The sequence below is a fragment of the Frigoribacterium sp. PhB24 genome (genome assembly GCF_003755185.1).
Classification (GTDB): domain Bacteria; phylum Actinomycetota; class Actinomycetes; order Actinomycetales; family Microbacteriaceae; genus Frigoribacterium.
This window is the reverse complement of record NZ_RKIC01000009.1, coordinates 1-115343: the sequence shown is the minus strand read 5'-3', so window position 1 is coordinate 115343 and position 115343 is coordinate 1. Positions and strand designations below refer to the sequence as shown.

At 70.9% G+C, this 115343-nt stretch carries 99 protein-coding genes, 1 tRNA gene, 1 rRNA gene and 1 pseudogene (1 of these 102 running past the window's edge); 38 read left to right on the top strand and 64 right to left on the bottom strand.

All coding sequences use genetic code 11. From position 1 onward, the window contains the following. Together EDF50_RS01115 and EDF50_RS01110 are read right to left on the bottom strand one after the other, a co-directional pair. Nucleotides 1-555, bottom strand: the 5' portion of a protein-coding gene (locus EDF50_RS01115) for a zinc-binding dehydrogenase (protein WP_123518360.1). It extends 447 nt beyond the left edge of the window; the window shows 555 of its 1002 coding nt (coding positions 1-555); the start codon lies at nt 553-555; its stop codon lies beyond the left edge, outside the window. A 191-nt stretch (nt 556-746) separates the two neighbouring features. Continuing rightward, a complete protein-coding gene (locus EDF50_RS01110) occupies nt 747-2324 on the bottom strand; it encodes a cation:dicarboxylate symporter family transporter (protein WP_123518359.1) in 1578 nt (525 codons plus the stop codon). A gap of 224 nt (nt 2325-2548) precedes the next feature. Here EDF50_RS01110 and EDF50_RS01105 point away from each other — a divergent pair, with 224 nt between their 5' ends. Both EDF50_RS01105 and EDF50_RS01100 read left to right on the top strand, forming a co-directional pair. Then, nucleotides 2549-4312, top strand: coding sequence for an ATP-binding protein (locus tag EDF50_RS01105; protein ID WP_123518358.1), 1764 nt, complete (start codon nt 2549-2551; stop codon nt 4310-4312). Continuing rightward, nucleotides 4309-5022, top strand: coding sequence for a response regulator (locus EDF50_RS01100; protein ID WP_123517503.1), 714 nt, complete (start codon nt 4309-4311; stop codon nt 5020-5022). Before EDF50_RS01105 ends, EDF50_RS01100 begins: the two co-directional genes overlap by 4 nt. Before the next feature lie 15 nt (nt 5023-5037). Here EDF50_RS01100 and EDF50_RS01095 read toward each other — a convergent pair whose 3' ends face one another. Both EDF50_RS01095 and EDF50_RS01090 read right to left on the bottom strand, forming a co-directional pair. Then, on the bottom strand, nt 5038-5805 hold the full coding sequence (locus EDF50_RS01095; RefSeq protein WP_123517501.1) for a hypothetical protein: 768 nt from the start codon (nt 5803-5805) through the stop codon (nt 5038-5040). Nucleotides 5806-5894: 89 nt separating this feature from the next. Next, nucleotides 5895-7097 carry a hypothetical protein gene (locus EDF50_RS01090; protein ID WP_148076734.1) on the bottom strand — a complete coding sequence of 401 codons (1203 nt, stop codon included), beginning with the start codon at nt 7095-7097 and terminating at the stop codon, nt 5895-5897. A gap of 98 nt (nt 7098-7195) precedes the next feature. On the opposite strand from EDF50_RS01090, the gene EDF50_RS01085 reads away from it, so the two are divergent. Next, entirely contained in the window at nt 7196-7552 is a 357-nt protein-coding gene (locus tag EDF50_RS01085; RefSeq protein ID WP_123517498.1) for a hypothetical protein, read from the top strand. A gap of 60 nt (nt 7553-7612) precedes the next feature. Here EDF50_RS01085 and EDF50_RS01080 read toward each other — a convergent pair whose 3' ends face one another. Together EDF50_RS01080 and EDF50_RS01075 are read right to left on the bottom strand one after the other, a co-directional pair. Then, nucleotides 7613-10234, bottom strand: coding sequence for a carboxylate--amine ligase/circularly permuted type 2 ATP-grasp protein (locus EDF50_RS01080; RefSeq protein ID WP_123517496.1), 2622 nt, complete (start codon nt 10232-10234; stop codon nt 7613-7615). Between the two features lie 98 nt (nt 10235-10332). Then, the gene (locus EDF50_RS01075) at nt 10333-10989 is read right to left on the bottom strand and encodes a TetR/AcrR family transcriptional regulator (protein WP_123517494.1); all 657 of its coding nucleotides are present in this window, start codon (nt 10987-10989) and stop codon (nt 10333-10335) included. Between the two features lie 74 nt (nt 10990-11063). On the opposite strand from EDF50_RS01075, the gene EDF50_RS01070 reads away from it, so the two are divergent. Further along, complete coding sequence (locus tag EDF50_RS01070) at nt 11064-12596, top strand: MFS transporter (RefSeq protein ID WP_233570248.1); 1533 nt, start codon at nt 11064-11066, stop codon at nt 12594-12596. An 89-nt stretch (nt 12597-12685) separates the two neighbouring features. On the opposite strand, the gene EDF50_RS01065 is transcribed toward EDF50_RS01070, so the two are convergent. Together EDF50_RS01065 and EDF50_RS01060 are read right to left on the bottom strand one after the other, a co-directional pair. Continuing rightward, the gene (locus tag EDF50_RS01065; protein ID WP_123517491.1) at nt 12686-15193 is read right to left on the bottom strand and encodes a glycoside hydrolase family 65 protein; all 2508 of its coding nucleotides are present in this window, start codon (nt 15191-15193) and stop codon (nt 12686-12688) included. Continuing rightward, nucleotides 15190-16032: an HAD family phosphatase gene (locus EDF50_RS01060; protein WP_233570247.1), complete on the bottom strand. Its 843-nt coding sequence runs from the start codon at nt 16030-16032 to the stop codon at nt 15190-15192. Before EDF50_RS01060 ends, EDF50_RS01065 begins: the two co-directional genes overlap by 4 nt. Nucleotides 16033-16354: 322 nt before the next feature. Between EDF50_RS01060 and EDF50_RS01055 the strand changes: the two genes are divergently transcribed. After that, entirely contained in the window at nt 16355-19816 is a 3462-nt protein-coding gene (locus EDF50_RS01055; protein WP_148076733.1) for a DEAD/DEAH box helicase, read from the top strand. A gap of 18 nt (nt 19817-19834) precedes the next feature. Here EDF50_RS01055 and EDF50_RS01050 read toward each other — a convergent pair whose 3' ends face one another. Together EDF50_RS01050 and EDF50_RS01045 are read right to left on the bottom strand one after the other, a co-directional pair. Then, the gene (locus tag EDF50_RS01050) at nt 19835-20134 is read right to left on the bottom strand and encodes a putative quinol monooxygenase (protein WP_123517486.1); all 300 of its coding nucleotides are present in this window, start codon (nt 20132-20134) and stop codon (nt 19835-19837) included. Nucleotides 20135-20232: 98 nt separating this feature from the next. Then, entirely contained in the window at nt 20233-21888 is a 1656-nt protein-coding gene (locus EDF50_RS01045) for a molybdopterin-dependent oxidoreductase (protein WP_370453950.1), read from the bottom strand. A gap of 194 nt (nt 21889-22082) precedes the next feature. On the opposite strand from EDF50_RS01045, the gene EDF50_RS01040 reads away from it, so the two are divergent. After that, entirely contained in the window at nt 22083-23555 is a 1473-nt protein-coding gene (locus EDF50_RS01040; protein WP_123518356.1) for an APC family permease, read from the top strand. Here EDF50_RS01040 and EDF50_RS01035 read toward each other — a convergent pair. Both EDF50_RS01035 and EDF50_RS01030 read right to left on the bottom strand, forming a co-directional pair. Beyond that, on the bottom strand, nt 23552-25213 hold the full coding sequence (locus EDF50_RS01035) for an alpha-amylase family protein (protein ID WP_123517485.1): 1662 nt from the start codon (nt 25211-25213) through the stop codon (nt 23552-23554). The two genes, EDF50_RS01040 and EDF50_RS01035, sit on opposite strands and share 4 nt — an antisense overlap. Nucleotides 25214-25427: 214 nt before the next feature. After that, entirely contained in the window at nt 25428-26552 is a 1125-nt protein-coding gene (locus tag EDF50_RS01030) for an SDR family oxidoreductase (protein ID WP_123517484.1), read from the bottom strand. A 112-nt stretch (nt 26553-26664) separates the two neighbouring features. On the opposite strand from EDF50_RS01030, the gene EDF50_RS01025 reads away from it, so the two are divergent. Together EDF50_RS01025 and EDF50_RS01020 are read left to right on the top strand one after the other, a co-directional pair. Then, on the top strand, nt 26665-27114 hold the full coding sequence (locus EDF50_RS01025) for a hypothetical protein (RefSeq protein WP_123517483.1): 450 nt from the start codon (nt 26665-26667) through the stop codon (nt 27112-27114). Between the two features lie 132 nt (nt 27115-27246). Further along, the gene (locus EDF50_RS01020; protein WP_233570246.1) at nt 27247-28992 is read left to right on the top strand and encodes a threonine/serine exporter ThrE family protein; all 1746 of its coding nucleotides are present in this window, start codon (nt 27247-27249) and stop codon (nt 28990-28992) included. On the opposite strand, the gene EDF50_RS01015 is transcribed toward EDF50_RS01020, so the two are convergent. Continuing rightward, nucleotides 28989-29813, bottom strand: coding sequence for a site-specific DNA-methyltransferase (locus EDF50_RS01015; protein ID WP_123517482.1), 825 nt, complete (start codon nt 29811-29813; stop codon nt 28989-28991). The two genes, EDF50_RS01020 and EDF50_RS01015, sit on opposite strands and share 4 nt — an antisense overlap. A 164-nt stretch (nt 29814-29977) precedes the next feature. Here EDF50_RS01015 and EDF50_RS01010 point away from each other — a divergent pair, with 164 nt between their 5' ends. After that, nucleotides 29978-31771: a DEAD/DEAH box helicase gene (locus EDF50_RS01010; RefSeq protein WP_123517481.1), complete on the top strand. Its 1794-nt coding sequence runs from the start codon at nt 29978-29980 to the stop codon at nt 31769-31771. Between the two features lie 182 nt (nt 31772-31953). After that, on the top strand, nt 31954-32370 hold the full coding sequence (locus tag EDF50_RS01005; protein ID WP_123517480.1) for a hypothetical protein: 417 nt from the start codon (nt 31954-31956) through the stop codon (nt 32368-32370). A gap of 9 nt (nt 32371-32379) precedes the next feature. Here the strand turns inward: EDF50_RS01005 and EDF50_RS01000 are convergent, their stop codons facing one another. Then, nucleotides 32380-33132 carry an ABC transporter ATP-binding protein gene (locus tag EDF50_RS01000; RefSeq protein ID WP_123517479.1) on the bottom strand — a complete coding sequence of 251 codons (753 nt, stop codon included), beginning with the start codon at nt 33130-33132 and terminating at the stop codon, nt 32380-32382. Further along, entirely contained in the window at nt 33129-34208 is a 1080-nt protein-coding gene (locus EDF50_RS00995) for an ABC transporter permease (RefSeq protein WP_123517478.1), read from the bottom strand. Before EDF50_RS00995 ends, EDF50_RS01000 begins: the two co-directional genes overlap by 4 nt. Before the next feature lie 168 nt (nt 34209-34376). On the opposite strand from EDF50_RS00995, the gene EDF50_RS00990 reads away from it, so the two are divergent. The 3 genes from EDF50_RS00990 (at nt 34377) to EDF50_RS00980 (ending at nt 36652) form a co-directional block, all read left to right on the top strand. Continuing rightward, the gene (locus EDF50_RS00990) at nt 34377-35645 is read left to right on the top strand and encodes a sensor histidine kinase (protein ID WP_123517477.1); all 1269 of its coding nucleotides are present in this window, start codon (nt 34377-34379) and stop codon (nt 35643-35645) included. Then, complete coding sequence (locus EDF50_RS00985) at nt 35642-36268, top strand: LuxR C-terminal-related transcriptional regulator (protein ID WP_123517476.1); 627 nt, start codon at nt 35642-35644, stop codon at nt 36266-36268. The genes EDF50_RS00990 and EDF50_RS00985 overlap by 4 nt, the downstream gene beginning before the upstream one ends. Before the next feature lie 69 nt (nt 36269-36337). After that, complete coding sequence (locus EDF50_RS00980) at nt 36338-36652, top strand: hypothetical protein (protein ID WP_148076732.1); 315 nt, start codon at nt 36338-36340, stop codon at nt 36650-36652. 26 nt (nt 36653-36678) lie between these two features. Here the strand turns inward: EDF50_RS00980 and EDF50_RS00975 are convergent, their stop codons facing one another. The 3 genes from EDF50_RS00975 to EDF50_RS16530 form a co-directional block, all read right to left on the bottom strand. After that, on the bottom strand, nt 36679-37635 hold the full coding sequence (locus EDF50_RS00975) for a RimK family alpha-L-glutamate ligase (RefSeq protein ID WP_123518354.1): 957 nt from the start codon (nt 37633-37635) through the stop codon (nt 36679-36681). A 35-nt stretch (nt 37636-37670) separates the two neighbouring features. Beyond that, nucleotides 37671-38084, bottom strand: coding sequence for a hypothetical protein (locus EDF50_RS00970; RefSeq protein ID WP_123517474.1), 414 nt, complete (start codon nt 38082-38084; stop codon nt 37671-37673). A gap of 92 nt (nt 38085-38176) precedes the next feature. Beyond that, nucleotides 38177-39622: a hypothetical protein gene (locus EDF50_RS16530; RefSeq protein WP_158612604.1), complete on the bottom strand. Its 1446-nt coding sequence runs from the start codon at nt 39620-39622 to the stop codon at nt 38177-38179. Nucleotides 39623-39760: 138 nt separating this feature from the next. Here EDF50_RS16530 and EDF50_RS00960 point away from each other — a divergent pair, with 138 nt between their 5' ends. Genes EDF50_RS00960 through EDF50_RS00950 form a run of 3 tightly spaced genes read left to right on the top strand, consistent with a single transcriptional unit; the run spans nt 39761 to nt 45731 of the window. Beyond that, nucleotides 39761-41434, top strand: a complete 1674-nt coding sequence (locus EDF50_RS00960; protein ID WP_158612603.1) for a DUF3375 family protein — start codon at nt 39761-39763, stop codon at nt 41432-41434. After that, nucleotides 41431-42300: a DUF4194 domain-containing protein gene (locus EDF50_RS00955; RefSeq protein WP_123517471.1), complete on the top strand. Its 870-nt coding sequence runs from the start codon at nt 41431-41433 to the stop codon at nt 42298-42300. The genes EDF50_RS00960 and EDF50_RS00955 overlap by 4 nt, the downstream gene beginning before the upstream one ends. Continuing rightward, the gene (locus tag EDF50_RS00950) at nt 42297-45731 is read left to right on the top strand and encodes an ATP-binding protein (RefSeq protein ID WP_123517470.1); all 3435 of its coding nucleotides are present in this window, start codon (nt 42297-42299) and stop codon (nt 45729-45731) included. Before EDF50_RS00955 ends, EDF50_RS00950 begins: the two co-directional genes overlap by 4 nt. Nucleotides 45732-45850: 119 nt before the next feature. On the opposite strand, the gene EDF50_RS00945 is transcribed toward EDF50_RS00950, so the two are convergent. Genes EDF50_RS00945 through EDF50_RS00925 form a run of 5 tightly spaced genes read right to left on the bottom strand, consistent with a single transcriptional unit; the run spans nt 45851 to nt 51102 of the window. Then, nucleotides 45851-46720, bottom strand: coding sequence for a citryl-CoA lyase (locus tag EDF50_RS00945; protein ID WP_123517469.1), 870 nt, complete (start codon nt 46718-46720; stop codon nt 45851-45853). Then, the gene (locus tag EDF50_RS00940; RefSeq protein ID WP_233570245.1) at nt 46717-47979 is read right to left on the bottom strand and encodes a CaiB/BaiF CoA-transferase family protein; all 1263 of its coding nucleotides are present in this window, start codon (nt 47977-47979) and stop codon (nt 46717-46719) included. The genes EDF50_RS00945 and EDF50_RS00940 overlap by 4 nt, the downstream gene beginning before the upstream one ends. Further along, on the bottom strand, nt 47976-49511 hold the full coding sequence (locus EDF50_RS00935) for a tripartite tricarboxylate transporter permease (protein ID WP_123517468.1): 1536 nt from the start codon (nt 49509-49511) through the stop codon (nt 47976-47978). The genes EDF50_RS00940 and EDF50_RS00935 overlap by 4 nt, the downstream gene beginning before the upstream one ends. Next, complete coding sequence (locus EDF50_RS00930; protein ID WP_199738527.1) at nt 49511-50101, bottom strand: tripartite tricarboxylate transporter TctB family protein; 591 nt, start codon at nt 50099-50101, stop codon at nt 49511-49513. Before EDF50_RS00930 ends, EDF50_RS00935 begins: the two co-directional genes overlap by 1 nt. Continuing rightward, nucleotides 50098-51102, bottom strand: coding sequence for a tripartite tricarboxylate transporter substrate binding protein (locus EDF50_RS00925; protein WP_233570244.1), 1005 nt, complete (start codon nt 51100-51102; stop codon nt 50098-50100). Before EDF50_RS00925 ends, EDF50_RS00930 begins: the two co-directional genes overlap by 4 nt. Before the next feature lie 168 nt (nt 51103-51270). Between EDF50_RS00925 and EDF50_RS00920 the strand changes: the two genes are divergently transcribed. From EDF50_RS00920 to EDF50_RS00910, 3 genes are read left to right on the top strand one after another with little or no spacing between them, the layout of a single operon-like run. Next, on the top strand, nt 51271-52140 hold the full coding sequence (locus tag EDF50_RS00920) for an IclR family transcriptional regulator (protein ID WP_123517467.1): 870 nt from the start codon (nt 51271-51273) through the stop codon (nt 52138-52140). Nucleotides 52141-52198: 58 nt separating this feature from the next. Continuing rightward, complete coding sequence (locus EDF50_RS00915) at nt 52199-52807, top strand: RraA family protein (RefSeq protein WP_123517466.1); 609 nt, start codon at nt 52199-52201, stop codon at nt 52805-52807. Beyond that, on the top strand, nt 52800-53804 hold the full coding sequence (locus tag EDF50_RS00910; RefSeq protein WP_199738525.1) for an NAD(P)-dependent oxidoreductase: 1005 nt from the start codon (nt 52800-52802) through the stop codon (nt 53802-53804). Before EDF50_RS00915 ends, EDF50_RS00910 begins: the two co-directional genes overlap by 8 nt. On the opposite strand, the gene EDF50_RS00905 is transcribed toward EDF50_RS00910, so the two are convergent. Both EDF50_RS00905 and EDF50_RS00900 read right to left on the bottom strand, forming a co-directional pair. Beyond that, nucleotides 53805-54530 carry a response regulator transcription factor gene (locus EDF50_RS00905; RefSeq protein ID WP_123517464.1) on the bottom strand — a complete coding sequence of 242 codons (726 nt, stop codon included), beginning with the start codon at nt 54528-54530 and terminating at the stop codon, nt 53805-53807. It lies immediately after the preceding gene. Next, nucleotides 54527-55744 carry a sensor histidine kinase gene (locus EDF50_RS00900; protein WP_123517463.1) on the bottom strand — a complete coding sequence of 406 codons (1218 nt, stop codon included), beginning with the start codon at nt 55742-55744 and terminating at the stop codon, nt 54527-54529. Before EDF50_RS00900 ends, EDF50_RS00905 begins: the two co-directional genes overlap by 4 nt. A 179-nt stretch (nt 55745-55923) precedes the next feature. On the opposite strand from EDF50_RS00900, the gene EDF50_RS00895 reads away from it, so the two are divergent. Both EDF50_RS00895 and EDF50_RS00890 read left to right on the top strand, forming a co-directional pair. Then, nucleotides 55924-56619 carry an ABC transporter ATP-binding protein gene (locus EDF50_RS00895; protein WP_123517462.1) on the top strand — a complete coding sequence of 232 codons (696 nt, stop codon included), beginning with the start codon at nt 55924-55926 and terminating at the stop codon, nt 56617-56619. Continuing rightward, on the top strand, nt 56616-57923 hold the full coding sequence (locus EDF50_RS00890; protein ID WP_123517461.1) for an ABC transporter permease: 1308 nt from the start codon (nt 56616-56618) through the stop codon (nt 57921-57923). The genes EDF50_RS00895 and EDF50_RS00890 overlap by 4 nt, the downstream gene beginning before the upstream one ends. Here the strand turns inward: EDF50_RS00890 and EDF50_RS00885 are convergent. From EDF50_RS00885 to EDF50_RS00860, 6 genes are all read right to left on the bottom strand, one after another. Beyond that, complete coding sequence (locus tag EDF50_RS00885) at nt 57914-58564, bottom strand: TetR/AcrR family transcriptional regulator (protein ID WP_233570243.1); 651 nt, start codon at nt 58562-58564, stop codon at nt 57914-57916. The two genes, EDF50_RS00890 and EDF50_RS00885, sit on opposite strands and share 10 nt — an antisense overlap. Next, nucleotides 58561-60615, bottom strand: a complete 2055-nt coding sequence (locus EDF50_RS00880) for a CocE/NonD family hydrolase (protein ID WP_123518349.1) — start codon at nt 60613-60615, stop codon at nt 58561-58563. Before EDF50_RS00880 ends, EDF50_RS00885 begins: the two co-directional genes overlap by 4 nt. 167 nt (nt 60616-60782) lie before the next feature. Further along, nucleotides 60783-62636 carry an ABC transporter ATP-binding protein gene (locus EDF50_RS00875; protein WP_123517460.1) on the bottom strand — a complete coding sequence of 618 codons (1854 nt, stop codon included), beginning with the start codon at nt 62634-62636 and terminating at the stop codon, nt 60783-60785. Continuing rightward, nucleotides 62633-63652: an ABC transporter permease gene (locus tag EDF50_RS00870; protein ID WP_233570241.1), complete on the bottom strand. Its 1020-nt coding sequence runs from the start codon at nt 63650-63652 to the stop codon at nt 62633-62635. Before EDF50_RS00870 ends, EDF50_RS00875 begins: the two co-directional genes overlap by 4 nt. After that, nucleotides 63649-64746, bottom strand: coding sequence for an ABC transporter permease (locus EDF50_RS00865; RefSeq protein WP_123517459.1), 1098 nt, complete (start codon nt 64744-64746; stop codon nt 63649-63651). Before EDF50_RS00865 ends, EDF50_RS00870 begins: the two co-directional genes overlap by 4 nt. Continuing rightward, entirely contained in the window at nt 64743-66347 is a 1605-nt protein-coding gene (locus EDF50_RS00860) for an ABC transporter substrate-binding protein (RefSeq protein ID WP_123517458.1), read from the bottom strand. Before EDF50_RS00860 ends, EDF50_RS00865 begins: the two co-directional genes overlap by 4 nt. A gap of 494 nt (nt 66348-66841) precedes the next feature. Here EDF50_RS00860 and EDF50_RS00855 point away from each other — a divergent pair, with 494 nt between their 5' ends. Continuing rightward, entirely contained in the window at nt 66842-67138 is a 297-nt protein-coding gene (locus EDF50_RS00855; RefSeq protein ID WP_123517457.1) for a hypothetical protein, read from the top strand. 9 nt (nt 67139-67147) lie between these two features. Continuing rightward, nucleotides 67148-67429: a hypothetical protein gene (locus tag EDF50_RS00850; RefSeq protein ID WP_123517456.1), complete on the top strand. Its 282-nt coding sequence runs from the start codon at nt 67148-67150 to the stop codon at nt 67427-67429. A gap of 75 nt (nt 67430-67504) precedes the next feature. Here the strand turns inward: EDF50_RS00850 and EDF50_RS00845 are convergent, their stop codons facing one another. Together EDF50_RS00845 and EDF50_RS00840 are read right to left on the bottom strand one after the other, a co-directional pair. After that, nucleotides 67505-68347, bottom strand: coding sequence for a nuclease-related domain-containing protein (locus EDF50_RS00845; protein WP_123517455.1), 843 nt, complete (start codon nt 68345-68347; stop codon nt 67505-67507). Between the two features lie 178 nt (nt 68348-68525). Continuing rightward, a complete protein-coding gene (locus tag EDF50_RS00840) occupies nt 68526-69152 on the bottom strand; it encodes a G5 domain-containing protein (RefSeq protein WP_123517454.1) in 627 nt (208 codons plus the stop codon). Between the two features lie 360 nt (nt 69153-69512). Between EDF50_RS00840 and EDF50_RS00835 the strand changes: the two genes are divergently transcribed. From EDF50_RS00835 to EDF50_RS00810, 7 genes are all read left to right on the top strand, one after another. Next, nucleotides 69513-70061 (top strand): hypothetical protein, encoded by a 549-nt coding sequence (locus EDF50_RS00835; protein WP_148076731.1) that lies wholly within the window; start codon nt 69513-69515, stop codon nt 70059-70061. Nucleotides 70062-70653: 592 nt separating this feature from the next. After that, nucleotides 70654-71142 (top strand): GNAT family N-acetyltransferase, encoded by a 489-nt coding sequence (locus EDF50_RS00830; RefSeq protein WP_199738523.1) that lies wholly within the window; start codon nt 70654-70656, stop codon nt 71140-71142. A gap of 134 nt (nt 71143-71276) precedes the next feature. Beyond that, nucleotides 71277-71801 carry a GrpB family protein gene (locus tag EDF50_RS00825; RefSeq protein ID WP_123517451.1) on the top strand — a complete coding sequence of 175 codons (525 nt, stop codon included), beginning with the start codon at nt 71277-71279 and terminating at the stop codon, nt 71799-71801. Nucleotides 71802-71852: 51 nt separating this feature from the next. Then, a complete protein-coding gene (locus tag EDF50_RS00820; RefSeq protein WP_123517450.1) occupies nt 71853-72785 on the top strand; it encodes a pentapeptide repeat-containing protein in 933 nt (310 codons plus the stop codon). A gap of 48 nt (nt 72786-72833) precedes the next feature. Then, nucleotides 72834-73379 carry a dihydrofolate reductase family protein gene (locus tag EDF50_RS00815; RefSeq protein ID WP_123517449.1) on the top strand — a complete coding sequence of 182 codons (546 nt, stop codon included), beginning with the start codon at nt 72834-72836 and terminating at the stop codon, nt 73377-73379. A gap of 39 nt (nt 73380-73418) precedes the next feature. Next, a complete protein-coding gene (locus EDF50_RS16380; RefSeq protein WP_148076730.1) occupies nt 73419-74270 on the top strand; it encodes a hypothetical protein in 852 nt (283 codons plus the stop codon). Between the two features lie 115 nt (nt 74271-74385). Continuing rightward, complete coding sequence (locus EDF50_RS00810) at nt 74386-75507, top strand: EcsC family protein (protein ID WP_233570240.1); 1122 nt, start codon at nt 74386-74388, stop codon at nt 75505-75507. Nucleotides 75508-75527: 20 nt separating this feature from the next. On the opposite strand, the gene EDF50_RS00805 is transcribed toward EDF50_RS00810, so the two are convergent. The 3 genes from EDF50_RS00805 to EDF50_RS00795 form a co-directional block, all read right to left on the bottom strand. Further along, the gene (locus EDF50_RS00805) at nt 75528-76295 is read right to left on the bottom strand and encodes a small multidrug efflux protein (RefSeq protein WP_233570239.1); all 768 of its coding nucleotides are present in this window, start codon (nt 76293-76295) and stop codon (nt 75528-75530) included. A gap of 107 nt (nt 76296-76402) precedes the next feature. Next, on the bottom strand, nt 76403-77113 hold the full coding sequence (locus tag EDF50_RS00800) for a GPP34 family phosphoprotein (protein WP_123517447.1): 711 nt from the start codon (nt 77111-77113) through the stop codon (nt 76403-76405). Further along, on the bottom strand, nt 77110-77976 hold the full coding sequence (locus EDF50_RS00795; RefSeq protein WP_123517446.1) for a MerR family transcriptional regulator: 867 nt from the start codon (nt 77974-77976) through the stop codon (nt 77110-77112). The genes EDF50_RS00800 and EDF50_RS00795 overlap by 4 nt, the downstream gene beginning before the upstream one ends. 163 nt (nt 77977-78139) lie before the next feature. Here EDF50_RS00795 and EDF50_RS00790 point away from each other — a divergent pair, with 163 nt between their 5' ends. The 3 genes from EDF50_RS00790 (at nt 78140) to EDF50_RS00780 (ending at nt 80929) form a co-directional block, all read left to right on the top strand. Then, nucleotides 78140-78508, top strand: a complete 369-nt coding sequence (locus EDF50_RS00790; RefSeq protein WP_123517445.1) for a dihydrofolate reductase family protein — start codon at nt 78140-78142, stop codon at nt 78506-78508. Nucleotides 78509-78695: 187 nt separating this feature from the next. Beyond that, a complete protein-coding gene (locus tag EDF50_RS00785) occupies nt 78696-80249 on the top strand; it encodes an AAA family ATPase (RefSeq protein ID WP_158612602.1) in 1554 nt (517 codons plus the stop codon). Then, nucleotides 80246-80929: an HNH endonuclease gene (locus EDF50_RS00780; protein WP_148076729.1), complete on the top strand. Its 684-nt coding sequence runs from the start codon at nt 80246-80248 to the stop codon at nt 80927-80929. Before EDF50_RS00785 ends, EDF50_RS00780 begins: the two co-directional genes overlap by 4 nt. 1060 nt (nt 80930-81989) lie before the next feature. Here EDF50_RS00780 and EDF50_RS16375 read toward each other — a convergent pair. Both EDF50_RS16375 and EDF50_RS00770 read right to left on the bottom strand, forming a co-directional pair. Beyond that, nucleotides 81990-83297 carry a PIN domain-containing protein gene (locus EDF50_RS16375; protein WP_148076728.1) on the bottom strand — a complete coding sequence of 436 codons (1308 nt, stop codon included), beginning with the start codon at nt 83295-83297 and terminating at the stop codon, nt 81990-81992. 361 nt (nt 83298-83658) lie between these two features. Then, nucleotides 83659-83735 (bottom strand) — tRNA-Pro (locus tag EDF50_RS00770). 152 nt (nt 83736-83887) lie between these two features. Here EDF50_RS00770 and EDF50_RS00765 point away from each other — a divergent pair. The 4 genes from EDF50_RS00765 (at nt 83888) to EDF50_RS00750 (ending at nt 87786) form a co-directional block, all read left to right on the top strand. Continuing rightward, nucleotides 83888-84817: an HNH endonuclease gene (locus tag EDF50_RS00765; RefSeq protein ID WP_123517441.1), complete on the top strand. Its 930-nt coding sequence runs from the start codon at nt 83888-83890 to the stop codon at nt 84815-84817. A gap of 70 nt (nt 84818-84887) precedes the next feature. Beyond that, on the top strand, nt 84888-85862 hold the full coding sequence (locus EDF50_RS00760) for an ABC transporter ATP-binding protein (RefSeq protein WP_123517439.1): 975 nt from the start codon (nt 84888-84890) through the stop codon (nt 85860-85862). Further along, the gene (locus EDF50_RS00755) at nt 85859-86920 is read left to right on the top strand and encodes an aliphatic sulfonate ABC transporter substrate-binding protein (protein ID WP_123517438.1); all 1062 of its coding nucleotides are present in this window, start codon (nt 85859-85861) and stop codon (nt 86918-86920) included. Before EDF50_RS00760 ends, EDF50_RS00755 begins: the two co-directional genes overlap by 4 nt. After that, entirely contained in the window at nt 86917-87786 is an 870-nt protein-coding gene (locus EDF50_RS00750) for an ABC transporter permease (protein ID WP_370453949.1), read from the top strand. The genes EDF50_RS00755 and EDF50_RS00750 overlap by 4 nt, the downstream gene beginning before the upstream one ends. Before the next feature lie 164 nt (nt 87787-87950). Here the strand turns inward: EDF50_RS00750 and EDF50_RS00745 are convergent, their stop codons facing one another. The 3 genes from EDF50_RS00745 to EDF50_RS00740 all read right to left on the bottom strand — a co-directional run bounded on the left by EDF50_RS00745 (nt 87951) and on the right by EDF50_RS00740 (nt 90798). After that, entirely contained in the window at nt 87951-88919 is a 969-nt protein-coding gene (locus EDF50_RS00745) for a glycine betaine ABC transporter substrate-binding protein (protein ID WP_233570238.1), read from the bottom strand. Nucleotides 88920-89167: 248 nt separating this feature from the next. After that, complete coding sequence (locus EDF50_RS16525; protein WP_158612601.1) at nt 89168-89308, bottom strand: hypothetical protein; 141 nt, start codon at nt 89306-89308, stop codon at nt 89168-89170. Nucleotides 89309-89571: 263 nt separating this feature from the next. Continuing rightward, entirely contained in the window at nt 89572-90798 is a 1227-nt protein-coding gene (locus tag EDF50_RS00740; RefSeq protein WP_123517436.1) for an MFS transporter, read from the bottom strand. Nucleotides 90799-90852: 54 nt separating this feature from the next. On the opposite strand from EDF50_RS00740, the gene EDF50_RS00735 reads away from it, so the two are divergent. Then, on the top strand, nt 90853-91305 hold the full coding sequence (locus tag EDF50_RS00735; RefSeq protein ID WP_123517435.1) for a helix-turn-helix domain-containing protein: 453 nt from the start codon (nt 90853-90855) through the stop codon (nt 91303-91305). A 156-nt stretch (nt 91306-91461) separates the two neighbouring features. On the opposite strand, the gene EDF50_RS00730 is transcribed toward EDF50_RS00735, so the two are convergent. The 23 genes and pseudogenes from EDF50_RS00730 to rrf all read right to left on the bottom strand — a co-directional run. Then, on the bottom strand, nt 91462-92940 hold the full coding sequence (locus EDF50_RS00730) for an MATE family efflux transporter (protein ID WP_123517433.1): 1479 nt from the start codon (nt 92938-92940) through the stop codon (nt 91462-91464). 380 nt (nt 92941-93320) lie between these two features. Beyond that, a complete protein-coding gene (locus EDF50_RS00725) occupies nt 93321-93764 on the bottom strand; it encodes a MarR family winged helix-turn-helix transcriptional regulator (protein WP_123517431.1) in 444 nt (147 codons plus the stop codon). Between the two features lie 127 nt (nt 93765-93891). Then, nucleotides 93892-94467: a hypothetical protein gene (locus EDF50_RS00720; protein ID WP_233570237.1), complete on the bottom strand. Its 576-nt coding sequence runs from the start codon at nt 94465-94467 to the stop codon at nt 93892-93894. A 52-nt stretch (nt 94468-94519) separates the two neighbouring features. Then, a complete protein-coding gene (locus tag EDF50_RS00715) occupies nt 94520-94948 on the bottom strand; it encodes a hypothetical protein (protein ID WP_148076727.1) in 429 nt (142 codons plus the stop codon). A 100-nt stretch (nt 94949-95048) separates the two neighbouring features. Next, complete coding sequence (locus EDF50_RS00710; protein WP_123517428.1) at nt 95049-96848, bottom strand: hypothetical protein; 1800 nt, start codon at nt 96846-96848, stop codon at nt 95049-95051. Beyond that, on the bottom strand, nt 96845-97153 hold the full coding sequence (locus EDF50_RS00705; RefSeq protein WP_148076726.1) for a hypothetical protein: 309 nt from the start codon (nt 97151-97153) through the stop codon (nt 96845-96847). Before EDF50_RS00705 ends, EDF50_RS00710 begins: the two co-directional genes overlap by 4 nt. A 165-nt stretch (nt 97154-97318) precedes the next feature. Next, on the bottom strand, nt 97319-98767 hold the full coding sequence (gene der / locus EDF50_RS00700; RefSeq protein WP_369813673.1) for a ribosome biogenesis GTPase Der: 1449 nt from the start codon (nt 98765-98767) through the stop codon (nt 97319-97321). Nucleotides 98768-98837: 70 nt separating this feature from the next. Next, on the bottom strand, nt 98838-99653 hold the full coding sequence (gene cmk, locus EDF50_RS00695) for a (d)CMP kinase (RefSeq protein ID WP_123517425.1): 816 nt from the start codon (nt 99651-99653) through the stop codon (nt 98838-98840). Further along, complete coding sequence (locus tag EDF50_RS00690) at nt 99650-100762, bottom strand: prephenate dehydrogenase (protein ID WP_123518343.1); 1113 nt, start codon at nt 100760-100762, stop codon at nt 99650-99652. The genes cmk and EDF50_RS00690 overlap by 4 nt, the downstream gene beginning before the upstream one ends. A gap of 1490 nt (nt 100763-102252) precedes the next feature. Continuing rightward, nucleotides 102253-103047 (bottom strand): annotated as a pseudogene (locus tag EDF50_RS16870) (pseudouridine synthase); the annotation flags it as partial. Further along, a complete protein-coding gene (gene scpB, locus EDF50_RS00680) occupies nt 103037-103606 on the bottom strand; it encodes an SMC-Scp complex subunit ScpB (RefSeq protein ID WP_123518342.1) in 570 nt (189 codons plus the stop codon). The gene scpB and the pseudogene EDF50_RS16870, both read right to left, overlap by 11 nt. 49 nt (nt 103607-103655) lie before the next feature. Then, nucleotides 103656-104495: a ScpA family protein gene (locus tag EDF50_RS00675; RefSeq protein WP_370453962.1), complete on the bottom strand. Its 840-nt coding sequence runs from the start codon at nt 104493-104495 to the stop codon at nt 103656-103658. A 40-nt stretch (nt 104496-104535) separates the two neighbouring features. Beyond that, a complete protein-coding gene (locus EDF50_RS00670; protein WP_123517423.1) occupies nt 104536-105435 on the bottom strand; it encodes a ParA family protein in 900 nt (299 codons plus the stop codon). A 117-nt stretch (nt 105436-105552) separates the two neighbouring features. Then, nucleotides 105553-106467: a site-specific tyrosine recombinase XerD gene (gene xerD, locus EDF50_RS00665; protein ID WP_123517421.1), complete on the bottom strand. Its 915-nt coding sequence runs from the start codon at nt 106465-106467 to the stop codon at nt 105553-105555. A gap of 48 nt (nt 106468-106515) precedes the next feature. Further along, nucleotides 106516-107130, bottom strand: a complete 615-nt coding sequence (locus EDF50_RS00660; RefSeq protein ID WP_123517420.1) for an NUDIX hydrolase — start codon at nt 107128-107130, stop codon at nt 106516-106518. Beyond that, entirely contained in the window at nt 107127-108845 is a 1719-nt protein-coding gene (locus tag EDF50_RS00655) for a CTP synthase (RefSeq protein WP_123518340.1), read from the bottom strand. Before EDF50_RS00655 ends, EDF50_RS00660 begins: the two co-directional genes overlap by 4 nt. A gap of 51 nt (nt 108846-108896) precedes the next feature. Continuing rightward, a complete protein-coding gene (gene recN / locus EDF50_RS00650) occupies nt 108897-110618 on the bottom strand; it encodes a DNA repair protein RecN (protein ID WP_123517418.1) in 1722 nt (573 codons plus the stop codon). Then, the gene (locus EDF50_RS00645) at nt 110615-111598 is read right to left on the bottom strand and encodes an NAD kinase (RefSeq protein ID WP_233570309.1); all 984 of its coding nucleotides are present in this window, start codon (nt 111596-111598) and stop codon (nt 110615-110617) included. The genes recN and EDF50_RS00645 overlap by 4 nt, the downstream gene beginning before the upstream one ends. 5 nt (nt 111599-111603) lie before the next feature. Next, nucleotides 111604-112419: a TlyA family RNA methyltransferase gene (locus tag EDF50_RS00640; RefSeq protein ID WP_123518339.1), complete on the bottom strand. Its 816-nt coding sequence runs from the start codon at nt 112417-112419 to the stop codon at nt 111604-111606. After that, on the bottom strand, nt 112416-112634 hold the full coding sequence (locus tag EDF50_RS16370) for a hypothetical protein (RefSeq protein WP_148076725.1): 219 nt from the start codon (nt 112632-112634) through the stop codon (nt 112416-112418). Before EDF50_RS16370 ends, EDF50_RS00640 begins: the two co-directional genes overlap by 4 nt. Before the next feature lie 47 nt (nt 112635-112681). Then, nucleotides 112682-113686, bottom strand: coding sequence for an HAD-IIA family hydrolase (locus EDF50_RS00635; RefSeq protein ID WP_233570236.1), 1005 nt, complete (start codon nt 113684-113686; stop codon nt 112682-112684). Then, nucleotides 113679-114572 carry a hypothetical protein gene (locus EDF50_RS00630; protein WP_199738519.1) on the bottom strand — a complete coding sequence of 298 codons (894 nt, stop codon included), beginning with the start codon at nt 114570-114572 and terminating at the stop codon, nt 113679-113681. Before EDF50_RS00630 ends, EDF50_RS00635 begins: the two co-directional genes overlap by 8 nt. Before the next feature lie 685 nt (nt 114573-115257). Continuing rightward, nucleotides 115258-115343 (bottom strand): 5S ribosomal RNA (rrf, locus tag EDF50_RS00620); the annotation flags it as partial.

The following is a 115343-nucleotide window of genomic DNA, read 5'->3' as shown; positions in this document are numbered from 1 at the left end:
GTCGACCGCGACGATCGGCGCGGCTCCGAGCAGCGCGAGCAGCTGCACGGCGTGCGCGCCCAGACCGCCGACCCCCCAGACGCCGACCGCCGTGCCGGGTCGGACGTCGGCCGTCGTGGTGAGCGCCGCCCACGGTGTCGACACCGCGTCGGGGATGAAGCAGGCCTGCTCGAACGGCAGCGAGTCGGGGATCGGCACGACCGTGTCGGCCCGGGCCACGGCGTGCTCGGCCCAACCGCCGTCGTAGTCGACGCCCCGGGTGAGGACCTGGCCGTCGCGCTCCTCGCCGGCCTGCAGCAGCACGCGGTCGCCGACGGCGAGGCGTGTGACGCCCTCGCCGACCTGATCGATCGTGCCCGCGACCTCGTGGCCGAGGGTGACGGAGTCTCCCGGCAGGTGCAGCGGCGTGAGCGAGCCCTGGATGAGGTGCACGTCGCTCAGGCACACCCCGGCCGCGGCGACGGCGATGCGGACCTCACCCGGGCCGGCGTCGGGGGTGGGCACCTCGGTGACCGAGAAGCGGCGGGTGCTGACGTCGAGGCGTCCGGCGAGCATGATGGCTCCGTCCTGCGGGGCCCGGTCGGTCGGCTCTGACCGCGGGGCGTGACCGCACATCTGATGCGACGGTACGCCGTCGACGCCGATGTTGCACGCTGCACCGCCCGGACACGGCAAGACCCCGGGAGTCTCCGGGACACCCCCGCGCGCAGGGGTGTCTCGGCGACTTCCCGGGGCCTGGGGAAGACCTACCTCACGCGGGGCTCGTCCTCGGGGCGTGCGTCGCCGGCGGACGCGTCGGCCAGGTGCTCGTCGGCGCGACGACCGTCGGTGCCGACCATGGCGTGCAGCGAGCCCGTCGAGATGCGGTCCGGCGAGGTGCCCTCGAGCGAACCCAACCCGCCCGTGCGGCCGTCGAGCAGGCGGGTGCCGCTGGGTCGGCCGGCGTCGTCGGTCGTCAGGGCGGCCTCGTCCTCGTGCGAGGCGGCGGCCAGCGGGCCGGCCGTGCCGGAGCCCGAGGAGGCGCCGTGACCGTCCGCGTTCATGGTCGCCTCGTCGAACGGCGCGCGACCCGAGAGCACGGTCTCGACGCGGTCCTTGTCGATCTGCTTGGTCCAGGTGCCGACGAGGATCGTGGCGACGGCGTTGCCGGTGAAGTTCGTCAGGGCGCGGGCCTCGGACATGAAGCGGTCGATGCCGACGATGACGCCGACGCCGTCCACGAGGTCGGGGCGATGGGCCTGCAGGCCACCGGCCAGGGTCGCGATGCCGGCACCGGTGACGCCTGCGGCGCCCTTGGACGCGATCATCATGAACAGCAGCAACGACACCTGCTCGCCGACGCTGAGCGGCGTGCCCATGGCGTTGGCGATGAAGAGCGACGCCATGGTCAGGTAGATGGCCGTGCCGTCGAGGTTGAACGAGTAGCCGGTGGGCACCGTGATGCCGACGACGGGCTTCGAGACGCCGAGGTGCTCCATCTTCGCGATCAGGCGGGGCAGCGCGACCTCGCTCGACGAGGTCGAGACGATCAGCAGGTACTCCCGACCGAGGTACCTCATCACCCGGAAGATGTTGACGCCCGTCACGAGCTTGAGGATGGTGCCGAGCACCACGGCGACGAACAGGATGCAGGTGATGTAGAAGGCGACCATCAGGGTGCCGAGCGCGACGATGGCGGCGACGCCGGTCTCGCCGACGACCGCGGCGATGGCGCCGAACGCGCCGATCGGGGCGACCCACATGATCATCGCGAGGATGCGGAACACGAGCAGCTGCAGGTTGCGGACCCCCTCGAGGATCGTCTTGCCGCGGTCGCCCATGCGCTGCAGGGCGAAGCCGACGAGCAGGGCGACGAACAGGGTCTGCAGGATCGAGCCGCTGGTCAGCGACGACACGAGCGTCTCGGGGATGATCCCGAGGAGGAACGCCGCCGTGCCACCGGCCTCCTCGGCGGCGGGTGCCTCGTAGCCGGTCGAGCCCACCATGAGGCCCTCGCCGGGGTGGATCAGGTTGCCGACGACCAGGCCGATCGCCAGGGCGAAGGTCGACATCGCGATGAAGTAGCCGAGCGCGAGCCCGCCGACCTTGCCGACGGTCGCGGCCTTCGCGATCGATCCGACACCGAGCACGATCGTGCAGAAGATGACCGGCGCGATCATCATCGAGATGAGCGACACGAAGGCGGTGCCGATCGGTTTCAGCTGCACCGCGACCTCGGGCGCCGTGAGGCCGACGACGATGCCGGCCGCGACGGCGACGATCACCGCGATGTAGAGCCAGTGGGAGCGGTCGATGCGACGCCGGGCGCGGACGCCGTTCGTCATCGTCGTTCCGCCGGGGGTGGGGGTCTGCCGGCCCTTGTGCGTCTTTGCCATGGGGGTCTTCCTCGAGCTCGTGACCGGCGGCGTCGTCGTCGACGGTCGTGCGGGGTTCGTTGCGGCGACTCTGGCCGGTCGCCCGCCGGGCGTCGACGTTGTGGTCATACTGGTCGCGCCGGTCGTGCGTCATGATGGACCCCGGCCGCAGCGCAGCGAGGAGCACGTCCGAGATGACCGTCGATCCCACCAGGTGGAGCATCGCCACCCGGCTGTTCGCGCTGCTCGTGGTCTTCGTCGTCGCCGTGACCGTGCTCGCGACGGCCTGGACCGTCCGCTCGGCGCGCGACGACGCCGACCGCTCGGCCGCACGGGCCTGCCTGGCCCTCGCCACCTCGATCGCCGACAACCCCTACGTCGTCGGAGCCCTCGGCTCGTCCGACCCGAGCGCCCTGCTGCAGCCCTACGCGGTCGCCCTGATGAGCGACACGTCGACCGACTTCGTCACCATCATGCGCCCCGATCGCACCCGCCTGACGCACCCCGACCCCGACGAGATCGGGCGCCCGTTCGTCGGCACGATCGCCCCGGCGCTCGGCGGGGAGTCGTTCACCGAGACCTACGCCGGCACGCTCGGTCCGTCCGTGCGGGCGGTCGTGCCGATCGAGAGCGACGGCGAGGTGGTCGCCCTCGTCTCGGCCGGGGTCACGGTCGACAACATCACGCAGTCGGTCGGCGAGCGCCTTCCGCTCGTGTTCGCCGCCGCGGGGGCGACCGTGCTGCTCGGCGGCGGCGTCTCGTGGCTGCTCAGCCGGTACCTGCGCCGGGTGACCTGGGGCCGTGGCCCCGAAGAGCTCGCTCGGATGTTCGCGTACTACGAGGGGGTCCTGCACTCGGTGCGCGAGGGGCTCGTGCTCGTCGACGAGCGGGGGCGCCTGACGCTCTACAACGACCAGGCGGCCGAGCTGCTCGACCTGCCGACGGGGGGCATCGCGGCGCCCGTCCCGTTGTCCGAGCTGCGGCTGCCCGCCTCCCTGCGCGAGCTGCTGGCCTCGGGGCGCCGCGCCTCCGACGAGGTGCACGTGACCGACGAGCGCGTGCTCGTCGTCAACCAGGAGGCCACCGAGCCCACCGGCGGCCCGTCGCGCACGGCGCCGGCGATCGGACGAGGAGGCGCGGCGCCGGTGGGAGGCGCGGCGCCGGTGGGAGGCGCGGCGGCGGCCACCGGCGCGGCCCGCCCTCGTGCCCGGCGCACGCTCGGGACGGTGACGACCCTGCGCGACCACACCGAGCTCACCCATCTCTCGGGCGAGGTCGAGACCATGCGCACGCTGTCGGACGCGCTGCGGTCGCAGACCCATGAGTTCTCGAACCGGTTGCACACCATCGTGTCGTTGATCGAGCTCGGTCGTGGCGACGAGGCGCTGCGGTTCGCGGCCGACGAGCTCGATCTCGGTCAGCGCTTCGCCGACCGGGTCGTCACCTCGATCGACGAACCGACGCTGGCCGCCCTGTTGCTCGGCAAGGCGGCCCAGGCCCGCGAACGGTCGATCGAGCTGCGTGTCGACGTCGAGCCCGGCATCGGCCCGATCGACCTCGAGCCCGGGGACCTCGTGACGATCGTGGGCAACCTGGTCGACAACGCCTTCGACGCGGTCGCGCCGACCCTCGACCCCGCCGCTCCCCCGGCGCGACCGCCCCGGGTCGAGGTGACCGTGGCCCGGGTCGAGGACGGAGTCCAGCTCGACGTCGAGGACGACGGTCCGGGGCTCGACGACGTCGAGCTGGCCTTCCGCCGGGGGTTCAGCACGAAGCCGGCGGGGGCGGGTGGGCGCGGCATCGGCCTCGCGCTCGTGCGTCAGGCCGTGGGTCGGGTCGGGGGCCGGCTCGACGTCGTCACGGGGCCGGACGGGACCACCTTCTCGGTGCTGCTGCCCGACCGGGGGCCGGACGACGCCGCCCCCCTCACGCGGCGTCGGGGCGAGGTGCGGTCGTGACCCGCGCCTCCTCGTCCGACGACCGGGTCCGCGTGCTCGTCGTCGAGGACGAGCCCCTGACCGCGGAGGCGCACGTCGCCTACCTCGAGCGGTTGAACGGCTTCGAGGTGGTCGGTCGGGCCCGCGACGGACGCGAGACGCTCGACGCGGTCCGGGCGGCGGGCGGTCCCGACGGAGCGGGCCTCGACCTCGTGCTGCTCGACATGAACCTGCCCGACACGCACGGCCTGCAACTCTGTCGGGCCCTGCGTGCGGCGGGTTCGACCGTGGACGTCATCGCGATCACGGCCGTGCGCGACGCCTCGGTCGTGCGGACGGCGGTGTCGCTCGGCATCGTCCAGTACCTGATCAAGCCGTTCACGTTCGCGACCTTCGCCGACCGCCTCGGGGCCTACCGGTCGTTCCGCGAGTCGCTCGCCGCCGGGCAGGGGCAGGTGACCCAGTCCGAGGTCGACTCGGGCTTCGCCACCCTGCGTCGGGCGCCGGCGCCGCGGCTGGCGAAGGGCCTGGCCCCGGCCACGCTCGAGCAGGTCGTCGCGGTGCTGCGCCGGGGCGGATCTCCGTCCGCGGGCGAGGTGTCCGACGCCGCCGGGGTGTCGCGGGTGACCGCTCGCCGGTACCTCGAGCACCTCGCCGACACGGGTGCGGCGACCCGCGAACCCCGCTACGGCAGCCCGGGGCGACCCGAGCACGGCTACCGCTGGAACTGACCCGAGCGGACGCCCTCAGCGGCGGACGAGCCGCGCGATCTCGGGCAGCGCCGCGAGGGCGCCCGAGGCCCCGTGCTGGTCGGGGTCGAGCGCCAGGCGCCTCAGCCCGGCGCGCGTGTAGGTGCCGACGTCGGCCACGAAGTCGGCGGGTGCGCGCCAGACCAGCCGGTCGGCGGAGGACGCGTCGAGGCCGCGGGCGAGGGCGGCGTCCCGGGCGCGTTCGGGTGACGTGAAGGCGAGCAGGGTCGGCGTGCCCTCGTCGACGACGGCGAAGGGCTTCGAGGCCCCTGCCGTGCCGCGGTCGACGAACCACCAGGCCTCGAGTCGGAAGGCCGAGCGCCACTGGGCGACCGGGTCGTCCACCACGACGGCCGTGGTCCGCACCGGCGTCGCGTCGACCGGAGGCGGCGTCACGACGATCGGCGCCGCGGGCCCGGGAGCGACCCGAGGAGGCGCGGGCGGGGTCGAGGGCGTCCCTCCCCCCGGCGAGGCGGCCCGGTCGACGACCTTCTCGAGCCGGGAGCGCCTCCGCCGGACCAGCCCGACGCGGACGAGCAGCACACCACCGGCGACGAGCACGGCGACCACCGCCAGGGAGACCACGACGTCCACGGACGACTGACGCCCGGGAGCCACGAGCCCCACGAGTAGCACCGACGCACCGATCGGCGACCCGACCACGGCGATCGCGAGCAACACGACGCCCCAGGTGAGCGCGGCGGTGCCGGACGGGCCGCGAGGGCTCGACGGGCGGCGGGGGTCGGAGGGGGCGGTGCTCGGCATCGCCCCAGCGTAGGGCGACCCACCCGGCCTCGTCCGGGTAGCGGGGGCGCCCGACCTCACCCCGCCCTGTCCACCTGGTGGTCTGCGGCCTACTCGGCGGCGCGGGACCAGCCGAGCCCGCGGGCCTCGACCAGGCGGTGCAGCACCACGGTCATGGCGGTGAAGTCCTTCGACCCGAGGGCGTCGGTGAGGACGACGTAGGCGTGCGCGGCATCCGCCGGCAGCGAGGGCGTCGCGAGGGTCGGGTCGACCAGACGGGTCGTCCCGGCGTCGCCGGCGTGCCGACGCACCTCGTCGTGGTCGCGCAGGTGGAAGTTGACGAGCCGCTTGCCGTCGCCGATCGCGAACAGGCGGGCGATGATCGAGAGTCGTCGCATCGGCCGCCCTGCGGCACCGGCGAGGTTGCCGGCCGGCCCGTCGACCCAGCTCACCCGTGTGATCGAGTCCCACGGCACGACGACGCTGTCGTCGACGACGATCGCCGACGCGTGGACCGACAGGGACGGCCGGCCACGGCGACGGGCGGCTCCGACGTACTCGGCGAACGTCGCGATCGGCAACAGCGTCGGCAGGACCCAGAGGGCGACCACGATCCAGAGCAGCGCCGTGCTGGTGATCGCCCAGGTCACGAGCGCGGCGAGCAGGGCGAGCGCGAGGAGGACGCCGATCCCCGAACCGACGAGCTGCCGTCGGAGCCGTCGCCCGTCGTGGGCGACGACGAGCACCGGTGCGTCGGTCGGCCGGGCGAAGCGGTCCGAGGGGGTGGGCGCGGGCGCGGGTGCGTCGGTTGCGGTCGACCGTCGCGCCTGCCGGTCGAGGCCGAAGCTGCGCATCGCGTCGAGCGCGCCGAGGGGGGCGTACGGCCCCCGGCCCTCGACGTCGAAGAGGACGCCGAAGACACCCGTCCGTTCGGTGTCCGCCGCCCCCTCGACGAACCCGCGCGAGGGAAGGGCCAGGAGGCGCCCGGCGTCCTCTTCGGACAGCCCTCTGGCGACGGCGTGCTCGTGTGCCCGCGCGGGCGACGTGAAGGCCAGGACCATCGGACGTCCGTCGACGTCGGCCACCAGTGGCTGGACGTCGGGCAGCTCGCCGCGCGCGATGAACCACCAGCGGTCGAGGGCGAAGAGCGCGTCCCAGAGGTCGGCCTGGGCGTCGGTGTCGTCGATGCCCCGGAGTTCGGACACCCGGGTCAGCTCGTCGATGCGCTCGCTCGTCGCCCGCATCTCGTCGGCGGAAGGAGGCGGAGGGAGGAGGGGCGCGCCCGAAGCAGGCAGAGGGGTCGGTTCACTCATGGTGCCAGCGTAGGGGAACGACGAGCTTCGGCGAGATATCCTCATGGCGGAGCCGCCTACGGATCGACGGCGCCTCCCGTCGGCACTACGCTCCGACCATGGCCGACACGCAGGGACCCCAGATCGTCCGAGGCGACCCCGAGGTGACCCGGGCGACGCTCGAGCTCAAGCTGCCGGTGGCCATGCTGCCCGGCCTCGTGCGCCGAGCGCTGCAGGCGAGCCCCACGTTCTCGCTGAGCGACGCCGACGAGACGGGTGCCACGCTGCTGCGTCGCTCGGCCTCGGCGAGCGACGCGGACGCCGTCCGGCTGGACTTCGCCGCGTCCGACAAGGGCAGCCGCGTCTCGGCCGAGATCCACTCCCCCGCTGGCACGATCGGCACGTCGGTCAAGCGCCGCGACGACGACACGACCGCTCTGTTCGAGGCCGTCGCGAAGGCGGCCGGGCCCTTCTGACCGACGCCGTCACCGCGCCTCCGGCCCCCGTCGCACCGCGTGTCGGGCGCCGCACCGGGACTAGTCGCGGTGTCGTGCACGAGACGCGGTGCCGTCCGCGGGTGCCGCGGCGGCGGATGGGTCGGGCGGCTCGGACGCCTCGCCGACGATCCAGGTGTCCTTCGCGCCCCCACCCTGCGACGAGTTGACGATCAGGCTGCCCTCGGGCGCCACGCGGGTCAGGCCGAGGTCGGCCAGCACGCTCTCGCCCTCGCCCGTGCCGGTCAGGTAGACGAAGCAGCGCAGGTCGACGTGCCGCGGCTGCAGCCCGCTCGAGGTCAGGGTCGGGTGCGACGACAACGTCACCACCTCCTGCGCGACCCAGCCGGCCGGGTCGCGGGCGATCTCGGCCCGCCGCTCGGCCACGACCGCGGCGCTCGCCGAGGGTCCGATCAGCACACCCCGACCGCCCTCGCCGCCCACCGGCTTCGTGACGAGCTCGCCCACCCGGTCGAGCACCGCGAGCCGTTCGGCCGGATCGCCCGGCCGATAGGTCGGCACCGACTCGAGCAACGGGCGCTCGCCCAGGTAGTACCAGATCAGGTCGGGCACCGCGCAGTACATCGCCTTGTCGTCGGCGAGCCCGTTCCCGGGGGCATTGACCAGCACGACACCGCCCGCCGCCGCCACGTCCATCAGGTGCTCGCCGAGCAACGGGTCGTGCGGCGCGTGCACGTCGACCACCTCGCGGTCGAGGCGCAGGTAGAGGGCGTCGACGACGGCGCCGGTCCTGCGGTCGACGACCCGCGCCTCCCGCACCTCGACGTCGTCGGCCTGCAGCAGCGAGAGCCCGGCACCCTCGGCCAGCGTGCGGTGCTCGTACCAGGCCGAGCTCGTCGGGCCCTCGCTGAGGACCGCGCCGACGGGCTCGCGCGCCGCGTCCTCGCCGACCCGAGGAGGCGCGGCGTGGGCCAACACGGTCGCCCGCAGCACCGCGAACACGCTCGTCGGGTCGAGCAGCCCCGCCGGCCGCGGAGCGTCCGGCACCACCTCGTCGAGCACCCGCCGTGCCGCGATCGAGAACGCGGCACCACTGGGTGACCTCACGTTGTCCTCGAGCACGCGCCAGCCACCCAGCTCGTCGCGCACCAGGTCGAAACCCTGCACCGCGGCCCGCACCGCGTCCGCCGGCAGTCGCGTGGCCTCGTCCCGCCAGCCCGCCGCGCCGACGACCTGCTCGTGACCGAGCACTCCGTCCGCGACGATGCGGCGCCCGCCGTACGCGTCGCGGAGGAACGACTCGACGGCCCGGGCCCGCTGCGTGAGCCCTGCCGCGAGCAGGCTCCACTCGTGGTGTGTCACGATGCGAGGCACGAGGTCGCACCGGAAGGCCCGGTGGTCACCGTCCACGCCGAACCCCGGTCCGTCCCGTTCGCACCAGGCGTCTCGGGCGTCGCCCCGGGCATGGGCCTCGGTCGCGTCGAGCTGTCGGAAGAACCCGGCGATCTCGCGGTAGGCCGACCGGGGGTTCAGGCCGGGGCCGATCGCTTCGTCGCCGGCGCGGAACCGGTACCCCACGAGGGTCGGCGACGACGCGTCCGGCCCGGCGGCGGGGCCGTGGGTCTCGCGGACGACGAGGTCGACCACGTCGTCGAGTCGACCCCGTTCGGCGAAGGCGGCGCGCTGCCGATCGGCCGAGTTGCCTCGGGCGAGCGTGGCCTCGGCGAGGTCGTTCACGGTCTGCCAGTCGCCGAACTCCTCGAGCTGAGGGCGTAGCCGGGCCACGAGCTGACGGACGGCCTCGGCCGCGGGCAGCCGCGAGGGGTGCTGCTCGAGGTCGAGCAGCTCGCCGCCGAGCCCGCCGCGCGCCGCCTGCCACATCGCGGCACGGTGCAGCGGAGCGGCCCGGTGCTCGGCGGGGCGGCCGGCCTCGATGTCCGTCTCGGCCCGACGCACGGCGGCGCGGTAGAGCCCGGCGATCAGCACGGCGTCGTCCACCAGCGGGCAGGCGTCGCAGGTACGCAGCTCGAGGGTGGGCGCGTGGCTGGACGGTCGGACGTCGAAGTAGGCCATCTTGCTGTCGGCGATCACCCCCGTGTCGATCAGATCGGCGAGCAGTCGGTCGTACTCGGCGGCGTCGGCCATCGGCCCGGTCGCCCCGGCGCTCGGCCATCGCTGCCAGATGATCGAACGGATGCTCGCGTAGCCGGTGTCCTGCCCGTTCCAGTACGGCGAGCTGGCACTCAGCGCGAGCAGGGCCGGCAGCACGGGGGCGATGCGGCCGGCGATCCGCACGGCGAGATCGCGGTCGGAGACACCCACGTGGATCTGCAGGCCGCAGATGAGCTGCTCGTCGACGAGCAGCCGGTACTGCTCGTGCATGCGGCCGTAGCGACCCGTCGTGGTCAGCTCGAAATCGGCGAACTCGCTGCGCGGGGCCGTGCCGACCGCGCCGATCGCGAGCCCCTCGGCCGTGGCCACCTCGACCAGGTCGCGTCGCAGCGTCAAGATCTCGCGGCGCAGGTCGTCGAGCGTGGTCACGACCGGGACGTTGGTCTCGACCGTCGTGCGCTGCAGTTCGGCACCGTAGCGGTCGGCGGGCAGCCGGGCCAGCAGGTGGGGCGCCCGGGCCGACAGGCGCTTCGTCCCGAGGTCGATCAGGTGGAGCTCTTCTTCCGCCCCCAGCGTCAGCTCTGCGCTCATGCCTGCACAGTACGGGCGAGCCCGGGTCACACCACCCGCTTCATGAGGAATTCACACGATCGGAACACGAGGAGGCGCGGCGCCGGTCCGCACCGGAGTCATGCCCGAGCGGTCTGGCGCACCCCCGCGGCGGGCAGCAGCACGCCGTCGATCAGCCCGACGAGGTAGTCGCGATCGACCGGCTTGCGCAGGACGAGCACGCGGTAGGACACCATCGACGGGGTGACCAGGGCGAGCGCCTCGATGTCGGTGTCGGCCGCGATCTCGCCTCGCTCGAGGGCCCGGCGCAGCAGCAACCGGTTGGCCTCGGCGCGGGGCTGGACGATCGCGGCGTCGACGGCCTCGGCCAGCTCGGGAGTCGTCGAGAGCATCGTGACGACACCCGCCATGACCCGCATCTTCTTCTCGGCGTCGTCGATGCTGTGCGGTTTGATCATCGCCACGAGGTCGCCGCGCAGCGTCCCGGTGTCGGGCAGACCGTCGAGGTCGACGGCGCCCTGCTTGAGGCAGGCCACCGCGTCGACCACGAGCTCGCCCTTCGAGGCCCAGCGGCGGTAGAGCGTGGCCTTGCCCGCCTTGGCACGGGCGGCGACCATCTCGATGGTCATGCCCTCGAAGCCGGTCTCGGCGAGCACGTCGATGGTGCAGCGGAGGATCTCGGGGTCGCGGCTGTGGTCGCGCTTGCGACCCGGTCGCCGGGGTGCCGCGAGGACGGTCTCGGCGGGCGTCGTCGCCACGCCTTCCCTGTCGGTCATGGGGTGACTCTACATCGGATGTTTACGAAACTGCCTGTATCCGAAACTGACGAGACTCGTATATGCTCGCGCCCATGTCTCAGGCCTCCACCTCCCCTGACGGCGCGACCCGCGCCTCCTCGTCCTCCCCCACCCCGGCGTCGTCACGGCGCTGGTGGACCCTCACCACCGTCGCCCTCGCCCAGCTGATGGTCGTCCTCGACTCGACCGTCGTGAACATCGCGCTGCCCGCCGCACAGACCGACCTCGGGTTCTCGGACGGCGACCGGCAGTGGATCATCACCGCGTACTCACTCGCCTTCGGCAGCCTGCTGCTCGTCGGCGGCCGAGTCAGCGAGCTGATCGGCCGCAAGCGCACGTTCATCATCGGCCTGGTCGGCTTCGCGTTGGCCTCGGCCCTGGGCGGCGCGGCCGGCACCTTCGGGCTGCTCGTCTTCGCCCGCGCCCTGCAGGGGGCGTTCGGCGCGCTGCTGGCCCCGACCGCCCTGGCCGTGCTGACGACGACCTTCACCGTCCCGAAGGAGCGCGCCCGCGCGTTCGGCGTCTTCGGTGCGATCGCCGGGGCGGGCGGGGCCATCGGCCTGCTGCTCGGCGGATTCCTGACCCAGTACGCCTCGTGGCGCTGGAACCTCTACATCAACGTCGTCATCGCCGCCGTCGCGATCGTCGGAGCCGCGATCTTCGTGTCGCACGTCACACGCACCGGCGCCCGCCCGAAGCTCGACGTGCCCGGGACGCTGCTCGTCTCCGGCGCCCTGTTCTCACTCGTCTACGGGTTCTCGAACGCCGAGACCCAGGGGTGGGACTCGCCCCTGACCTGGGGGTTCCTGGCAGCAGCCGTCGTGCTGCTCACCTCGTTCGTCGCGTGGCAGCGCCGTGCCGAACACCCGCTGCTGCCCCTGTCCATCGTGCTCGACCGCAACCGTGGGGCCGCCTACACGTCCGTGACGATCGCGGGCGCCGGCATGTTCGGCATCTTCCTGTTCGTGACCTACTACCTGCAGACCTCGCTCGGCTACACGCCGACGAAGACCGGCCTGGCCTTCCTGCCGATGATCGCGATGCTCGTGCTCGCGGCCCAGCTGTCGACGAACGTCTTCGTGCCGCGCTTCGGGCCCAAGATCATGGTGCCGTTCGGCATGACCCTGGGCGTGATCGGCATGCTGCTGCTCACCCGACTCGACCTCGAGAGCACGTACGCCGCCACCGTGCTGCCGGCCCTGATGGTGCTCGGCTTCGGCATGGGCTCGATCATGCCCGCGTCGATCCAGACCGCCACGCGCGGCGTCGACCGTGGTCATGCGGGCGTCGCCTCGGCCATGGTCAACACGAGCCAGCAGGTCGGCGGATCGATCGGCACGGCTCTGCTGAACACGCTGGCGGCGACGGCCGCCGCGAACTACGTCGCCGACCACCTGCCCGCGACCGGAGCCGTCGCGGCCGAGGCCGCCGTCACCGGCTACGCGACGGCCTACTGGTGGGGAGCCGGGTTCTTCGCCGTCGGCGCGGTCGTGGCGGCCCTGCTCTTCCGCCGCCGGGTGCCGCGGTCCGACGACGTGGACGCCGCGGCCTCGCCCGCCGTCGACGCGCCGGTTCCGGTGCACTGACGCGACCCCCTCGCACAGACGACCCGCGCCTCCTCAGCCCCTCGGGGCCGGGGAGGCGCGGGTCGTCCGGGTGACGGGCGTCGCGTCGGTCAGGACGCGGCTTCGTCCTCGTCGTAGCGGTCGACGCTGATCGTCGGGATCGACGCCGTGATGACCGAGCCGTCGGCGCGCATGAGGCCCCGCAGGTCGCTCGTCGTCGGGACGCGCGTCGTGATGCGCGGGCCCTGACCGTCGAGGGCGACCCGTACCGGCGCGTCGGGAGTCACCCGGACCTCGTCACCGCGGACGGACACCGTCACCGTGTCGCCCGTCTCGATCGTGAAGACGATCTCGTGCTGGGCGAGGTCGACCCGCAGGCGGCTGCCCTTGACGGAGACGCGGAACGAGAGCTCGTCCCAGTCGGCCGGCAGGCGCGGGTCGAAGGTGATCGAACCGAGCCAGTCCCGCATGCCGCCGTAGCCGTTGACGAGCGCGCTCCAGATGCCACCGGTCGACGCGACGTGCACGCCGTCGGACGTGTTCTTGTGCAGGTCGGCCAGGTCGACGTACAGAGACGACAGGAAGTACTGCTGCGACAGCTGGTGGTGGCCCACCTCGGCCGCGATGATCGACTGCACGACGCCGGACAGGGTGGAGTCGCCCGTGGTCAGCGCGTCGTAGTACTCGAAGTTGCGCAGCTTCTGCTCGGGCGTGAACTCGTCGCCCTGCAGGTACAGCGCGAGCACGACGTCGGCCTGCTTGAGCACCTGGAACCGGTAGATCACCAGCGGGTGGTAGTGCAACAGCAGCGGACGCTTGTTCGCCGGGGTGGCCTCGAGGTCCCAGAGCTCTTTGTCGAGGAACTGGGCGTCCTGCGGGTGGATGCCGCGGTGGTCGTCGTACGGGATGTGCATGGCCTCGGCGGCGAGCTGCCAGCCCGTGATCTCGTGCTCCTCGAGACCGAGGCGGGCCACCATGCGGTCGAACGCGACCGGTGAGTCGTCCTTCAGGCGGGTGACCGCCCGGACGGCCGCCCGCAGGTTCGCCCGTGCCATGACGTTCGTGTAGAGGTTGTCGTCGACGACGGTCGTGTACTCGTCGGGCCCGGTGACCCCGTCGATGTGGAACCGTTGGTCGCCGTTCGAGCGCCAGAAACCGAGGTCGGCCCAGAGACGGGCGGTCTCGACGAGGATGTCGACGCCACCGCGCTGCAGGAAGTCCTCGTCGCCCGTCGCCTGGACGTACTGGCTGAGCGCATGGCTGATGTCGGCGTCGATGTGGTACTGCGCCGTGCCTGCCGCGTAGTAGGCGCTCGACTCGAGCCCGTTGATGGTGCGCCATGGGAAGAGGGCGCCTCGCTGGTTCAGCTCGACGGCGCGGTCGCGGGCGGCGTCGAGCATGCCGAGCCGGAAGCGCAGGGCGTTGCGTGCGACGTTCGGCGACGTGTACGTGAGGAAAGGCAGGACGTAGATCTCGGTGTCCCAGAAGTAGTGCCCGCCGTAGCCCGACCCCGTCACGCCCTTGGCCGCCACACCCTGGCCGTCGGTGCGTGCGGTGGCCTGCGCGAGCTGGAAGAGGTTCCAGCGGACGGCCTGCTGGATCTCGGGCTGCCCGGCGACCTGCACGTCGCTGCGCTGCCAGAAGTCGTCGAGCCAGGCGCGCTGGTGGTCGAAGATCTCGGCCGTCGGCGTCTCGGCCGCCCGGTCGAGGGTGCGGTCGCAGCGGTCGGCCAGCTCGCGCGGGGGCACGCCGCGGCTCGTGTGGTAGCTGACGGTCTTGACCAGGCGGACCTTCTGGCCCGCCTGCGCCTTGACCCGGTAGACGTGCTTGGCGATGTCGTCGTCGATCTGCGAGGACTGGTCCCACTCGGCGTCGGTCTCGATGCGGTGCTCGGCGCCGACCGCGATGGTCATGCCCGAGTTCGTCGTGCGGTAGCCGAGCACGGCCCGCGTGCCACCGTTGCGCTTCAGCACGGGCTGCAGGACGCGGTCGTCGAACGACTCCGCCTTGCGGGGGTCGAACGCCTCGGCCGCGGCGCGCATGCCGGCGTGGTACTGGTCGCCCAGGTCTTGGCGGTTGAGGATCTGGCTCGAGATCAGCAACGACGCCGACGAGTCGAGCATCGTGACCTCGTACTCGATGACGACGAGGTGACGGTCCTCGAAGCTGACCAGGCGACGGCTCGTCACGAGGACCCGCTTGCCCGAGGGCGTGCGCCAGTCGATCTCGCGGATGAGGACGCCGTCGCGGAAGTCGAGGCGTCGGGTGTGGCGCAGGATGTCGGCCTCGAACAGCACGAAGGGCTCGTCGTCGACGTAGAGGCGGATCACCTTCGCGTCGGGCACGTTGACGATCGTCTGGCCGACCCGGGCGAAGCCGAAGGCTTCTTCGGCGTGGCGGATGGGCCAGGTCTCGTGGAACCCGTTGACGAAGGTGCCGAACGAGTGCCCGCCACGACCCTCGTCGGGGTTGCCGCGCAGCCCGAGGTAACCGTTGCCGACCGCGAACACGGTCTCGGTGAGGCCCTCGTCGCCCTGGATGTACTCGTCCTCGACGAACGCCCACTCGTCGACGGGGAACCGCGAGCGGTCGAGCGGGTCGGACGTGATGTGGTTCACGACTGTGCCTCCGTGGTGCCGGTGGTGCTGCTGCTGGTCGAGGGGGTGTCCGGTGTCGCCTGGCCGGGGTTCGGAGCCGAGGAGGCGCGGGTTCGGTCGAGCGCCTCGACCAACGTGCCGAGGTCGTCGACCACGAGGTCGGCGCCGAAGTCGAGCAGGGTCTGCGCGCCCGTGCCGCGGTCGACGCCCAGCACGAGACCGAAGGCACCCCGGCGACCGGCCTCGACGCCGGACTGGGCGTCTTCGACGACGACGCAGTCGTCCGCGGTGAGGCCGAGTCGGCGAGCGCCCTCGAGGTACGTGTCGGGCGCGGGCTTGCCGACGATGCCCTCGGCCGCCGCGACCACACCGTCGACGATGACGTCGAACCGGTCGCGGAGGCCGGCGGCTTCGAGCACCGGCACGGCGTTGCGCGAACTGGAGACCACGGCGACGCGGACGCCCTCGGCGATGGCCCGGTCGAGGAAGGCCACCGACCCCGGGTACGGCGTGACTCCGTTCTCGGCGAGCTCGGCGGCGAAGGCCGCGTTCTTGCGGTTGCCGAGGCCGCAGACGGTGTCGGCGTCGGGGCCGTCGTCCGGAGAGCCCTCGGGCAGCACAACGTCGCGGGCGGCGAGCATCGCGCGGACGCCGTCGTAGCGGGGGCGGCCGTCGACGTGCTCGAAGTAGTCGTCCTTGGTGTAGGGCGCGAGGTCGTGCGCGGCGAAGTACTCGCCGAAGAGGCGGGACCAGGCACGCATGTGGACCTCGGCGGTCGGCGTCAGGACGCCGTCGAGGTCGAACAGGAGGGCGTCGAGGTGGGCGAGTCGCGAGGCGTCGCGGGGCGTGGTGGAGGACACGGGGTGCCGATCCCTTCGAGCGTGGGGGCAGGGTGAGCGGCACCGGGGCGACGACGGCCCGATGCCGGTGAGGCGGGAACGTTGCGGGGCAAGGCGATGGGGCGGGGCGACGGGACGGGCGGGGGTGGTGCGAGCCAGCTGCTGCGCCGACGAGTGTGGTGCGGGGTGAACCGCACGGGTCAAGTGTGGCACCGCTCCGCCCGCACACCTAGCCACGCGATCGGGGTGTGGACGGCGGGTGGCCTGGGGACGAGGCCCCGGACGTGTCGTCCGCTCCTGGGGACGGTGGCACCGCCTGTGGACGGTGCTCGAGCTGTCGGTGGTGGCTGACATCATGGGCGACATGGACCTGGGCGACGAGTTCGACGTGCACGGTGGACTCGTCCCCGATGGCGGCACGGCGGCGCGCGACGCCGACGGCCCCGTCCACACCACCCTCGTACCCCTCGTCGACGCCGTCGACGTCATCCGGCTCGTCGGGCCCCGCGCCTTCAACCGGGCGAAAGAGTACGTCCGCGACGGCGCCGTGCTCGGCACCGTGTGGCACCCGGCGGACGAACGCCTCGAGGGCACCGTCCAGGGCGCCGAGGCGACGCCCTACCAGGTCGTCGTCGACCTGCGCGCGACCCGCGGCGAATACAGCAGGCCCGTCGCCAGCCGGTGCAGCTGCCCGATCGGCGCAGACTGCAAGCACGTCGCGGCGACGCTGCTGCAGAGCAATTCCCGGGCCGTGGCAGACCGCAGCGCGCCCTCTCCCTCCGCCGACGACCTGCGGACCGGGGGCGTGACCGCGCTGGGCGCTGCACGACCCGGCACGGGCGGGGGCGACTGGCGGTCGACGGTGGGGGCGATCGGGCGGCCGAGCCGCACCTCCTCGGCCCGGACGACACGCATGGGCCTGCTGTTCGACCTGCGCGACCGGGCGCACTCGACCCGGGGGCGAGCGGTCGCGCCCTCCGCCCGACGGCAGGGCGGACCGACCGTGCAGCGGCTGGGGGTACGGCCGGTCACCCTCAGCGGCACGGGCAACTGGGTGCGGGGCAACCTGACCTGGTCGTCGCTGCCGTACCAGCTCAACCGGCTCGCCATCGAGCCCGAACAGCACGCGTGGTTCGGCCAGTTCGCGGCCCTGCACCGGTCCGCGGTCTCGACCTACACGCCCGGCGACGCCGACTGGCTCATCGTCGACGACTTCGCCAGCCCGCTCCTCTGGCCGCTGCTGGCCGAGGCCGAGCGCCTCGGCATCTCGCTCGTGACGGGCAAGCGCTCGACCGACGTCGTCGTCGGCGACGAGGCCCGCGTCACGGTCGACGCCGTCCGCGGTGACGACGGCTCGGTGGTCTTGACCGCGGGGGTCACCGTCGACGGCGTGGCCCGTCGGGCCGAGTCGACCGGCGTGATCGCCGACCACGGCGTGTGGTGCATCGCCCGCGAACCTGTGCTGACGTTCACCCTCGCGCCGACCGTGGCCCCACTCGACGACGAACAGCGGCGGCTGGTGACCGTCACACCCGAGGTGGTCGTCCCGGCAGCCGACTCCGACGAGTTCTTGCGCGACTACTACCCGACGTTGCGCCGACGCGTCGACGTCGTCAGCTCGGACGCGTCGATCGAGTTCCCGACGACCGTGCCCCCCGTGCTGACGCTGACGGTCGGATTCGAGAAGGGGCAGACGATCCGTCTGTCCTGGGGGTGGACGATCGACGGGGCGAAGCGGCCGCTCACGGCGCATTCGCCCCTCCCCGACCTGGGCGACCTCGACGTCGTCCCCCGCGACCAGGTGCTGACGGGGGTGACGGCGGCCGAGTTCGCGACCGGGACGCTCCCGACCCTCGAGGCGCGACCCGATCTGCGGGTCGACCTCGTCGGCACGCGACCCGACTACCGCGAGCTGACCGACGAGCCCCGACTGACCATCACCACGATGCCGACCGACAAGCGCGACTGGTTCGACCTCGGCGTGTTCGTGACGGTCGAGGGGCGCACGGTCCCCTTCACGCCCCTCATCGCCGCCCTCGCGAAGGGGCGCAAGAAACTGCTGCTCGTCGACCACTCCTACCTGTCCCTCGACCACCCGGCCTTCGACGAGCTCAAGAGGCTCATCGACGAGGCGTCGGCTCTCGACGAATGGCAGGTCGCCCCCCGCATCAACCGCTACCAGGCGAGCCTGTGGTCCGAGCTCGACGACCTCGCCGACGAGACCATCCCCTCGGCCGCGTGGCAGCAGGCCGTCGGCGGGCTCCTGGCCCTCGCCGACTCGGGCGGACTCGAGGCCGCCACCGCGACCCCGGTGCCGGCCACGGTCGACGCGACCCTCCGCCCGTACCAGCACGAGGGGTTCGCCTGGCTGGCCTTCCTGCACGAGCACGGGCTCGGTGGCGTCCTCGCGGACGACATGGGGCTCGGCAAGACGCTGCAGACGCTGGCGCTGGTGGCGCACGTGCGCGAGGTCGAACGGTCCCGCGTGGGTGACGACCCCGCCCGGGCCGGTGCCCGCACGGCCGCGGCCCTTGCCGGGTCGGAGGGGCCGAGCACCCGTCCCGCGCCGTTCCTCGTCGTCGCCCCGACGTCGGTCGTCTCGAACTGGGTGGCCGAGGCCTCGCGGTTCACCCCGGGCCTGACCGTCCGCGCCGTGACCGCCACCCAGGCGAAGGGTGGGCGCGGCTCGGTGCACGACCTCGCCCAGGGAGCCGACGTCGTCGTCACCTCGTACGCGCTCTTCCGCCTCGACTTCGCCGCGTACCAGGCCGAACGCTGGGCCGGGCTGATCCTCGACGAGGCGCAGTTCGTCAAGAACCGCGCATCGCAGGCGCACCGTTGCGCGGTCGATCTCGACGTTCCGTTCAAGCTCGCGATCACCGGCACACCACTCGAGAACAGCCTCACCGACCTGTGGTCGCTGCTGCACGTGGTGGCGCCCGGGCTGCTCGGCAGCAGCGTCCGGTTCGCCGACGACTACGTCAAGCCGATCGCCACGGGAGAGGCGCCCGACCTGCTGCAGAAGCTGCGGAAGCGCATCCGACCGGTGATGATGCGCCGCACGAAAGAACAGGTCGCCTCCGACCTGCCGGCCAAGCAGGAGCAGCTGCTGCGCGTCGACCTCGACCCCGCGCACCGCGACCTCTACGACGCCTTCCTGCAGCGTGAACGACAGAAACTCCTGGGCCTCATGGACGATCTCGACCGCAACCGGTTCATCGTGTTCCGGTCGCTCACCCTGCTGCGACTGCTCTCGCTCGACGCCTCGCTCGTCGACGAGGCCTACGCCGACGTCCCGTCGGCCAAGCTCGACCAGCTGCTCGACGAACTCGACGACGTCGTCGCCGAGGGGCACCGAGCCCTCGTCTTCAGCCAGTTCACGACGTTCCTGCACAAGGTCGCCGCCCGGCTCGAACGGCGCGGCGTCGCCTACGAGTACCTCGACGGGTCGACCAGGCGACGAGGCGAGGTCATCGAACGGTTCAAGACGGGCGACGCGCCGGCGTTCCTCATCAGCCTGAAGGCCGGCGGATTCGGGCTCAACCTCACCGAAGCCGACTACGTGTTCATCCTCGATCCGTGGTGGAATCCGGCCACCGAGGCACAAGCCGTCGACCGAACGCACCGCATCGGCCAGACCGACAACGTCATGGTCTACCGGATGATCGCCAACGACACCATCGAGGAGAAGGTCCTGGCCCTGCAGGCACAGAAGTCACGACTCTTCGACGCCGTCATGGACGACGACGCCGTCTTCAGCGCCGCGCTCACGGCCGACGACATCCGGGGCCTGCTCGACGCCTGAGCCGGGCCGGGCCGGGCCTCAGCTCAGCGAGACCGTCTCGGCGAAGGTGCGGGTGGTCGGCGGGGCGAGCAGCACCTCGGGCAGGCGGTTGACCCCGTCGGGCGTGGCCCGCCAGGCGACGTAGGCGTCGTGGTCGGCCGACGAGGCCCAGGTCTCGACGACGATCATGACCGACGGGTCGGCGTCGTCGATCAGCACCTCGAGCCCCTCGCAGCCGGGCCAGGCGCGGGTGGCGACGAGGGTCTCGCGGGCGATCTCGTGAGCGAGGTCGAGCCGGGCGGGGTCGACGTGCAGTTCGAGGTGGACGGTGGTCGACATGGGGGTTCCTTCGATCGGGCGGCGGCCCCGGGAGCGGGCCGCGCGGCGGACGGGCCGCGACCTCCCACCCTGGCACCCGCGCCTCCTCGTCCGCCGGGTCAGGCGACGTCGACCGTCACGCGGTGCCACCCCTCGGCCCCGTTCGGAGCGGGCTGGACGTACTCCTCGCGTTGCCAGGTGCCGTCCGCGCCCTGGGCCCGGACGTCGATGGTGTGCGACCCCGACCCGGCCGCCGCTGCGTCCCAGCGGTAGACCCACTGCCGCCAGGTGTCGGCCGAGACCGAGTCGGCGAGCGTCGCGTCGAGCCACGAGCCCCCGTCGATCCGCACCTGGACCGCCTCGACCCCGGTGTGCGGCTGCCAGGCCACCCCGGCGATCGAGACCGTCCCGGCGTCCACCGATCCCCCGTCGCGGGGAACGTCGATACGAGACTCGAGCTTGACCGGTCCGAGAGCGTCCCAGCCGCGAGGCGTCCAGTAGCCCTCGGCGTCGGCGAAGCGCGTGACCTCCATCTCGACGACCCACTTCGTCGCCGAGACGTAGCCGAAGAGGCCCGGCACGACCATCCGCACCGGGAAGCCGTGCTCGATCGGCAGCGGCCGGCCGTTCATGCCGACCGCGAGCAGCGCGTCGGTGCCGTCGTCCTGCAACACGTCGAGTGGCGTGCCGGCCGAGAAGCCGTCGATGCTGCGCGACAACACCATGTCGGCGCCGCCGTTCGGGCCCGCGCGCTCGAGCAATGAGCGGATCGGGTAGCCGAGCCAGAGCGCGTTGCCGATCAGGTCGCCGCCGACGTCGTTCGAGACGCAGCTGAGGGTGGCCATGTGCTCTTCGAGGGGCAGGGCCAGCAGCTCGTCGAACGAGATCGACACCTCGCGGTCGACCAGGCCGTGGATGCGCAGGCTCCATTCGGCCGGATCGATCGACGGCACCTGCAGGGCGGTGTCGATGCGGTAGAAGTCGGCGTCGGGTGTGACGTAGGGAGTGAGGCCCTCGACGTCCAAGGAGGCGCCCGCCGGTACCGCGGCCTCGGTCACGCTCGCGCGCGGCAACGTCAGGGCACGCCGCAGGGCCGCCGCGTTCGCGCGGCCCGCGTTCACCACGCGCGCCCCCGTGCCGACCACGACCGCGGCCACGCCGGCGACCACCGTGTAGGTCAGGAAGGACCGACGCTCGAGGCCCGGCCCGCGCAGCGGCGGCACCGGTTGCGCCTGCTCGGCCCACCCCGGTGACGTCGAGCGGACCCAACGACGGAGGCGCGAGGCCAGTTTGTCCACCAGCAGCACGGCCACGAAGGTGCCGACGAGGCTCGGGATGGCGTCCACCTGGCCGGCGTCCGCACGGGTCAGGACCGCGACCACGGCGAGCGCCCCACCCGCGACGAAGGCGATCTTGCCGATCGGCTGGCGGCGGTACTCGCCGTATCCGGCCGCTCCGGTGATGACGACGAGCAGCACGCCCATCAGCACGAAGAGCGCGACCTTGTCGCCGGTGCCGAACAGCGAGACCATCGCGTCCTTGACGCCGGCAGGGGCGAGGTCGATGACGGCCGAGCCGACGGCGAAGAGGGGGCTGCCGGTCGGGCCGGTCGCGAGCGCGACGATCTCGGCGGCGGCGAGGAACGCGGCCATGGACACGACGCCGGCGAGCGTGGACCAGAGGCCGGCGGCGCGGGGGGTCATCGGGTCGGTGGGGGCGGGCGTCGGGGCGGGGCCGGGCGTCGACGACTCGGGCGGGGACAGGCGGACCGACATGGACTCAGGGTACGTCTCGTGGCCCGGGAACCGCCTGCGTCCTCGGGTGCCGGCCCGCGCCTCCTCGCCGTCGGGCGGACGCCCGTCCACGTTTCGGGGTCGTGACGATGTCCGGCCGCCTCTTCCGTCGCCGCGACGACCGGAGCAAGATGACCGGAACGCCCGAGACACACCGATGCGCCCCGGAGGTCAGCATGTCGACGACGAACCAGCAGCCCCCGAACCCGCGGTCCGCGAACCAGGCGCAACCGCCCACGACCGACACGGGCGAGAGTCCCACCGAGCTGAAGCGGGCAATCGGCCCGAAGCTGCTGCTGCTCTTCATCGTCGGCGACATCCTGGGCACAGGCGTCTACGCCCTCACCGGGCAGGTCGCGGCCGAGGTCGGCGGCGCGGCCTGGCTGCCGTTCCTCATCGCGTTCGCCGTGGCGCTGGTGACGGCGTTCTCGTACCTCGAGCTCGTGACGAAGTACCCGCAGACCGCGGGCGCGGCGCTCTACGTGCACAAGGCGTTCGGCATCCACTTCGTGACGTTCATCGTCTGTTTCGTGGTGATGTGCTCGGGCATCACGAGCGCGTCGACGGCGTCGCGGGCGTTCGCCGCCAACCTGGCGGCTGGCCTCGGCGTCGAGTTGTCGAACTCGGTCGTGATGCTGATCGCGATGGCCTTCATGCTGCTCGTGATGGCCGTCAACTTCCGCGGCGTGAGCGAGAGCGTCAAGGCGAACGTGGTCCTCACCCTGATCGAGCTCTCGGGCCTCGTCATGGTGATCCTGATCGGATTCTGGTTCATCGCCGGCGGGAACGCCGACTGGGGGCAGGTCGTGCTGTTCGAGACACCGGGCGACAAGTCGCTGCTGCTGAGCGTCAGCACGGCGACGTCACTCGCGTTCTTCGCGATGGTCGGCTTCGAGGACTCGGTCAACATGGCGGAGGAGACCAAGGACCCGAGCCGGATCTTCCCGAAGGTCATGCTGACCGGCCTCGGCATCACCGCGGTGATCTACGTGCTCGTCTCGATCTGCGCGGTGGCGATCGTCCCGATCGGCGAGCTGGCCGACAACGAGACGCCGCTGGTGACGGTGGTGAACACGGCCGCCCCGGACTTCCCGATCGGGCAGCTGCTGCCGTACATCTCGATGTTCGCCGTCGCCAACAGCGCCCTGATCAACATGATGATGGCCAGCCGGCTGCTCTACGGCATGAGCAAGCAGGGTGTGCTGCCGGGCTTCCTCGGCCGGGTGCACCCGAAGCGCCGGACCCCCTGGGCGTCGATCGTCTTCACGACCGCACTCAGCCTCGTGCTGATCGGCTACGTCTCGCTCTCGCCCGAGTCGCCGATCGTGGCCGTGCTCGGTGGCACGACCTCGCTGCTGCTGTTGACGGTGTTCGCGCTGGTGAACGTCGTCGTCCTCGTGCTGCGCCGCGACACGGTGTCGCACCGGCACTTCCGAGCGGGCACGGTGCTGCCGATCGTCGGCGTCGTGGCGTGCCTCTGGCTCGTGCTGCCGGTGTCCTCCGGTCGCGGCGCCGAGCAGTACACGATCGCCGGCGGCCTGCTCGCGATCGGCATCGTCCTCTGGCTCGTGACGTTCCTGTCACGACGCGGGAAGCCGGTGCCGAGTGACGCGGTCGCCGAAGCCGAGCGGAGCGACCCGGGCGCCTAGACGAGCCGCTTCTCGCCCGACCGCAGCACGCGGAGCCAGCGGAACCCGTAGCCCTCGAGCTCGACGCGCAGGTGGCCGTCGGCGGCCACCGGCTCGGGCGTCGCCAGGTCGGCGAGCAGGTCGACGGTCCGTACCGTGTCGTCGAGACCGAGGGCCCCGAGGTCGAGATCGACCGAGCGGCCGTCGGGAGCGAAGTTGTGCACCGCGACGAGCGTTCCCGTGCTGCCGGCGACGGCGTGGGCCAGCACACAGCTGTGCCCCGAGTCGAGCAGGGTCAGCTCGCCCCACCCGATCTCGGGCGAGGCCCGGTAGTGCCTGATGAGGTTCTGGACGAAGCGCAGCATCGAGTCGGGCTCATGGCGCTGCCGCGAGACGTTGACGTGCTCGGGCGCCCATCCCTCGGCCCCGACGGGCGCGACCAGGTCGTCGCTGTCGGCGCGCGAGAACCCGCCACCCGGCTCGTCGGTCCACTGCATGGGCGTGCGCACCGCGCCGCGCCCCGACACGGCCGGGTTCTCGCCCATGCCGATCTCCTCGCCGTAGAACAGGACGGGCGCCCCGGGCGTCGAGAACATCAGGCTGTAGACCATGCGGACCCGGCGGGGGTCGCCGTCCAGCATCGGGGGCAGCCGGCGCACGATGCCGCGACCGTGGATGCGCTGCGACTCGAGCGGGGCGAACGCCTCGAAGACCTCGGCTCGCTCGGACTCGCTCAACTGGTCGAGGGTCAGCTCGTCGTGGTTGCGGACGAAGTTGCCCCACTGGTTGCCTCGGGCCAGGGCGGGCCGGTCCGCGAGCGCGGCCGCGAGCGGGGAGGCGTCCTGCCGCGCGAGGGCGAGGTAGAGGGCCTGGTTCGCGACGAAGTCGAACTGCATGGTCAGCTCGTCGCCGTCGTCCTCGCCGAAGAACGCGACCATCTCGTCGTACGGCAGGTTGACCTCACCGAGCATCATTCCGCTGCCGCTGCGCCGTGAGACGTAGCCGCGCAATGCCTGCAAGAACTCGTGCTCGGCTCCGGCCTCGGTGTCGATGAGATGGGGCACGGCGTCGACGCGGAACCCGTCGATGCCGAGCTGCAGCCAGAAGCCGATCACCTTGGCGATCTCGTCGCGCACCGCCTGCCGGTCCGTCGCGAGGTCGGGCTGGTGCGAGTAGAACGAGTGCCGGTAGTACTGGCCGGCCGCCTCGTCGAACGACCACACGCCGTCCTCGACGTCGGGGAACATGTTCTGGGGCTGGTCGTCGGGCACGTCGTCGCGCCACTGGTAGTAGTCGCGGAACCTGCTGCCGCGGTCGCGGCGCGCGGCCTGGAACCACGGGTGCTGGTCGCTCGTGTGGTTGACGACGAGGTCGACGATCACGCGCATGCCACGGTCCTTCGCCGTGCGGACGACCTCGACGAAGTCGCCGAGGTGGCCGTAGCGCGGATCGACGCCGTAGTAGTCCGAGATGTCGTACCCGTTGTCCTGCTGAGGCGACGGGTAGAAGGGCGCGAGCCAGAGGCAGGTCACACCGAGTTCGGCCAGGTGGTCGAGGCGGTGGGCGAGCCCCTCGAGGTCGCCGACCCCGTCGTCGTTCCAGTCGAGGTAGGTCTCGACGTCGAGGTTGTAGAAGACCGCGGTCTTCCACCACAGGTCGCTCGTGTCGGTGACCCTCATCGGGTCGCACCGGTCGTCGTCGCCGGGCGGCGGGAGGCGGTGGAGCGGGCGGCGCAGGAGGCGCGGGTCGGGCGGGTCATGTCGGCTCCGTCTCGGGTGGGTCGCTTTCGCCGACCGTACCGGCGCCCGGGACGTGCGGCCCTGGCCATCCCCTGTGCATCGCCCGTGCGACCGCCGCGGGCCTCCTCGGCCGCCGACCCGCGCCTCCTCGTGCCTAGGGGATGAGGCGCTCGGCGCGGTAACGCTCGAAGAGGTCGACGAACGCCTGCTCGGTGCGGCGGTACCGGGTGAACCCGGCGTCACGGGCCTTGCCCATGTCGGTGACGACCTCGATGTCGCGGCCGAGGTCGCCGTCGGTGTGCCACCACGAGGCGACGCGCGACAGCTCGGGCTCGGCGAGACCGTGCTCGGCGACGAGGTCGCGCCACTCCTGCTCGAGACCCGCCATCTGCTGCTCGAGCGGCCGCGGCTCGCCCTCGAAGCCCTCGACGAGCTCCGGGTCGATGCCGAGGTGCCCGGCCAGGCGGGGCCACAGCCAGCGCCAACGGAAGACGTCGCCGTTCACGATGTTGAACGGCTCGTCGGCACCGGCCGGGTCGGTCGCGGCCCAGATCATCTGCTCGGCGAGGACGCCGGCGTCGGTGACGTCGACGAGCGAGTTCCACTGCGTCTCGCTGCCGGGGAAGACGAACGGGCGGCCGAGGCGCTTGCTCAGCGCGGCCTGCACGGCGATGGTCAACCCCATGTTCATGGCGTTGCCGACGGCGAACCCGATGACGGTGTGCGAGCGGTGCACCGACCAGGTGAAGCCCTGGCGCTCGGCGGCCGCGAACAGCTCGTCCTCTTGCGCGTAGTAGAAGTTCGGGTAGGGCAGGCGCTCCTCGTCCTCGTGGAACGGGGTGTCGGGCATGTTCCCCGTGCCGTAGGCCTCGAACGGGCCCAGGTAGTGCTTCAGCCCGGTGACGAGCGACACGTGCCGCACCGGCGCGTGGTCGAGGGCGGCCAACAGGTCACGGACCATGGCGCCGTTCACCGCGATGTTCTCGGCCTCGGTGTCGCGCTTCTGCCAGGCGGCGAAGAACACGTGCGTCGGCTTCGCGTCGGCCAGGGCGGTCCGCAGGCTCTCGGCGCTCGTCAGGTCGGCCGCGATGCCCGTCACCCGGTCGGACGAGGAGGCGCGGCGCGAGAGGGCGAGGACGTCCCACCCGTCGCGCGTCAACTGCTCGACGAGGGCGGTGCCGGTGATGCCGCTGGCACCCACCACGAGGGCGGTGCCGGGGGTGTCGCCGCCGGCGGCGGGCTGGGTGCTGTCGGTCTGGGGCGTCTCGGTGGTGCTCATCCGTGGTCCAAGCCGCGCGCGCCTCCTCGCATTCCCGCGACGGCGGACCGGCCCGTACCCCGGGCCACGACACCTGACAGGCCGCCGGACGGGCCGAGCGTACGGTCGCCCCATGGATCACGACACGCACGAGCCCACGGACCGGACTCCCGAAGAAGAGGCGGCGGCACTCGCCCTCGCCGTCGTGTCGCAGGCCGCGGCCATCACGCAGGGCGACCCCGAGGCCGTCGAGGCCAGTGACGAGAACCTCCGCGAGGTGGTCGCCGAGTTGACCGATCAGCCGTTCACCGCTCGGCAGGAGGACGTCGTCGCGACGCTCGGCACGGCGGGCGGCAGCCTGGCGGCGGGCCTGACGGCTGCTCTCGCCCACGAGAAGGGCATCGACCCCGCGGTCATCCTGGGTTCGACCTCGCAGGCCATCGTGGCGCAGACGCAATCGCAGACGCAGTCGCCGTTCGCGGGCGGGCGCGACGACATGGCCGACGCCGGACGGGACCGCGGCGAGGCCGGTGACCCCCGGGTCGACCGCAGCGACGACGACGACTCCGACCACGCCTCGTAGCGCCGCCGGGTCGCTCGCCGCGACTGCCCCGGACGTCCGACGCCGCGCCTCCTAGACTCGACGGACGTGTCCGCCCGGGACCGCCTCGGCGGCGACCCGGACCGGCCGGTCGTGAGTGAGGAAGAGGTCAGCGTGTCAGACGCGAGGCGCCCTGAGCGCCCCAACCCGGTGAGGCCCCGCCCGCCGCGAGTGCCCAAGGCGCCGAAGGGCAAGCCCCGGGGCCCGGCGCAGTCGCGACTGGTCAACCAGCACGAACTACGGGACGTCCGCGCTCGGCTGCGCGGCACGATCTACGAAGGGACGACGCCGGAACACGGCATCGGCGGCGACCTCTACTCGCCTCGCCAGATCGTCGACTTCTGCCTCGACCTGGGCGACGTCATGTTGTCGTCGGGGGCCGACGTCCGCAGCACCGAGGTCGCGGTCGTGGCCGTCAGCACCAAGTGGAACCTCGCCCCGCTCGAGCTCGACATCACGGGCACGGCGATCACCATCCAGTACGCCCCCGCCGGGCACAACCCGCTCGTGAAGACCCGGGTCATCTACGCCGAGGGGTCGAACCTGCACCGGCTCTCGCGGGTCTACCAGATCGTCGACGACCTGCTGCACGACGACCGTGACATGACCGAGGCCGTGGCCGGCCTCGTCGAGGTGCTCAAGTCACCACCCCGGTGGCCGTCGTGGCTGACCGACCTGGCGATGGGCCTGCTCGGTGTCTCGGTGACCCTGCAGGCCGGGGGCACCTGGCAGGCCGCCGTCGGCGCCTTCGTCGTGATGATCGGCATCATGGCGTCGGGTCGTGGGCTGACCGCGAGGGGCATCCCGCAGTTCTTCGTGATCGGCCTGCAGGCCGCGTCGACCGCGACGCTCGGCACGCTCGGCATCTGGGCGGGGCTGCTGACCCCGGGAGGCGCGGCGGCGATGGTCGCGGCCGTGGTCGTCCTCGTCCTGCCGCACCCCACGATCGTCACCTGGGCCCAGGACGCGATCTCGGGCTTCCGATCGATGGCGGTCGGCCGCGCGCTGGTGATCGGGCTGATCGTCGCGGGAGTGGTCTGCGGCATCCCGGCGGGGCTCGCGGTCACGGCGCGGTTCGTGGACATCGAGGTCGATCCCACGAACATCACGCTGCAGGCGCTGCCGCTCTGGCTCTCGCTGATCTCGAGTTTCGCCGCGGCGTCGGCCAACTCGATCGCCCAGGGGTCGACCGCGCGCATGATCCCGATCACGATCGGCGTCGCCCTGGTCGGCAACCTCTCGCTCTTCACGCTGCGCCATCTCGGGCTGCCCCTGATGGGGGCGACGTTCGTCGCCGCGACCCTGTTGGGCGCCCTCTCGACCGTGGCCGCGGCGCGCCTGCGGACGGCGGCCACGGTCATCGCCGTGCCGGCGTTCTGCGGGTCGCTGCTGCCGTCGCTCGCGGTCGCGTCGTCGCTGCTGAACTTCATGGCCGGCAACGACGGGGCCGAGGTCGACTTCGTCTTCTCGATGCTGACGACGCTGGCGATCGGCGCGGGACTCGTGCTCGGCAGCCTGCTCGCGACCCCGGGGGCGCGCCGCTGGCTGCGCCGCGCGAAGCGCGTGCGGGTGCAATCGGTCCACACCGACACGACGCCGATCAGCGTGATCGTGCCGCCGACCGCGGCCGCGGAACCCACGACCGTCCGACCGGCGGCCGAGCCCGAGCCGGTGGCCGACCCCGAGCCCGCTGCCGAGTGGTCGCGGGCCACCGCGCCGATCCCCGTGGTGTCGGCACCGGCGGAGTCCGCTCGACCGCGTCTCTCAGACCGCGACACACCACGACTGCCGGGGGTCGCCCTGTCGACGCCCGTCCGCGCCGACGCGCCGCCGACGAGCACCACCACCGCGAACGGCTAGTGCTCGGCGGCGGCAGCCACCCCACGCCCGGTGTCTCCGCGCCCCGGCAACTCGACCTGGGCGTCCTCGCCCTCGAGCCGCCGGATGATCGGCTGGACGTCACCGATCTCGGCGCCGATCCAGTGACGGTGCATCTTCTCGGCGACGGCGTACGTGGTGCCCGAGCCGCCGAAGGGGTCGAGGACGAGGTCGCCGGGCTCGGAGCTGATGGTCAGCACGCGCTCGAGGAGCTTCTCGCTGAGCTCGTTCGCCCCCCGGGTCTTCGTCGCCCGGTGTCGCACCGGCGGGATGTCGAGCCAGACGTCGGTCAGGTTGATGCCGTCGGGGTGGAGCTTGCCGCGGTGGCCGCCGTAGTCCTTGATGTCGCGGCCGCAGTGCCGGCAGACCTGGATCGGCAGGCGGGGCCGAACGAAACGCGACGGCTTGCCCTTGCTGTAGTAGAGCAGCGAGTAGTGCGACGGGTAGAGCTTGTTGGGGATCGGCAGGCCGTACTTGATGTCGACGGCGACCCAGTGCCGGAAGGTCATGCCCTCGCCGTTGAGGACGTGGCCGAGTTCGATGTTCCAGCGAGGGAGGTTGAAGAGGTAGAACGAACCACCCGGCCGCAGCACCCGGACGCACTCGGCGATCCATCGACGACACCAGGCGAGGTAGGCGTCGTCGTCGAGGGAGTCGTCGATGCCGGCGCCGTAGACCTTGCCCAGATTGAACGGCGGATCGGCGAACACGAGGTCGACCGACTCGTCGTCGAGTTCGGCGAGGACCTCGAGGCAATCGGCCTGGAAGAGCCGACCGCTGGCGGTGCGGTACGTCGGTTGCACGTCGTCCTTCGGGTGTCGCTGGGCGGGATCGGTCGTCGAGAAGACTACTTCGGGCCGCCGACATCGATGCCGGCCACGGGCGTCCGGCCCCGTGGGAGCACACGACGACACGGGCGAGGTGGGCGGAGCAGCGACGGGGGCCTCGGACAAGCTACCGTTGCACCATGAGTGACACCACCGAGCAAGCCCCGAGCGACGCCACAGAGCAAGCCGACACGACGCCGACGTTCGCCGATCTGGGCTTGAGCGACCAGGTCCTCAAGGCCATCCGCGACATCGGCTACGAGACCCCTTCGGCCATCCAGGCCGCCACGATCCCCACCCTGCTCGACGGCCGCGACGTCGTCGGCCTCGCGCAGACCGGCACCGGCAAGACCGCGGCCTTCGCCCTGCCCATCCTGTCCCGCCTCGACGTCTCGGCCAAGAAGCCGCAGGCCCTCGTGCTGTCCCCGACGCGCGAGCTCGCGTTGCAGGTCTGCGAGGCGTTCGAGCAGTTCGCCTCCGGCATGCGCGGCGTCCACGTCCTGCCGGTCTACGGCGGCCAGGCCTACGGTGTCCAGCTGAGCGCCCTGCGCCGCGGCGTCCACGTCGTCGTCGGCACGCCCGGTCGCATCATGGACCACCTCGCCAAGGGCACCCTCGACCTCAGCGAGCTCAAGTACCTCGTGCTCGACGAGGCCGACGAGATGCTCAAGATGGGCTTCGCCGAGGACGTCGAGACGATCCTCGCCGACACCCCCGAAGACAAGCAGGTGGCGCTGTTCTCGGCCACCATGCCGCCGCAGATCCGTCGCATCTCGAAGCAGTACCTGAACGACGCCGAAGAGATCACGGTCAAGGCCAAGACCACCACCTCGGTCAACACGACCCAGCGGTACCTGATGGTGTCGTACCCGCAGAAGGTCGACGCCCTGACGCGCATCCTCGAGGTCGAGAACTTCGAGGGCATGATCATCTTCGTCCGCACCAAGAGCGAGACCGAGACCCTGGCCGAGAAGCTGCGCGCCCGGGGGTACTCGGCCGCCGCGATCAGCGGTGACGTCGCCCAGGCGCAGCGCGAGCGCACGGTCAACCAGCTGAAGAGCGGCAAGCTCGACATCCTGGTCGCGACCGACGTCGCCGCCCGCGGACTCGACGTCGACCGCATCAGCCACGTCGTCAACTACGACATCCCGATCGACACCGAGTCGTACGTCCACCGCATCGGTCGCACCGGCCGTGCCGGCCGCAGCGGTGCCGCGATCAGCTTCGTCACGCCGCGCGAGCGCCGCCTGCTGGGCGCGATCGAGAAGGCCACTCGCCAGCCGCTCACGCAGATGCAGTTGCCGACCGTCGAGGACGTCAACAGCACCCGACTCACCCGCTTCGACGACGCGATCACCGAGGCCCTCTCGCAGGACGGCCGCATCTCGGCGTTCCGCGACATCATCAGCCACTACGTCGAGCACCACGACGTTCCCGAGGCCGACGTGGCCGCGGCCCTCGCCGTGGTCGCCCAGGGCGACACGCCCCTGCTGCTCGACCCGAAGGACGAGCGACCGCAGCGCGACGAGCGTCCGCTGCGCGAGCGCGACGACCGTGCCCCGCGCGGTGGCCGCGACGACGACCGGGGCGAGCGCCGTGAGCGCGGCCCCCGCACGTCGAAGCCGATGACGGCGTACCGCATCGAGGTGGGTCGTCGCCACCGCGTCGAGCCGCGACAGATCGTGGGCGCCCTGGCGAACGAGGGCGGCCTCAGCCGCGACGACTTCGGGGCGATCCAGATCCGTCCCGACTTCTCGGTCGTCGAGCTCGCGTCCGACGTGTCGAGCGACATGCTGGACCGTCTGAGCGACACCCGCATCAGCGGCAAGCTCATCGAGATCAAGCCCGACCGCCGAGGAGGCGCGCCCCGCCGCGACGACCGCCCCGACCGGTCACAGGGTGGCGAGCGGCCCGCCCGCAAGCCCCGCTACTAGACACCCGGCCGCACGGCCACGACGCCGACCTCGCCTCCCGCCTGGTCGGCGTCGTCGTGTCCGGCGGGTGTGTCGGCACGTGAGGGTCGCGGGCGGGCGAGTTCGTGGTCCCCGGGCCGTCGGAGGCGCCCGTCGGCGACGAACTCGCCCGTGTCCCAACCACCCCAGTCGATCGGAGTCCGATGAGCACCCAGCCCTCCCCCGGCGGCACCGACGCCCTGTTCGGCGTCGTGCAGACCGCGCTCACGATCGGCAGTGCGATCCCGCTGCTCCTGACCGTCGTCGCGCTGGTGCTCTTCGTGCGGATGAGACGTCGGCTCTCGGCCGGCCTGCCAGGAACGCCGAGCACGCGCCGCCTCGCCGACGACGCCCGACGACTGCGCGACCTGGCCAGGGTGAGCCTGCTCGGCTCCGGCTTCGGCCTGGGGCTGCTGCTGATCGGCCAGCTCGTCGTCGGTCTCGGCACGACGCTCGGGCTCGCCGCGGCGTTCGCCGGGCCGCTCGCGCCCGTGACGATCGGTGCGGCCGTGCTGACGGCCCTCGCGGCCGGGGCGTTCGCGACCTCGCCGGCGCCGCCCGCGCCTCCTACCCGCCGCTAGTCCCGTGACTCAGGCGGAGGCGGCGGACCGGATGCAGGCGCCGGTCGCCGGGTGCGCCGCCACGGCGTCCGAGGGATCGTCGCCGTCAACGACGAGGGCCCCGTCCACGAGCGTCACCGTCGTGTGCAGACGTGGCAGGTGCACGAGATCGTGGGTGACGAGCAGCGTCGAAGTATCGAGCTCGCCCGTCAGGCGGACGATCAGGTCGATGATCGCGGCGCCCCGCCGCTGATCGAGCGCGCTGGTCGGTTCGTCGACCAGCAGGGCGCTCGGGTCGTTCATGAGCGCCCGGGCGATGTTGACCCGCTGCCGTTGACCGCCCGAGAGCTGGTGGGGCCGCTTGTCACGGTGGTCTCCGAGACCGACGGCGTCGAGCAGGTCGTCGGCTCGGGCGGCGGCCGACCGTCGGCGCGCCCTCGAGTGTCGGGCTCCCAGTTCGTTCATCACCTCGAGCTGCTCACGGGCCGTCAGTGACGGGATCAGGTTCGGCTGCTGGAACACGATGCCGACGCGATCCCGGCGGAGATCGGACGCCTCGGCACGCGAGAGCGTCGTGGCGTCGACGTCGTCGATCAACACTCGGCCCGAGTCCGGCCTGATCAGGGTGGCGGCGACCGCCAGCAGACTCGACTTGCCCGAGCCGCTCGGACCCGTGATGCCCGTGACGGTGCCCGGGTGGGCGGTGAGCGAGACATGGTCGACGGCCGTGACGCGGCTGTCGCCGTCGGCGAACGTGAGGGTGATGTCGTCGAGTCGGATCATCGGTTGCCTCCGAGGGCGGTGAGGGGGTCCGCAGAGGTGACGGCGCGCAAGGCCACGGCGGCCCCGGCGAGGCCGAGGGCGATCATCACGACCCCCGGCAGGACGGTGGTGAGCGGGCTGAGCACGAACGGCAGGGCCGAGCCGGCGAGGGCCCCGAGGACCGAGACGAGCCCGATGCCCACCCCGATGCCGATGACGAGTACGACGAGGGCCTGGCCGAGCGAGTCACGGACGAGCGACCGCGTGCTCGCGCCGAGCGCCTTGAGCACGGCGACGTCACCCTGGCGCTGCATGGTCCAGACGGTGAAGAACGCGCCGATCACGAGAGCCGAGATGCCGAAGAGCATCGCGACCATCATCAGCAACGAGCCGATCTCCGAGGTGAAGGACCCGATGGCGCGCACCGAGCCGAGCGTCGACTCCGAGACGGTCCCGGTCGTCCGGGCGACGGCGGTCCAGTCCGGGTCGCCCGTCACGGCGAGCACGGTGGCGGTGGCGGTGACGCCCGCCCCGGCACCCGGGGCGGTGGTCTGGGCCTGCCAGTCGTCGAGGGTCACGGTGACCACGGGCGTGTGGCTGTACCAGGCATCGGGGGTGACGCGATCGACCTGGTAGGCCGCGCCTCCTACGCTCACGGTGTCGCCCGCGACGGCACCCAGTTCGTCGGCGGCGCCCTCGGACAGCGTCACGAGACCGGATCGCGCGGGGGCGGCATCGTCGAAGCCGACCGGCACACCGAACACGGCCACGGCGGCACGCTTCGAGCCGTTCTCGGCACGTCCCTGGCTGATGCCGAGGGGCTGGGCCGAGTCGACGCCCTCTGCCGACGACCAGGCGTCGATCTGCTCGGCCGTGACGGCCGAGTCGGTGAAGCTCGCCGTGCTCGCCCCGTCCGACGGAGACGAGAAGACGAGCCGGTCCGCGGGCAGGGCGAGCACGGCCGAGACGTTCTGCAGGGCGAGGCCGCCGGTCAAGCCGCTGAGGAACCCGACGAGCAGGGTGATGAGGGCCACGACCCCGCTGATCAGGGCGAAGCGGCCCCGAGCGAAGCGCAGGTCGCGCAGGGCGACGAACATGGTGGGGGTCCTTTCCGATCGCCCGTCCGGGCGACCTCGTCCACTCTCGCCGTGGGCCGTGCCCGGTCGCGTCGGCCATCGGCACAGGCGTCGGTGGAGAACGATGGAGGCGCGGGTCGTCCTTTCGGACGATGGTCGCGTCACGGCACCGGCGTAGGCTTTTCGGTCATGGCCCATACCGCGCTCACCCCCGTCTTCGTGGGCCTGCGCACCGGGCTGCACGTTCTCGTGGTCTCGTTGGTCGCCCTCGTGATCGGCCGCGCGGCACTCGTTCCCGGCGACGCCACCGTGGTCGTGGTCGTGCTCGCCCTCGTGTTCCTCGCGACGTACGCCCTCGGTGCCCTGGCCCGGACGTCCACCGGCATGTGGCTCGTCGCGGTCTCCGTCGAGTGGATCGTGCTCGTCTGGTTGACGCCCGAGGCGTCGTACCTGGTCTTCCCGTTGTTCTTCCTGTACCTGCATCTGCTGGGTCGTCAGGGCGGCACGATCGCGGTCGGTCTCGCGACCGCCGTCGCCGTGGTGGCGCTCGGCGTTCACGGTGGCTGGACGGTCGGCGGCGTGATCGGCCCCGTCGTCGGAGCGGGTGTCGCCGTGATGATCGGGATGGGTTACCAGGCGCTCTCCCGCGAGGCCGTAGACCGCGAGCGCCTCGTGGCCGAACTGATCGCGACGCGCGACCAGCTCGCCGCCAGCGAACGGGAGTCGGGGGTTCTGGCCGAGCGTGGACGTCTCGCGCGCGAGATCCACGACACGGTGGCACAGGGCTTGTCGAGCATCCAGTTGCTGCTGCACGCGGCCGAACGGGCCGACCCCGATCGGCCCGGCATCGAGCACCTTCGGCTCGCTCGCGAGACGGCGGCGGCGAACCTGGCCGACACGCGCCAGTTCATCCGGGATCTGACCCCGCCCGCACTCGACGAACGCGGGCTCGGTGGAGCCTTACGACGGATGGCCGACACCGAGTGGGCGGGCGACGGGCTGAGAGTGATCGTCCGGGTCGGCGACTCCCCCGTCCTGCCCATGCACCTGCAGACGGCCCTGCTGCGGATCGCCCAGGGGGCCATGGCGAACATCCGGCAACACGCCGGAGCGTCGACGGCCACGATCGAGCTGGTCGTCGCCTCGCGGTCGGTACGGTTCACCGTCGCCGACGACGGCCGCGGGTTCGACGCCGACTCCTCGGAATCCGTACCGGACGGCGGCACGAGCGACTCGTTCGGCCTGCGGGCCACCCGCGAGCGTGTGGAGCAGCTCGGCGGGGCCCTCTCCCTCCGATCGTCCCCGGGGCGGGGCACGATCCTGACCGTCGAACTCGCTCTCGATCCTCCGGGAACCGGCGGACTGGCGCTCGATCACCCGTCGTCTCCTGCCGATCGTGCCGAACCGGGCCCCGGGCCCTCGCCCGCAGAGCGACGCCCGACGAAGGAGCCAACGTGATCCGCCTCGTGATCGCCGACGACCATCCGATCGTGCGGGCAGGCCTCGTCGCCCTCGTCGGCGGGGAGCCCGACCTCGAGGTGGTGGCCGAGGCCGCGACGCCCGACGAAGCCGTCGCGGCGGCGGACCGGGAGAACCCCGACGTCGTCCTGATGGACCTGCAGTTCGGCGCTCGCGAGGCCGATACCGGGGCGGACGCGACACGGCGCATCCGGGCCCTGCCCGCGCCTCCTTACGTCCTGGTCCTGACGAACTACGACTCGGACGCCGACATCCTCGGAGCGGTCGAGGCGGGGGCCAGCGGCTACCTGCTGAAGGACGCACCACCGCACGAACTCATCGCGGCGGTGCGTGCCGCGGCCGCGGGTGAGAGCGCCCTCGCTCCGGTCATCGCGACACGGTTGCTGACCCGCATGCGGTCGCCGCAGGTCAGTCTCAGCCCGCGCGAGCTCGACGTGCTCGAGGCGGTCGCGGCAGGCGGCTCGAACACCGAGATCGCCCGGCAATTGTTCGTCTCCGAGCCGACGGTCAAGTCGCACCTCGCGCACATCTACTCGAAACTCGACGTCACGTCGCGCACGGCTGCGGTGTCGGCGGCCCGACAGCGCGGCATCCTGCGCTGACGCCACGAGTCGGACCCGATCGCCACCGAATCGCCTTCGCTCGTCGCGGCACCTCCGGTGTCGGTCCCCGTGCCTGATCGAGGGCCTGCGACCGCGTCCGAAGAACGTGCCGAACTCAGCCGGGCGACGGGCACCCTCGTCTTCGCGCTGCAGCAGTCGTCGGGCCGGACCGGTCCGTGGCCCGAGCAGTTGTTCCTGCTCGAGTCGAGCCCGGTGATCGTCACCACGGCGGATGGTGTTCGGCTCGTCTCCCTACCCGTCACCGCACAGCTGTCGTACTCGACGGATGCGACCCGCAGTCGGTTCGCCGTCGAGATGACGGGATCGACCTTCGGTCAGACCACCCGGTACGACTCGGTGTCGGGCGTCGACACGACCGGCTGACCATCGCGTCAGGCGGGTGTCACGGCCTACTCCGCCGCGAGCACCTCGCCCAGCCACGCGGCGAGGGTCGCGGCGGCCGACACCGACGACGATCGCTCGACGTCGGGGTTGTAGTTGGTGTTCGTGTTGACGTCGTAGGGCACGAGGCGGCCGTCGACGGTCTCGATGAACTCGATGCCCGCGACCTCGATGCCCTGCTCGGCGACGAAGGCCTCGAGCCGCGTCACGAGGGGGTGCTCGGCGGTCACCGACGGCCGCACCGCGAACGGGGCGAAGGTGGCCGGGTCCGCACCGTCGGGCACCACGCACGCATCGGCCGGGCACAACTCGAAGCTGCCGGCGGAGGTGTCGACCCGCACCGCGTAGACGAACCGCCCTCCGACGAACTCGACGCGCGTGTTGAAGGGTTCCTCGGCCTGTAAGAACTCCTGCAGCAGGGTGATCCCGTCGACCGGCACCTCGAAGTCGGGCCCGTCGACGTACGAGTCGAACGCGTCGAGGTCGTCGAAGCGACGCACGCCGAGGCCCTTGCCGCCCTGGTTGTGCTTCGTGATGAACGGCAGCGTCTGCTCGCGCGCCCGTGCCTTGAGGTCGGCGGTCCCGAACACGGCGGTCGTCGCCGGGACGTCGAACCCGGCGGACGCCAGCGCCAGGTACTGCGCGACCTTGCTCACCTCGAGCTCGACGACACCGCTGCCGTTGATCGTCCGGCGACCGTGTCGCTCGGCCCAGCGCAGGGTCGCTCGCGCGACCTCCTTGGCGGTCCCCCGGCCTCGGGTGTGGGCCGAACCGCTCAGGCGCGACCAGAACACCCCTTCAGGAGGCGCGGCCGCGAGGTCGAAGGACGTCCCGTCGAGCAGGTGCTCGCGGTGGGGCACCCCCGCGGCGTCGAGCGCGGCGACGAGCGGGGGCAGCCACTCGGCGTTGTCGTGCAGCACGTGTACGACGGGTGTCGGGTCGGCGTGGTCGATCGTGGAGGTCATCGTCCGATCGTGCACCATCAGGCCGAACACGACGATCAATACCTGTCGTACGAGTTCTCGCCCTCGCGCAGCGCGAAGCACCGGGACGCCGAGGCGGGGGTGACCAGGTGCGAGGCCTCGTCGAACCGACCCACGAAGGCCGCCCGCTCCGAGGTACCGTCCAGCTGCACCGTGACGCGGCCGGTCCACTGGTACGTGTCGTCCGAGCAGCTCAGCAGCACGCCGGTGGGTGCCTGGTCGACCGAGACCACCTCGGCCTCCGGGAACGAGGCCACGACCGACCTCTCGATCGTCATGGTCTCGGACTTGGCGTCGTCCACGGTCAGGTGGTCGTCCCTGTCGCGTCCGCCCCCACCCGCGCACCCCGTCACGGCCAGTGACATCGAGAAGGACACGGCCACGGCCGCCACGGCCAGGGCGCTGCGTCTCACGCCGAGGGATCGACGCATCAGACGCCCTGCCCCTTCTCGATGCACCCCTTCATCACACGCCGGGTCGTCCGGTTCTCCCGGGTCATGATCGGTCACCACCGCCCCGGCGATCAGGGGCCCCAGACGGAGCGGACGGTCGCGCACAGGGGCCGATCGTCGGCCTCGAGCATCGAGCAGTCGCTCGTCGCCCCCTGGCCGACCGTCTCGCCGGCGACGTCGGCCGCCCCCCGGACGTCTCGCCGGAACGTCACGAGGGTCCCGGCCGGTGCCGTCTTCACGGCTCCGACGACGTCCGCCAGGGACGCGTCGGTGACGGCATCGCCGAGTTCGATGCGCACTCGGCCCTCCGTGACGGCCGCGGTCACGTCCTCGACTCGGGGCGAGGCCACGATCGCGGCTGCCACCGTGGTGAGCAGGGCGAGCGACTCGGGCCGGGCCGAGAAGGCGAGACCTCGATGATCGGACCCGATCGACGAGACGCGGATCTCGTCCATCGCCGACACGCCCTCGGAGGCGCCGATGGCCTGCACCGCGGGCACGACGCCTGCCAGCGCCGTCGTCCGCACCTCGACCGAGCGGGCGCTGATCTCGGAGGAGCTGACCGTGTCCGGCGCCACGGCGTCGACCAAGGATTCGGCGGCGGACAGGTCGCCGTCGAGCTCTCGGAGCTCGCCCGGTGACGAGACGAGACCGATCGAGGTGCCGGACGCCTCCGACATCGCGACGAGGACACCGGCGATCCGCGACGCTCTCGGGGATGCCTCCGCCACCTCCGCCACCGACGAGTACCCGGTGGTCGTCGGTTCGTCGAGGTCGACCCTGATGCCCTCGGGCAGAGCATCGACCCGCCCGCCCCCGAGATCGGCGGCCCCGACGGCGTCGAGCAGACGAGCCTGGTCGGCGGCGTCGAGGACGACGCGGGACGTCGCGGGATCGTCGAGGACGGAGGGGAACCCGGTCACGTTCTCGGTGATGAATCGTCGGGAGTCCGGGCTCCACGCCGTCACGTCGACGTCGGCCAGGTGTGCTGCGGCGTCCCGGAGGGATCGAGCCCGCTGCCAGGCCGAGACGACGTCCGACGACCCCGAAGGCACCACCGTGATGCCGGACCCCTGCCGGGGCGAGCCGGAGCCGCTCGCGGTCTCGTCGCCGAACTCGTGCGTGCCGAGGGACACCTCGGCGAAGGCCGGGTCGTCCGCGACGCGGCGGGCGAGCGCGAGCTGGGCCGCCGTGTCGTCCTCGTCGGCGAGCACCTCGAACGAGACGGCACCTCGCTTGACGTCCACGAACTGCCAGCCGAACGAGTCGCCCACGTTGCGGGCCACGAACGGCCTGACGTGCTCCGCCACGGCGGCGAGGTCGTCGTCGGAGAGGTCGTCCTCGACGACGACGGTCGCCTGGGCCGTCGCGCTGCCGAGTGGGTAGTCGCCCCCGGCCGTCTCGATCTCGACGACGCCGTCGACACCCTCCATCAGCGATTCGAACTCCTGGGTCAGCTCACGAGAACTGGCGCATCCGGCACCGAGCACGAGGACGGCCACGACGACGGTCCCCATGACGCCCCGCCTCGACAACATCCCCATCCCCATCCCCATCCCCACATCTTGGCCGCTTGGGACGACGAGCGACACCGTCGCGGGGCGGAGCGCCGCCAGTTGGTATCGTCGTGCGACGACTGCCGGAGGTCTTGCTTGGTGAACCACCCGTCGGGGCACGACGACGCCCTGAGCCGCGACGACGTGCGCGCGGCGTACGAAGACGACCCCACCTGGGCCCTGCTCCGCGGCTACAACGCCCGCTGGATGCTGCCGCTCTTCTCCCGCCACCTCGAGCACGCCGGGGGTCCGGTCTCGGCCGACTGGTTCCACCGCCGGGTCGCCGAGGCCCTCGACGAGAACGCCGCCGAGCAGGTCGCGTCCGAGCAGGCCGCATCCGAGCGGGCCGCGTCGGTCGGCCCCGAGGAGGCGCGTCCCGCGTCCCACACGTCCGTCGCGTCACCGGCCTCTGCCGAGCAGAAGACCACCCCGGCCGAGTACTGCCGTAGCTGGGTCGAGAGCCGCTGGCTGGTCCGGACCCGCGCCTCCGGACCGGACGCCCGGGCCGAGTACCGCCTCTCGCCGCATGCACTCAAGGCGCTGCGTCTCGTGCGCGACCTCGTCGAGCGCGACAACGCCGTCAGCGAGGCGCGCCTCGGCAGCATCGCGCACGCCGTCGGGCAGCTCGCCGGTCTCGCCGACCCCAGCCGCGAGTCGCAGCTCGCACGCCTCGACGAGCAGATCGCCGAACTCGAGCGACGCAAGGTCGAGATCGAGCGGCACGGCACCGAGCCCACCGCCCCCGACGTGCTGCGCCGGCAGGTGCGCGAGGTGGTGCGTCTCACCGCGTCGCTGCCCGAGGACTTCCGGCAGCTCGGCGCCATGGTCGAGCAGCGACACCGCGAGGTCGCGCGGCGGGCCTCGTCCGAACACGTCGGCAAGGGCGCTCTCGTCGACCAGTACCTGCAGGACAACGACCTGCTCGAGCAGACCCCCGAGGGACGCGCCTACCGCGGCTTCGCCCAGATGCTGTCGTCCCGCGGCATCGACGTCATGCGGGCCGACATCGAGAAGGTCCTCGCGCAGCCCGACGCGGCCGAGCAGCTCACCGAGCGGCAGCGCGCGCAGCTCGAGTCGCTCATCTCGTCGCTGCTCGCCGAAGAGCAGACCGTCCAAGAGACGTACGGCCGCTGGACGTCCTCGCTGCGGCGCTTCCTCAGCCGCTCGGGCTCCGACCAGCAGCAGCGCCTGCTCACCCTCGCCGACCGGGCGTTGCACGCCGGCGGCGTCTGGGCCGAGCGTCGGCCGGGCCACGCGATGCTGCCGGCCGAGCACGGTGACGGGCTGGGACTCGGGGCGCTCGACGTCCGCGACGTCAGCCAGGTGCAGATGCACACCGACCGTGCACGGCCGACCGTCGACGTGCAGGTGACCGTCGGCGACGCGGCGCTGCCCGAGGCCGACCGGGCCGCCCTGCGCCTCACCTCGGGCACGAGCACGGCCGCGGTCTCGGCGACCATCGACCGGCTGCTGGCCGACCACGACGAGGTCACGAGCGCCGACGTCTACCGCGCGACCGAGCCCGGGTTCCGCCGTCTCGGGCTCGTGCTCAGCATGCTCGACCTGGCGCTCGAGCGCGGCGTCGTCGGCGACGACACCGAGACCGTCGAGCTGGCCGGCGACCCGACCGACCCGACGACGTCAGGAGGCGCGGGTCGACAGGTCACGTTGCCCCGCCTCGTCTTCCGGCGCGACCCCGCGGGGCCGCCCGGCGCCGAGCCCGCCACCCCCTCCCGCACGACCAGCACGACCGGCACGAAGGACCTCGCATGAGCCCCGCAGTCCCCACGCACGATACCCATGTCGACGACTCGGCCCGCGCCTCCCACGACGCCCTCGACGACGGCGACGCCTTCGACGACGGCGACGCGGACGACGTCGCGTCGAGCGCCGCCTCGGACGCGCTGCCGCCGGCCGGTCGCAAGGCGCTCGTCACGCTGCTGACCCACCGGTTCGTGTCGCGGGCCCGGCAGCAGGAGGCCTGGGCCGGCCTGCTCGCGTACGAGTCCGAGATCCGGGCGCGGCTCGACGAGATGTTCCTCGTGCTGGTCGTCGACCACGACCACGAGGTCGCCTTCAAGCGGCAGGGCGGCGGGGACGACGTGCCCGTGCTGCTGCGCCGCGAGAAGCCGCTGTCGCGTGACGCCTCGCTGCTGATGGTCTTCGCCCGCCGCGAGCACGCCTTCACGGACGGACGCGACGAGGCGGTCGTGATCTCGAAGGACGCCGTCGCGGAGTTCCTCGGTCGGTACCACGACGACTCGGACTCCGACGAGGTGCGGGCCCGTCGCCGGGTCGACGCCGCCATCGCGGCGCTCGTCGCCCGAGACCTGCTGACGGCCGAACCCGACGACGCCGAGCTGTTCGTCGTCTCCCCCGCGATCGTGCCGCTGATGACCGCGGACCGGCTGGCGCACCTCGAGCGGGTGTACCTCGACATGGCCGGGGTCGAGGGCGACGCAGACGCGACCGACGAGGACGAGGTCGACCCCCTCGGCCCCGCCGACGCGGACGCCGACACCGACGCCGACCCCGTCGTCGAACCCGACCCGACCGCCGTGCCGCTCGACCTCGATCTCGACCTCGAGCCCCCTCACGACGCCGACACCGACACCGATCCGGAAGCACCCCAGGCATGAGCATCGCCGACACCCCGCCCGACCTCGGCATGTTCCACTCGGGCCAGTACCGCATCGAGCAGGTGCAGCTGCTCAACTGGGGCAGCTACGCCGGTCTGCACCGCATGCCCGTCGGCCGCGGTGGCATCGCCATCTTCGGCCCCACCGGCCGCGGCAAGTCGACGGTGCTCGACGCGATGGCCGCCGTCATCATGCCCAACCCGCAGGAGTTCAACCGGGCCGCCCGCGACGACAGCCGGCAGCGGTCCGAGCGCACGGTCTACAGCTACGCGCGCGGCAAGACCGACGAGGTGCGCGACGCCGCGTCGGACCGCACGACGACGCGCTTCCTGCGTCCGCTCGGCCAGGCGTTCCCGAGCGGGGCCGCCATCACCTGGTCGACCGAGCTCGGCCAGACCGTCACGGCCGTGCGCGTCGCGTGGATCGGTGAGGACACCGCGAGCCAGGACGACGTCACCCAGGCGAGCGTCTACCTGCTCGTGCAGGGCCGCTTCGACCTCAGCCGGCTGTCCGAGGTGACGCGCGAGGGCACGAGCCAGAACCCGCTGACCCGCGGATCCCTCGCCCGGCTGCTCGACCCCGCCGCCGACCTCGCCACCTCGTCGCAGCCCGAGCTGCGGGTGCGGCTCTGCGGCCAGCTCGGCATCGGCGGCAGCGACGAGTCGCAGCTCAAGGCCCTGACCCTGTTGCGCCGGGCGCAGGCGTCGAAGGGCGTGTTCTCGATCGACGACCTCTTCAAGCAGTTCGTGCTCGTGCAGCCGCAGGCGCTCAGCCGGTGGGAGACCACGCTCGCCACCTACCGCGAGGCGTCCGCGCTCTACGACGTGTTCGAGACGACCCGCAAGAAGCTCGACGTGCTCGAGGCCGTGCCGACGCTCGCCGACCGGTACGAGCTCGCCGGTCGCGACGGCTCCGCCAAGCGTCGCCTGCTCGGGGACGCCGACGGGCCCAGCCGCCTCCGCGTCTGGCTCGCCGAACGCGTCGGCAGCTGGGTCAGCGGCGAGGTCGATCGCGTGACGACCGAGAAGCGCGAGCAGAGCGAACGCCGGAGGCGCGCCCAGGCGGACGAGCAGCTCGCGTTCCGGTCCCGTGAACAGGCCCTGGCGCGGATCAGCGAGCTCGGGGGCGATCCCACGCAGTCGCTCCGCGAGCACGTGGCCGCCGCCGAGGCCGAGCTCGCCGCCGTCGAGCGCACCCGCGGCCGCCTCTCCGCCGCCTTGGACGGGACCGGCGAAGCCCTCCCCCGGAACGACGAGCAGCTCGTCGCACTCGGGCAGCGCGCCGACCGCCTCGCGGCCGACGACGCCGCGGCCCGGGCCGCGACAGCCGACGCGCGCAGCGAGCTCGCCGCCCGCATCGGCGAGACCAAACGGGCCCTGGCCGCCCTCGAGAGACAGAAGCGGTCGTTCGAGCAGCGCCGCAGCAACGTGCCGGACGACGCGATCGAGCGGCGTCGACGCATCGCCGAGGGGGCGGGCGTGCCCGTGTCGAGCCTGCCCTACGCCGGCGAGCTGTTCGAGGTCGCGCCCGAGCATGCCGGCTGGGCCGTCGCGATCGAGCGGGTGCTCGGCGATCTCGCCACGCACCTCCTCGTCGACCGAGCGCACTTCGACGCCGTGCGCCGCTGGGTGGACGAGAACGACGTGCGCGGACGCGTGACGCTCGTGCCTGCGACCGGCGGGGCCGAGCCGTCCCTCACACCCGTCGACCACACCGTGCCCGCGATGGTGCGGCTCGACCCGGCCAGTCCGTTCCGCGGCTGGTTGCACGACGAGCTCGTGGCGGACCGCAGCGTGCTCTGTGTCGAGGGTCCCGACGACCTCGACGACCCCCGCCCGGCCGGCACCCGCGGCGCGGTCACCCGACGAGGCCTCCGCACCGGTTCGCGGGACCGCGTCGTCAAGGACGACCGGTCGATCCGTTCATGGATCGGCCTCGACAACTCGACCCGCATCGCCGAGCTCGGTGACGAGATCGTCGACCTCGAGGCCGTGTTGGCCCGGGTCCGCGGCGAGTACGACACGATCGAGGCCGAGGCTGCCGAGCGCCGGCGGGTCGCCGACTCCGTCGCCCGGGCGAAGGAGTTCACCTGGGACGAGCTCGACGCCGCCCCCGCCCGGGCCAGGCTCGACGACCTGCGCGCCCAGCTCGAGCGCATCGCGGTGGAGCGTCCCGAGCTCGCGACGTTGCAGGCCGAGGCCACGCAGCACGACGACGACCGTTCCGCCGCGACCCGTCGGCTGGCCGAGATCGACCAGGCGCTCGCGCAGCTCGACGAGAAGCACGCGACGCTCGTCGACATCGAGGACGAGTTCGCCGACGCCGCCGACGCCGAGCCGCTGACCGACGACGAGCGGGCGCTCCTCGCAACGCTGCCGTTCGCCGCACCGCGCGAGGCGACCGACGTCGCGCGGCTCCACCGGGACGCCGCGTCGCAGCTGCGGGCCCAGGTCGACGCGCACGACCGCGACCGGGCGAACGCCGAGTCGACGCTCGTGGTCGTCTTCGAGCGCTACCTCGAGCTCGACCGGACCGCGGGCATCGACGCCACGATCGAGAGCCTGCCGACGGTCCGGGCGATCCACCGGCAGCTCGTCGAGGACGACCTGCCGCACGCGAAGCAGCGCTGGCTCGAGAAAGCCGGGAGCGACGTGGGCGACAGCCTCCGGGCTCTGCTCGTCCAGATCGAGGAGGACGGCCACGTCATCCGTCGCGGCGTCCGACCGATCTCGCAGGCGTTGCGCTCGATCGAGTTCCGGCAGGGCTCGACGCTCGACATCGAGCCGCGACCCGTGTCGAACGGCGACCTGCTCGAGTTCAAGCGCACGTTGCGGGAGCACACCGGCGGGGCCCAGGGCGCTTCCGGCGGTCCTGCCCCGGAGGCGCGGGACGCGTCCGAGGTCGAGCGCCGGTTCCTGAGGCTGCGCCGTGACCTGGCACACCTCGAGGAGAAGTCGAAGGTCGGTGACGCCTGGCGCCGCCGGGTGCTCGACGCGCGCGAGCACTACCAGTTCCGGGCGATCGAGACCCGCGCCGACGGCACGCAGATCGTGCACGAGGGTGTGGCCGGCAAGTCCGGCGGCGAGGGGCAGGAGCTCATCGCGTTCGTGCTCGGGGCCGCCCTGCGGTTCCGTCTGGGCGATGGCACCGACCGGGTGCCCACCTATGCGCCGATCGTGCTCGACGAGGGCTTCGTCAAGGCCGACTCCGAGTACACGGGCCGGGCCCTGGCGGCGCTGACCTCCCTGGGCTTCCAGCTCGTGGTGGGGGCACCGCGCGACAAGGTCAACGCGTTCGAGCAGCACGTCGAGAGCGTCGCGTACATCTCGAGCGACCCGTCGAACCCCGAGCTGTCGCGCATCTACCCGCTGACGATCCGCCAGGCGATCCAGGTCGAGCAGCACGGCCTCGACCCCGCCGCGCTCGCCTGACCTGCGCCTCCCCGTCCCACGTCGATCGAGTGGGCAGAAGATGTCCTCCGCACGCGGGAGAAGGACATCTCCAGCCCACTCGGCTCGCGGGGTGAGGCGGAGGTACCCGCGGCCGCGCCTCAGAGGTCGCGGGTGGCGGGGCCGGTGTAGTCGGCCAGGAAGCCCTTGGGCAGGGGGCCCTTGATGCGCTGGCCCGAGCCGCCCTCCTCCCAGGCGTGGGCGAGGATGCCCACCGAGCGTGACAGCACGAACAGCCCGCGTGCGAGCTCGGGCTCGATGCCGAGTTCGCCGTAGACCACGGCCGACACGCCGTCGATGTTCATCGGCACGTTCCGGGACGCCAGCACGCCCTCGACCGCGAGGGCGATGTCGAGGTGACGCCCCTCGACCACCCCCTGGTCGCGAGCCCGCTCGACGAGCGCCAGCAGCGGATCGCGGCGCGGATCACGAGGGTGGAACCGGTGTCCGAACCCGGGCACGAACTCGCCCCGGGCCTTGTGGGAGGCGACCTCGGCGGCGGCCAGCTCGTCGAGCGACGCACCGGTGTCGCGGTGCGCGGCGACCAGACGGTTCAGCAGTTGGACGCATTGCTGGCCCGCGCCTCCGTGGGTGTCGCCCAGGACGTTGACGCCGTTGGCGACGGCCGAGTTCAGACCGACGCCGCAGGTGACCGCCATGCGGGCGCTCGCGATCGAGGGTGCCTGCGGCCCGTGGTCGACGCTCGCGACGAGCGCGGCCTCGAGCAGGGCGGCCTGCGCCGGCTCGGGCCGTTCGCCGCGCGTCATCAGCCAGACGGTCTCGACGAAGCCGAGGTTGCCGATCAGCTGCTGCACCGGGTAGCCACGCAGTTCGATGACGCCCGGCTCGATCTTCGTGATTGCCGTCGACCACCATGCCGTGGTCGAGGCGATCCGGGCCTCGAGCCGGGCGGTCTCGGCCTGCGCGGCGGCGAGGCGGGTCTCGAGGTCGGCCCTCTCGTCGGCGCTCATACCGCGCCTCCTTCTCTCAGGTGGTGGATCTCGTCGGCGTCGAAGCCGAGCTCGGCGAGGATCTCGTCGGTGTGCTGTCCGAGCAGCGGTGGCGGCAGGGTCGGCGTCCCGGGTACCCCGTCGACGCGGATGCCGTGTCCCATCACCCGCAACGGGTCATCGCCCTCCGCACCGCCCGGGAAGGGCAGCCCGTGCACGAGTTCGCGGTCGCGCACCTGCGGGCTGTCGAGCATCTCGGCCACCGTGAGCACCGCCGCCGCGGGTACTCCGGCGTCGCTCAGCAGCCCCTCCCACTCGGCGGCGCCGCGCGCGCTCAACGCCTGCTCGATCTCGCGCGTGAGGGCGGCCCGGTGGGTCTTGCGGTCCTCGCGGGCGGCGAAGCGCGGGTCGACGGCGAGGTCGGCGCGACCGATCAGGGTGCAGAGCGACTCGAACTGCTCCTGCTTGTTGGCCGCGATGTTGAGGGCTCCGTCGCCGGTCGCGAACGTGCCCGACGGGGCCGCCGTGCCGTTGTCGTTGCCGAGCGGACGCGGCTCGGTGCCCGCGACGAGGTGGTTCGAGACGACCCAGCCCATCGCGGTCGCCGCGGTCTCGAGCATCGACACGTCGATGACCGAGCCCAGGCCGGTCCGCTCGCGGCCGAGCAGCGCCGACGAGATCGCGAACGCCGCCGCCAGTCCGCCGAGCGTGTCGGCGATCGGGTAGCCGGCGCGCAGCGGGGCCGTCTCGGGCGTGCCGGTGACGCTCATCATGCCCGAGCTGCCCTGGATGATCTGGTCGTACGCGGGCTTGCCGCGCAACGGGCCGGTCTGCCCGAACCCCGAGATCGCCGCGTAGACGAGGCGCGGGTTGATCCCCCGCAGCACGTCCCAGCCGAAGCCGAGGCGCTCGAGCACGCCGGGCCGGAAGTTCTCGAGCAGCACGTCGGCCTCGGCCACCGCCCGCCGCAGCACCTCGGCCCCGCCCGGTTTCTTCAGGTCCACGGTCAGAGACCGCTTCTGGGCGTTCTGCGCCAGGAACGAGATGCCGAGGAGGCGCTGGTTCAGTTCCGCGGACGCCCCCAGTTGGCGGGCGAGGTCGCCCCCGTGCGGTGTCTCGACCTTGATCACGTCGGCCCCGAGCAGGGCGAGCTGGTACGCCGCGTACGGGCCGGCGAGGACGTTGGTCATGTCGAGGACGCGGACGCCCTCGAGGGGTCGGGGCCGGTCGTGGGCCCGGGCGGGGTCGTGGGGCGGGGCGGGGTCGTGGGGCTGGGTCACACGGTCTCTCTCTGCCGGTCGGCGATCGCCTGGGCGACGGTCCTCCGGCTGCGGATCTTCTGGAAGGCGGCGCCCGCGACGGCGAGCAGGAGCACGACGTAGAGGGTCACCGAGATCGGGCTCGACACGAGGACGGCGGGGTCGCTCTCGCTGACGGCCATCGCCCGGCGGAACTCGGTCTCGGCGAGTGGGCCCAGGATGATCGCGATGAGCATCGGCGCGACCGGCAGGCCGTAGCGGCGCATGAGGAACCCGATCAGCCCGATCACCGTGACGAGCACGAGGTCGAGGATCTTGGCGCTCGTCGCGTAGACGCCGAGCATCGCGAACACCGAGATGCCCGCGTACAGGTAATGACGCGGCACCTTGAGCAGCTTGGCCCAGAGCGGGGCGAACGGCAGGTTGAGGATCAGCAGCACGACCATGCCGACGAAGAAGCTGGCGAGCAGGGCCCAGACGAGGTCCGGGGCGCGCTCGAACAGCAGCGGCCCGGGCTGCAGGCCGTACTGGCGGAACGCCGCGAGCAGGATCGCCGCCGTGGCCGAGGTCGGCAAGCCGAGGGCGAGCAGCGCGCCCATCGCCGTGCCTGCCGTGGCGTTGCCCGCCGCCTCGGGACCGGCGACGCCCTGGATGGCGCCGCGGCCGAACATCGAGTCCTTGCGGCGGGCGTCGAGTCGACGCTCGGTGCCGTAGGCGAGGAAGGTCGGCACTTCGGCACCGCCCACCGGGATGATGCCGAACGGGATGCCGATCGCCGTGCCGCGCAGCCAGGCCGGCGCCGCGAGCCGGAACTCGCGACGGGACAGCCACAGGCGACCGCGCGAGGGCACGAGAGCGGTCTCGTCGCGGGTGCCGCGCTTGGCGGCGACGCTGAACACCTCGCCGAGGGCCAGCAGGCCGACGGTGATGACGACGATGTCGATGCCGTCGAAGAGCTCGGGCACGCCGGCCGTGAAGCGTGAGGCACCCGAGATGCCGTCGATGCCGACGACCGAGATGGCCAGGCCGATGCCGAGGGCGGCGAGTCCGCGGAGCACCGACTCGGTGACGACCGCCGAGATCGCCACGAAGGCGAACACCGCCAGGGCGAGGTACTCGGCGGGGCCGAACAGGGTGGCGAGCTCCGCCAGGCGTGGGGCGAAGAACACGACGAGCACCGAGGCGATGATGCCGCCGATGAAGGCACCGATGGCCGAGGTCGCGAGAGCCTGGGCGGCCCGCCCGCTCGTGGCCATCTTGTGGCCCTCGATGGTGCCTGCGATGGCCGTGCTGTTGCCCGGCGTGTTCATCAGGATGCCCGAGATCGAGTCGCCGAACAGGCCCCCGAAGAGCACCCCCGCGAACATGATGAACGCGCCGATCGGATCGAGCGAGAAGGTGACGGGCAACAGCAGGGCGACGGCCATGGCCGAGCCGAGGCCGGGCAGGACGCCGACGGCCGTGCCGAGCACGGCGCCGATCAGCACCCAGAGCATGTTGATCGGGGTCAGGACGGTGAGGAACCCGTCCCCGAGGTTGGCGAGCGATTCCATCAGAAGATCCCCTCGAGGATGCCGGGAGGCAGGTTGAGGCCGAGTCCGGCCGAGAAGGCGAGCTGCACGATCGACGAGATCGCCAGCGCCAGGAAGACGTCGAAGGCCGGACGCCGACTGCCGAGCGATCGCGCGATGCCCCAGAACAGGACGGCGCCGGCCAGCAGCCAGCCGAGCGGCGTGAGGGCGGCGATGAACACGACGACCGTGCCGAGGGCACCGAGCAGGGCCCGGCGGTTGCTGGTCGGACGGCGGTCGACGGGTTCGCCGTCGAGGTCGAGGTCGTCGACGTCGCCGGGGGCGGCGGGCTGGGCGATCTCGACCGTGGCTGCCTCGGGCTTGCGCAGCACGTCGACCGCGAGCAGCACGGCCACGATCAACACGAGGGCGGCCACGATGGCCGGGAAGACCTGGGGCCCGGGCGAGGTGGCGGTGTCGGGCACGCGCATCGTCACCGTGCCGACGACGAGGGCCAGGCCGATGACGAGCATGAGTCCCGGCACGATCAGGCCGGTGCGTCGGCGCCAGAACCCGTCCGCGACGACGACGGCCCGGCGGGTGACCGAGACGGTCCGGATGACGCCGCTCACAGGCCCAGCTCCTCGATGATCGTGTTCACGCGGGCCTGGTCCTCGGCGATGAAGTCGGCGAAGTCCTCGCCCGTGACCACCGCCGGGGCCCAGGAGTTGCGCCTCAGGGTGTCCTGCCATTCGTCGGAGGCGACCATCTCGTCGATGATGGCGACGAGCTCGTCACGCTCGGCGTCGGTGATGCCCTTCGGGGCCACGAGACCGCGCCAGTTCGGCAGGTGCACGTCGATGCCCTGCTCGATGAAGGTCGGGGCGTCGATGCCGTCGACCGGTTCTTCGGCCGAGAGCGCGAGGGCCCGCAGGTTACCGGCCTCGATCTGGTCGCTGAACTCGTTGTAGCCGCTGACGCCGATCTCGACCGTGCCCGAGAGCAGGGCGGTCAGCACCTCGCCGCCTCCCGCGTACGAGACGTAGTTGATGTCGCCCGGGTCGACGCCGACCTCACGAGCGAACAGGCCGGCCAGCAAATGATCGGTGCCGCCGAGCCCGCCGCCACCGATCGGGTGGCTCTGCGGCGCCTCGCTCCAGGCGGCGACGAAGTCGTCGATCGTCTCGTAGGGCGAGTCCGCGGGGACGATGAAGACCTCGTAGTCCTCGGCCAGCTTGGCGATGGGCGTCGTGTCCGAGAGGTCGACGTCCGACCCGTTGACCGTGATCGCCCCCTCCATGACCGTGCCGGTCATCATGAGGTTCGTGGGGTCGGCACCGAGGCCGACGAACTGGCTGAGGCCGATGGTGCCGCCGGCACCCGGCACGTTCACCACCTGCACGTTGTTGACGATCGACGCCGCGCGCAGGGCCTGCTGCGACTCACGGGCCGCGAGGTCCCACCCGCCGCCGGGTGCGGCGGGCGCCATCATCGTCAGCTTGGCCCGGGGGTCGGCGCCCGCCGTGCCGTCGCCGGCGTCGACGGCCGCGAAGCCGACGAGCACCGCCGTCGCGACGACGCCGACGGCCCCCGTGACGACCTTGCGCCTGTTCCTGTCGGTCGGATTGCCCACACGATCACTCCCTTGTGATGGTTGCAGCGGCTCGCACCGGCGGGTGTCACTCCGAAGGGTGTCCGCCTGGTGGATGTCTGTGTCCGCCTGATGGTAGCTTCGCCGTGGAAGTCCCCGCAAGGGCGGCCCCACCCGGGCCCCGCGCTTCCCCGGCGAGAGGTCGACACGATGACTCCAGCTGACGCGACACCGTCCCCCGCGGCCCTGTCCCCCGCAACACCGGGCCGCGGCGACACGAGCGGCGTCCGCGCCGTCAGCCGGGCCCTCGCCGTGTTGCAGGCTTTCACGCCCGATCGCAGCACGCAGACCCTCGCCGAACTCGTGCGCGTCTCGGGCCTCCCCCGCACGACCGTCCTGCGTCTGGTCGACACCCTCGTCGCCGAGGGCATGCTGCAGCACGGGCCCGACGGGCGGGTCGGCGTCGGCACACGGATGATCCACTGGGGGGCCTTCGCCGCCCGCGCCTGGGCCGTGCCCACCGCCACCGCCGACCGCATGGCCGCGCTCGCCGAGGAGACGGGCGAGACCGTCAGCCTCTACGTGCGCCGTGGCGTGGCCCGCGTCGTCGTGGCGCAATCGCCCAGTCCGCACAGCCTGCGTCACGTCGTCCAGGTGGGCGACGAGCTGCCGCTGTGGATCGGCGCCGCGGGGGCCGTGCTGCTGAGCGGCGAGCCCGCCGACGTGCTCGACGCGACCCTCGACGACGTCGACGCCACGGCGCACCCGGGCACGGCCGTGTCGAGCCCGACCACCCCGTTCTCAGCGGCGCCGACGCTGCCCGTCGACCGCGACGCCGTGCGGGCCCGGATCGAGCGGGCCCGTCTCGACGGCTGGTCGGTGTCGCACGGCACACGGGAGCCCGGCAACTCGGGCGTCGCCGTCCTCGTCCCGGGACGCCCGCCGGGCCGACCCGTCGCCCTCGCCCTGGGCGGGCCGACGAGTCGTTTCACCGACGACGCGGTGGCGCGGTTCGCGGACGAGCTGCGCCGCGCCTCCTCGGACCTCGCCCGCACCGGGCTGCCACCCGCCCTCGACTGACCGCCCGCACACGCACCGGCGACCGAGAGACCCCGCACCCCCGAACGACAGGAGCACCATGAGCACCGCCTCCGCCTCGCCCGCCTCGCCGTCCCTCCCTGCCCCTGGCGAGCTCCCCGTCGCCACCGTCTCGGACGCCATGGAGCGCTTCGGCGTCGCGGACGGCATCCGGCCGCTCTGGCGCGGCGCCGCGCTGTCGGGTCCGGCGTTCACCGTGTGGACCCGGCCGGGCGACAACGCCGGTCTGCACGCCGCGTTCGAACGCATCCGGCGGGGCGAGATCCTCGTGGTCAACGGTGGCGCCGACGAGACCCGCGCGCTGATCGGCGAGCTGGTGGCCGAGAAGGCCAAGGCGCTCGGCGTCGGCGGCATCGTGCTCGACGCCGCCGCGCGCGACGTGGTCGAGCTCGAACGGGTGGGCGTGCCCGTGTTCGCGCGCTCCGTGACACCGGCCGGGCCGTGGAAGACCGGGCCGTTCCGGACCGGCGAGACGATCGCCGTCGGTGGCGTGGCGGTGTCGCCGGGCGACTGGGTGCTCGGCGACGACGACGGCGTGGCGGTCGTGCCGGCGGCCCGGGTCGACGAGGTCGTGGCCGCCACGCACGAGCTGCTGCGCGGAGAGGGCGACCGCCGCGCGGCGAACCGGCTGCTGGTGCCGCGTGACTGACCCGGGCTCGACGGGCCCGACGGGCTCGACGAACCCGGTGGGCCGCGCGCCCGTCGTCTGGGTGCCGCGGCCGATCGACGACGACGTGGTCGCGTCCCTGCGCGACTGGGCCGACGTGCGGCTCGGCTGGGGCGTCGACGCCGCGGGCTGGTCCGACGTCGCGACCGAGGTGGAGGGCGTACTGCTGCGCACGGCCCGGGTCGACGGCGCGATGATGCGCGAGGCACCGCGACTGCGCATCGTCGCGCGGCACGGCGTCGGCCTCGACACCGTCGACGTCGACACCGCGGCCGAGCTCGGCATCGCCGTGACCACGACCCCGGCCGCGAACAGCCGGTCGGTGGCCGAGCTCGCGGTGACGTTGCTGATGGTGACCCGGCGCGGACTCGGGGCGGCGTGGTCGGGCGGCGGAGGCGCGGGGGCCGGGGACCCGGGTGGCGACGGCCCCGGGGCCGGGCCGACCCGCGCCTCCTTCGTGGGTCGCGAGCTGCACGGCGCGACGCTGGGGCTGCTCGGGTTCGGGCGGATCGCGCGGCTCGTGGCCGACGCGGCCCGTGACGGTCTCGGCATGCGCGTCGTCGCCCACGACCCGCACCTCTCGGACGACGCCGTCCGCAACGCCGGAGCCGAACCCGCCGCCCTCGACGCGCTGCTCGCGACGTCGGACGCGCTGAGCGTCCATGTGCCACTGACCCCCGACACCGTCGGCCTGATCGGTCGGCGCGAGCTCGCCCTGCTGCGCCCCGGCGCGGTGGTCGTCAACACCTCGCGCGGCGGCGTCGTGGACGAGGAGGCGCTGGTCGCCTCGCTCGACGCTTGTCACCTCGCGGGGGCCGGTCTCGACGTCACCACGGTCGAGCCGTTGCCCGCCGACCACCCCCTGCGCGGCCGGCCCGACGTCGTGCTCACCCCGCACGTCGGAGGCCAGACCCGAGAGGCCATGGCCCGTGTCGGCCACGAGGCCGCCGAGCACCTCCGCCGCGTGCTGCGCCCCTAGTCAGGCACCCGGTGCGAGCAAGCCCGTCTCGTAGGCGACGATCACGAGCTGCGCCCGGTCGTGGGCGTCGAGCTTGGTCATGATGCGGTTGACGTGCGTCTTCGCGGTGTGCGGCGAGATCACCAGGTCGGTGGCGATCTCGGCATTCGCCCGGCCCCGCGCGACGAGCAGCAGCACCTCGCGCTCACGCTCGGTCAGGTGCGCGAGCTCGGGCGGCCCTGCCTGCGACGACCCCACCCCGGACGGCCCCGCCGCCCCCGATGCCGATGCCGACCCATCCCCGCCGGCGCCGCCGCCACGCGGCAGCACGTACTTCTCGATCAGGCTGCGCGTCGCGACGGGTGACAGCAGCGACTCCCCCGCGTGCACGGCCCGGACCGCACGGACGATCTCGCCGGGCTCCGCGCCCTTGCCGATGAACCCGCTCGCCCCCGCGCGCAGGGCCGCGACGAGGTACTCGTCCTCCTCGAACGTGGTGAGGATCAGCACCTTCGTCCCGGCGAGCAGGGGGTCGGCGCAGATCTCGGCCGTCGCGCCGATGCCGTCGAGCCCGGGCATGCGGATGTCCATCACGACCACGTCCGGCCGCAGCGCCGAGGCCCGCGTCACCGCCTCACGACCGTCCACGGCGTCGCCCACGACCTCGACCCCGTCCTCGCCGTCGAGGATGTCGGTCACGGCCTGACGGATCAGCGGCTGGTCGTCGACGACGAGCACGGTGGTCACGAGACGTCCCCGTCCCCGGCGGACGAGCCGGTCCCACGGGTCACCGGCAGGACGGCCGCGAGCCGGAAGCCGCCCGGCGTCGGGCCGGTCTCGACCACCCCGCGCACCGAGGCGACGCGTTCGCGCAGCCCGAGCAGCCCGTGCCCACCGCGGACGTCGTCCGGGTCGGGCTCGGCCCGCAGCGCCGGCACCGGGTTCGTCACGACGACGGAGACCTCGTGGTCGTCGATCGCGATCAGCACGTGCGCGCGGTGCTCGGCGCCGTGCTTGCTCGCGTTCGTCAGCCCCTCTTGCACGACCCGGTACGCGACGAGGTCGACCGCGCCCGAGACCGAGGCGAGGGGCCCCTCGACCCGGGTGCCCACGACGAGGCCTGCGTCGGCGAACCCGGCCACGAGCTCGTCCAGTCGCGCGAGTCCCGGCTGCGGCGACGGGGCGCGGTCGGAGTCCCCGGCGCGCAGCACCTCGAGCAGGTCGCCGATCTCGCCGAGGACGGTCCGGGAGGCGCGGCGGATGGTCGCGAGCGCGGTCACCGCTTTCTCGGGTCGCGTCTCGATCGCCGACGACGCGACCCCGGCGTTGAGGCTGATCACCGAGATCTGATGGGCGACGGCGTCGTGCAGGTCTCGGGCGATCCGCAGCCTCTCTTCGGCCACCCGGCGCGAGGCCTCGGCCTCGCGGGTGCGCTCGGCCCGTTCGGCGCGCTCGGTGACGGCGTCGATGTACTCGCGCCGCGAGCGACTGGCATCGCCCGCGGCCGCGGCGAAGGCGATGAGCAGGGCGAACTGGACGATGCGCGGATCGGAGACGCCCCCGAGTGCCGCCAGCAGGCTCAGCAACACGACCGCGGCCGCGGCGGCGGCCGTCACGACGATGGTGCGACGACGCGGGGTCCGGGCGGCGACGGCGAACACGGCGATGCCGACGGCGAGCACGACGCCCGGCGCGAGCGTGCCGAGCAGGGCGCCGATGCCGAAGAGCCCGACGACCGCGGCGAGCACCGTGACGGGACGACGACGACGGAACGGCAGCAGGACGACGGGGGTGAGGACGACCGCGACGGCGAGTCCACTCGTCGGACGGAACCCCGCGACGGGGAAGGGGGCGAAGGCCGCCCCGACGACGAGCACCGCGGCGAGCGTGTCACCCAGCCACCAGGGGACGCGAGGTCGCGGGTAGGCCGGCTCGCGCCTCCTGCCGTCCGTCGTCGTCATGACCCCATCGTGCCCTGGAACGCCGACGACCGAATCCCCCTCTCGCCCGACGTCGCGTACCGCGGCTGCGGTACGGCCGGTCGGGCAGGTGTCCGCGGCGGGGGGACGCCCCGGGCGGCGCGGCCCGCGAGGGTTGGTCTCGGCCCCGGAGACACCGGGCCGTCAGCGACAGGAGCACCATGGCGCCGATCATCTCGGTCCGAGACGTCCACCGTTCGTACGGGCGCGGCCCGAACCGGTTCGAGGCCCTCAAGGGGGTGAGCTTCGACATCGCCGAGGGCGAGAGCGTGGCCATCGTCGGCAAGAGCGGCTCGGGCAAGTCGACCCTGATGCACGTGCTGGCGTTGCTCGACGCCCCCACGACCGGCACCGTCGAGCTCGAGGGCGTCGACACGAGCACGCTCACGGGTGGTCGACTGAACCGCACGCGCAACAAGACGTTCGGCTTCGTGTTCCAGCAGTTCTTCCTCACGGCGAGCTCGTCGGTGCTCGAGAACGTGGTGCTGCCGATGAAGATCGCGGGCGTGCCCCGCGGAGAGCGCCGTCGCCGTGGCCTCGCGGCCCTCGAGCAGCTCGAGCTCGCCGACAAGGCCAAGAACAAGGCCCTGAACCTGTCGGGTGGTCAGAAGCAGCGCACGGTGATCGCGCGGGCGCTGGTCAACGACCCGCGCATCATCTTCGCCGACGAGCCGACGGGCAACCTCGACACGGCGACCGGCGCGGTCGTCGAGGACATCCTGTTCTCGCTGAACCGCGAGAACGGCATCACGTTGCTCGTGGTGACCCACGACGAGGAGCTCGCGGCGCGCTGCGACCGGCGCATCGTGATCCGCGACGGCCTGATCGTCGACGACGAGGCCGAGGTGGCCGCATGACGACCGCGGACCTGCTGCTGACCGCCGTCTCGAACACGTTCCGGTCGAAGACGCGCACGATCCTGACCGTCCTGGCGATCTTCGTCGGCGCCTTCACGCTGACGCTGACGAGCGGGCTGGGCACGGGCATCAACGCCTACATCGACGACACGGTCTCGGCCGTGGGGTCGCCGGACACCATGACGGTCACGAGGGCCTCCGACGACGCGCAGGGCCTCGGCGCGGCCGACGCGGGCCCGACCGAGTACGACCCCGACACCGTGGCCGCGGGCGGATTCGGTGCACCCGGGGCGACCGTCGTCGCCCTGACCCCGGACGACGTCACGACCCTCCAGGGCGTCGACGGCGTGCTCGCCGTGCAGCCGACCCGGACGCTCTCCACCGACTACGTCGAGGGCGCGAGCGGCACGAAGTACGTCGTGTCGGCGAGCGCGCTCGTCCCCGGGCAGCAGCTCACCCTCACCGCGGGTGCCCAGCCCGACGACGGCACCGACCTGCAGGTGGCGATCCCCACGTCCTACGTCTTACCGCTGGGGTTCGCCGACGACGAGGCGGCCGTGGGTCAGACCGTCACGCTCGCCGTGACCGACGCCACGCGTACGCGGCACACGGTCACCGCGACCGTCGTCGGCGTCGCGGAGCAGAGCATCGCCTCGCCGACCGGGGCGTCGGTCACCCCGAACGCGGCGCTCGGCACGGCCCTGTTCGACGCGCAGAACGTCGGTCTGCCCGCCGACCAGGTCGACCGCTCCGCGCAGGCCACGGTGCGGTTCGCGGCGGACGCGTCCGACCAGCAGGTCACCGACCTGAAGGACCGTCTCGCCGCGGCCGGCTACACCGGCACCACCGTCGCCGATCAGCTGGGCACCTTCACCACGGTGATCGACGGCATCGTGCTGGTGCTCAACGCCTTCGCGATCATCGCCCTGCTGGCGGCGAGCTTCGGCATCGTCAACACGTTGCTGATGAGCGTCCAGGAGCGCACCCGCGAGATCGGCCTGATGAAGGCGATGGGCATGGGCAGCGGCAAGGTGTTCGGGTTGTTCAGCCTCGAGGCGGCGTTCATCGGGTTCCTCGGCAGCGCGATCGGCGTGGGCGTCGCGATGGTCGCGGGCAGCGTCGTCAGTGCCGCTCTGGCGGGATCGCTGCTGTCCAACCTGCCCGGGCTGACGCTGATCGCGTTCGACCCCGTGTCGATCGCGTCGATCGTCGTCGTCGTGATGGTGATCGCGTTCCTGGCCGGCACGCTGCCCGCGGCGCGCGCCGCGAAGGCCGACCCGGTCGAGTCGCTCCGCTACGAGTGAGGCCGAGGAGGCGCGGGTCGGCCCGCGAAGGACGCCCCGGTCTCGTGCTCGAGCAACGTCCACATCCACTCGAGCGCGAGGGCGGGTGTCAGGCCGGGGGCCTTCTGGGCGAGCTGGGTGGCGAGGCCGTCGCTGTAGGCCGCGAGCTTGAGGGCCAGGGCCGACGGGTCGTCGGTCGTGAAGCGCCCCTGCTCGACCCCGCGGCGCAGCGTGCGGGTCAGGCAGGCCTCCCAGACGCGGATGCGCTCCACGTACTCGGCGGCGACCGCTGGCTTGCGCGCCACGGCCGTCCAGTAGTCCGACCAGAGCCGCCAGTGCTCGTCGGTCGCGTCGGTGTCGGCGAACAGCGGCTCGACGAGCATCTGCACGCCGACGACCGGGTCGGCCTCGGCGTCCACCGCCTCGATGATCGACGAGTAGAACCGTGCGGTCTCGAGCACGACGACCTCGTTGAGGATCTCGGCGACGCCGTCGAAGTGGTAGGTCACGGTGCCGACCGAGACCCCGGCCGCGGCGGCGATGTCGCGCAGCCGGGTCGCGCCCATGCCTTCGCGGACGATCACCTCGCGGGCCGCCTCGACGATGGACGCGCGACGGACGACCGGCTTCTGCCGCGCGCTCGGGCCACCCGCGCCGCTCACGGCGACGTCCGGGGCACGGACTCGTCGAAGGTCCGGTCGGCGACGAGCACCGTCTCGGCCTCGGGTCCGCCGTCGCGAGCCCAGGCGCGCACGGTGTTCTCGACCCGGAACGCCTCGGCCGACGCGGTCACGCGTGACGTCGTCTCGAGCCAGGCCTTCCAGGTCGGCTTCTCGAGTCCGATCGCCCAGCGCGACTCGGCCGACGCCGACAGGGGGTCGCCGTCGACGATGCGGTAGGTCTCGCGGCTGTCCTCGGTGAAGACCAGCCCGTCGGGGTACTCGCGTCCGCCGCCGTAGCCGGGGTCGACGTCGAGCACCCACTCGCCGGTACCGACGTCGTGCGACACGCTGCGCTGCGGCTGGTCCGACGCCGAGGGCAGGGCGCGGATCGCCAACGGCTCGGCCCGCTCGGGCGCCTCGAACGCGACGCCGTCGTCGACCGGATGTCCCGCCGACCCGTCGCCGGGCCCGCGCGTCCACACCGGCAGCATCACGCTGCTGCGCGCCGGGTCGACCGTCGAGGTCGCCTCGACCGGGTGCGGCCAGACCCACGGCCAGTAGGCGCTCGACAGGGCGATCCGGAGGCGGTGGCCGGCCGGGAAGGAGTGCCCGGTCGAGACCAGGGCGACGCGCACGACCTGCTCGACCCGCGCCTCCATCGGGTCGTCGGCGCGGTCGCGCCCGTTCCGCTTGTTGAGGTTCAGCACACCGCGGGTCACCAGCGTCGAGGCACCGTCCGGCGCGACGTCGCACAGGCGGACGATGACCGTGCCGTCGGGCACGTCGCTCGTGACCGCGAGGTCGGCCACGACGCTGCCCAGCACGTCGAGCGTGGCGTCGACCGGCAGGTCGAAACAGACCGACCGGCCGTCCTCGGCGCGCTGGTCGGGCGGCAGGTCGGTCGCGTTGCCGAACGGGAAGAACCGCCCGGCGTCGAGCCCGGTGCTCTGCGGCGACCGCACGACGACGGGGCCGTCCGCACCGCCGCGCAGCGAGTCCAGCGGCACGATGCGCGCCTCGGTCTCGCGAGCCGGCCAGGTCTCGGCCGCCACCCAGCGCCCGGTCCGCTCGGCGTAGTACGTCGCTGGCGGCTCGGAGTCGTTGATCCAGGCGCGGAGCGCGGGCTCGGCGTCGGCGCCGTTCGGGCAGTCGAGCAACCAGCGGTCCCACCAGCGAAGTGTCTCCTGCAAGAAGCCGATGCCCGGGCCGGGAGCGAGGCCGCGGTCGGGGTACTGGTGCGACCACGGCCCGACGATGCCCTTGACCGGCGCGTCGAGGTTCTCGACGAGCCGCAGCACCGCGTCGCGGTACGGGTCGGCCCAGCCGCCCACGGCCAGCACGGCGGCCGTGATCGACGAGTAGTCCTCGCAGACGCTGCCGTGCCGCCAGTAGTCGTCGCGTTCCTGGTGCGAGAGCCAGGTCGTCGTCATCGGACGGTTGTGTTCGAGGCGCTCGCGCCAGCGGGCCACCCAGTCGGCGCCCACCACCTCGGGCCGTGGGGGCCGCGAGTTGAAGGCGAACATGGTGCCGCCCCACGACGCCATGTCGATGCCGAGCACGGCGCCGCCCATGTAGTGGACGTCGTTGTCGTACCGGTCGTCGGTCGAGCAGACGGTGACGATCGCCTTGAGCGCCGCCGGGGCGCGCCCGGCCAGTTGGAGTGCGTTGAACCCGCCCCACGAGATGCCGAACGCTCCGACCGCGCCGGTCGACCAGGGCTGGGCGGCGAGCCACTCGATCAGGGCGATGCCGTCGTCGAGCTCCTGGACCGAGTACTCGTCGTCGAACAAGCCGTCGCTCGATCCCGTGCCGCGGATGTCGACCCGCACCGACGCGTAGCCGTGCGCGGCGTACCAGGGGTGCCGCTCGCTGTCGCGTGGGGCCGTCCAGTCGTCGAGCCGGTAGGGCAGGTACTCGAGCAGCACCGGCACGGGCTCGGCGACCACCGGGGCCCAGATGCGCGCGTGCAGCCGTGTGCCGTCGGGCAGCGGCACCCACTCGTCGCGCACCCGCACCTCGAACGGACCGCCGTCGCGCCGCCGGTCGGACACCGGTCGGGGGCCCTCGGCGAGGTCGGGCCGCGGGGCGCCCAGGGTGCGGCCGCCCCCGGCCCACGCGGGCTCCTGCAGGAGGCGCGGGTCACCGAGGAGGCGCGGGTCGCGTTCGCCGTCCCCCCGCTCGTCGCCTCGGCGGCCCGGGTCGGGTCGGCCGTTCGTGCTCACATCGCCTCCCAGCGCTTGACGTGGTGTCCGTCGCCCTGGTCGTCCCAGCCGTCGGCGTCGCGCCAGCGCGGCCGGACGTCGCCGACGTCGGGCAGCTCGGTCGTGCCCGGGTCGAGCGTGGCGTCGAGCAGGGTGCGGGTGTACGGGTGGTTCGGGCCCCGGAAGACGCGCTCGGTGGGGCCGACCTCGACGATGCGGCCGCCGGTCATGACGGCGACCCGGTCGGCGACGCCGCGGACGACGGCGAGGTCGTGGCTGATGAAGAGGCAGCTGAGCCCCTTCTCGTCGCGGAGTCCGGCGAGCAGGTCGAGGACGCCGGCCTGCACGCGGACGTCGAGCGCCGTCGTGATCTCGTCGGCGATGATCAGCTCGGGTCCGGCGGCGAGCGCTCGGGCGATGCCCACGCGCTGACGTTGGCCGCCCGAGAGCTGGGCGGGCAGGCGCGTGGCGAACTCGGGCGGCAGGCCGACCTCGACGAGCAGCTCGGCGACGCTCTCGGGGCTCGACTCGCCCGTGAAGAGCCTGAGCGGTCGGGCGATCGCCGCGCCCACGGTGCGGCGGGGGTTGAGCGAGGTGTCGGCGTTCTGGAAGATCAGCTGGATGGACCGTCGCAGCGTCGCCGTGCGTCCGGCGACGGGTCGGGTGAGGTCGCTCTCGACCCCGTCGGCGCCGTGGAAGGCGAAACGGCCCGACTCGGCGGGGATCAGCCCGGCGAGGGCCGTGGCGAGCGTCGACTTGCCGCTGCCGGACTCCCCCACGACGGCGAGGGTCTCACGACGGCCGATGGTGAGCGAGACGCCGTCGACCGCGGCGGGCAGGCCGCGCCCGTACCGCACGACGAGGTCGCTCGCCGTGACGACCGGCCCCGCGGCGGGTGCCGTCCCCGGGCCCTGCGCCGCGCCTCCTGCGGGTGCGCTGTCCGCTCCGCGCCGCGTTTCGTGCTGCACACCCTGACTAGTCGCGGTGCCGTGCACGGAATGCGGTGCGGCGGCGGCGGCGGCGTGCACGCGCGGGATGCTCGCCAGCAGCTCGCGCGTGTACTCGTGCTGCGGCGACGCGAACAGCGACGCGGTCGGAGCGTGCTCGACGATCCGCCCCTCGTGCATGACGGCGATCTCGTCGGCCATGGTCGACACGACGCCGAGGTCGTGGCTGACCAGCACGATGGCCATGCCGAGTTCGACGGCCAGGTCGCGGATCAGCTCGAGCACGGCCGACTGCGTCACGACGTCGAGGGCGGTCGTGGGTTCGTCGAGCACGAGCAGCTTCGGCCGGGCCGCGATGGCCATGGCGATCGCGACGCGTTGCTGCTGTCCGCCCGAGAGCTGGTGCGGGTAACGACGCACGATCGTCTCGGGGTCGGGCAGGCGCACGTGCCGGACGAGTTCGAGCACACGGTCGTCCCCGCCGGGCAGGCCGTGGCTCTCGAGCGCCTCGCGCAGCTGGCGTCCGACGCGCATCGACGGGGTGAGCGCCTGGCCGGCGTTCTGGGCGACGAGGGCGGCCGTGCCGCCGCGCAGGGCCCGACGGGCGCGCTCGTCGAGGGCGAACACGTCGTCCCCGGCGACTCTGACGCTGCCCGACACGACCCGCGACCCGCGCCGCAGGTGGGCGAGCAGGGTGCGGGCGACGGTCGACTTGCCGCTGCCGCTCTCGCCGACCAGGCCGAGCGCACGCCCGGCGCCGACCTCGAAGCTGACGCCCCGCACGACCGGCACCTCGCGGCGACCGGCGGCGTACGAGATCGAGAGGTCGTCGACGCGGACGACGGGGTCGGGAGCGACGTCGACGACGCGACCCGCGCCTCCTGCGGTGGCGGTGGTGGCGGTGGTGGCGAGGGACTCGTTCACGAGACCGCCCCCTTCTGCGCGCGGTCGACGCCCAGCGACTTGCTGAGCCCGTCCGCGCTGAGGTTGAGCCCGATGACGAGCGTGGCGAGGGCGACGACGGGGGCGAGCGTGCCCCACGGGACGACGGTGAGGGCGGTGCGGTTCTCCTGCACCATGAGCCCCCAGTCGGGCGTCGGCGGGTTGGCGCCGAACCCGAGGAACGACAGGGTCGAGATGAGCAGCACGATCCAGGAGGCGCGCATCGCGTACTCGACGAGCACGACGTCGGTGACGTTGGGCACGATCTCGCGGAACACGATGCTCAGCGGCTTCTCGCCACGGGCTCGCGCGGCGGTCACGTAGTCCTGCGTGATCACGGTGCGGGCGGCACCGCGGACGACGCGGGTCACGGCCGGCGCGTAGATCACGGTGACGGCGAGCACGATCACCCAGAGGCCCGAGTCGAACACGGTCACGACGACGAGCAGCGCCAGGATCGACGGGACGCTGAGCAGGGCGTCGACGACGCGCATGACGACCTCGTCGAACCAGTTGTCGGCGTAGGCGGTGACGCAGCCGAGCACCGTGCCGATGCCGACCGCGATCGTCGTCGCGAGGAACGTGACGACGAGGGCGTAGCGCCCGCCGTTGAGGGTGCGCGAGAGGATGTCGCGCCCGTACTGGTCGGTGCCGAACCAGTGCGCCCAGCTCGTGCCGGTCAGGGCGGCGCCCGAGTCGGTGGCGACGGGGTCGTGGCCGGTGAGCACCGGGGCGAGCAGCGCCAGCAGGACGTGCAGCGCGATCAGGGCCAACCCGATGCTCAGGGCCGAGGAGGCGCTGAGACTGCTGGTCAGGGACGTCGCGCTCGTGCGCAGTCGCATCGGCCAGCCGCCCGCGGCCTGCGGTCCGGCCGACGCCGGTCCGGCCGACGCCGGACGGCCGGCCGGACCGCCCGGGGTGGCGGCGTCCGCGGTCGCGGCGACCCGCGCCTCCTGGGTTGTGCCGTCGTGCTCGGTCCTGTCGCGTGCGGGGCTCATGAGCGGGCCTTCCGTCGGGTGCGCAGCCTCGGGTCGAGGGCGAGCGCGATGAGGTCGGCGGCGAGGTTGCACACCACGTAGACGAGGGCGCTGACCACGGCGATCGCCTGGATCGTCGGCAGGTCGCGGGTGAAGACGGACTCGAGCATGAGCTTGCCCATGCCCGGGTAGTTGAAGACGTTCTCGACGACCACGACGCCGCCGAGCAGCCAGGCGACGGTGAGCGCGACGACGTTGAGCGTCGGCAGCAGGGCGCTCGGCACGGCGTGCCGCCAGACGACCTGGCGCGTCGACAGCCCCTTGAGCTCGGCCGTCGTGACGAACTCGCTCGCCATGACGTCGATCGTCGACGAGCGGGCCGTCCGCACGATGTACGCGGCCATGGCGAGGGTCAGCACGATGACGGGCAGCCAGACGCTCGGCAGCAGTTCGGCGATCGTGGCGTCCTGGCCGCGCAGCACGACCGCCGGGAAGATCGGCAGGGCGATGGCGAACAGCAGCACGAGCACGGTGGCGACCATGAACTCGGGCACGCTCATCACGACCAGGCTGATGAGCGAGATCGCGTGGTCGCTCGGGCGGCCTCGTCGCACGCCGGCGATCACGCCGAGGGTCAGCGACAGGGTGACGCCGACGATCATGGCGGGCAGCGCGATCAGCATGCTGTTGCGGAAGGCGATCAGCAGGTCGGGGCCCACGGGCAGGCCGCTGACGAGCGAGACGCCGAAGTCGCCGTGCGCGGCGCCGAGCAGCCACTGGCCGTAGCGCACCCAGACGTTCTGGTCGAGGCCGAGCGTCTCGCGCAGGGCGGCGACGGCGTCGGGGGTGGCGTCCTGGCCGAGCAGCTGCTGCGCGACGTCGCCGGGCAGCGCCTGCACGGCGAAGAAGACGAAGAACGAGGCGAGCACCACGGTGAGCAGGGCGGTGCCGACGCGGCGGGCGACGACGACGAGCGTCGCGCCGACCTGGCCGCCGGACGAGGAGGCGCGGCTCGCCCCCGCCCCGCCGGTCTCGGCCTCGAGGCCCCGCGTCGCGTCCCGGCCGCGCTCGTCGACCGGGCGCGTCGTCGGGCTGGTGGTGGTCCGCTCGCTCATGCGCGGAGTCCGATCTGCAGGTAGTCGAACTCGAAGCCGAACTCGCGGTAGTTGAGGACGTCGCGCGAGAGGCCGACGAGGCGGCCGCCGAACATGGGGGTCATGTCGGCGGAGTCCTCGACGACGATGCGTTGGGCGTCCTGGTAGAGCGTCATGCGGCGGGTGTCGTCCATCTCGGCGCGGGCGTCGTCGAGCAGCCCGTCGAATGTCGGGTTGGACCAGGCGCTCTCGTTGTACGACGAGCCGGTGCGGAAGATCTGGTTCAGCAGCTGGTCGATCGGGCGGCCGGTGAACCAGTAGCTGACCATGAGCGGCTTCTGCATCCAGATCTGCGTGTAGTACGAGTCCGACGACGCGTTGCGGACGGTGAGGTCGATGCCCGCGTCGCGCACGGCGTCGCGGTAGGCGACCGCCATCGGGGTGAACACCGACTCGTAGCTCGACGTGTAGATCTCGGTCTTCAGCCCCTCGCGGCCGGCCTGCTTGAGCAGCGCGCGGGCCTGGTCGGGGTCGTAGGCGCGCTGGTCGTCGACCCAGACGGCCTGCGACGGCGGCACGGGGTTGTCCCAGCCGGGCGAGCCCGTCCCCTGCAGCGCGGTGGCGACGACGGCCTGCGGGTCGTAGGCGAGCTTCATCGCCTGGCGGACGAGCGGGTCGCTGAACTCGGCGCTCGTGGCGAGCATCGGGATCGTGTACCACTGGGCGTCGGGTGCGCGGGCGACGGTGGCGCCGGCCGAGGCGCTGACGACCTGGGCGGTGGCGAAGTCGAGGTTGGTCTGGCTGATCAGGTCGATCTGGCCGGCGAGCAGGGCGTTGACGCGGGCGGTGGTGTCCTGGATCGAGTAGAAGTCGATGCCGTCGAGCACCGGGCGGCCGGCGAAGTAGTCCTCGAACGCCTCGACGCTGCCGGTGCCTGCGGGCTCGAAGCTCGAGAGGCGGAACGGGCCGGTGCCGATGCCCGTGCGGCCGATGCCGCCGCCCTGGCTCGGGTCGGCGCTGCCCTCGGGGACGATGTAGCACTGGTACGCGGTGAGCAGCGAGGGGAACTCGGCGTTCGGCGTCAGCAGGTCGAAGCGCAGGGTGAGCGGGTCGACGGCGGTCATGCCCCCGGGGCCGATCATGGCGGCGAGCACCTCGCCCTGGGGTGAGGCGGTGTCGGGGTCGAGGATGTGCTCGATCGAGTAGATGGCGTCGGCGGCGGTGAAGCGGCGGCCGTCGTGGAAGCGGACGCCCTCGCGCAGGCGGAAGGTCCAGCTCGTGCCGTCGGCGTTGGCGGTCCAGTCGTCGGCGAGGTCGGGCACGGTGACGCCGGCGTCGTCGAGCTTGACGAGCCGGTTGTAGAGGGCGCCGAGGTACTCGTAGGCCGAGAGCGAGCTGGCGGAGTCGAGGGTCTCGGCGGCGGAGGCGGCCGGGCGCGCGATGCGCAGGCGTCCGCCGCGGCGCGGGGTGCCGGTGGCGGCGGCCTCGGGGATGGTCGGGGTGCTGCGGGCGGTGGTACAGCCGGCGAGGGTGAGCAGGCCGAGGCCGGCGAGGCCTGCGGCGCCGGCGAGGACGGTGCGGCGGCTCGGGCCTGGTCGGTGTTCGGGGACGATCGGTGTCATGCGGGGATGGCCTTCCGTTTATCGTTCGGGTGAACGATAAGGGAGGTTCGCGGCCGCGGCCAGCTCGTCGCAGCCCAGGAGGCGCGGGTCGGCGGGACCTCGGAGCCCCCGTTCTCCGCACCCCGCCGCGGATGCGGGCACCCCCGTGCCGCACCGTGCACGGGCTGCAGTCTTCACCCACTCGTTACACGAGGGGGCCTCGCCGACGCGACCCGCGCCTCCTGGTGGTCGCCCTCCCGCTCGCACCGAACTCGCCCGTGCACGTCAAGAAACCGTCTTGTGGACAGAACGCCGCGCCACGCGACGGTGTTCAGTCCACTCGGCGGCGTCCTCGCGTCAGGTGGCGGGCGCCTCCCCCGGCACAGACGTCCGACGAGGAGGCGCGGGCGGTTCGGTCGCGCTCGTCGCCGACCGGGTCGCTCGGCTCCCCGGCCTGCCCCACTCCTGCGGCGGCGAGGCGAGCTGCCTGCTCGGCCGACCACTACCCTCACCTCATGGACGCATCGAAGCCGGGAAGGTCCCGCCCCCGTCTCGGACGAGTCGCCGTCGTCTTCGGCGTCGTCGGAGTCGTCGCCTACGGCGCGGCCGCGCTGATCCACTGGAAGGCGTTCGGCTCGCCGGGCAGCGCGCGCTATTCCACCGAGCCGCTGATCGACTGGTTCTCGATCGCGTTCGTCGCGGGGCCCGTCCTCGTCGTCACGGCCGGGGTCTCCTTGGTGACAGCCCTCGCACTCTCGCTGGTCGTGCTGGTGCGGTGGGCCGTCGCGAGGCGACCGACCCGCGCCTCCTGATCGGCCCCCGTGATCAACCTCGTCGCCTTCGTGCCGGCCCTGCTCACCGCGGCTGCACTCCTCGCGGCCCGCCGGGCATCGGGCGGAACGACGACCCGGGCGCGCCGGTGGAGCGCCCGCGTGCTGGCGGTCTGGGCAGCCGTCGCCGTGGTCGCGCTCGCCGCGTTCCTCGTCGGCCTGCGTCTGCAGCACGCCGACCTCGCCGTCTGGTCGGCGTTCGCACTGATCGCTGCAGCTCTTGCCGCCGTCACCGCGGCGGCCGCCCGCGTGGTGTCGTCGTTCGTGCGGTGATCCGGTACGTACCGGATCACCGCGGGGGCATTGCCGTCGCTGGGCCGAGGGCTCAGGGCCCACGGCTCAGGGTGCCTACCCGAAGGTCGCGACGATCGTGCTCGTGACCGTCGCCACCACCGCGATGGCGACTCCCCCGCTCGCCCCGAGAATGCCGAGCGCCGTGCCCACACGCCACCGCCGGCGACGCCGGGCCGCCTCGTCGATCTCGCGGCGCAGGCGTTCGAAGCGGTGCTCGTGACGGAGCGTGTCCGTCAGCACCAGCGCCTCCGTGTGCCAGGTGCCGCGCTCTTCGGCGACCATGGTCAGGTAGGCCAGCGCCTCGGGCGAGTGCACCCGCGGCCCGTTCATCAGCCACTTCCGCAGGCGGCCGGCCACGACCACCGGCACCGTGGGCGCCTTCTTGCCGACGGACAGCGAGGCCTCGCCCACGAGCACGATGCCGGGCGTGACGACGATCTCGGTGCCGGCCGCCCTCGACATCAACCGGGAGGCGCGGGCCGCCTCATGAAGGGAGTTGCGAGAATGGTCGGTCCGGTGTCCGCCGACCGTCACCAAGCCGCCGCCGACCCAGACCTTCTTGCCGGCGTGGTGCTTCGTGTTGAGGGTGAAAACGCCCGTCGGTCCGATAACGACGTGGTCGATGTCGGACTCGCCCGAGCCGACCGGGACGGAGTGCAGCACGGTCCACTCGGGCCCGAGTTCAGCGAGCACGCGCGCGGCCTCGATCTCGCCGAGGCCGCCCTGGTACCAGCTACGGGCGTCGGCGCTCAGGGGCGTGCGTCCAAAGAACCGCTGTCGGCGGCTCAGCGCGGGCGCGGCGGCCTGGACGCGCAGGCACTCCTGCATCACCGAATAGGCCGGCCGCCGGGCCGTCAATGTCATCGCCACGCTTCCGCGTGCCACGGTCTCGCTCATGTGATCCCCCCTGCCCACACGGTAGAGCGACACGTGACGTGCAGACGAGCCCCCGTTGGGAGGTCAGTCAGCCCCTCGTCCGCGGACTCGATCGACTGGTCCGCAAACGTCCTTCTGCCGCGGACGAAGGACACTTTCTGACCACTCGACCCTCAGCCAGTGCGGAGCAGGGGACTGCCTACCGGTCGCAGGCGATCCCGTCGCCGTCCCGGTCGAGGTCGTAGACGTCCGAGCCGACGACGGTGACCGGCCCTTGGACGTACGCGGGGCCATTGCCGCTGCCTCCGGCGCAGTCGACGTCCGAGGCGACGGGGACGCACGCCCCGGAGTAGTTCGAATCGCACCCGCCCGCAGCCGGAGCCGGCGCGGGCGCGGGCGCCGGTGCAGCGACGGGGGCCGGGGCGACGAAGGGCACGCGGGTTCCGACGCTCGTGATCTGCTGCACCGGGGAGACCGTGACGGTCTCGCTGACGAAGGTGCGGGCGGTCTCGACTCCGTCGGTGGTCGTCACATCGTAGGTGTGGACCTTCGTGCCCGCCTGTCCGGTGGTCGTCACGGCGCTGGTGCCGATGTCACGGTTCGGGTCGTCGACCGAGACAGACTCGAACGGGACGCTCTCGCTCTCGTCGACGCGGGTGACGCTGACGACCGGGGTGGGAGTCGGAGTGGGGGTCGGGCTCGTCGTGGCGTCGACGGCGACGAACGGCTGCGCCGCACCGTCCGGGCCAGCAGCCTCGCCTGCTCCGGAGAAAGCACCGACGGCGGCCGCGTTCGCCGCACCTCCGACGACCAGCAAGAAGGCCATGAAGCCACACGCGATCAACACTCGGCCCGTGTTCGTGAGCCTGTTCCACCACAAAGTCAACGTCGTTCCCCTCGAGTCCCGGCCGGAATCGACCTCGCACAGTGTCAGCAGGGACGAACGCGTCAGGCAGCCCCCGTCCGGGGGTAGAACGGCTACTTTCACCTCCAGGTCATCACACGTCTGACGCCTGCCACCTCACCGTCACCTGGCGGTGAATGAACATCACTCACGAGGTGAAAGAGACAACCGCCGTCGAAAACAAGCCTTCGGGATCGACCTCGGCCCATAAGGTCCTGAGGATTGCTCTGCACCCGAATGCGAGCTCTCTCATCGCATAGCACCCGTAGAAAGAGACACACGATGTCCCGCGCCACGAAGATCACTACCGCCCTCGCCGCTGCCTCCATCATCGGCCTGACCCTCGCCGGCTGTTCAGGCAGCCCGGCAACGGGAACGAGCGGCGAAGCCGCACCCAACATGACCGAGGTCGCGGCCGCTGCCGGCAACTCCGCTCCCGCGACCGAGGCCGCCAAGACCACCTTCACCTTTGGCGAGACGGCGACCTTCGACGGCCTCACCCTCGGCATCAGCGCCCCGGAAGCCTTCACGCCGAGCCAGTACGCCCTCACGGGTTCTCAACCCAGCAACGTTAAGTTCACGATCTCGATCACCAACACGAGCGCTGAGGGCTACGACCCGTCGCTCACGTTCATCAGCGCCTCCTCGGGCAGCCAAGAAGCCGAGCAGATCTTCGACACCGAAGGCGGTCTCACCGGCTCACCCTCGACGACGATTCTGCCGGGCTCGTCCGTGAGCTACGTCGTCGGCTTCAACGTCGCCGACCCGGCCCAGATCGTCATGGACGTCACCGGCGGCTTCGACTACGAGAAGACCACCTGGACCAACTGACCGCGGATGACGTCGCCCTTCCCAGCCGTGGGGAGGGCGACGTCGCCGTTGTGGCGCCTCGGCTCACTTCGCGAGCACGTCCCTGGCCGCTCGATTCGCCACCCCTGCGCTGACGAGCGCCCCGATGAGCAGGACGACACTGCTGCCGATGACCCAGGCACCCTGAGCGCCCTCGGTCAGCCCTCCTAAGACGACGGGAACGAACGCCGCCCCCGCCGTGAGCGCACAGGTGGCCGTGATGGGAGCGAGTGCTGCCCGGTGTCCGGCCTGCCATGCCTCGGTGACGCCATCATGTGCCGTGACCGGATGCCGGCGAGGTGGTTCACCCCGAGCCGGCCGCGGGCGGCGGCGAGCGTCGTGCCGAAGACGACGGCGCACGCGGCCGAGATGATGAGGGGGACGACTATCGGCATCGCTCCACGCTAGGTCCGCGCCAGCTCACGCGACTCCCCCGCGCGGCCCCTTCTGATCCGCCAGAGCTCGCCCTGGCGGCATCGAGTGGGCAGAAAGTGTCCTTCCGCCGCCCCCGAAGGGCACGTTCTGCCCACTCGAGCCCCTCGAGCCCACCGAGCCACCCGGAAGAATGGCGACCATGCCCCTCGTCCCCATCGCCCCGGCCGATGACGACGCCCGAGCCGACCTCCGCGCCTTCCTCGCCGCCGCCGACCTCACCCTCGCCGGTCTCGATTCCCCCACGCCGCGCCTCCGGCTCTGGGTCGACCGCGACGCCATCGGCACGGTGATCGGCAGCACCGGCTACGAGCTGAGCGCCGACGGCGCCCACGCCCTGATCCGCAGCGTCGCCGTCGCTCCCTCCGCCCGCACGCGCGGCGCGGGCTCCCGTCTCGCCCGCCACGCCCTCGCCGACGCCGCCGCGCACGGAGCCCGCCACGCCTGGCTCTTCTCCCGCCGCTCCGGGCCGTTCTGGCAGAAGCTCGGCTTCACCGCCGCCGACCGAGACGCCCTCGCCGCGGCCCTCCCCGCCACGCACCAGGTGCAGCTCTTCCGCGCCACCGGACAGCTCGCCCGCGAGGTCGCCTGGTCGCGCCCCCTCGCCGACCTCCGCCCGACGAGCCCCTAGGAGGCGCGGGTCGGTCCACGCCCGCCCCTCCGGTCATCGAGTGGTCCCGAACGGTCCTTCCCCTCCCCGCGAACGACGATCCCCGACCACTCGACCCCGCCCCGCCGAGACTGACACCCCGTACGATCGCCCCGATGGTCGATCTGCACCCGCACTCCCTCGCCTGGGCCGACGACTACCGCCGTGAAGCCGAGCGCCTGGCGACCGCTCTCGGCCCTCGCGTCGACGCTCTCGAGCACATCGGCAGCACCGCCGTCCCCGGCCTCCTCGCGAAGCCGATCATCGACGTCGCCGCCCGCTCGTCATCCGGCAGCGACCCATTCGCCCTGGGCACCGACCTGATCGCCCTCGGCTACGAGCGGCACGCCACGGGCCCGAAGACCCACGCGGTCTACGTCCGGCTGGACGGCACGCGACGCACGCACATCCTGCACGTCTTCCACCCCGACCAGTGGGACGCCTGCAACCAGCGATTGTTCCGCGACCGCCTGCTGCGCGACCCGGTCGCGCGACGGCGCTACGCGACCCTCAAGGAGGCGCTGGCCGGCCTCGACGACGGACGCGCCTACACAGCCGCCAAGACCGCCCTGATCGCCGAGCTCGTCACCGACGAGCGGGTGGCCCGGGGTCTGCCGGCGGTGACGGTGTGGGACAAGTGACTCGACCCCGCTCGGTCGCCCCAACCGGTCGCGCCCGTTAGCGTTGATCTGATGAGCACCCGCACACGGATCGAGCTGGGCCGCCGAGCCGACCTCGGGGCCGACTGCGCCAACTGCTTCGGGCTGTGCTGCGTGGCGCTGGCGTTCACGAAGAGCGCCGACTTCCCGTTCGACAAGCCGGCCGGTGATCCGTGCACGAACCTCGACGAGCACGACGGCTGTCGCATCCACCCGCAGCTTCGGGACCGCGGGTTCAAGGGCTGCACGGTGTTCGACTGCTTCGGGGCAGGGCAAAAGGTGAGCCGGCAGACGTTCGCTGGCCGGTCGTGGCGCGACGACCCTGCGACCCGTGAGGCGATGTTCTCGACGTTTCCGCTCGTGCGGCGGCTGCACGAGCTGCTCTGGTACCTCGACGAGGCGATCACGCTGGTCGAGCGCGAGCGCGATCTCGCACGCGAAGGCGAGCAGGCACACGCCGCCGAGCACGACCGCCCCCGCACCGCCGCCACCCCTGACCCGGCCCCGTGGCTCGCCGCCTTCGAGCACGTCCGGAGCCTCACCGACGGCTCCCCAGACGAGCTGGCCGCGCTCGACGTCGACGCCGAGTACGACGCGGTGCGCCCGCTGTTGGTGCAGGCAAGCGAGGTCGCCCGGGCGTCCGTACCCGCGCCTCCTCGTCGGTCGAAGGGGAAGGGGCCGACGCTCGAGCCGGCGAGCGACCTGATGGGTGCAGCCCTGGCCGGGGCGGATCTGCGCGGTCGGACGCTCCGCGGCAGCATCGCGATCGCGGCGGACCTGCGCGGGGCCGACCTCGAACGCTGTGACCTGCTCGGTGTCGATCTGCGTGACGCCGACCTCGGTGGGGCAGACCTGTCGGGGGCGATCTACCTGACGCAGATGCAGGTGAACAGTGCGCGGGGTGATGCGGCGACGCGCCTCCCTGAGGGCTTCGCGCAGCCGACGCACTGGGCCGGCGGACGGTAGCACCCGAGCCTCTGGTGGCGCCTGCGTCGCGGGGCTAGCCTCCTCCGCATGAGGACGCTCACGTACTCCATCAACGTCACGCTCGACGGCTGCATCGACCACCGTGAGGGCCGGCCGGATGCCGAGATCCACCAACTCGCGACGGAGGCTCTCGAGCAGGCGGACGGTCTGCTGCTTGGGCGGGTCACCTACGAGTTGATGGAGCAGTCCTGGCGTCCGCCCGCCTCGGACGCGTTCCCCGACTGGATGCAGCCCTTCGCGCGGACCATCCACGAGATCCCGAAGTACGTGGCGTCGACGACGCTCGAGAGTGTCGATTGGAACGCCGAGCTGCTCGATGGAGACGTGCGCGAGGCGGTGCGAGAGCTGAAGGGCCGTCCCGGGGGCCCGCTCCGCCTCGGAGGTGCCGCCTTCGCCACCGACGTCGTCGGCTGGGGCCTGGTCGACGAGTACGAGTTCACCGTCTACCCCTGGGTCGCCGGCCACGGCCCCTACCTACTCGCCGGCCTCCCCCGCCCCCTCGATCTCATGCCGACCGCCCGCCACGACCTCGCCTCCGGCGCCGTCGCGACGACGTACCGCCCGCGGGTCTGACTGGCATGAGCGCCACTAGTGTTCCAAGCAGGGGGCACATTGTTCAACAACCGTGAGATAGCCACCGCCGTCTTTCTAGCGGTGGTGGTCGCGATGTTCATCATCGTGCCTCAACTCAGAAGGTCCGTCGGGCCTGCAGTGAGAGGGGTAGTCAAGGCAACCTTTGTGCCACGGCTAATCGTTGTCTTCTCAGCGTTCCTCCTGTGGGCGTCGGGATGGATCCTGCTGGCATCAGTGGTTGGATTATGGGACGTCGATCTCCTAAAAGACTCGATAATCATCGTCCTCGCCTTGGGTTTTCCGATGCTCCTAAGGTCCGTGCGATTGACGTCTGGGCCGTCAATCGCCCGCAATGTCATTATTGAGTCTCTTGGGCTGACAGCCCTCCTTGCCTTTTACATCAATCTCGCACCGTTTCCATTGTGGGCAGAATTGATCGCACAGCCGCTTCTCACCCTAGTCGTCGCCTTGCAGGCGCTATCTAAGACGAAGAATGAGTGGGCAGAAGCACATAGCGTTTTATCTGGCGTGTTGATCGCGTCAGGTGTCATCGCTCTGGTTTGGACAACCGCACAAATAACGCTTCACTTCTCAGAGGTCGACCTATTAGGCCTTCTGCGGTCGTTCACCCTCTCCGTGGCACTTCCGATCGTCCTCATTCCCTTTTTCTACCTCACGGCATTTCATGCCTTTTCCGAGGTTGCGCTCGTCCGAATGAAGCTTCGAAACCCGAACATGCCTAGACGCGTGGCGTGGGCAATCTGGCTCGGGCTTGGCTTGCGACTCTCTCTGGCCGCCAAGTTGACTAGCCGCCACAATGTGCTCGGCGAAGCTCGCGGCTTTCGCGACGCCCTACGCCGAATGGCTACCTTCAGAGCGGAAGAGTCCTAGAGGGCTGGGCCGGGACCACCATTGTCGGACCAGACCACGCGTGGTCGCACTGAGAATCGTCGCTCGATCAAGCGAACAGCCTGCCCGGGGTAAATGAGCCAGTACGCTCACAAATGTGACAGATCCTTCAGAGTATGAACTCCGCGCGTGGGCTGGCGTACAACAATTCGAGACACGGCCCCTATCAACGGCCTTAGCGCAGGCCAACCAGCGAATGCTCGACAGCGCGGCCGATCTCGGCAACCGCGCAAGCTTGTTCTTGAAGGATCACCCGAAGGCGGAGAGCGCTTTCGCTGGCGGTCATAGCTTCGCCGCAAAGGGAGTCAGAGCTGCGGGGACGGGCGTTCGCAAGGCCGGGCAGGCAGTCCCAGATCCAATATCGGACTGGAGTGAAGCAGCGTTCCATTCTCTCCGCAACCAACTGGGCCGTATAGCGCGAGCTGGCCTCTCACCTAAGCGTGTCGTCGGCCAGTACAAGAAACATGGCCACGTCGTGACGCGCCTATCGGACATACGCGGTTTGGACTTGGAAGCGATCGACTTGGTGCGCGGTCGGGCTTCATCCTGGTATTACCCGGCAATCGCGGCGCTTTCGGGTGCGAGTGCTGGGCTAGTCATAACGGGCGGCGAACTAGCCGTTCCCGCGTCGGCTGGGGCAGCAGCAGGACCGAGCGGCGCCACGATTGTCGCCGCATTTGCCGGGGATGCGGCGTTCGTCGTCGGATTATCGTCGCGAAGCGTCGGGCATATCGCCCTCCAATATGGCTATGACCCGGAGGAACCAGCGGAAAAGATCTTTCTTTTCTCCGTCATAAACGCGGGAACTGCCGCCTCGCAGGCCGCAAAGACCGCTGCCTTTTCTGACATTTCACGACTGACTCAAGCCCTCGTGCGAGGAAAAGCATGGGTGATCTTAGACAAGTCCATCGTTTCCAAGGTCGTCAAGCAAACTGCAGAACTCATCGGCAAACGATTAACCAAGAACTCCCTTGGAAAGGCTTTGCCAGCCGTTGGCATTGCTGTAGGCAGTGCCTTTAACTGGGCCACTCTAGAAGGAGTCGTCGACGCGGCAAACATTGCATACAGACGCCGATTTCTCCTCGAGAAGTATCCACACCTCCAAGTCGATTCGCATTTTGACTTGGTCATGGACGGGACAGATAGTACGAGTGGCGAACCTGACGACGTTATCAGTGTCGTCGATGAGTTGCGGAACGCTGGCGGCCCGGCTCTGTAGGGCATTCACAGTCTTTACGGTCAAACGCGCAGGAGACCCAGTACCCCCGTAGCAACCACCGTCACCGCCGTCGTCCACGCCACGATCGCGATGACCTGCCAGAGCATCACCCAGCTCTTCGACACCCCGGTGCCGACAAGGGTCGCCGCGGTGAACATCGTCGGGAGAGCAAGCGGTGCCAGCAAGCTCGCCCCGGGCACGCCGAACTTCACCAACCACCGCTTGAGCCTCTGCTGCCCCTTCTTCTCGGGCTTCGACTCAGGCACTCCGTCGCGTGACATGACCCGGGCCGCAGCGGGCATTCCGGCAGCCATCGCGCCAGCATCAGCACCAGCACCAGCACCAGCACCACCGGCACGCAACGACGAGGCCGCCCCCGCACGCTCTGCAGCGGCCTCACCCGCACGCGGCTCACCCGCCACCGCACCCGGCCCGCCGGCCGGTGCCCCACCCACTCCGCGCCTCCTGCGCCGCTCCACGACCCCCGACCGCACCCACGACCCGAGCCACACGACCGCGGCCACGCACAGCACGTTGCCGACGATCGCTGCCAGCGCTGCGACGACCGGGTTGACCCCGCTCAGCACCCCGAGCGCAGCCGCACCCTCCCCCTCGAAGAACGGGATCGCCCCGGCCAGCACCAGGATCAGTGGCTGCGCGAGCTCCGGCACCTGGCCCATCAGCTCCTGAAGCCAGGCGAACGGGCCGCCCGACGAGGCATCGGACGCAGATGCCGACGCCGCGGCCGACAAGCGCGACGGGCTCGAGAGGGTGAGTGCGATGGGCATGGTGATCTCCTTCGATGGGTGTCACTGAGATGCGAGGGCACGCCGAACACCGGCGTGGTGAAGATGAAAGAACGAGGCGGTTCAACACCGCCGCACCGAGAACGGCCTCAGTCGCCCCGAAGCCCCGGCAGGCCGACCGTCACGAACAACGCCGTCGAGAGCATCGCCGCAGCCGCCACCGCGATGGCGTCCCCCGCGATCTGCGCGCCCCACTTGCCCTGCTGCAGCTCGCGCCCGCGGGTGTAGACGTCGCCCGACCACGGGATGTCCCGGTGCACTGCCGGCAGGGCTCCGCTCGCCGACACCAGCGCCGCGAGGGCGGCGGTGCGCACCGACGGCTCGGCACCCTCCGCGAGGACGTTCCGCAGCGACGCGACCAGCTCGCCCCGCCGACCCGCGCCTCCTGCCCCCTCGGCCAGGCGCAGCCGAGTGCCGGGGATGAAGCCGAGCGTGGTCGTCTTCTCGCGAAGCAGCGCCCCGCGCGCCACCAGCCGGTCGAGGGTCAGAGACCGCAACGCCGGCCCGATCTCGAGCACGAGCGAGTACGCATCCGTCGGCTTACGCTCGACCCGCTGCCAGGTGCCGAGCAGCAGCTCGTCGGTCGGCGCCGCGGAGGACGTCGCCCGCACCTGCCTCCCGCGCAGCGACGTCGTGCGATCGATGTCCACCGCTCCGGACAGCGCCAACTCGGTCAGCACCGCCCCGGCCAGCACGTGGAACAGCGGAGACCCTTCACTGTGGATCGACCCCGACCGCGGGTCGAACAGCACGAGCAGCAGGTCCTCGGCAAGGGTCGGGGTGAGTGTCGTGTCGTTCATCGCTTGCCGTCCTCGGAGTCGGGACCCGAGGAGGCGCGGCTCAGCTCGGAGCCGCCACCCGCGTCCCCGACATCGGTCGCCTCGACACCGCTGCCCGGCTTTTCCGCAGCGTCAAGCGCCGCCTCGAGCGCGGCCAGATCGTCGAGCTTGCCCGAACCGATCAGTGACGCCCGGTAGAGCACCTCGCGCTGGGCGCCGTTGTAGAGCTCGGTGACCGCCTCGGTCACGGTCTGCTGCGCGAACGCCGCACCTCGGGGAGCCCGCGCCCCCGGGGCGCCCAACCACTCGTACCGCTCGGTCGCCGCCGCCAGCACGGGAGCGTACTGCTCCCCCAACCGCCGCCGCGTCTCGCGGTCTGCGTCGTCGGTGAGGTCGTCGAGTTCGATGTCGGCTGCCGTTCGCGGCGAGTCGATGAGCATCTGCTTGAGATCGTCCATCGCCCCTTCGTCGAACACTTTCGACCAGATCAGCAGCAGCGACTGGTCGGCTTCGCTGAGGTCGCGTCCCGCTTCGGCGAACCCGGCAGGCAAGGAGGCGCTGGTCCGGTTCTCGAGGATCGCCGCCAGCTCGGCGCGGATGCGTTGCAGCCGCTCGATGGTGGCGGCCAGTTCGGCGTCGATGGTGCGCAGGGCGCCGGCCGGGTCGTCGACGGAGGAGCCGATGGATTCGATCTGGGCGAGCGGGACGCCGAGGTCGGTCAGGCGGGTGATCTGCAGGAGGCGCACCAGGTGCCGCACCTCGTACTGCTTGTACCCGTTGGCCAGCCGCGCGGGCTCGTCGAGCAGCCCGAGCTGGTGGTAGTACCGCACCGACTTGACGGTCGTGCCGGCCAACTCCGCCAGCTCGCGTGTGCTCCAGGCCATGGGCGGGCTCCTCTCGGTCATGCCGGCGCGGTGCCGGTGTGTGACCAAGTAGAAACCATGCCCTTGGGGCAGGGTCAAGAGGCTTTCAGATTGGGCCGTGTCACTTGTGGCTCCGACAGGGCATGCCGGGCGTTCGCCCGCCTCGGAGGCGGTCCCCGACTGGATGCAGCCCTTCGCGCGGACCATCCACGAGATCCCGAAGTACGTGGCGTCGGCGACGCTCGAGAGTGTCGATTGGAACGCCGAGCTGCTCGGTGGAGACGTGCGCGAGGCGGTGCGAGAGCTGAAGGGCCGTCCCGGTGGCCCGCTCCGCCTCGGAGGTGCCGCCTTTGCCACCGACGTCGTCGGCTGGGGCCTGGTCGACGAGTACGAGTTCACCGTCTACCCCTGGGTCGCCGGCCACGGCCCCTACCTGCTCGCCGGGCTCCCTCGCCCCCTCGACCTCACCCCGGTCGCCCGCCACGACCTCGCCTCCGGCGCCGTCGCCGTCGCCGTCGCGACGACGTACCGGGCATGCCACACATCAGCTTGAGTTAGCACCACGGTTTCTATGTCTCCCGCAACGTTTGAGGCGCGTACTGGTCGAAGCCCGAGTGGGCACAAGGTGACCCGATTTTCATCGCCATCAAGCCCACGTACTTTTCACCCCCATTTACGTCAAGATGTCAGAAGGAACTCATGCGTGGAGGTTTAGCACAGTTGAACGCTATGGTGACCCCATGAAGTGGAACAGCCTGATCGACGCAGCTACCCTCATGGTTCGAACGATTAGTCCGTACGTGGGCGGAATTGATAGTGCTTCAGCAGTATCCATGGCCGCAGACGACACTGCCGTCCTTCCTGAAGTAGATCGATCAACAAGAGCACTTTATAGGGCGATTGAAGCCCTCGAGATTCTCGAGCTACTTGAGCGGCCTACAGCCTCGACGGTTTCACTGACGCAAGATGGGCGAAAGCTCGCTGGTGCACGTCTGGATCTAGACGCGTTCCCGTCCGAGCACGTTCAGCGCCTCGGGGACTGGGGCGTGGAGCGAGACATAGAAGATTTACTCACGGAGCAGCGAAGGGCCCCGAACAACACCATAACTCACGTTGAAGTGAAAAACTGGAGACAATTCGAATTCGCCTCAATTGATATGCACCCCCGCCTGACTATATTGACTGGGGCAAATGCAGCTGGGAAAACAACTTTGCTCAACCTTCTAGCCCCTCACTTCAGCTGGAATGCTCAACTCCTTTCGCCACGCTACCGACCGAGTGACTCAAATTATTCCAACCCTCCGGCATTTGGCTCCATCCGGTATAGCAACGGAGCCATCTCTCCAATATCTCGACCGGCGACCTACAGTCCGGATACGCCGGGATTCGAAAGCGTTCCAGTTTTCATTCCCCAGCAACAAGGCGTACCGGGTATATTCATCTCTTCACATCGGTCCTTGAGTTCCTACCAACCTCTCGAACAACTACCTGCGCGATTTTCACAATCAAGCGTGCTGCTTCAGCAATACGCGGCGGAAGTACAGAGTCGCTATTCGGGCGGCAGCAGCCAGCATTCGCCTCTTTATAGAATGAAAGAAGCCCTTGTCTCTGCCGCCATGCACGGTTACGGGAACGCCGCTATGGAGGCTAACGAGGAAGCCAGAAGTGTGTGGGAGGGCTTTAGCGACATTTTGAGGCTTTTTCTGCCTAAAAGCATCAGTTACGTATCGCTCAGCGTTAGAGACGCCGATGTCCTAGTTCGCACCAGGGACGGAGAATTTCCTCTCGAGGCAGTTTCCGGCGGGGTCAGCGCCATGATCGAACTCGCTTGGCAAATATTTCTGCGGGCGAGGGACTCAGATGCATTTACCGTTTGCCTCGATGAACCCGAAAACCACCTTCACCCGGAATTGCAGCGCGAGATCATTCCTACGCTTCTAGATGCTTTTCCGAACGTTTCGTTCATCGTGGCCACTCACAGCCCCTTCGTCGTCACCGCTTCGCGGGATTGCTACATCTACTCCCTACGCAAAAATGACAAGGGAAAGGTGGTGAGCCAAAAAATCATCGACGCCAATGCTTCTGCAACACCCGATGAAACGCTCATGTCGATTCTTGGTCTCGATTCACCATTGGGTATTTGGGCCCAGGATGAGCTCTCAAACGCTCTCCGCCAAGTACCCATCGATCCTTCGGCGCAGGATCTCCGATCGTTGAGAGATCGACTTCGCAAGCTTGGCTTAGACAAGCAGTTTCCTGCGGCTCTCGACGCTCTAGAGCCGGGTCGAAATTGATCAGCCTTAGCAAGGGACAGACACCGGGGTGGATAAGAGACCACGGCCCCGAAGAGACCGCGAAGTATGAGGCTGCGCCTGAAGGCAGCAAGCCACGCATATGGCACCGAGAGGACATTATAGCCGCACTCAAGCTCGAGACTGGTAGTAAGTGCATGTACTGCGAGTCGTTCGTTGAGGCTGTTTCCTACCTAACTGTTGAACACATTATGCCGAAGTCCCGGTTTCCTGAACTCGCATTGGCTTGGGATAACTTGGGCCTATGTTGCCCCCGGTGCAACACCAACAAAGGTAGCTATTGGACTGATGACGCTAACTTATTGGTTCTCAACCCTTTTACTGACAATGTCGATGAGCACATTCAATTCATCGGACCAATGGTAGTGTCTAAACACGAGAGCAAACGGGCCGAGAACACCATCCGTAAGCTCCGGCTTGCGGCGCGGGACGATCTCTTCATAGCCAGAGCAAGGAGAATTCAGGAGCTTGATACATACCTGCTCAGGTGGCTGCGGGAACCACGAAAGCTCTACAAAGAACTCTACGCTGAAGACATCTTCGGCATGATCAGTCGTGAGTCCGAGTACTCAGGAGCCCTGCGTGCCTATGCAGAGACTCGGGGATTTGCGTTCTCCTCGGTGCCGGCCCCATCCTCGGACGCTATGCCGGAAGCAGAATAGCCAGGCACGGCGTTGAAGCCATTTGCCGGTAAGTGTCGGCGAAGAGGACGAGCGATCTGACGGGCTTCGAGACATTTGTACTAGCTACGGTTCGGCCATGGGAACAGGCATCGCCCCGCCCGCCTACCTCGGAGTCGAAATCTAGGGAGGTGCGACACACCCCGGAAGCGCCCTAAGCCAATATCGGTCATCTCGGCAGCGCAAGGCGTCTCGGCGGCATAAGGCGCCGCCCGAGCATGGCCAGATCGCGGGTATTTCTGGCACCGATGAAGGCCGCGCAGTGGAGCATGTCGCCTATGCGCCCATAGAGAGCTGGGTCGTCGCCTCGGTCCCGGTCTGCTCAGTGAACACGCACCCCACTACGCCGGCTCCACGGCAGAACCCAACCGCTCGTCTCGCTGCGGGCCGTCTACAGTACGGACGCCCAATGCTCGCCCAGCCGGTGTCGTGTGGTGCCATCGGCCTCGTCTATCAGGACTTCTAGCTCAATGTCGGTGCCGGTCCGGGGGAGGTCGACCAGCAACGGTCTGAAATTGCGCATCGCTCCCGTCGTCGGACACCTTCGACCACATCCACAGCAGAGACTGGTCCGCTTGCCGATCTCACGCCTCTCATCGACAAACCTGGCAGACAAGGAAGCGCTGGCGCGGTTCTCGAGGATTCCCCCCCCAACGCTCGAGGCGGACGCGCTGTCAGAGTTCGACAGTAGAATCTAGATTGGTGTCGATGGATGGCAAAGCATTGATGGGATCGTCGACGCACTAGACGAGCAACTCGATTCAGGCAAGCAGGACGCCTAGGTCGGTCAGGCGGGTGATCCGCAGCAGGCTAACCATGTCCCTCATTTCATCCTGCTTTATCCTTTCGTTGGCGTTTAGGGCCTAAGAGCCGCCCCGTTAGTTATAAGACTGCAGCCACGGGATGGTCGGGTCAGCGAGCCCGGCCAGCCCACGTGCACTCCAAGCCCGGGTTACCCCTCCCGTTTACGCCGTCACGATAACGACGCTTGAGGAAGTAAAGGCCATGCCCTTGGGGCAGCGTCAAGGGGACGTTCTCGGCCTCAAAGTTGGCTATCAATGAGACGGTCGATTTGCTCTATCTGCTCCACTGCACGGCGAATCTGGGCTTCCAAAGCTAGCCCACGCGTCGCATCGGACGCCGGCGACCGTGATGAGTATTCCAGTTCTTCAAATCGACTATATTCATAAAGGAATTGTTGTTCTACCTGGTCACGCTCTGCTTCGAGCGACCGCAGCCATCCCACAATGCTTGGGTTAGACTGCCCACTCGAGACGCCATCCATCTCCTGATGCAGCTGGTCGATTTGCTGATTTAGTTCATACTCTCTCTTCTTCAGGGAGTCCAGCTTCCAGGTCTTGCTGAGAGCCGCGTCTCGAGACGAAACATTTGCGAGTTCCCGCTCTGCCCGGAGCCTGATGTCTTGCAGGTTGGCACGTTCGGCGAAGAGGGAATTTATATCTACCTGGGTCCGCTCACGCGACAGCTCCTGGACTTCGAAGAGCGACGTCTGGCTGACTTCGATTTGGAGCATCTTTTTAGCAAGATCCAGGAAGCGTTCCGGTGAGTAGAAGTGAACACGGCTGCCCGTGGCCTCGAAGTATTCGTCTACTAGCTCGATTCGCGGGCCGTGCGTCTTACCCTCGCGCAATCTCCACCAGTCTTCCTTGCCGTCATCAGTGACAAAAATGGCGGGTCTCGGGTCCCCAGAAACGTGCGAAAGGATTTGCCTCCACAGAATAAGATCCCCGTACCTATCAGGTTCCGGCTTGTCCTTATCTTTGAAACCAGGAGGAACTTTCGAGTCGTAACGAGCGGCGCCCTCGATATAGATTTCTTGGAGTCTTTCATTCTCAAACGGAACGCCAACTCGGCCCTCATAGAGGTCCGAGATGACCTCAAAGAGGCGATCATTTTCCGAACCGTCGACTACCCGCTGTTCGTAATTAGCTCGGGACTCTTCTACGACACTGCTAACAGCCTCCATGCTTGCCGTCAAAGTATCGCTAATAGACGACCTGTTAAGCGAAGGATGCAAACGCAGCCCCTGCAGGGCCTTCTCGACTCCGTTTTTGCCGGCGTCAATTGCCTTGATGAGGTCGTCATGAGCCTTCGTTTGGTCTGCAATTACATCGAGTCGGCGACGCTGGAACTCCAAGCCAACCTGGTGGGGAATCCACAGTTGATCAACAAGACTCTGCAGCACAAGAAGGAATGCGTCACGCGTACTCTCTGTGTATCTGAAGAGGTTGAGAAGAGCATTGGTGTCGAGGATGATGAGGCCGCTACCCCAAATCGCCCTTAGGGCTTCCTCGTCGGGTGTGTAGTATCCACGAAACTGGTCTCTCATGAGATCTCCCCAAGAACACGAACAATCGTCACCGTGGAGTCTATGGCGCCCCGCTGGTCCGGCCGGCGGCTCCGGTCTTCGGGAGGCTGGCCATATCGGGCATGAGCAGGAGATATTTTTATCCGGTCGACCTTAGCGTCCGCCGCGATGGGTGCCTGCCAGACCAACCTGCAAAGGCACCTCTTGCGCGGACAAACCTCGCGCTCGTGGGCCGGAAATAGGAAAGTTATGTGTCGACTGAACCAAGGAGTCCGCTTCACGGCAGAGCCGCTCAACTTGTGGAAAGACGAGATGGCGACTAAAGCGCCGCTACGTCCACCAACAGCGAATTGTTTCGCTGTTCAGGGAAATCAGAAACAAATGGTCGGGCTGACAGGATTTGAACCTGCGACCCCTTGACCCCCAGTCAAGTGCGCTACCAAGCTGCGCCACAGCCCGAGAAAACCGTTGCTGAGCAACTGCCTTCTTGGCGTTGCCCCGACCGAGGCAACCCGACAAGCATAGCCGATCCGGAGGCCTCCCAAGTCCACCCACGACCGGCCCTCACTCTGGGTACGTGACGATGTCCCAAGATCCTGCATACATGAGTCATGATCTCTTTCGTGGGGATCTCGGACTGGACGCGTGGCGAGTACGAGCGACGCCTCACGCTCTGGAGCGAGCTCGCCAAAGCCGGCAACGCCGACGGCCTCATCCCGTCCACCATCCGCGACCTCGGCCTCTACAAAGGCCAGGCCGGCATCTTCTTCGACGGCACCGGCGACTGGACCCAAGGCTCCCCCGGTCGCGTCGCGCTCACCCTGCAGCACACCGGGAGCTCCTACGCCGATGACCTCACGGACGAACACCTCGACTACCACTACCCGTCCACGCAACGGCATGCCTCGTTCGATCGCAACGAGATCGACTCCGTCAAACGAACCCAAAGCCTCGGCCTACCGCTCTTCGTCGTGACCCCCAACGCCTTGCGCTCGACCCTCAAGGACGTCCGACTCGGCTACGTCGACACCTTCGACGACGATGCCGCCGTCTTCTACCTCTCCTTCATCGAGTCTGTCCTCCCCCTCCCGTCTGACGACGAGCTGCCCGCCTCAGAAGAAGAGGTCGATCTGTTCGGCGGTCTCCCTGAACAGACCCTCCGCCTCGTCCAGCAGCGCACCCAACAGCGCCGCTTCAAGATCGACGTCCTGAACCGCTACGGCCCGACCTGCGCCCTGTGCGACATCACCGTCCCACGGCTCATCCAGGGCGCACACCTCATCCCGAAGAGCATCGGCGGCGCCGACGAAGCGCTCAACGGCTTGCCGCTGTGCCTCAACCACCACGTCGCCTTCGACTCGTTCCTTTTGCGCCTCGAGCCGGACGGCAGCAGCATCACCTACGCGCCCGGCGTCTCCAAGGCCGACCTCCACGTCACCCGCGACGACCTATTCCACCTACCTGCCGCGCCCTCGGCCTCGGCCCTCCGAAAGTTCTACCGAACGGATGCCGCCCTGGCGGCCTTCTCCAGCTGGTCCTAGACCGAACGGAGTGTTTCGCCCCGTTACAGCGCACGGGACGGCAGGCACCCCGCCCACCTACCGTCGTGACATGCCCACCTCGACGACCCGCGCCTCCTCGGCCCTGCCGATCCGTCTGCGCGGCGTCGGGAGGCACTTCGGCGAGCGCCCCGTCCTCCACGCCCTCGACCTCGACGTCGAGGCCGGCGAGATCATCGCCATCGTCGGACCCTCCGGCTGCGGCAAGTCGACGCTGCTGCGCCAGGTGGGCGGCCTCGACCAGCCCGACACCGGCACCGTCGACATCGACGACTCCCCCACCCGTCCCACCGACCAACGCTGCGCCATCGCGTTCCAGGAGCCGCGCCTCCTGCCCTGGCGCACCCTCCGCCAGAACGTCGAACTCGGCCTGCCGAAGGCCGGTAAGACCAACCAAGACAAGACCAACAAAGACAAGACCAACAAACCCGACAAGGCCGCCGGCCGCGCCCGCATCACCGAACTGCTCGACCTCGTCGGACTCGGCAGCTCGGCCGGCCTCCGCCCCCGCCAGGTGTCCGGAGGCATGGCCCAGCGCGCCTCCCTCGCCCGCGCCCTCGCCCGGGCCCCCAAGGTGCTGCTGCTCGACGAACCGTTCGGAGCCCTCGACGCCCTCACCCGCCTCCGCATGCACGACCTGCTGCTCGACATCCACCGCGCCGAACCCACCACCGTCCTGCTCGTCACCCACGATGTCGACGAAGCCCTTTACCTCGCCGACCGCATCGTCGTCCTCGCCGACCTCTCGCAGCAGGAACACGCCACCGCAGGAGGCGCGGCGCACGCCGACACCGCAGCGGGAGCTCCCAGCATCCAGCGCATCGTCACCGTGCCCGGCGACCGACCCCGCGACCGTGACGACCCCGCCCTGGCCGAGCTGCGCCTCCAGCTGCTCGCCGACCTCGGTGTCCACCGCGTGCACGCCGGCAACACGATCACCAGCACGCTGACCGCGACCGCACCCGCGACCACACCCGCACCCACCCACCACCGCACCGCCCCCGACAGCACGGAGACGAACCGATGACCTTCCGCACCTCCCCCACCACCCGCACCCGCGCCTCCTGGGCCGGCGGTCTCGCCCTCGCCGCGGCGAGTGCCCTCCTGCTCACCGGCTGCGTCGCGGGTGAGGACGCCGGCACCGGCTCGGCCGACGCAGCAGGCACCGGCGCGAGCGACGGCGAGTGGTCGACCGACACCCTCGACATCGACTTCGCGACCTACAACCCGCTCAGCCTCGTCGTGAAGGACCAGGGCTACCTCGAGGACGCCCTCGGCGATGGCGTCAGCGTCACCTGGACCCAGTCGGCCGGCTCGAACAAGGCCAACGAGCTGCTGCGCGCCGGGGCCGTCGACGTCGGATCGACCGCCGGCTCGGCCGCGCTGCTCGCCCGCTCGAACGGCTCCCCCATCAAGACGATCGACGTGTACTCGCAGCCCGAGTGGTCGGCGCTGGTCGTCCCGGGCGACTCGACCGTCACCGACGTCGAGGGCCTCCGCGGCAAGACGATCGCCGCGACCAGCGGCACCGACCCGTACTTCTTCCTGCTGCAGGCGCTCGACCAGGCCGGGCTGAGTGCGTCGGACGTGACGATCCAGAACCTGCAGCACGCCGACGGACGCGCCGCGCTCGAGAACGGCAGCGTCGACGCCTGGTCGGGCCTCGACCCGATCATGGCCGCGAGCGAGGCCGAGTCGGGCACCAAGCTGCTCTACCGCAACGTCGACTTCCTCAGCTACGGGTTCCTCAACGCGACCGAGTCGTTCCTCGAGGCGTCGCCCGACGTCGCGCAGGTCGTCGTCGACTCGTACGAGAAGGCCCGCGCCTGGGCACTCGAGAACCCGGACGAGACCGCCGCCATCCTCGCGAAGGCCGCCGCGATCGACCCCGCCGTCGCCACCACGGTGATCGACCGCACCCACCTCGACATCGACCCCGCCCCCGGAGCCGACCAGCGCGCCGTCCTCGACACCGTCGGCCCGATCCTCGTCGAGTCGGGCGACGTCCCCTCGCAGGACGACGTCGACGCCGCCCTCGACGAGCTCTTCGACGACAGCTACGCGAAGGCCGCGTCCACCTCGTGAGCGACACCCTGATCGCCACCCCCCGAGCCGAGGAGGCGCGGGTCGCCGAGAACGCACGCCGCGCCTCCTCGTCCGGGTCCCCTGCGCCGCGACGCCCGGGTGCCCCGGGCGCGCCTGCTCCCCGCCGCCTGGCACTGCTCGGGGTGCTCGTGCCGGCCGCCGTGCTCGCCGCCTGGGTGCTCGCCACCACCGTCGGCGGAGTCCCCTCGTACCGCCTGCCGTCCCCCGCGGACGTGGCGCGGGCAGGAGTCGACCTCGCCGCCACCGGTCAGCTCGGCCTCTACGTCGCCATCTCGGTGCAGCGGGTGCTGATCGGGTTCGTGGTCGGCTCGGTGATCGGGCTGGTCATCGGAGCCGTCGTCGGGCTGTCGCGGGTGGGCGAGGCCCTGCTCGCGCCGTCGATCGCGGCCGTGCGGGCGGTGCCGTCACTGGCCTGGGTGCCGCTGCTGATCCTGTACCTCGGCATCGGCGAGGACAGCAAGGTGACACTGATCGCGATCGGTGCGGCCTTCCCGGTGTTCACCACCGTCGCGGGGTCGCTTCGGCACGTCGACCCGCAGCTCGTCGAGGCCGGACGTGCCTACGGCCTGCGGAGGGTGTCGCTCTTCACCCGGGTGCAGCTGCCGGCCGTGCTGCCCTCGCTCGTGTCGGGGCTGCGGCTCGCGCTGGCGCAGGCGTGGCTGTTCTTGGTCGCGGCCGAGCTGATCGCGTCGTCGATGGGCCTCGGCTTCTTGCTCACCGAGTCGCAGTCGAACGGACGCGTCGACCGGATCTTCCTCGCCATCGTCCTGCTGGCCCTGCTCGGCACGCTGAGCGACACCGTGCTGAACGTGGTGCAGCGCGTGGCGCTCCGCCGCTGGCGGTAGACGCCGGGCGGTCGGCCGCACCGCCCGCTCACGACGCCAGGAAGTGGGCACAGCGCCAGGTCTAGTCCTGGCGCGGTGCCCACTTCGTGGCGTCGTGTCCTGCCCCACCCGCCCCCGCGCACGCCGCCCGACCGGCGCTTCCTAGCCCACCCGGCCCGCGCCTCCTAGCCCGCGGTCAGCGCCTCGACCACGTCGGGGTGCTCGTCCATCCACGCGCGCACGATCGCCTCGTAGTCGGTGCCGTCCGCTCCGCCGTCCACGTTGAACATGGCGTTGCAGAGCGACAGCAGGTCGTCTTCACTCAGCTCGAAGTCGCGCAACCAGCCGCTGGCGGTCGCGAAGTCGTCGTCGAAGGTCGAGCTCGCCATCGAGTGGATCTCCTCCGACGGGCCCATGGCACCCTCGGGGTCCTCCAGGTCGCGGATCGGGTAGGCGTCGTACGCCCAGTGCGGTCGAGCCAGGGTGACGACGACGTTCTCGCCGGCGTCGGTGGCCGCCTGCAGCTCGGTCAGTAGTGCCGCCGTCGACGACGTGACGAAGTCCATGCTCTCGAGGCCGTAGGCGGGGATCGCCCTTTCCTCGGTGATCTGGGTGAGGCCGGCACCGGGCTCGAGACCGACGATCGTGTTGCCGAACAGGTCGGCGTTCGCGGCGAGCTCGTCGAGCGAGGTTATCGGGGCGTCCTCGTTCACGACGATCGTGTTGCGGGCCTCGCGGTACCAGGCGCCGAGGTCGGTCATGTCGTCGCCGAACCGGTCGACGTAGTCGGCGTGCGTGTTCGGCAGCCACGAGTCCATCACGAGGTCGTAGTCCCCCGACGCGACACCCGAGTAGCCGGGGGCCACGTCGACGTCGGTCAGCGTGACGTCGTACCCCTCGTCCTCGAGCACGGCACGCCAGAGCTGCGACACGGCGATGCCCTCGGGCCAGCCGGCGAAGACGGCGATCGTGATCTCGCCCTGGTCGCCGTTGTCGAGCTCGGCGACGGGAGGGCCTCCCGGGGTGCAGGCGGTCAGGGCGAGCGCGGCCGCACCGACCGTGGCGAGGACACCGAGGCGACGGGTCCGCCTCGCGTCGCGCCTCCGGTCGGAGGGTTCCTGGTGGCGGGGCTTCAGGCGGTCGGGTGTCTTCACGGTGTTCCTTTCGGGTCCGGGCGCGCGGCCGCGGTGACGCGGTCTCGGCCCGGTGGGGTGGGGCACGCGCAGGCGGTGACGAGCAGCGACTCCGTCGCACGCCGGCGCGGGCAGGGCGCGTCACGACGATCGTGGGCACCCGGGGCGCCGCGGCTCCCGACGGAGCGGTCGCGGCGTCGGCCACTCACCACCCCACAGGCTGAGGAGGCGCGGTGCCGGTCGGCACCGCAGCTCACCTCGAGCGCGGCTCAACGGGTCGGCGAGACCGCGCCGAAGTGCACGGTGCGACGTGACCAGACGACGGTCCAGCCGCGACGGCGAGGCCGCACGTCGACGGCGTCGAGGGGTGCGACGATCACGGCAGGGGCGAACGGATCGCGCGATGCCATGAGTCCTCCTCCGGAGTGCCGGTGCCGCTGAGTGGGGTGTCAACGTTAGCCGCAGGAGGCGGGCGCAGCTAATCGAAACCCGTCGCCTGGCATCGTGGTCGGCCACGGCCGAGCACGGCGACGCGCCTCCGCTCGAGTCTCGCCGTCGCCGCCGATGCCTACCCGCCACGAAGTACACACGCCGCCACGACATCCGGTAGCGGCGTCTTTACTTCGTGGCGGGATGCGCGCCGGCCCCGACCCGCACCTCCGACCCACCGCCCCTACGCCGCGACCCGCCGGCGCCGCTCCCGCCCGCGCATCACGACCACGACCGCCACCATCGCCGCGACCGCCAGCCCCACGATGGCCGGGGCCCCGACGTCGACGGAGCTCTCGAGCCCTCCGCGGGTCGCCTGCGCGCCGAGCCACAGGGCCGTCGCTCCCTGCACCAGGTAGGCGACGAGGTACACGGCCGACAGCGTCCCGGCGCGATGGTGCTCCGGAGCGAACCGCGACACGATCCCCAGCCCCGACGCGAAGAACAGGCTGTAGCCGACCCCCGACAACACGCAGAACGCCAGGAACAGCCCCAACGACTGCTGCGCCGCGGCCAGCACCAGCGCCGTGAAGCCGAGCGCCGTCGCCACCGCCGCCACGACGACCGCGACGACCACGGGCACCCGCCGGGATGCGAGCGCCACGACCGCGATGACGACCATCGACAGGGCGATCACCGCGCCGGTCACGAACGCGTTGTCGGTGCCGATCAGCGTCACGCCGATCTCGGCACCGAGCGAGAGCACCACGGCCCCGAGAGCGTAGGAGGCGCTGACGCAGACGGCCGCGGCCCCCACCGCCCCGAGGAGCGCGCGCGGCACGCTCGGCCACCGTGGCCTCCAGCGCCCGGCCTTCTCGTCCCGGTCGCGCGGCAGCCGCCAGACGAGGACGAGCACGCCCACCTCGACGACGAGCAACACCCAGTACGTGAGGTGCAGCGGTTCGGGCGCGTACTGGACGAGGGCCCCACCGAGCAGTGTCGCGAAGACGAGGCCGACCGCGGTGGAGGCGGTGCTGATGGCTCCGGTGCGGGCCGAGTTGACGGGGCCGGCGATGTCGATCATCGCGGCGGTGGCGGGGCTGAGCGACAGCCCGACGCCGAGGCCCATGAACGCCCGGCCGACCAGCACCCACCCGACGTCCGGGGCGAGCGCGAACAGCAGGACGCCCACGATGGACGCGCCCACGCCGAGCAGGATGCTCGCCCGTCGGCCGATCGTGTCGCTCAGGCTGCCGAAGACGAGCAGCACGATCACGAGGACGAGCGGGTAGACGGCGAAGATCGCGGTCGTGACGAACGGCGTCAGCTGCCAGTCGCTGGCGTAGAGCGGATAGACCGGCGTCGCTGCGCCGCTCGTCCACAGGGCGAGGGCGAGAACGGAGGCGCAGGTCCAGAACGCGAGCCGGTTCGGCCCGTCGGGACGAACGGCGGCAGCGAGATCACGGGGCATGATCGCGACGCTAGCACCCTGGATACGAAAAGCCTACCGAGGTAGGGTGTCGACATGGCCTCCCGTGGACCCCTCGACCCGCGCTGCGGCATCGCCCGCAGCCTTGACCTGCTCGGCGAGCGCTGGGCTCTGCTCGTCGTTCGTGAGGCACTGCTCGGGCACACGCGGTTCTCGCAGTTCCGGGCGCGGCTCGGCCTGTCGCCCGACGTGTTGACCGCGCGGCTCGACTCACTGGTCGCCGCCGGCGTGCTCGAGCGGTCGACCTACCGCGAGGACGGCGCCCGCGAGCGCGTCGAGTACCTGCTCACCGACGCGGGCCGCGACCTCGCCCCCGTGCTGGCCGCTCTCGCCGTGTGGGGCGACGAGCACGATCCGCACCCCGACGGCGCCGCACGCCGGTTCAGCGTCGCCCGGTCGGGCGAACCCGTGCGGGTCGCGTTCGTCACGGGCGACGGGCACGTGGTCGAGCCCGCCGACGTCGAGATGGTGCCCCGCGTCGGCGACTGAGCCGCGCCTCCTCGGGGCTCGTGCGGCGCCCCGCGGCCCCGCCCGCCCTCGCGCCCCCGCACCCCCGCCCGACCTGGCGGTGAACCCCGTTTCGGACGATGAACCCCACTCCTGCGGGGTTCATCGTCCGAAACGGGGTTCATCACACCGCGAGCCTCAGGCTGCTGCCCCCTCCAGCACGGCCTCGGCCCGTTCCTCGCTCCCCTCTGCCAGCCCGCGCTCGATGGCCGCCCGCGACCCCAGGTACATCCCGAGCCCGACCACGAACACGAGCACCTCGGTCACGGTCAATGCCCACACGACTCCCCCGAGCCCGAACCAGGCGTCGCCCACGAGCACGATCGGCACGAACAACACGCCCTGCGCCATCGACAGCACGATGGCGGGCAGCGCCTTGCCGGTCGCCTGGAACACCGACGTGATCAGCCCGGTGAAGCCGTTGACGACGGTCGCCACGAGCTGCGCCGTCAGGATCGTGACGCCGATCGCGAGCACCGCCCCGTCGCCCGAGAAGGCGGAGAACACCTGATCGCGGAAGACGAACACCGTCGTCGAGAAGATCAGCACGATGCCGCCGACGGTCACGGCCGAGGCCCGGAGCGCCGAGCCGAAGCGGGCGCCGTCACCCTTGCCGAACGAGTAGGCGAGCAGAGGCAGGACGCCGATGGTGACGCCCATCACGAGGAACTCCGGCACCTGGGCGATGCGGACGGCGACGCCCATCGCCGCGAGTGCGCTGTCGCCGTAGGCGGCGGCGAGGTTGTTGAGCACGAGCGTCGTCACGGTGAGGAACGCCGACTGGATCAGCTCCCCCGACCCGACACCGAACACGGGCTTGAGCACCGACGGCGACAGGGTGAACCACCGCGGCGACAGGCTGACGTGCTCGCTGTGGCGGTGCAGCCAGGTGACGAAGTAGGCGATGGTGACGACGTTCGCGAGACCTGTGCCGAGGGCCGCACCGGCGACTCCCCCGTGCAGCACGAGGATGAACACGACGTCGAACACCACGTTCGCGACGGTCGACACGATCAGCCCGATCATCGCCTGGCGGGCGGCGCCTTCGGCCCGCACGATCTGCTCGAGGCAGAAGGCAGCCGCCAAGACGGGGACGAACGCGAACATGACCCCGACGTAGGCACTCGTGGCCGGCACGGCCGCGTGGTCCGCGCCGAGCAGCCCGACGACGGAGGGCAGCAGGACCAGTCCTGCGGCCCCGATGACCGCGCCCGTGACGACGGCGCCCCACAGCGCGAACGACGACACGTGCTTGATGCGAGAGGCCTCCCCCGGGTCGTGCTCGGCCGCCCCGAGGTGCCGCGAGATGAGCGCGCCTCCTCCGACCCCGAAGACGCCACCGACGGCCATGACGAGGCCGAGCAGCGGAGTGCCGAGCGTGATCGCCGCCAGCATCGACGTGTCGTGCTGCGAACCGATGAAGCCGGCGTTGATGACGTTGTAGACGGCGCCGACGATCATCGCGGCGGCCATCGGCACGCAGAGGTGCACCAGAGCGCGGACGATCGGCGCAGAGGACAGGTACCAACGGTTGCTGCCGACGACAGGGATTACCGACGGAGCAGGGGTGGTACCAGGTTCTGGCGTGTTCGCGGGGACGGGGGTGTTCTCGTTCATGAGGTGTCCTTCCGGGCAGGCTCGAGCGCGCGCCGACGAGAGCCGGCACGGCGAGTGGTGAGGTGGGTTCAGGAGGCGCGGGTCGGCCAGCCGAGACGGCGCGCGACACCGTCCTGCCGCCGCAGTCCGGCACCCGGCCCGAGGCAGGATCGGGCCGGGCCGCTTCCCCGCCAGGCGGTGGGCACGGCGCCAGGTTTTCTCCTGGTGCCGTGCCCACCTCCTGGTGTGGTGGCCGCTGGCCCGGGCACGGGTGCGGGCAAGCGAGCTCGATGAAGCGGAGGTGCTGGCGAGGTGGTTCGGGTGCGCGGTGGCTCAGGTGCCTGGCGGTGCGGGATCGGGGGCGGACCCGCTCGCACGCAGGGCGAGCCGACGACCGAGACCTAGCGGCTGGGGCGGGGCAGTGCGGTGGTGATCTTGGCGAGCAGGGCGTGGAGGGTGTCGCGTTCGGCCTGGTCGAGGGGGGCGAGGATGCTCTCGTCCGCCGCGATCATGGCGTCGTCGAATCCCGAGATGAGGTCGGCGGCCGCGGGCGTGGCGTAGACGCGTTTGCGCCGTTCGTCACCGTCCTGGGTGCGGCGGTCGACGAGGCCACGGCGTTCGAGCCCCTGCAGAAGGCTCGAGACGCTGGCGGCGCTCGTGCGGGTCATGGCGGCGATGTCACGTTGGATGGCACCGGGCGCCTTGACCAGGTATCCGAGGACGAAGGCCTGTTCCGGGCTGAGCTCACGACTCGTGACCCAGTCCTCGCCGGCCTTCCGCTGAGCCCAGCCGACCCAGCGCAACAGGCCGAGCGTGGTGGTCTCCGTGTATTCCTCGATCTCCATGGTCAGAAATCTAACTGTTTGACTTCCAACTGTCAAGTCTCAAACTTCTATTCGCGCCCGGGGGCCGCCCCGACGACGACTCGGGGCATGTCTTTCCGGCCTGGTCATGAGTGACTCGGGCGCGATGTCACCCCACCGCGTCTGCTGCGTCGCGCGTTTCCCGTTTGGCCGGCCGTGGGAAGGCCGCGCGCATGTGGTCGCTGGTGAGCAGGTCGCCGATGCCGATCATGAGTAGCGAGAAGACGATCTGTTCGACGACCATCCACCCGGGGTAGAGCCCGGGGATGGTGGCGACGATCAGCGTGACGATCGGGAAGATGCGGCTGAACAGGCGCAGTCGTGAGTAGGCCCAGTAGTACCCGAGCTGGGCGCGCCAGGCGAAGACGTAGAGCGATGCGGTGATGAAGAGGACGACGGTGGACCGGAACCAGACGGCCCAGGGCACGTGTTCGCCGCGGCTGGTGAGGACGGCGGCGATGAAGATGGCGGTGAGGCCGACGACGGTCTCGCCGAACAGCAACCACCGGATGCCCATGAAGCCGCGGACGGTCCGCGGGTGCTGCCGCATGTCTTCGTGGATGACGTAGCCGGAGTGCCGCCCGCCGGCGAGCCGGTCGAGCTGCAGCCGCTGCCACACCCGGTCGGCCGCGGCCGACAACCCCGCACCCGAGGAGGCGCGGTGCCACAGCCCGGCGCCCGTCACCTTCGCATTCCGTCCACTCGTCTCACGAACACCAATGGTGCCCTACTCCCCTTCAGAACTCACCACCATCCGCCTGCCCGGGCTGCAAGGTGAAACACCACGAACTCGACGACACCTGGACCTTCGAGCGCCCCGTCCAGACCTTGACCGAGTAACGAGTGCCGTCCTCGCTCATGATGATCAACCGCTCGCTCTCGCCATCGGGTGAAAATTGACGCTTGGTACTGAAAGCCTCGTCTTCAGCAAGCTCTGCCTCCAGCACCTCGAAGTAGCCCTGTTCATCCGGAACAGTCGAATACTCGACAGTGGTCGAGCCCGTCCATTGGAACTGCCCATCCGAACACGACATCAGCACACCGTTCGGCGGTTCAAGAATTCCTATTATCTGATCCGCGGGACCCATCGACGCGAAACGTCGCTGGACAGCCATGATGTCCCGTCTAAGGGCGGGCAGGTCGACTCGATTGGTCTCTTCGTCCACGTAAATCATCCTTCTCGCGTTGTCATTCGTCTCGCCCTCGCAGCCCGCGAGGCCGATGGATATAAGGACGAGGGCAGCCGCCACACACGCCCCTTGTCGCCTAATCACGAAGTTCCTCGTAGATCTCATCCGTGAGAGCATCTCGAACCGGCGCATTGTCGTCACTCGATTGAGCGACCAGCGCATGGTTGTCGTCCAGCTTCCAGACCGGGGTGTAACTGGCGCCGGTTTCTTCGAGCTCCACGTCGTGCGGGCTCACGTAGTACCCGCGCGAATCGAATTCGTCGGATCTGTTCGGGTTCCGCCCTCCCCAGACACCTCCTGTCGACTGCGCCTGCATCAGGAAATCCCAGTAGCTGTAGTCGGTGTAGGTCGTGCCCGCCCGCGGCTGCCATTCCGGCGGCATCCCCGCCCCCGCCAGAGAGATCACCTTGTTGTAAGTGGCCCCATGGACCTCGGCGGACGTGATGTTCGCCAGCCCCCAGCTGTGCCCGATGGCCACGTCGCGGTATCCCGGTTCCGACCTGATCGGATCGACCGCCAGCCCGAGCTGGAAGTCGTACAGCGCCTTGCTCGTCTTGCGCGCGAACTCGGGGTCGTTCGCTTGCGCGAAAGCCCCCACGAATTCGGCCGCGTTCTTGCTGCCTTCCGCGCCACCGGGAAAGACTCCGTCCTTGAAGACGAATGCCACAGACGTTCCATCTGGATCGTTTCCTTCCAGCCACTTGGCCATCTGCTGCAGACTTGCCTTCTTCCCATAGAACGAGTCCATGTTCGTCAGAGTCCCCGGTACGTAGGTCAGCACCGTCCTGGTCCGGTCGTTCCACTCGCCGATCATCTCGACGATGCGGCTCTTCGCCGGGTCGAAGAGGTACAGCTGGACCATCGGCGGCTGCGCGACAGCACGTTCGAGGTAGGCGCGCTCCCGCGCCAGAGCGGCGAGCAGCTCGGCGTCGCCCGCCAGCCTCCGTCGCCTGATCGGCCCCACCAGTCCGTCGATCTCGGCGATCCGCCGCTTCGCGGTGAACACATTCGCCGCGACCCGCACCGAGGGGGGCAGACCGTCGAGCGCCCCGATGATCGCGGGCGCGCCTCGCACCAACGCGAGCTGTAGCGCCGTCAGCTCGTCAGCGTTCCGTGCCCCCTGCCGCCCGAGCTCGTCCCACCAGGCCCGCACCCGCTCGGGGTCGGCGAGAAAGGCCTTGTTCGTCAGCTCGGGGTGTTGCTCGAGGAGGAGCATCAGCTCGGTTGCCGAGAGCCCCGCCAGCAAGGCCAACAGCTGCTCGGCCGAGGCCGTCGAGACGGCGGCCGCGGTCACCTGCGGGAGCGCCCCCATCGCCTCGGCACTCTGCAGCGCGGCAATGCACCGGCGGTCGATCGCCGCACGCTCTTCGACCAGTTCGGACCACAGGCTCGCGACGACCTCGAGCTCTCGCTGCTCGTCGTCGATGCGCCGCTGCAGAGCCGACCGTTCACCCGAGCGGTACTCGGCCTCGACGACGATGCCGATCAGGTCGTCACGCGCCGCGTCCTGCGCCTCGAGCATGATCGCCTTCAGGGTGGCCCCGGTCGAGAGCAGGGTCTTCTCGGCCATCGCACGCCGCGCCTCCAGCGTCTGCTTCGCCCCTTGGATGAACGACAACTGTGTCGCGTACGCCTCGAGGGCCTCTGCATGACGTTCGAGGCCCCGAGCGACGGCGGTGACCTCGGAGGACACATCGGTGATCGACGCCACGAACTGCTCACCCGACCGGCCCCGCCAGCACTCAGTGCCCCAGCTCGCCGCCTCGGCCAACCGGGAGGCGGCCACCTCGAGATCGTCGGCCTCGGTCCGCCTAGCCTTCGCGAGCTGCTGGACGCCCTCCACCGAACCCACGCCCGGGTCGCCGTCGACGATCACTTCGCCCCCACCCCGGCCAGGTCGTCCACCGGCACGCCGGCGGCGAGCCGAGACTCGACCTGCTCGAACTCACGTACGAACGTCGTCGGGAAGTCCCCGACCGCCTGGATCGCTTCGACGGCCAGCCCGGCCCGCCGCACCAGCTGCCCGGTGACCTCGTCGAGCGCGCCCGCCACGCCCGGTGAGCCGACGTCGGCCTCGGACCCGGCCATCAGCGTCGTCGACACCTCGGCCGCCACCGCCGCCGACGACACCCGCCAGGCCACCGATGTCAGCGTCCGTTCATCCACCGTCAGATCTGCCACGCACCCACGCCCTCCGTCATGCGACATTCACATATCGCGTTCGATGAGAGCCACCCTAGCAATGCAGAACGCCCGGTGTGGAAACGATCCACAACCGGGCGTTCGGTCCACAGGCGAACCTGCGAGCGGTGCCGACCCGTCGACGGACGGGCACGGGGAGGCGTACTACGGGCGTTTGCGCTTCTCGCGCACGCGCATGTTGACGGTGATCGGTGTGCCCTCGAAACCGAAGATCTCGCGCAGACGACGCGTGATGAAGCGGCGGTACTGCGGGTCGAGGAATCCGGTCGTGAAGAGCACGAAGGTCGGCGGGCGGTTCGCGGCCTGGGTGCCGAACAGGATGCGCGGCTGCTTGCCCGACCGGAGGGGGTGCGGGTGCTCGGCGACGAGCTCGGCCAGCAGGGCGTTGAACTTGCCGGTCGGGATGCGGGTGTCCCACGACTCGAGGGCGAGCTCGAGGGCGGGCACGAGCTTCTCGAGGTGACGACCCGTGCGGGCAGAGATGTTGACCCGCGGCGCCCACGACACGTGGTCGAGGTCTTGCTCGATCTCGCGCTCGAGGTAGCGACGACGGTCGTCGTCCAGCAGGTCCCACTTGTTGAACGCGAGGACGAGAGCGCGCCCCGACTCGAGCACCAGGTCGATGATGCGGAGGTCCTGCGTCGAGATCTGCTCGGTGACGTCGATCACGACGACGGCGACCTCGGCCTTCTCGAGCGCCGCCGAGGTGCGCAGCGACGCGTAGAAGTCGGCGCCCTGCTGCAGGTGGACGCGCTTGCGGATGCCGGCGGTGTCGACGAAGGTCCACACGCGTCCGGCGATCTCGACCTGCTCGTCGACGGGGTCGCGGGTCGTGCCGGCCAACTCGTTGACGACGACGCGCTCTTCGCCCGCGGCCTTGTTGAGCAGCGAGCTCTTGCCGACGTTCGGCCGGCCGAGGATCGCGACGCGACGGGGGCCGCCGATCTCTTGCTTGGCCACGGTCGAGACCGCGGGCAGCTTGGTCATGCAGAGGTCGAGCAGGTCGGCGACGTTGCGACCGTGCAGTGCCGACGCGGGGAACGGCTCGCCCAGCCCCAGCGACCACAGCGACGCGGCCTCGAGGTCTTTGCGGGCGTCGTCGCTCTTGTTCGCGACGAGGATGACCGGCTTGTGCGAGGCGCGCAGCATGCGCACGACGGCCTCGTCGGTGGCGGTCGCCCCGACGTTCACGTCGACCACGAACAGCACGGCGTCCGCCAGGTCGACCGCGATCTCGGCCTGCATGGCCACCGAGCGGTCGATGCCGATCGCGTCGGGCTCCCACCCGCCGGTGTCGACGAGGGTGAAGCGGCGTCCACCCCACTCGGCCTTGTACGAGACGCGGTCGCGCGTGACGCCGGGCTTGTCCTCGACGACGGCCTCGCGCCTCCCGAGGATGCGGTTGACCATGGCGCTCTTGCCGACGTTCGGTCGACCGACGATGGCCAGCACCGGCAGGGCCGGGGCGTAGGTCAACGCGTCAGGGTCCCACTCGGCGCCCTCGAGGACGTCGATGTCGCCCTCGTCGAGGTCGTAGTCGGTCAGGCCGGCTCGCAGGGCCCTGGCCCGCTGGTCGGCGTCCTCGTCGGGCATCGTCTGGATGCGGTCGACCATCTGCTCGTCGAGCTCGGGGTACTTGTCGTCGTCTGCCATGGGGGCTTCCTTAAGAAATGGGGGTGCTCGCTCGCACGAGCTCGACCACGGCCTGCACGGTCTGGTCGAAGTCGAGTTGGGTGGAGTCGACGGTGGAGACGCCGGGTGCGGCGGTCATGAAGTCGACGACCTTGCTGTCGAGCCGGTCGCGGGTCGAGAGCTGCCGAGCTGTCTCTTCGGCACTCTGCCCGGTCACCTCGGCCGAACGCCTGGCCATTCTAGCGGCTTCGCTCGCGGTCAACAGGATTCTGACCTGGGCATCCGGTGCGACGACGGTCGTGATGTCGCGCCCTTCGGTGACGATGCCCGGCTTGTCGGTCGACGCGATGATGCGTCGGAACAGGTCGACCATGAACCGGCGGACCTCGGGCACCTTGGCCACGTGGCTGACGGCGGTCGTCACGCGCGGCGTCCGGATCTCGTCGGTCACGTCGCGACCACCCACGGTCACCGAGGAGGCGCGGGCCGGGTCGATCCCGATCGCGTAGTGGAACGTCGGCAAGGCCGCGATGATCGCCTCCGCGTCCTCGAGGTCGACTCCGCCGTCCAGAGTGTGCAGCGCGAAGGCCCGGTAGGCCGCCCCGGTGTCTTGGTAGTCGAAGCCGAGCGAGGCCGCGGAGGCGCGGCTGACGCTGGACTTGCCGCTCCCGGCCGGTCCGTCGACGGCCACCACGACGTGGCGGTGCACGGCGTCGGCCGTCTCGGCGCGCAACTCCTCGACGTGGGCCTCGCCGGCGGGACCGCCGACGCCGTGCTCTCCCGGTGAACGCTCGGGGTCGACGTCGGCCGACCCGAGGGAGCCGGTCACGTCCGGGCCGGCGCTCATGCGAACGCCCCTGCGACGGTCCAGCCCCGGGCGGCGAGCTCGGTCACGAGTCGGTCTTCTTGTTCGGGCACGATCGATACCTCCGCGAGTCCTACCTGCGCGCCCGGCGAATGCTCGAGCCGCAGGTCTTCCAGGTTGACGCCGATCTCACCGATCTCGGTGAGCAGGCGGGCCAGCTGCCCCGGGGTGTCGTCGACCATGACGATCACCGAGCTGAACTGGGTCTGTTGCCCGTGCTTTCCGGGCAGGCGGGCCACACCGGTGTTGCCCGCGCCGATGCTCTCGGCGACGGTGCGACGACTGCCCGGGGCGTCGGGGGCCTCGAGGGCGTCGACGACCAGGTCGAGGTCGGCGCGGAGCTCGCGCAGGACGGCGACCACCCGCGAGGCGTTTGCCCCGAGGATCTGCGTCCAGAGCACCGGGTCGCTGCTCGCGATGCGCGTCACGTCTCGGACGCCCTGACCGGCGAGACCGAGCGAGGCGTCCGGAGCGTCGCGCAACCTCGTCGCCATCAGCGAGGCGATGACCTGCGGCACGTGGCTGACGAGGGCGACGCCGGTGTCGTGCTCTTCCGGCGTCATCTCGATCGGGGTCGCCCCGAGGTCGAGTGCGAGGTCTTCGACGGCTGCGGCCCGTCGGTACGTGATGTCGTCGTGCCCGGCGATGACCCAGGGGCGGCCGACGAAGAGGTCGGCACGGGCCGAGACGGCTCCCCCGCGTTCGCGGCCGGCCATCGGGTGTGAGCCGATGTACCGCGACACGTCGGCTCCGCGGGCCCGCAGCTCTGCGAGCGGAGCCACCTTGACCGACGCCACGTCGGTCACGAGGGCCGCGGGCCAGGCGTCGAGCTCGCGGGCGACGATGTCGCTGGTGACGTCGGGCGGTACGGCGACGACGACGAGCACGGGGTCGTCGTCGTCGGCCGGTGGCCGCCCGGCGCCGTAGTCCATGGCGAGGCTGCGGGCAGCCGGCGAGACGTCGTCGAGGATGACGTCGACGCCGTGCTGACGCAGGCGCAGACCGATGCTGGCACCGAGCAGACCCGAACCGACGATGCGCACCTGGCCCGCGAGCCGGCGGCTGCCGGCGGCCAACGCGTCGGACGTCAGCGCGTCGGACGTCAGCGCGTCGGACGTCAGCGCGTCGATCGTCGACGTGTCGGCGGTCGAGGCGTCAGGGGTGGTCGAGTCGACGGACGAGGAGGCGCGGTGCGCGTCGGTCACGACCGCCCGCCCCCTCGGGGACCACGTCCCCCGGCGTCGGGTCGGCCACGGTAGGGACGGTCGCCACCACGGTCGTCACGCCCGCCACGGTCGTCACGCCCACCACGGTCGTCACGCGGGCCACGGGCGGGTCCGCCGCGCGAACCGCCGCGGTCGTCACGCTGCTCGCGGCCTTGGTAGCCACCGCCGCGCGAGCCGTCGCGTCCTGTGCGATCGTCGCGACCCTGGTAGCCGGCACCGCGCGAGCCACCCCGTTCGTCACGGCCTTGGTAGCCGCCGCGCGAGTCGCCACGGTCTCCACGGTCGTCGCGCTGCTCTCGGCCCTGATAGCCGCCACGCGACGCACCACGGTCGTCACGGCCCTGGTACCCGCCACGCGAACCACCGCGGTCATCGCGCGAGTCGCGCCCGCCCTGGTAGCCGCCGCCATCGGAACGGCGGTCGTCACGACCACCTCGTTCGTCCTCGCCACGCTCGGCCGCGCTGCGGTCGACCCACCCGCGGTTGGTGGCCTTGCCGCCGGCACGGATGCCCGAGGGACGTCCCGTGCGCGGGTCGCGGTTGACGTCGCGGTTGGGGTAACCCGCCGCTCGCTCTTCGCCCGGGGTCAACGGACGGTCGCCGCCGCCCCGCGGTGCGCGGTCGTCGCGCGAGACGAACCCGCCGCGCGAGCCACGGTCGTCGCGCGACACGAAGCCGCCGCGATCGTCGCGACCACGCCCGTCGTCGTTGCGCCCCTGGTAGCCGGCACGCGAACCGCCCCGGTCGTCACGACCCTGGTAGCCGCCACGCGAACCGCCGCGGTCGTCTCGGCCCTGGTAGCCGGGACGCGAACCGCCCCGGTCGTCACGACCCTGGTAGCCGCCACGGGCCGGACGCTCGTCGCGTCCCCGGCCGTCGTCGTTCCGGCCCTGGTAGCCGCCACGCGACCCACCCCGGTCGTCGTCGTTGCGCCCCTGGTAGCCACCGCGAGCCGGACGCTCGTCGCTCCCGTGGTAGCCCGTGCGAGCCGGGCGCCCCTCGCGCCCACGGCCGTCGTCGTTGTTGCCCTGGTACCCGCGCACCGGGCGCTCGTCGCCGGAGCGTCCGTCGTGCCGGTTGCCCTGGTACCCGCCCCGGGTCGGACGCTCGTCGCGTTGCCCGCGCCGCGCCTCCTGCTCTCGGCGCACCTGCGCACGGCGCGAGGTCGACTCGGCCTGGTCGCGGGCGGCGGCGCGGCGCCGTTCGGCCCGGGCGTCGGTCGCGGGGTCGTACTCGTCGTCGTCCTCGTCGTAGTAGTCCTTCTCGACCTCGTCGTCGGCGAGGGCCAGCTCGACCACGTCGGCCTCGTCGACGGGGGCGTCGGGGCTCTCGGTGATCGGGGCGGCGTCGACCGTCGAGTCCGACGTGGCGTCGCGCGAGATGGTGAGGATCGCCCCGAGCTCGACCTTGGTCAGCGACCGCATGTGGCCGACCTTGAGCGTACCGAGGTGCAGCGGGCCGAACGAGCGGCGCACGAGGTCGATGACCGGGTGGCCGACGGCTTCGAGCATGCGACGGACGATGCGGTTGCGACCCGAATGCAGCGTGATCTCGATCAGCGACGAGTCGGACGAACGCGACAGACCCGCGCCCCCGGCGACCAGCGTCGCCTTGTCGGCCGCGATCGGGCCGTCGTCGAGCTCGACGCCGGTCATGAGCTCGTTGAGCACCGCGGGCGTGACGACGCCCTTGACCTTGGCGATGTACGTCTTGGTGACGCCGAACGACGGGTGCGCGAGCACGTGCGCGAGCTCGCCGTCGTTGGTCAGCACCAACAGACCGCTCGTCTCGACGTCGAGGCGACCGACGTTGAAGAGGCGCTCTTCGTACTGCTCGGTGAACTGACGCAGGTCGGGACGACCGTTCTCGTCGCTCAGGGTGCTGACGATGCCCACCGGCTTGTTCAGCATGACGTAGCGACGCGTGGCGTCGAGCTGCACGGCGCTGCCGTCGACGACGATCTTGTCCTTCGTCGGGTCGATGCGACGGCCGGGCTCGGTGACCACCTTGCCGTTGACCGTGACGCGACCGGCGGCGATCATGTCTTCGCTCACGCGGCGCGAGGCGACTCCGGCCGCCGCCATGACCTTCTGCAGGCGCTCGCCCGAGGCCAGCTCGGAGTCGTCGGAGGAGAACTGACTACGCGACATCGTCGAAACCCCCCTGGCCGTCCGAGAGCAGGGGCGAGATGAGCGGAAGCTCATCGAGCGAGTTGATGCCGAGATGGGTCAAGAGGAGGCCTGTCGTTTCGTAGTTGATGGCGCCTGTCTCGGGATCGGTGGACGACTCCGTGATCAGGCCGCGACCCAGCAGCGTACGGACGACCGAGTCGACGTTGACCGCCCGGATCTGGGCGATGCTGCTGCGGGTGATGGGTTGCTTGTAGGCGATGACCGCCAGCGTCTCGAGAGCCGCTGAGGACAGTTTCGTCGGGTTCTGCGTCAGCACGAAATCGCGCACGACCGGATCGTGCTCGTCCCGCACGTAGAATCGCCAGCCCCCGCCGACTTCACGCAGCTCGAAACCGCGCCGGACGGTGCCGTCGACACCGTCGAAATCGGCCACGAGCGTCGTGATCGCCTGCCACACGACGGCGACCGGTGCGCCGACGGCGGTGGCCAGGTCGACGAGCGGCTGCGGCTCGTCGGCGACCATCAGCAGCGCCTCGAGACGGCGTGCGACGGCGACGGGGTCGGCCGACGACGGCATGCCGATCTCGCTCTCGATTTCTCGGGCGGACGAGGAGGCGCGGGTCGTGTCAGCCCTCATAGTCGGCCCCCAGCGCCGCCAGGTTCTCTTCGGTCCAGGTCTCGGCCACCCAGCGGACGCTGAGCTCACCGAGCGGCTCGACCTGCTCGAACGAGATGGACGCGTGACGGTACAGCTCGAGCAGAGCGAGGAAGCGCGCCACGACGACACCCTTCTCGTCGATGCCGGCGACGAGCTCTCGGAAGGTCAGGACCGCCCCGCGACGCAGCATCGACACGACGACGGCCGCTTGCTCGCGGATGCTGACCAGGGGCGCGTGCAGGTGCTCGAGGCCGACCGTGGGGATCTCGCGCGGTGTCAGCGCCAGGGTGGCGAGGGCGGCGAAGTCGTCGGGCGACAGCGTCCAGACGAGCTCGGGCGTCGTGACCCGGTACTTCTGCTCGAGCCGCACCGAGCGGGCGTGCCGCGCTGCCTCGGCCGCACCGTGCTGCGCGAACCATTCGGCGGCCTGCTTGAAGGCCCGGTACTGCAGCAGCCGGGCGAAGAGCAGGTCGCGGGCCTCGAGCAGCGCGACGTCCTCGGCGTCGACGAGCTCGCCCTGCGGCAGCAACCCCGCGACCTTGAGGTCGAGCAACGTGGCCGCGACGACGATGAACTCACTGGCCTGGTCGAGGTTCTCCGCCGTGTCGATGCGGCGGAGGAACGATAGGAACTCGTCGGTCACGGCACTGAGCGCGACCTCGGTGATGTCCATCTCGCGCTTGGAGATCAAGGAGAGCAACAGGTCGAACGGCCCGCTGAAGTTCTCGAGCCGCACCTCGAAGCCGGGCGACACCTCGGGCGCCTCGGCGTCGCCACCACGCCCGACACCCGGCCCGAGCCCGCGCACCGCGACATCGTCGGCGACGGTGACCGTGGCGGTCGCCGTCTCAGGCCGCGGCACCACGCGCGATCAGCTCTCGGGCCAGCTGGCGGTAGGCCTGTGCCGCCGGGTGCTCGGGGGCGAACTTGGTGATCGGGGTGCCGGCGACGGAGGCGTCGGGGAACTTGACGGTGCGGCCGATGACGGTCTCGAGCACCTGGTCGTCGAACGCCTCGACGACGCGCTCGAGCACCTCGCGGCTGTGCAGGGTGCGCGAGTCGAACATCGTGGGCAGGATGCCGTCGAGCGTGATCGCCGGGTTCAACCGGTCACGCACCTTCTCGATGGTCTCGACGAGCAGGGCGACGCCGCGCAGTGCGAAGAACTCGCACTCGAGCGGGATCAGCACGCCGTGCGCGGCGGTCAGGGCGTTGACGGTCAGCAGGCCCAGCGAGGGCTGGCAGTCGATGAGGACGACGTCGTACTCGTCGCTGACCTGCCGCAGGATGCGCGCCAGGATCTGCTCGCGCGCGACCTCGTTGACGAGGTGGACCTCGGCGGCGGAGAGGTCGATGTTGGCCGGCATGACGTCGAGGTTCTCGACGCGGGTGGGCACGATGACGTCGTGGGCGTCTTTGACGGCGCCGATCATCAGGTCGTAGATCGTGGCCTGGTCGTGCGACTGCACGCCGAGACCGGCCGTCAGGGCACCCTGCGGGTCGAAGTCGATGGCCAGCACGCGGCGACCGTACTCGGCGAACGCGGCGCCGAGGTTGATCGTCGTCGTGGTCTTGCCGACGCCGCCCTTCTGGTTGCAGAGGGTGATGATGCGGGCCGGGCCGTGGCTCGGCAGGGGCGCGGGAGTCGGGAACTCGGTGCGCGGGCGCCCGGTGGGGCCGTTCGCGGGGACGGTCGCCGGAGCGCTCTCGAAGAGGGCGGGGGTGCTCGAGGTCGGCTTGGTGCTCACGGGTACGAGAGTACCGGCGACCCCCGACGCCGACGGGCTGCCGCGCCCGGCCCGTCACCAGGAAGCCTCATGCCTTGCTTGAGGGTTTTGCCTGGTCAGCGCCGGGTCGGTGTGCGATCACGACGTCCAGCGCGCTCGCGGGTGCGCGGTCGAGTAGACGTCCCGCAACGCGTCCGCCGTCACCAACGTGTAGATCTGCGTCGTCGCCACGGACGAGTGCCCGAGAAGCTCTTGCACGACCCGGACGTCGGCCCCGCCCTCGAGCAGGTGCGTCGCGAACGAGTGCCGCAGCGTGTGCGGCGACACCTCGACGCCGAGCTGTGCGCGTTCGGCCGCCGCCTGGATGATGAGCCATGCGTTCTGGCGCGACACCCTGGCGCCGCGCGTGCCGAGGAACAGGGCCGGCGTCGGCTCTCCCCGCGGCGAGAACACCGGACGGGCCCGCACGAGGTACGCGTCGAGTGCGCGGCGGGCGTAGCTGCCGAGCGGCACGATGCGTTGCTTGTTCCCCTTGCCGAACAAGCGCACGACGTCGCCCTCGATCACGTCGTCGACGTTCAGCGACACGGCCTCGCTCACCCGGGCGCCCGTCGCGTAGAGCAGCTCGAGCAACGCCTTGTCGCGCAAGCGGGTCGGTTCGTCGCCGTCGGTCGCGGCGAGCAACGCCTCGACCTGGGCCACCGAGATGGCCTTGGGCAGGCGACTCGGCAGCTTGGGCGGCCGGGTGGTGCCGGCCACGTCCACCGCGACCAGCCCCTCCTCGAGCGCGAAGCGGTGGAACCCGCGCACCGACGACAGCACCCGGGCCACCGAGGAAGCGCCAAGCGGCTTCTCGACGCGGGTCGCGAGCGCCGCCGGGAACGTCGCCACGTCGGCGGGCACGACCTCGTCGAGGGTCCGCCGTCCGGCCTCCGCCAGGTGTGCCCGCCACAGGACGAGGTCGCGGCGGTACGCCGCGGTCGTGTTCGGGCTGAGGCCACGTTCGACCGACACGTGTCTCAGGTAGCGGTCCAGCGCCTCCTCGATCGTCACGACGTCAGGCTACGACCAGGACGCCACCCCACTGGGCGGGCGCGCGTCTCAGCGGGACGCGACCGCGGCGAGAGCCGCGATGCTGAGGATCGAGTTGTGCAGGCGGCCGGCCAGGACGCCCTCGACGATCTCGTCGAGCGAGACCCAGCGCTTCTCGATGTCGGCTTCTTCGTCGCTGCGCTCGAACGCGCCCGCCGTGGCGCTGACACCGGTGGCGCGGTAGACCGTGACCATCTCGTCGTTGCCACCGGGCGTGGTGTGGAACGAGACGAGCTCGTCCCAGGTCGTCGCCTGCAGGTCGGCCTCTTCGGCGAGCTCGCGCTTCGCGGCGTCGAGCTCGCTCTCGCCCTCGGCGTCGAGCAGGCCCGCGGGGAGCTCCCAGTCGCGGCTGCGGATCGGGTGCCGGTACTGCTTGATGACGAGCACCCGCTGCTCGTCGTCGACGGCCAGCACGGCCACGGCCCCGGTGTGCGCGACGTACTCGCGCACCATCGGCGAACCGTTGTAGTCGACGGTGTCGCGCTTGACGTTCCAGACCGCGCCTTCGAAGACCACTTCGGACTTCGTGACCGTCGGCGACGCCGGCTCGTCGGCGAGCGGGCCGCTGCCGGCAGCTGCGCCCGCCCCGGCGTCCGTCGCGCTCGCGCCTGCGGCGTCGGTCACGCGACGACCTCGGCGCCGTCGGCCTCGTCGGCCTCGTCGGCGAACAGCTTGCTCGCGTCGTGACGCTCGAGGGACGCGGCGACGAGTCCGGCGAAGAGTGGGTGAGCGTCGTTCGGACGCGACCGCAGCTCGGGGTGGGCCTGCGTGCCGATGTAGAACGGGTGCACCGCACGGTCGAGCTCGACGTACTCGACGAGCGTGCCGTCGGGCGAGGTGCCCGAGAAGCGCAGGCCCGCGTCGGCGATCTGCTGACGGTACTGGTTCGAGACCTCGTAGCGGTGGCGGTGACGCTCGGACACCAGCTCGGAGCCGTACAGGTCGGCGGCGAGCGAGCCCGGAGTGAGGGCGGCCGGGTAGAGGCCGAGGCGCATCGTGCCACCCAGGTCGCCGTCGGCGATGATGTCGACCTGCTCGGCCATCGTCGCGACGACCGCGTACTCGGTGTCGGGGTCGAACTCGGACGAGGAGGCGCCGGTCAGGCCGGCCTCGTTGCGCGCGTACTCGATGACCATGCACTGCAGCCCCAGGCAGAGGCCGAGCGCCGGCAGGCCGTTCTCGCGGGCGTAGCGGAGGGCGCCGAGCTTGCCCTCGATGCCGCGGATGCCGAAGCCGCCGGGCACGCAGATGCCGTCGACTCCGCGCAGCGCCTTCGCGGCACCTTCGGGGGTCTCGCAGTCGTCGGACGGGATCCAGGTCAGGGACACCTTGGTCTGGTGCGCGAATCCGCCTGCCTTGAGCGCCTCGGTGACCGAGAGGTACGCGTCGGGCAGGTCGATGTACTTGCCGACCAGGCCGATCGTGACCTCGTGCTTGGGCTCGTGCACGGCGGTCAGCACGGGCTGCCACCCCGACCAGTCGACCTCGCCGGCCTTCTCGCCGAGACCGAGGTGGTCGATGATGTAGGCGTCGAGCCCCTGGTCGTTCAGCATCGCCGGGATGTCGTAGATGCTGGCGACGTCCTTCGCGTTGACGACGGCGTCCTCGTCGACGTCGCACATCAGGGCGATCTTCTTCTTGTTGCTCTCGCTGACCGGTCGGTCGCTGCGCAGCACGAGCGCGTCGGGCTGGATGCCGATCGAGCGCAGGGCGGCGACGCTGTGCTGCGTCGGCTTGGTCTTCTGCTCGCCCGAGGCGCCCATGTAGGGCACGAGCGACACGTGGACGAAGAACACGTTCTTGCGACCGAGCTCGTGGCGCACCTGCCGAGCGGCCTCGATGAACGGCTGGCTCTCGATGTCGCCGACCGTGCCGCCGACCTCGGTGATGATGACGTCGGGCTTCGGGTCGTCGTCGGCCTGCTGGCGCATGCGCCGCTTGATCTCGTCGGTGATGTGCGGGATGACCTGCACGGTGTCGCCGAGGTACTCGCCGCGACGCTCTTTGGCGATGACGGTCGAGTAGATCTGACCGGTCGTGACGTTCGCCGACTGACCGAGGTCGATGTCGAGGAACCGCTCGTAGTGCCCGATGTCGAGGTCGGTCTCGGCACCGTCGTCGGTGACGAAGACCTCGCCGTGCTGGAACGGGTTCATCGTGCCCGGATCGACGTTCAGGTACGGATCGAGCTTCTGCATGACGACCCGCAGCCCGCGAGCCGTGAGCAGATTGCCCAGACTGGCGGCCGTCAGGCCTTTTCCGAGGGAGGAGACGACGCCTCCGGTGACGAAGATGTGCTTCGTCGTGCTGGCATCTGGACCCGAGTTCTCAACGTTCACCACGGGATTCCATCCTATGTCACACTGAGCCGTCGCGACAGACCACGCCTGTTACGAACGTGTGTCGGCCGTGGCCGGTCGGCGAGCCGACGAGGCGAGCTCGAGCAGCTCGCGCGCGTGTTCGAGACCGCTCGAGCTGTCGGGCAGCCCCGAGAGCAGACGGGCCATCTCGGCGACGCGCTCGTCGCCCTCGAGCTGGTGGACGCTGCTCGCCGTGACCTCGCCCGAGGCGTCCTTCACGACGCGCAGATGGTTGGTGGCGAAGGCCGCGACCTGGGCGAGGTGCGTCACGACGATGACCTGGGCTCGTTCGGCGAGCGCCGCGAGTCGACGACCGATCTCGATCGCGGCCGATCCGCCGACGCCGGCGTCGACCTCGTCGAACACGAACGTGGGCACGTCGCTCGACCCGGCCATGACGACCTCGAGCGCCAGCATGACCCGGGACAGCTCGCCGCCGGACGCTCCCTTGCCGAGCGGCCGGGGTTCGCTGCCGGGATGCGGCCGCAGCAGCAGCGACACGACGTCGCCGCCGCTCGTCCCGAGTTCGTCGCGGGGCGTGACCTCGACGACGACCTCGGCGCCGGTCATGGCCAGGGCGCTCAACTCGGCGCTGACCCGCGTCGAGAGGTCGGCCCCGGAGGCGCGGCGCAGCTCGCCGAGGACGCCTGCCCGCCGCTCGGCCTCGGCCCGCAGCTCGGCCACCTCGTCGTCGAGGTGCGCGAGCCGGTCGTCGTCTCCGTCGAGCTCGACCAGGCGCCGGCTGCCGTCGTCGAGCAGCCGGATGACGTCGTCGAGGGTGGGGCCGTGCTTGCGGACGAGCCCGGCCAGGTCGGCCCGACGGGTCTGCACCGACTCGAGCTCGACGGCGACGTCGGCGTCGAGGGTGCCGAGATAGCTCGACAGGCGAGAGGCGGACTCGCCGACCTGCACGCTGACCTCGGCCAGCAGATCGGCGATCGGCTCGAGCGCGGGGTCGTGCGGCGCGACGCGTTCGATCTGCCGGCGCGCCTCTTCGACGAGGGACACGACGTCGCGCGTGCCGTCGACCGCGTCGGTCGAGAGCACCTCGTGGGCGAGACCGGCGGCCAGCCGGAGGTCTTCGGCGTTGCTCAGTCGCTCGGCCGTGGCGTCGAGTTCGTCGAGTTCGCCCGCCACGGGAGCGAGGCCCTCGATCTCGTCGATCGCCGCCCGCAGGGTCGCGGCCTCGTCGCGCCGGGCATCACGGTCGCGGGTGATCTCGTCCAGTTCGGCACGGGCGGCCAGCCAGGCGTCGTAGGCGCCGCGGTAGTGCGTGGCGGCCTCGGCCAGGGCGGCCCCGCCGTGCGCGTCGACGGCGGCGCGCTGGGCCGCGGCCGACTTGAGTCGGATCTGCTCGGACTGGCCGTGCACCACCACGAGATGGTCGGCGAGGTCGCCGAGCACACCGATGGGAGCCGTGCGACCCCCGACGACCGCGCGGCTGCGTCCCTCGGCCGAGACGACACGGCTGAGGAAGAGCTCACCGTCGTCGACGTCGCCGCCCGCGTCACGGACGCGCTCGACGATGGCCCCCTCGACCGGGACCAACCAGCGACCGTCGACCACGGCCTGGGGGCTGCCCGACCGGACGACACCGCTCTCGGCACGCTGGCCGAGCAGCAGTCCGAGCGCCGAGACGACCATGGTCTTGCCCGCGCCGGTCTCACCCGTGACCGCCGTGAAACCGGGGCCGAGCGGCAGCGTGGCACGACCGATCACGCCGAGGTCGCGGATCGAGATCTCTTCGATCATCGCTCTCCCTCGGGTGCCTCGACGGCCGTTGACGACGGGGTCGTCGACTCGGCGAGGACGTCCTCGACATGTGCGGGACCGCGCCAGCCGGTGACGGGCAGCTGGAACTTGGCCACGAGACGATCGGTGAACGGGCCCGTCCGCAGGCGGGCGAGCCGCACCGGCTGGTCGGAGCGGCTGCACTCGACCCGAGCCCCCGGGGGGAGGTCGTGCTCGCGGCGACCGTCGCACCACAGGATGCCGCGCGCGTCCGTGCGGCTCAGCACCTCGACGGCGAGCACCGAGTCGGGCCCGACGACGAGCGGGCGGGCGAAGAGGGCGTGGGCGCTGAGCGGCACGAGCAGGAGGGCCTGCACGGCGGGCCACACGACAGGACCGCCGGCCGAGAACGAGTAGGCCGTCGAGCCGGTCGGCGTCGACATGACGACGCCGTCACAGCCGAACGACGACAGCGGTCGACCGTCGACCTCGATGACGACCTCGAGCATGCGTTCGCGCGAGGCCTTCTCGACCGTCGCCTCGTTCATGGCCCAGGTCTCGTAGACGACCTCGTCACCGTTGGTGACCTTGACGTCGAGCGCGAAACGCTCTTCGACCTCGTAGTCGGCCGCGAGCACGCGGGCGACGGTGTCGGCCATCTCGTCGCGTTCGCTCTCGGCCAGGAACCCCACGTGACCGAGGTTGACGCCGACGATGGGTGCCCGGGTGCCGCGGATCAGTTCGGCGGCGCGCAGGATCGTGCCGTCACCGCCGAGCACGATGACGCACTCGAGGTCGTCGCAGGCCACGCCGTCGAACAGGATCTCGACGTCGTCGATGGCGGCCGTGGGCTGTGCCCGACGGATGTCGTCCCACTCGTCGCGGGGCAGCACCGGCACCACGCCGGCATCGCCCAGCAGCCCGCAGACCTCGAGGGCGGCGTCGATCGAGTCGGGGCGCCCCGTGTGCGAGACGACCAGGATGTGTCGTGTCGAAGAGATGTCGTTCACCCTCTCGTCAAGCTGTCGGCCGTGCTGAGCCATTCTGTCGGATTCGACCCTGCGGAGGCCGAGAAGTGCACACAGTACTCACGGTTGCCCGAACCGCCGACGATCGGGGACGAGATGAGCCCGGCCGTGCCGAGCCCCAGGTCGTGGGCAGCCCACAGCACGCCGGTGACGGCCTCGTTCCGCAACACGGGGTCGAGCACGAGCCCCTCACGGACGCCTTGTCGGCCCACCTCGAACTGCGGCTTGATCAGCAGCACGAAGTCGTTGTCCACACCTACGCTCGCCACGAGGGCAGGCAACACCATGGTCAGCGAGATGAACGACACGTCGGCGACGACGAGCGAGACCGAGGAGGCGCGGGTCGTCAACTCGGCGAACCGCTCGGCCGTCAGGTACCTCGCGTTCTCGCCCTCGACGATCGTGACCCGAGGGTCGAAGCGCACGGGGTTGGCCAACTGACCGTGGCCGACGTCGAGGGCGACGACGTGGTCGGCCCCCCGCTCGAGGAGGACCTGCGTGAATCCTCCCGTGGACGCGCCGACGTCGAGGGCCGTGCGACCCGTCGGGTCGACCGCGAAGGCGTCGAGCGCGCCCAGGAGCTTGTGAGCCGCTCGACTGACGTAGTGGTCGAGCCCGGCGACGGCGACGTCGTCCGTCTCGGCCACCCGAGCGGAGGCCTTGACGACCCCGACGCCGTTGACCGTGACCAGGCCGTCGGACAACAACCGGGCGGCGTGCGTCCGCGACCGGGCGAGCCCTCGGCGGGCCAGGACAGAGTCGAGGCGCTCGCCCGCGGCCTCGGCGGTCGTCATCGGCCGGCCTGTCCGCCGTCGCCTGCCGTGCCCTCGAGCACCGCACGGAGTTCGTCGTGGATCTCGCCGAACGCCTCGGCCCGCGAGGCCAACGGCAAGGACTCGATCTCGTCCAACCCCGCGGCGAACGGGGGCCGCGCCTCCTGAGGGTCGTCCGGACCGACGACGTCGAGGTCGGTGTCGCCGCGGTGGTCGGCGTCGGGATGGTCGCTCATGGTGCCGTCCAGACTAGCCGCCACCCCTGACGGTCGAGACGAGGCCGTCAGCCGTCGGCGTGCAGCTTCGGATCGACGTCGAGCCCGTAGATCGCCTTGTTGGTGCCCCACACGGCCTTCGCGCCGGCTCGGAGCAGATCGACGGGGTCGTTCCCGTCCGACAGCACGCGCACGACGTGTCCGCGGACCGCGACGCTGGCCTCGCGGACGGTGACGACGTGCACGTCCTCCTCGTCGTGTTCGACGGTCTCGGGATACGGCTGGTCGAGCTCCCGGAGGTCACCGACGATGAAGTCCGGTCGGGACTTCGCGTCCGCGGCGAGGACCTGCTTCGCGCCGTCGATGCCGGTCAGCACCAGGATCGACACGAGCCCGGCGGCGTTCGCGCCGACGATGTCGGTGTCGAGCCGGTCGCCGATGAAGGCGGCCTTCGTCGCTCCGAATCGCTCGACGGCGGCCGTGAAGATCGGGGTCTCGGGTTTGCCGGCGGTCACGGGCAGTCGCCCGACCGCCGTGTGCACGGCCGAGACCAGGGTGCCGTTTCCGGGCGCGACGCCACGTTCCTGCGGGATCGTCCAGTCCGTGTTCGTGGCGATCCACGGGATGCCCGTGTGCAAGGCGAAGGACGCCTCGGCGAGCTGCGCCCACCCGACGTCGGGGCTGAAGCCCTGGACCACCGCGGCAGGCGCGTCGTCGGCCGAACGGGTCACGACGAATCCCTCGGCCTCGAGCACCGACGTCAACCCCTCGCCGCCGACGACCAGGACGGTCGAGCCCGCCGGGACAGCGTCGACGAGGAGGCGCACCGCGGCCTGCGGGGACGTCACCACGTCGTCCGCCGCCGCCTCGAGACCGTAGCCGGCCAGCTGACCGGCCACGGTCTCGGCCGTCCGGGACGCGTTGTTCGTGATGTACCCGACACGACGGGTACGGGCGACGTCCGTCAAGCTCTCGACCGCGTGGTCGATCGCGTGACGGCCCCGGTACACGACGCCGTCGAGATCGGCGAGGACGGTGTCGACGCCGTCCAGCGGCGTACGGGCGTCAGGCACGCTGGTCGTCGACGTCGTCCGTGCCCGGCGGGGTCGTCTCGGGATCGGCAGTCTCATCGTCGTGGCTGTCCTCGTCGTCGTGCTCTCGGTCGGCGGCGTCCCCGTGGTCGGCCAGGTCGTCGGCCCCGGCGTGCGGAACCGTGTCGTCGGACTCGACCGGCCGCGCGTCCGGCTCGATGGTCTCGTCGAGGTCGACAGGGCGCTCATCGACGAAGTCGATGTCCTCCTCGACGATCTCGACGGTCTCCCCGTCGGCGCCACCGTTCTCCAGGGCCGCGAGGGCGTCCTCGGCCCGGTCGGCGAGTTCGAGCCACTTCTCCCCCTCGTCGGGGCGGCCGAGATCCTCGAGGACCGTCCCGTAGGCCGCGAAGAGAGCCGGGCTGTAGCTGAACGCCTTCGTCCGGTCGAGCTGGGGGATCTCGAGCTCGCCGAGCGCGGCCTGGGGCTGTCCGAGGTCGAGACGCGCACCCGACATGGCGATCGCCAACGAGACGCGCACTGGCACGTCGAGGGTCGACACGTCGACGGACCGCCCGAGCTCGAGCGCCCGCTCGGGGCGACCGAGGCCACGTTCGCTGTCGACCATCAGGGGCAGTTGGTCGTCACGGCCCGAGATACGGCGATAGGTCCGAAGTTCGCGCAGCGTGAGGGCGTAGTCCCCCACCTGGTAGGCGGTGATGGCGATCGTCTCGCGCACGACCGAGATGCGGCCGGCACGACGGCCGGCAGACAGTGCGTGCTTGTGGGCCTCTTCAGGGTCCTCGTCGATCAGTCGACCGGCCATGACGAGGTGCTTGGCGACCCAGTCCGCGTTCTCTTTGCTGAGCGTCTTCAACTCGCCGCGGGCGACCTTGTCGAGATCACGAGGCTCGACGTCGTCGGGCACGTGCGCGACCTCCTGAGCCGGACGAACCGACTTGATGCCGAACGGATCACGGTCTTCAGGAGTCTCGCGAGGCTTCCATGCATCACGACGATCACCACGTCCGGTCGATCCGGCTCGCGGCCCTGCCCCACGACGATCGTCGCCACCCGGGCGACCAGCACGCTGAGGACGGTCACCGTACGAGGGCCGCTCCCCGCGCTGCGGACGGTCACCGTACGATGGACGGTCCCCCCGCTGCGGACGGTCACCTGATGACGGTCGATCCCCACGGTTCGGACGATCGCTCGACGGTCGACCGCCAGCAGGACGCCCCGGAGAAGGTCGCCCGTCAGCTGGCCGGTCGCTGCGGGGCGGACGCCCACCAGCAGGACGATCCCCCGAACCACGATTGCGATCCCCGAACGACGGACGGCCGCTGCCGCCCCCGCGGTTCGAGCCTCCGCTGCCAGAGCCCGAGGAGGGGCGGCGCGGGCCGTCCTTACGGTCGTCGTCGTCGCGATCAGTCACCGAAGTGCTCCTCTGTTGTTCTCTGCCAGCTGTCGAGTTGTGAAGGCACGACTCTACCAAAGTGGCAACCGGCGCAGGAGGCGCGGTTCGGCCACTCGAGAATCGTCCCGTAACGCAGAAAAGCCGCCCCAACTGGGGCGGCTCTTCTGGTGTTGCACGTGCTCTCGCACTAAAAGGAGTCCGGCGGTGTCCTACTCTCCCACAAGGTCCCCCTTGCAGTACCATCGGCGCTGAGAGTCTTAGCTTCCGGGTTCGGAATGTGAC

What these genes read in the sequence shown, in the direction of transcription:
- EDF50_RS01110 (WP_123518359.1), bottom strand. Translation starts at nt 2,324, where the DNA reads ATGACGAACGGCGTCCGCGCCCGGCGTCGCATCGACCGCTCCCACTGG.
- EDF50_RS01105 (WP_123518358.1), top strand. Translation starts at nt 2,549, where the DNA reads ATGACCGTCGATCCCACCAGGTGGAGCATCGCCACCCGGCTGTTCGCG.
- EDF50_RS01095 (WP_123517501.1), bottom strand. Translation starts at nt 5,805, where the DNA reads ATGCCGAGCACCGCCCCCTCCGACCCCCGCCGCCCGTCGAGCCCTCGC.
- EDF50_RS01090 (WP_148076734.1), bottom strand. Translation starts at nt 7,097, where the DNA reads ATGAGTGAACCGACCCCTCTGCCTGCTTCGGGCGCGCCCCTCCTCCCT.
- EDF50_RS01085 (WP_123517498.1), top strand. Translation starts at nt 7,196, where the DNA reads ATGGCCGACACGCAGGGACCCCAGATCGTCCGAGGCGACCCCGAGGTG.
- EDF50_RS01080 (WP_123517496.1), bottom strand. Translation starts at nt 10,234, where the DNA reads ATGAGCGCAGAGCTGACGCTGGGGGCGGAAGAAGAGCTCCACCTGATC.
- EDF50_RS01075 (WP_123517494.1), bottom strand. Translation starts at nt 10,989, where the DNA reads ATGACCGACAGGGAAGGCGTGGCGACGACGCCCGCCGAGACCGTCCTC.
- EDF50_RS01070 (WP_233570248.1), top strand. Translation starts at nt 11,064, where the DNA reads ATGTCTCAGGCCTCCACCTCCCCTGACGGCGCGACCCGCGCCTCCTCG.
- EDF50_RS01050 (WP_123517486.1), bottom strand. Translation starts at nt 20,134, where the DNA reads ATGTCGACCACCGTCCACCTCGAACTGCACGTCGACCCCGCCCGGCTC.
- EDF50_RS01045 (WP_370453950.1), bottom strand. Translation starts at nt 21,888, where the DNA reads ATGTCGGTCCGCCTGTCCCCGCCCGAGTCGTCGACGCCCGGCCCCGCC.
- EDF50_RS01040 (WP_123518356.1), top strand. Translation starts at nt 22,083, where the DNA reads ATGTCGACGACGAACCAGCAGCCCCCGAACCCGCGGTCCGCGAACCAG.
- EDF50_RS01035 (WP_123517485.1), bottom strand. Translation starts at nt 25,213, where the DNA reads ATGAGGGTCACCGACACGAGCGACCTGTGGTGGAAGACCGCGGTCTTC.
- EDF50_RS01030 (WP_123517484.1), bottom strand. Translation starts at nt 26,552, where the DNA reads ATGAGCACCACCGAGACGCCCCAGACCGACAGCACCCAGCCCGCCGCC.
- EDF50_RS01025 (WP_123517483.1), top strand. Translation starts at nt 26,665, where the DNA reads ATGGATCACGACACGCACGAGCCCACGGACCGGACTCCCGAAGAAGAG.
- EDF50_RS01010 (WP_123517481.1), top strand. Translation starts at nt 29,978, where the DNA reads ATGAGTGACACCACCGAGCAAGCCCCGAGCGACGCCACAGAGCAAGCC.
- EDF50_RS01005 (WP_123517480.1), top strand. Translation starts at nt 31,954, where the DNA reads ATGAGCACCCAGCCCTCCCCCGGCGGCACCGACGCCCTGTTCGGCGTC.
- EDF50_RS01000 (WP_123517479.1), bottom strand. Translation starts at nt 33,132, where the DNA reads ATGATCCGACTCGACGACATCACCCTCACGTTCGCCGACGGCGACAGC.
- EDF50_RS00995 (WP_123517478.1), bottom strand. Translation starts at nt 34,208, where the DNA reads ATGTTCGTCGCCCTGCGCGACCTGCGCTTCGCTCGGGGCCGCTTCGCC.
- EDF50_RS00990 (WP_123517477.1), top strand. Translation starts at nt 34,377, where the DNA reads ATGGCCCATACCGCGCTCACCCCCGTCTTCGTGGGCCTGCGCACCGGG.
- EDF50_RS00975 (WP_123518354.1), bottom strand. Translation starts at nt 37,635, where the DNA reads ATGACCTCCACGATCGACCACGCCGACCCGACACCCGTCGTACACGTG.
- EDF50_RS00970 (WP_123517474.1), bottom strand. Translation starts at nt 38,084, where the DNA reads ATGCGTCGATCCCTCGGCGTGAGACGCAGCGCCCTGGCCGTGGCGGCC.
- EDF50_RS16530 (WP_158612604.1), bottom strand. Translation starts at nt 39,622, where the DNA reads ATGGGGACCGTCGTCGTGGCCGTCCTCGTGCTCGGTGCCGGATGCGCC.
- EDF50_RS00955 (WP_123517471.1), top strand. Translation starts at nt 41,431, where the DNA reads ATGAGCCCCGCAGTCCCCACGCACGATACCCATGTCGACGACTCGGCC.
- EDF50_RS00950 (WP_123517470.1), top strand. Translation starts at nt 42,297, where the DNA reads ATGAGCATCGCCGACACCCCGCCCGACCTCGGCATGTTCCACTCGGGC.
- EDF50_RS00945 (WP_123517469.1), bottom strand. Translation starts at nt 46,720, where the DNA reads ATGAGCGCCGACGAGAGGGCCGACCTCGAGACCCGCCTCGCCGCCGCG.
- EDF50_RS00935 (WP_123517468.1), bottom strand. Translation starts at nt 49,511, where the DNA reads ATGGAATCGCTCGCCAACCTCGGGGACGGGTTCCTCACCGTCCTGACC.
- EDF50_RS00920 (WP_123517467.1), top strand. Translation starts at nt 51,271, where the DNA reads ATGACTCCAGCTGACGCGACACCGTCCCCCGCGGCCCTGTCCCCCGCA.
- EDF50_RS00915 (WP_123517466.1), top strand. Translation starts at nt 52,199, where the DNA reads ATGAGCACCGCCTCCGCCTCGCCCGCCTCGCCGTCCCTCCCTGCCCCT.
- EDF50_RS00900 (WP_123517463.1), bottom strand. Translation starts at nt 55,744, where the DNA reads ATGACGACGACGGACGGCAGGAGGCGCGAGCCGGCCTACCCGCGACCT.
- EDF50_RS00895 (WP_123517462.1), top strand. Translation starts at nt 55,924, where the DNA reads ATGGCGCCGATCATCTCGGTCCGAGACGTCCACCGTTCGTACGGGCGC.
- EDF50_RS00890 (WP_123517461.1), top strand. Translation starts at nt 56,616, where the DNA reads ATGACGACCGCGGACCTGCTGCTGACCGCCGTCTCGAACACGTTCCGG.
- EDF50_RS00870 (WP_233570241.1), bottom strand. Translation starts at nt 63,652, where the DNA reads ATGAGCCCCGCACGCGACAGGACCGAGCACGACGGCACAACCCAGGAG.
- EDF50_RS00865 (WP_123517459.1), bottom strand. Translation starts at nt 64,746, where the DNA reads ATGAGCGAGCGGACCACCACCAGCCCGACGACGCGCCCGGTCGACGAG.
- EDF50_RS00860 (WP_123517458.1), bottom strand. Translation starts at nt 66,347, where the DNA reads ATGACACCGATCGTCCCCGAACACCGACCAGGCCCGAGCCGCCGCACC.
- EDF50_RS00855 (WP_123517457.1), top strand. Translation starts at nt 66,842, where the DNA reads ATGGACGCATCGAAGCCGGGAAGGTCCCGCCCCCGTCTCGGACGAGTC.
- EDF50_RS00845 (WP_123517455.1), bottom strand. Translation starts at nt 68,347, where the DNA reads ATGAGCGAGACCGTGGCACGCGGAAGCGTGGCGATGACATTGACGGCC.
- EDF50_RS00840 (WP_123517454.1), bottom strand. Translation starts at nt 69,152, where the DNA reads ATGGCCTTCTTGCTGGTCGTCGGAGGTGCGGCGAACGCGGCCGCCGTC.
- EDF50_RS00835 (WP_148076731.1), top strand. Translation starts at nt 69,513, where the DNA reads ATGTCCCGCGCCACGAAGATCACTACCGCCCTCGCCGCTGCCTCCATC.
- EDF50_RS00830 (WP_199738523.1), top strand. Translation starts at nt 70,654, where the DNA reads ATGCCCCTCGTCCCCATCGCCCCGGCCGATGACGACGCCCGAGCCGAC.
- EDF50_RS00825 (WP_123517451.1), top strand. Translation starts at nt 71,277, where the DNA reads ATGGTCGATCTGCACCCGCACTCCCTCGCCTGGGCCGACGACTACCGC.
- EDF50_RS00820 (WP_123517450.1), top strand. Translation starts at nt 71,853, where the DNA reads ATGAGCACCCGCACACGGATCGAGCTGGGCCGCCGAGCCGACCTCGGG.
- EDF50_RS00815 (WP_123517449.1), top strand. Translation starts at nt 72,834, where the DNA reads ATGAGGACGCTCACGTACTCCATCAACGTCACGCTCGACGGCTGCATC.
- EDF50_RS00805 (WP_233570239.1), bottom strand. Translation starts at nt 76,295, where the DNA reads ATGCCCATCGCACTCACCCTCTCGAGCCCGTCGCGCTTGTCGGCCGCG.
- EDF50_RS00800 (WP_123517447.1), bottom strand. Translation starts at nt 77,113, where the DNA reads ATGAACGACACGACACTCACCCCGACCCTTGCCGAGGACCTGCTGCTC.
- EDF50_RS00795 (WP_123517446.1), bottom strand. Translation starts at nt 77,976, where the DNA reads ATGGCCTGGAGCACACGCGAGCTGGCGGAGTTGGCCGGCACGACCGTC.
- EDF50_RS00790 (WP_123517445.1), top strand. Translation starts at nt 78,140, where the DNA reads ATGCAGCCCTTCGCGCGGACCATCCACGAGATCCCGAAGTACGTGGCG.
- EDF50_RS00785 (WP_158612602.1), top strand. Translation starts at nt 78,696, where the DNA reads ATGAAGTGGAACAGCCTGATCGACGCAGCTACCCTCATGGTTCGAACG.
- EDF50_RS16375 (WP_148076728.1), bottom strand. Translation starts at nt 83,297, where the DNA reads ATGAGAGACCAGTTTCGTGGATACTACACACCCGACGAGGAAGCCCTA.
- EDF50_RS00765 (WP_123517441.1), top strand. Translation starts at nt 83,888, where the DNA reads ATGATCTCTTTCGTGGGGATCTCGGACTGGACGCGTGGCGAGTACGAG.
- EDF50_RS00760 (WP_123517439.1), top strand. Translation starts at nt 84,888, where the DNA reads ATGCCCACCTCGACGACCCGCGCCTCCTCGGCCCTGCCGATCCGTCTG.
- EDF50_RS00755 (WP_123517438.1), top strand. Translation starts at nt 85,859, where the DNA reads ATGACCTTCCGCACCTCCCCCACCACCCGCACCCGCGCCTCCTGGGCC.
- EDF50_RS16525 (WP_158612601.1), bottom strand. Translation starts at nt 89,308, where the DNA reads ATGGCATCGCGCGATCCGTTCGCCCCTGCCGTGATCGTCGCACCCCTC.
- EDF50_RS00740 (WP_123517436.1), bottom strand. Translation starts at nt 90,798, where the DNA reads ATGCCCCGTGATCTCGCTGCCGCCGTTCGTCCCGACGGGCCGAACCGG.
- EDF50_RS00735 (WP_123517435.1), top strand. Translation starts at nt 90,853, where the DNA reads ATGGCCTCCCGTGGACCCCTCGACCCGCGCTGCGGCATCGCCCGCAGC.
- EDF50_RS00730 (WP_123517433.1), bottom strand. Translation starts at nt 92,940, where the DNA reads ATGAACGAGAACACCCCCGTCCCCGCGAACACGCCAGAACCTGGTACC.
- EDF50_RS00725 (WP_123517431.1), bottom strand. Translation starts at nt 93,764, where the DNA reads ATGGAGATCGAGGAATACACGGAGACCACCACGCTCGGCCTGTTGCGC.
- der (WP_369813673.1), bottom strand. Translation starts at nt 98,767, where the DNA reads ATGCCCGACGAGGACGCCGACCAGCGGGCCAGGGCCCTGCGAGCCGGC.
- cmk (WP_123517425.1), bottom strand. Translation starts at nt 99,653, where the DNA reads ATGAGCGCCGGCCCGGACGTGACCGGCTCCCTCGGGTCGGCCGACGTC.
- scpB (WP_123518342.1), bottom strand. Translation starts at nt 103,606, where the DNA reads ATGCCGTCGTCGGCCGACCCCGTCGCCGTCGCACGCCGTCTCGAGGCG.
- recN (WP_123517418.1), bottom strand. Translation starts at nt 110,618, where the DNA reads ATGATCGAAGAGATCTCGATCCGCGACCTCGGCGTGATCGGTCGTGCC.
- EDF50_RS00640 (WP_123518339.1), bottom strand. Translation starts at nt 112,419, where the DNA reads ATGACGACCGCCGAGGCCGCGGGCGAGCGCCTCGACTCTGTCCTGGCC.
- EDF50_RS16370 (WP_148076725.1), bottom strand. Translation starts at nt 112,634, where the DNA reads ATGAGCGACCATCCCGACGCCGACCACCGCGGCGACACCGACCTCGAC.